98 protein-coding genes and 1 riboswitch (2 of these 99 cut by a window edge) are annotated in these 115,343 nt (G+C 71.5%); of the genes, 56 read left to right on the top strand and 42 right to left on the bottom strand.

Going from position 1 to position 115,343, the window contains the following annotated elements:
* On the bottom strand, positions 1-3,566 hold the 5' portion of the coding sequence (locus tag AB0D85_RS31725) for an ATP-dependent helicase (RefSeq protein WP_362327827.1). The gene continues 1,381 nt to the left of window position 1, outside the view; 3,566 of the gene's 4,947 nt are visible here — the first part of the coding sequence; its start codon is at positions 3,564-3,566; its stop codon lies off the left edge, out of view.
* 166 nt (positions 3,567-3,732) lie between these two features.
* Here AB0D85_RS31725 and AB0D85_RS31720 point away from each other — a divergent pair, with 166 nt between their 5' ends.
* Genes AB0D85_RS31720 through AB0D85_RS31710 form a run of 3 tightly spaced genes read left to right on the top strand, consistent with a single transcriptional unit; the run spans position 3,733 to position 5,673 of the window.
* Positions 3,733-4,611, top strand: coding sequence for an AraC family transcriptional regulator (locus tag AB0D85_RS31720; RefSeq protein ID WP_362327824.1), 879 nt, complete (start codon positions 3,733-3,735; stop codon positions 4,609-4,611).
* A gap of 10 nt (positions 4,612-4,621) precedes the next feature.
* Entirely contained in the window at positions 4,622-5,368 is a 747-nt protein-coding gene (locus AB0D85_RS31715; RefSeq protein WP_362327821.1) for an AzlC family ABC transporter permease, read from the top strand.
* Positions 5,365-5,673 carry an AzlD domain-containing protein gene (locus AB0D85_RS31710; RefSeq protein ID WP_362327818.1) on the top strand — a complete coding sequence of 103 codons (309 nt, stop codon included), beginning with the start codon at positions 5,365-5,367 and terminating at the stop codon, positions 5,671-5,673. Before AB0D85_RS31715 ends, AB0D85_RS31710 begins: the two co-directional genes overlap by 4 nt.
* 8 nt (positions 5,674-5,681) lie before the next feature.
* Here the strand turns inward: AB0D85_RS31710 and AB0D85_RS31705 are convergent, their stop codons facing one another.
* Entirely contained in the window at positions 5,682-6,626 is a 945-nt protein-coding gene (locus tag AB0D85_RS31705) for a hypothetical protein (protein WP_362327815.1), read from the bottom strand.
* A gap of 80 nt (positions 6,627-6,706) precedes the next feature.
* Here AB0D85_RS31705 and AB0D85_RS31700 point away from each other — a divergent pair, with 80 nt between their 5' ends.
* Positions 6,707-6,901 carry a DUF3046 domain-containing protein gene (locus AB0D85_RS31700; protein WP_355721338.1) on the top strand — a complete coding sequence of 65 codons (195 nt, stop codon included), beginning with the start codon at positions 6,707-6,709 and terminating at the stop codon, positions 6,899-6,901.
* Positions 6,902-6,961: 60 nt separating this feature from the next.
* Positions 6,962-8,239 (top strand): AI-2E family transporter, encoded by a 1,278-nt coding sequence (locus AB0D85_RS31695; RefSeq protein ID WP_362327812.1) that lies wholly within the window; start codon positions 6,962-6,964, stop codon positions 8,237-8,239.
* Between the two features lie 9 nt (positions 8,240-8,248).
* Here AB0D85_RS31695 and AB0D85_RS31690 read toward each other — a convergent pair whose 3' ends face one another.
* The 4 genes from AB0D85_RS31690 to AB0D85_RS31675 all read right to left on the bottom strand — a co-directional run bounded on the left by AB0D85_RS31690 (position 8,249) and on the right by AB0D85_RS31675 (position 11,683).
* Positions 8,249-9,031, bottom strand: coding sequence for a hypothetical protein (locus tag AB0D85_RS31690; RefSeq protein WP_362327809.1), 783 nt, complete (start codon positions 9,029-9,031; stop codon positions 8,249-8,251).
* A gap of 96 nt (positions 9,032-9,127) precedes the next feature.
* Positions 9,128-10,267 (bottom strand): oxygenase MpaB family protein, encoded by a 1,140-nt coding sequence (locus tag AB0D85_RS31685; protein WP_362327880.1) that lies wholly within the window; start codon positions 10,265-10,267, stop codon positions 9,128-9,130.
* 95 nt (positions 10,268-10,362) lie between these two features.
* Positions 10,363-11,415 carry a polyprenyl synthetase family protein gene (locus AB0D85_RS31680; protein WP_362327806.1) on the bottom strand — a complete coding sequence of 351 codons (1,053 nt, stop codon included), beginning with the start codon at positions 11,413-11,415 and terminating at the stop codon, positions 10,363-10,365.
* A complete protein-coding gene (locus AB0D85_RS31675; protein WP_362327803.1) occupies positions 11,408-11,683 on the bottom strand; it encodes a polyprenyl synthetase in 276 nt (91 codons plus the stop codon). Before AB0D85_RS31675 ends, AB0D85_RS31680 begins: the two co-directional genes overlap by 8 nt.
* A 418-nt stretch (positions 11,684-12,101) precedes the next feature.
* Here AB0D85_RS31675 and recA point away from each other — a divergent pair, with 418 nt between their 5' ends.
* The 3 genes from recA to AB0D85_RS31660 all read left to right on the top strand — a co-directional run bounded on the left by recA (position 12,102) and on the right by AB0D85_RS31660 (position 16,738).
* Positions 12,102-13,232, top strand: a complete 1,131-nt coding sequence (gene recA, locus AB0D85_RS31670) for a recombinase RecA (protein ID WP_362327800.1) — start codon at positions 12,102-12,104, stop codon at positions 13,230-13,232.
* A gap of 4 nt (positions 13,233-13,236) precedes the next feature.
* Positions 13,237-14,112, top strand: coding sequence for a recombination regulator RecX (gene recX / locus AB0D85_RS31665; RefSeq protein ID WP_362327797.1), 876 nt, complete (start codon positions 13,237-13,239; stop codon positions 14,110-14,112).
* A 97-nt stretch (positions 14,113-14,209) separates the two neighbouring features.
* On the top strand, positions 14,210-16,738 hold the full coding sequence (locus AB0D85_RS31660) for an ABC transporter permease (protein ID WP_362327794.1): 2,529 nt from the start codon (positions 14,210-14,212) through the stop codon (positions 16,736-16,738).
* An 18-nt stretch (positions 16,739-16,756) separates the two neighbouring features.
* Here the strand turns inward: AB0D85_RS31660 and AB0D85_RS31655 are convergent, their stop codons facing one another.
* From AB0D85_RS31655 to AB0D85_RS31620, 8 genes are all read right to left on the bottom strand, one after another.
* Positions 16,757-17,179, bottom strand: a complete 423-nt coding sequence (locus AB0D85_RS31655; RefSeq protein WP_362327878.1) for a rhodanese-like domain-containing protein — start codon at positions 17,177-17,179, stop codon at positions 16,757-16,759.
* A 23-nt stretch (positions 17,180-17,202) separates the two neighbouring features.
* The gene (locus AB0D85_RS31650) at positions 17,203-17,754 is read right to left on the bottom strand and encodes a cysteine dioxygenase (protein ID WP_362327791.1); all 552 of its coding nucleotides are present in this window, start codon (positions 17,752-17,754) and stop codon (positions 17,203-17,205) included.
* Positions 17,755-17,826: 72 nt separating this feature from the next.
* Positions 17,827-17,898: a putative leader peptide gene (locus AB0D85_RS31645; protein WP_311737274.1), complete on the bottom strand. Its 72-nt coding sequence runs from the start codon at positions 17,896-17,898 to the stop codon at positions 17,827-17,829.
* Positions 17,899-17,985: 87 nt separating this feature from the next.
* Complete coding sequence (locus tag AB0D85_RS31640) at positions 17,986-19,614, bottom strand: FAD-dependent monooxygenase (protein ID WP_362327788.1); 1,629 nt, start codon at positions 19,612-19,614, stop codon at positions 17,986-17,988.
* Between the two features lie 235 nt (positions 19,615-19,849).
* A complete protein-coding gene (locus AB0D85_RS31635; RefSeq protein WP_362327785.1) occupies positions 19,850-20,752 on the bottom strand; it encodes an amino acid ABC transporter permease in 903 nt (300 codons plus the stop codon).
* On the bottom strand, positions 20,749-21,414 hold the full coding sequence (locus AB0D85_RS31630) for an amino acid ABC transporter permease (RefSeq protein ID WP_362327782.1): 666 nt from the start codon (positions 21,412-21,414) through the stop codon (positions 20,749-20,751). Before AB0D85_RS31630 ends, AB0D85_RS31635 begins: the two co-directional genes overlap by 4 nt.
* 109 nt (positions 21,415-21,523) lie before the next feature.
* On the bottom strand, positions 21,524-22,360 hold the full coding sequence (locus AB0D85_RS31625) for a glutamate ABC transporter substrate-binding protein (RefSeq protein ID WP_362327779.1): 837 nt from the start codon (positions 22,358-22,360) through the stop codon (positions 21,524-21,526).
* A 73-nt stretch (positions 22,361-22,433) separates the two neighbouring features.
* A complete protein-coding gene (locus tag AB0D85_RS31620; protein WP_362327777.1) occupies positions 22,434-23,210 on the bottom strand; it encodes an amino acid ABC transporter ATP-binding protein in 777 nt (258 codons plus the stop codon).
* A gap of 319 nt (positions 23,211-23,529) precedes the next feature.
* Here AB0D85_RS31620 and AB0D85_RS31615 point away from each other — a divergent pair, with 319 nt between their 5' ends.
* Both AB0D85_RS31615 and AB0D85_RS31610 read left to right on the top strand, forming a co-directional pair.
* Entirely contained in the window at positions 23,530-24,216 is a 687-nt protein-coding gene (locus tag AB0D85_RS31615; RefSeq protein WP_362327774.1) for a response regulator transcription factor, read from the top strand.
* A 9-nt stretch (positions 24,217-24,225) separates the two neighbouring features.
* On the top strand, positions 24,226-25,635 hold the full coding sequence (locus tag AB0D85_RS31610) for a HAMP domain-containing sensor histidine kinase (protein ID WP_362327772.1): 1,410 nt from the start codon (positions 24,226-24,228) through the stop codon (positions 25,633-25,635).
* An 87-nt stretch (positions 25,636-25,722) separates the two neighbouring features.
* Here AB0D85_RS31610 and AB0D85_RS31605 read toward each other — a convergent pair whose 3' ends face one another.
* Entirely contained in the window at positions 25,723-26,721 is a 999-nt protein-coding gene (locus AB0D85_RS31605) for a TAXI family TRAP transporter solute-binding subunit (protein WP_362327769.1), read from the bottom strand.
* Between the two features lie 94 nt (positions 26,722-26,815).
* Here AB0D85_RS31605 and AB0D85_RS31600 point away from each other — a divergent pair, with 94 nt between their 5' ends.
* Positions 26,816-27,298 carry a MazG nucleotide pyrophosphohydrolase domain-containing protein gene (locus AB0D85_RS31600; protein ID WP_362327767.1) on the top strand — a complete coding sequence of 161 codons (483 nt, stop codon included), beginning with the start codon at positions 26,816-26,818 and terminating at the stop codon, positions 27,296-27,298.
* 7 nt (positions 27,299-27,305) lie between these two features.
* On the opposite strand, the gene AB0D85_RS31595 is transcribed toward AB0D85_RS31600, so the two are convergent.
* The 5 genes from AB0D85_RS31595 to AB0D85_RS31575 form a co-directional block, all read right to left on the bottom strand.
* Entirely contained in the window at positions 27,306-28,742 is a 1,437-nt protein-coding gene (locus AB0D85_RS31595; protein ID WP_362327765.1) for a hypothetical protein, read from the bottom strand.
* 233 nt (positions 28,743-28,975) lie between these two features.
* Positions 28,976-29,335, bottom strand: coding sequence for a DUF6204 family protein (locus AB0D85_RS31590; protein ID WP_362327763.1), 360 nt, complete (start codon positions 29,333-29,335; stop codon positions 28,976-28,978).
* A 74-nt stretch (positions 29,336-29,409) separates the two neighbouring features.
* Positions 29,410-29,961, bottom strand: coding sequence for a histidine phosphatase family protein (locus tag AB0D85_RS31585; protein WP_362327760.1), 552 nt, complete (start codon positions 29,959-29,961; stop codon positions 29,410-29,412).
* Between the two features lie 114 nt (positions 29,962-30,075).
* Positions 30,076-32,385, bottom strand: coding sequence for a 5-methyltetrahydropteroyltriglutamate--homocysteine S-methyltransferase (gene metE, locus AB0D85_RS31580; RefSeq protein WP_362327757.1), 2,310 nt, complete (start codon positions 32,383-32,385; stop codon positions 30,076-30,078).
* 156 nt (positions 32,386-32,541) lie between these two features.
* A riboswitch (cobalamin riboswitch) is annotated at positions 32,542-32,763 on the bottom strand.
* Positions 32,762-33,505: an IclR family transcriptional regulator gene (locus AB0D85_RS31575; RefSeq protein ID WP_362327754.1), complete on the bottom strand. Its 744-nt coding sequence runs from the start codon at positions 33,503-33,505 to the stop codon at positions 32,762-32,764. (Overlaps the previous riboswitch by 2 nt.)
* A 74-nt stretch (positions 33,506-33,579) precedes the next feature.
* Between AB0D85_RS31575 and mhpD the strand changes: the two genes are divergently transcribed.
* From mhpD to AB0D85_RS31555, 4 genes are read left to right on the top strand one after another with little or no spacing between them, the layout of a single operon-like run.
* Complete coding sequence (mhpD, locus tag AB0D85_RS31570; RefSeq protein WP_362327751.1) at positions 33,580-34,377, top strand: 2-keto-4-pentenoate hydratase; 798 nt, start codon at positions 33,580-33,582, stop codon at positions 34,375-34,377.
* Positions 34,374-35,309: an acetaldehyde dehydrogenase (acetylating) gene (locus AB0D85_RS31565; RefSeq protein WP_362327748.1), complete on the top strand. Its 936-nt coding sequence runs from the start codon at positions 34,374-34,376 to the stop codon at positions 35,307-35,309. The genes mhpD and AB0D85_RS31565 overlap by 4 nt, the downstream gene beginning before the upstream one ends.
* Entirely contained in the window at positions 35,306-36,310 is a 1,005-nt protein-coding gene (gene dmpG / locus AB0D85_RS31560) for a 4-hydroxy-2-oxovalerate aldolase (RefSeq protein WP_362327745.1), read from the top strand. The genes AB0D85_RS31565 and dmpG overlap by 4 nt, the downstream gene beginning before the upstream one ends.
* Positions 36,311-36,362: 52 nt before the next feature.
* A complete protein-coding gene (locus tag AB0D85_RS31555; protein ID WP_362327742.1) occupies positions 36,363-37,211 on the top strand; it encodes an isocitrate lyase/phosphoenolpyruvate mutase family protein in 849 nt (282 codons plus the stop codon).
* Between the two features lie 46 nt (positions 37,212-37,257).
* On the opposite strand, the gene AB0D85_RS31550 is transcribed toward AB0D85_RS31555, so the two are convergent.
* The 4 genes from AB0D85_RS31550 to AB0D85_RS31535 all read right to left on the bottom strand — a co-directional run bounded on the left by AB0D85_RS31550 (position 37,258) and on the right by AB0D85_RS31535 (position 43,073).
* A complete protein-coding gene (locus AB0D85_RS31550) occupies positions 37,258-39,690 on the bottom strand; it encodes a carbohydrate binding domain-containing protein (protein ID WP_362327738.1) in 2,433 nt (810 codons plus the stop codon).
* A 299-nt stretch (positions 39,691-39,989) separates the two neighbouring features.
* Positions 39,990-41,135 (bottom strand): galactonate dehydratase, encoded by a 1,146-nt coding sequence (gene dgoD, locus AB0D85_RS31545; protein WP_362327735.1) that lies wholly within the window; start codon positions 41,133-41,135, stop codon positions 39,990-39,992.
* 90 nt (positions 41,136-41,225) lie between these two features.
* Positions 41,226-41,990 (bottom strand): SDR family NAD(P)-dependent oxidoreductase, encoded by a 765-nt coding sequence (locus AB0D85_RS31540; RefSeq protein WP_362327732.1) that lies wholly within the window; start codon positions 41,988-41,990, stop codon positions 41,226-41,228.
* 48 nt (positions 41,991-42,038) lie between these two features.
* Positions 42,039-43,073 carry a LacI family DNA-binding transcriptional regulator gene (locus AB0D85_RS31535; RefSeq protein WP_362327729.1) on the bottom strand — a complete coding sequence of 345 codons (1,035 nt, stop codon included), beginning with the start codon at positions 43,071-43,073 and terminating at the stop codon, positions 42,039-42,041.
* 350 nt (positions 43,074-43,423) lie between these two features.
* Here AB0D85_RS31535 and AB0D85_RS31530 point away from each other — a divergent pair, with 350 nt between their 5' ends.
* The 6 genes from AB0D85_RS31530 to AB0D85_RS31505 all read left to right on the top strand — a co-directional run bounded on the left by AB0D85_RS31530 (position 43,424) and on the right by AB0D85_RS31505 (position 49,324).
* Complete coding sequence (locus AB0D85_RS31530) at positions 43,424-44,692, top strand: extracellular solute-binding protein (protein ID WP_362327726.1); 1,269 nt, start codon at positions 43,424-43,426, stop codon at positions 44,690-44,692.
* Positions 44,693-44,812: 120 nt separating this feature from the next.
* Entirely contained in the window at positions 44,813-45,685 is an 873-nt protein-coding gene (locus AB0D85_RS31525) for a sugar ABC transporter permease (RefSeq protein ID WP_362327723.1), read from the top strand.
* A 50-nt stretch (positions 45,686-45,735) separates the two neighbouring features.
* Positions 45,736-46,650, top strand: coding sequence for a carbohydrate ABC transporter permease (locus AB0D85_RS31520; protein WP_362327720.1), 915 nt, complete (start codon positions 45,736-45,738; stop codon positions 46,648-46,650).
* Positions 46,647-47,321, top strand: a complete 675-nt coding sequence (locus AB0D85_RS31515; RefSeq protein WP_362327717.1) for a bifunctional 4-hydroxy-2-oxoglutarate aldolase/2-dehydro-3-deoxy-phosphogluconate aldolase — start codon at positions 46,647-46,649, stop codon at positions 47,319-47,321. Before AB0D85_RS31520 ends, AB0D85_RS31515 begins: the two co-directional genes overlap by 4 nt.
* A complete protein-coding gene (locus AB0D85_RS31510; RefSeq protein WP_362327714.1) occupies positions 47,318-48,283 on the top strand; it encodes a sugar kinase in 966 nt (321 codons plus the stop codon). Before AB0D85_RS31515 ends, AB0D85_RS31510 begins: the two co-directional genes overlap by 4 nt.
* Positions 48,284-48,304: 21 nt before the next feature.
* Positions 48,305-49,324, top strand: a complete 1,020-nt coding sequence (locus AB0D85_RS31505; RefSeq protein WP_362327711.1) for a lactonase family protein — start codon at positions 48,305-48,307, stop codon at positions 49,322-49,324.
* Positions 49,325-49,405: 81 nt separating this feature from the next.
* Here the strand turns inward: AB0D85_RS31505 and nagB are convergent, their stop codons facing one another.
* The 3 genes from nagB to AB0D85_RS31490 are packed head-to-tail and all read right to left on the bottom strand — an operon-like array spanning position 49,406 to position 52,357.
* Positions 49,406-50,191: a glucosamine-6-phosphate deaminase gene (nagB, locus tag AB0D85_RS31500; RefSeq protein WP_362327708.1), complete on the bottom strand. Its 786-nt coding sequence runs from the start codon at positions 50,189-50,191 to the stop codon at positions 49,406-49,408.
* A 1-nt stretch (position 50,192) separates the two neighbouring features.
* On the bottom strand, positions 50,193-51,563 hold the full coding sequence (locus AB0D85_RS31495; protein WP_362327705.1) for a 6-phospho-beta-glucosidase: 1,371 nt from the start codon (positions 51,561-51,563) through the stop codon (positions 50,193-50,195).
* A complete protein-coding gene (locus AB0D85_RS31490; protein WP_362327703.1) occupies positions 51,560-52,357 on the bottom strand; it encodes a DeoR/GlpR family DNA-binding transcription regulator in 798 nt (265 codons plus the stop codon). Before AB0D85_RS31490 ends, AB0D85_RS31495 begins: the two co-directional genes overlap by 4 nt.
* 92 nt (positions 52,358-52,449) lie before the next feature.
* Between AB0D85_RS31490 and AB0D85_RS31485 the strand changes: the two genes are divergently transcribed.
* From AB0D85_RS31485 to AB0D85_RS31460, 6 genes are all read left to right on the top strand, one after another.
* Positions 52,450-53,472: a carbohydrate kinase family protein gene (locus AB0D85_RS31485; protein ID WP_362327701.1), complete on the top strand. Its 1,023-nt coding sequence runs from the start codon at positions 52,450-52,452 to the stop codon at positions 53,470-53,472.
* A gap of 411 nt (positions 53,473-53,883) precedes the next feature.
* Positions 53,884-55,272: an extracellular solute-binding protein gene (locus AB0D85_RS31480; RefSeq protein WP_362327698.1), complete on the top strand. Its 1,389-nt coding sequence runs from the start codon at positions 53,884-53,886 to the stop codon at positions 55,270-55,272.
* 14 nt (positions 55,273-55,286) lie between these two features.
* The gene (locus AB0D85_RS31475; protein ID WP_362327695.1) at positions 55,287-56,234 is read left to right on the top strand and encodes a sugar ABC transporter permease; all 948 of its coding nucleotides are present in this window, start codon (positions 55,287-55,289) and stop codon (positions 56,232-56,234) included.
* A complete protein-coding gene (locus AB0D85_RS31470; protein WP_362327692.1) occupies positions 56,231-57,052 on the top strand; it encodes a carbohydrate ABC transporter permease in 822 nt (273 codons plus the stop codon). The genes AB0D85_RS31475 and AB0D85_RS31470 overlap by 4 nt, the downstream gene beginning before the upstream one ends.
* 54 nt (positions 57,053-57,106) lie before the next feature.
* Complete coding sequence (locus tag AB0D85_RS31465; protein WP_362327690.1) at positions 57,107-57,853, top strand: PP2C family serine/threonine-protein phosphatase; 747 nt, start codon at positions 57,107-57,109, stop codon at positions 57,851-57,853.
* A gap of 26 nt (positions 57,854-57,879) precedes the next feature.
* Positions 57,880-58,143, top strand: coding sequence for a hypothetical protein (locus AB0D85_RS31460; protein ID WP_362327687.1), 264 nt, complete (start codon positions 57,880-57,882; stop codon positions 58,141-58,143).
* Positions 58,144-58,156: 13 nt separating this feature from the next.
* Here AB0D85_RS31460 and AB0D85_RS31455 read toward each other — a convergent pair whose 3' ends face one another.
* Positions 58,157-58,582, bottom strand: coding sequence for an SRPBCC family protein (locus tag AB0D85_RS31455; RefSeq protein ID WP_362327684.1), 426 nt, complete (start codon positions 58,580-58,582; stop codon positions 58,157-58,159).
* Positions 58,583-59,161: 579 nt separating this feature from the next.
* Here AB0D85_RS31455 and miaB point away from each other — a divergent pair.
* From miaB to AB0D85_RS31440, 3 genes are read left to right on the top strand one after another with little or no spacing between them, the layout of a single operon-like run.
* Positions 59,162-60,688, top strand: a complete 1,527-nt coding sequence (miaB, locus tag AB0D85_RS31450; protein WP_362327681.1) for a tRNA (N6-isopentenyl adenosine(37)-C2)-methylthiotransferase MiaB — start codon at positions 59,162-59,164, stop codon at positions 60,686-60,688.
* 33 nt (positions 60,689-60,721) lie between these two features.
* The gene (locus tag AB0D85_RS31445) at positions 60,722-61,030 is read left to right on the top strand and encodes a hypothetical protein (RefSeq protein WP_362327678.1); all 309 of its coding nucleotides are present in this window, start codon (positions 60,722-60,724) and stop codon (positions 61,028-61,030) included.
* 30 nt (positions 61,031-61,060) lie between these two features.
* Entirely contained in the window at positions 61,061-61,768 is a 708-nt protein-coding gene (locus AB0D85_RS31440) for a class III extradiol dioxygenase subunit B-like domain-containing protein (RefSeq protein ID WP_362327675.1), read from the top strand.
* Positions 61,769-61,852: 84 nt separating this feature from the next.
* Here AB0D85_RS31440 and AB0D85_RS31435 read toward each other — a convergent pair whose 3' ends face one another.
* Both AB0D85_RS31435 and AB0D85_RS31430 read right to left on the bottom strand, forming a co-directional pair.
* Positions 61,853-62,143, bottom strand: coding sequence for an antitoxin (locus AB0D85_RS31435; protein ID WP_362327672.1), 291 nt, complete (start codon positions 62,141-62,143; stop codon positions 61,853-61,855).
* A gap of 22 nt (positions 62,144-62,165) precedes the next feature.
* Complete coding sequence (locus AB0D85_RS31430) at positions 62,166-62,480, bottom strand: hypothetical protein (protein ID WP_362327669.1); 315 nt, start codon at positions 62,478-62,480, stop codon at positions 62,166-62,168.
* A 182-nt stretch (positions 62,481-62,662) separates the two neighbouring features.
* Here AB0D85_RS31430 and miaA point away from each other — a divergent pair, with 182 nt between their 5' ends.
* The 6 genes from miaA to hflX all read left to right on the top strand — a co-directional run bounded on the left by miaA (position 62,663) and on the right by hflX (position 70,869).
* Positions 62,663-63,601: a tRNA (adenosine(37)-N6)-dimethylallyltransferase MiaA gene (miaA, locus tag AB0D85_RS31425; RefSeq protein WP_362327666.1), complete on the top strand. Its 939-nt coding sequence runs from the start codon at positions 62,663-62,665 to the stop codon at positions 63,599-63,601.
* A gap of 106 nt (positions 63,602-63,707) precedes the next feature.
* Positions 63,708-64,217 carry a hypothetical protein gene (locus tag AB0D85_RS31420; protein ID WP_362327875.1) on the top strand — a complete coding sequence of 170 codons (510 nt, stop codon included), beginning with the start codon at positions 63,708-63,710 and terminating at the stop codon, positions 64,215-64,217.
* 133 nt (positions 64,218-64,350) lie between these two features.
* Positions 64,351-65,229: a diaminopimelate epimerase gene (gene dapF / locus AB0D85_RS31415; RefSeq protein ID WP_362327663.1), complete on the top strand. Its 879-nt coding sequence runs from the start codon at positions 64,351-64,353 to the stop codon at positions 65,227-65,229.
* A 282-nt stretch (positions 65,230-65,511) separates the two neighbouring features.
* Positions 65,512-67,641, top strand: a complete 2,130-nt coding sequence (locus tag AB0D85_RS31410; protein ID WP_362327660.1) for an HD domain-containing protein — start codon at positions 65,512-65,514, stop codon at positions 67,639-67,641.
* A gap of 79 nt (positions 67,642-67,720) precedes the next feature.
* Entirely contained in the window at positions 67,721-69,205 is a 1,485-nt protein-coding gene (locus AB0D85_RS31405; RefSeq protein WP_362327657.1) for a M1 family metallopeptidase, read from the top strand.
* 170 nt (positions 69,206-69,375) lie between these two features.
* On the top strand, positions 69,376-70,869 hold the full coding sequence (gene hflX / locus AB0D85_RS31400) for a GTPase HflX (RefSeq protein ID WP_362327654.1): 1,494 nt from the start codon (positions 69,376-69,378) through the stop codon (positions 70,867-70,869).
* Positions 70,870-71,019: 150 nt separating this feature from the next.
* Here hflX and AB0D85_RS31395 read toward each other — a convergent pair whose 3' ends face one another.
* The 6 genes from AB0D85_RS31395 to AB0D85_RS31370 form a co-directional block, all read right to left on the bottom strand.
* A complete protein-coding gene (locus tag AB0D85_RS31395; protein WP_362327652.1) occupies positions 71,020-72,243 on the bottom strand; it encodes a hypothetical protein in 1,224 nt (407 codons plus the stop codon).
* Between the two features lie 99 nt (positions 72,244-72,342).
* Positions 72,343-73,590, bottom strand: a complete 1,248-nt coding sequence (locus tag AB0D85_RS31390; protein ID WP_362327649.1) for a glucarate dehydratase family protein — start codon at positions 73,588-73,590, stop codon at positions 72,343-72,345.
* Positions 73,587-74,495, bottom strand: coding sequence for a 5-dehydro-4-deoxyglucarate dehydratase (locus tag AB0D85_RS31385; RefSeq protein ID WP_362327646.1), 909 nt, complete (start codon positions 74,493-74,495; stop codon positions 73,587-73,589). Before AB0D85_RS31385 ends, AB0D85_RS31390 begins: the two co-directional genes overlap by 4 nt.
* A 23-nt stretch (positions 74,496-74,518) precedes the next feature.
* On the bottom strand, positions 74,519-75,457 hold the full coding sequence (locus tag AB0D85_RS31380; RefSeq protein WP_362327643.1) for a carbohydrate ABC transporter permease: 939 nt from the start codon (positions 75,455-75,457) through the stop codon (positions 74,519-74,521).
* On the bottom strand, positions 75,454-76,362 hold the full coding sequence (locus AB0D85_RS31375; RefSeq protein ID WP_362327640.1) for a sugar ABC transporter permease: 909 nt from the start codon (positions 76,360-76,362) through the stop codon (positions 75,454-75,456). Before AB0D85_RS31375 ends, AB0D85_RS31380 begins: the two co-directional genes overlap by 4 nt.
* Entirely contained in the window at positions 76,359-77,687 is a 1,329-nt protein-coding gene (locus AB0D85_RS31370) for a sugar ABC transporter substrate-binding protein (protein ID WP_362327873.1), read from the bottom strand. The genes AB0D85_RS31375 and AB0D85_RS31370 overlap by 4 nt, the downstream gene beginning before the upstream one ends.
* Before the next feature lie 350 nt (positions 77,688-78,037).
* Here AB0D85_RS31370 and AB0D85_RS31365 point away from each other — a divergent pair, with 350 nt between their 5' ends.
* From AB0D85_RS31365 to AB0D85_RS31350, 4 genes are all read left to right on the top strand, one after another.
* Positions 78,038-79,837 carry a diaminobutyrate--2-oxoglutarate transaminase family protein gene (locus AB0D85_RS31365; RefSeq protein ID WP_362327637.1) on the top strand — a complete coding sequence of 600 codons (1,800 nt, stop codon included), beginning with the start codon at positions 78,038-78,040 and terminating at the stop codon, positions 79,835-79,837.
* A 132-nt stretch (positions 79,838-79,969) separates the two neighbouring features.
* The gene (locus AB0D85_RS31360) at positions 79,970-82,228 is read left to right on the top strand and encodes an IucA/IucC family protein (protein WP_362327634.1); all 2,259 of its coding nucleotides are present in this window, start codon (positions 79,970-79,972) and stop codon (positions 82,226-82,228) included.
* A 148-nt stretch (positions 82,229-82,376) separates the two neighbouring features.
* Positions 82,377-83,504, top strand: coding sequence for a GNAT family N-acetyltransferase (locus tag AB0D85_RS31355; protein ID WP_362327631.1), 1,128 nt, complete (start codon positions 82,377-82,379; stop codon positions 83,502-83,504).
* 203 nt (positions 83,505-83,707) lie between these two features.
* Positions 83,708-85,684: an ATP-dependent DNA helicase gene (locus AB0D85_RS31350; protein WP_362327628.1), complete on the top strand. Its 1,977-nt coding sequence runs from the start codon at positions 83,708-83,710 to the stop codon at positions 85,682-85,684.
* 147 nt (positions 85,685-85,831) lie between these two features.
* Here the strand turns inward: AB0D85_RS31350 and lexA are convergent, their stop codons facing one another.
* Positions 85,832-86,611, bottom strand: a complete 780-nt coding sequence (gene lexA / locus AB0D85_RS31345; protein WP_133028126.1) for a transcriptional repressor LexA — start codon at positions 86,609-86,611, stop codon at positions 85,832-85,834.
* A gap of 504 nt (positions 86,612-87,115) precedes the next feature.
* On the opposite strand from lexA, the gene nrdR reads away from it, so the two are divergent.
* Positions 87,116-87,667, top strand: a complete 552-nt coding sequence (gene nrdR / locus AB0D85_RS31340) for a transcriptional regulator NrdR (protein WP_362327622.1) — start codon at positions 87,116-87,118, stop codon at positions 87,665-87,667.
* Positions 87,668-87,829: 162 nt separating this feature from the next.
* Entirely contained in the window at positions 87,830-90,718 is a 2,889-nt protein-coding gene (locus AB0D85_RS31335; RefSeq protein WP_362327619.1) for a vitamin B12-dependent ribonucleotide reductase, read from the top strand.
* Between the two features lie 73 nt (positions 90,719-90,791).
* On the opposite strand, the gene AB0D85_RS31330 is transcribed toward AB0D85_RS31335, so the two are convergent.
* Positions 90,792-91,325 carry a TerD family protein gene (locus AB0D85_RS31330; protein ID WP_362327616.1) on the bottom strand — a complete coding sequence of 178 codons (534 nt, stop codon included), beginning with the start codon at positions 91,323-91,325 and terminating at the stop codon, positions 90,792-90,794.
* Between the two features lie 151 nt (positions 91,326-91,476).
* On the opposite strand from AB0D85_RS31330, the gene AB0D85_RS31325 reads away from it, so the two are divergent.
* The 3 genes from AB0D85_RS31325 to AB0D85_RS31315 all read left to right on the top strand — a co-directional run bounded on the left by AB0D85_RS31325 (position 91,477) and on the right by AB0D85_RS31315 (position 93,768).
* Entirely contained in the window at positions 91,477-92,082 is a 606-nt protein-coding gene (locus AB0D85_RS31325) for a YdbC family protein (RefSeq protein WP_362327613.1), read from the top strand.
* 86 nt (positions 92,083-92,168) lie between these two features.
* Positions 92,169-92,828 carry a histidine phosphatase family protein gene (locus AB0D85_RS31320; protein ID WP_362327610.1) on the top strand — a complete coding sequence of 220 codons (660 nt, stop codon included), beginning with the start codon at positions 92,169-92,171 and terminating at the stop codon, positions 92,826-92,828.
* Positions 92,829-92,838: 10 nt separating this feature from the next.
* On the top strand, positions 92,839-93,768 hold the full coding sequence (locus AB0D85_RS31315) for an ADP-ribosylglycohydrolase family protein (protein ID WP_362327607.1): 930 nt from the start codon (positions 92,839-92,841) through the stop codon (positions 93,766-93,768).
* Positions 93,769-94,137: 369 nt separating this feature from the next.
* Here the strand turns inward: AB0D85_RS31315 and AB0D85_RS31310 are convergent, their stop codons facing one another.
* Positions 94,138-95,685 carry an MFS transporter gene (locus tag AB0D85_RS31310; RefSeq protein ID WP_362327604.1) on the bottom strand — a complete coding sequence of 516 codons (1,548 nt, stop codon included), beginning with the start codon at positions 95,683-95,685 and terminating at the stop codon, positions 94,138-94,140.
* 187 nt (positions 95,686-95,872) lie between these two features.
* Between AB0D85_RS31310 and AB0D85_RS31305 the strand changes: the two genes are divergently transcribed.
* From AB0D85_RS31305 to AB0D85_RS31295, 3 genes are all read left to right on the top strand, one after another.
* Complete coding sequence (locus AB0D85_RS31305) at positions 95,873-96,496, top strand: TetR/AcrR family transcriptional regulator (RefSeq protein WP_362327600.1); 624 nt, start codon at positions 95,873-95,875, stop codon at positions 96,494-96,496.
* Between the two features lie 81 nt (positions 96,497-96,577).
* Complete coding sequence (locus tag AB0D85_RS31300) at positions 96,578-97,279, top strand: ribonuclease HII (protein ID WP_362327597.1); 702 nt, start codon at positions 96,578-96,580, stop codon at positions 97,277-97,279.
* A 68-nt stretch (positions 97,280-97,347) separates the two neighbouring features.
* Positions 97,348-97,974, top strand: coding sequence for a hypothetical protein (locus tag AB0D85_RS31295; RefSeq protein WP_362327594.1), 627 nt, complete (start codon positions 97,348-97,350; stop codon positions 97,972-97,974).
* 300 nt (positions 97,975-98,274) lie between these two features.
* On the opposite strand, the gene AB0D85_RS31290 is transcribed toward AB0D85_RS31295, so the two are convergent.
* Positions 98,275-98,895 (bottom strand): hypothetical protein, encoded by a 621-nt coding sequence (locus AB0D85_RS31290; protein ID WP_362327591.1) that lies wholly within the window; start codon positions 98,893-98,895, stop codon positions 98,275-98,277.
* A gap of 286 nt (positions 98,896-99,181) precedes the next feature.
* The gene (locus tag AB0D85_RS31285; protein WP_362327588.1) at positions 99,182-101,347 is read right to left on the bottom strand and encodes a RecQ family ATP-dependent DNA helicase; all 2,166 of its coding nucleotides are present in this window, start codon (positions 101,345-101,347) and stop codon (positions 99,182-99,184) included.
* A gap of 145 nt (positions 101,348-101,492) precedes the next feature.
* Here AB0D85_RS31285 and AB0D85_RS31280 point away from each other — a divergent pair, with 145 nt between their 5' ends.
* From AB0D85_RS31280 to AB0D85_RS31250, 7 genes are all read left to right on the top strand, one after another.
* The gene (locus AB0D85_RS31280; protein WP_362327585.1) at positions 101,493-102,995 is read left to right on the top strand and encodes a DUF4192 domain-containing protein; all 1,503 of its coding nucleotides are present in this window, start codon (positions 101,493-101,495) and stop codon (positions 102,993-102,995) included.
* Between the two features lie 357 nt (positions 102,996-103,352).
* The gene (locus AB0D85_RS31275; protein ID WP_362327582.1) at positions 103,353-105,464 is read left to right on the top strand and encodes a glycogen debranching N-terminal domain-containing protein; all 2,112 of its coding nucleotides are present in this window, start codon (positions 103,353-103,355) and stop codon (positions 105,462-105,464) included.
* 177 nt (positions 105,465-105,641) lie between these two features.
* The gene (locus AB0D85_RS31270; protein ID WP_362327579.1) at positions 105,642-106,400 is read left to right on the top strand and encodes an NUDIX hydrolase; all 759 of its coding nucleotides are present in this window, start codon (positions 105,642-105,644) and stop codon (positions 106,398-106,400) included.
* An 80-nt stretch (positions 106,401-106,480) separates the two neighbouring features.
* A complete protein-coding gene (locus AB0D85_RS31265; protein WP_362327575.1) occupies positions 106,481-109,042 on the top strand; it encodes an ATP-binding cassette domain-containing protein in 2,562 nt (853 codons plus the stop codon).
* A gap of 162 nt (positions 109,043-109,204) precedes the next feature.
* Positions 109,205-110,092 (top strand): FadR/GntR family transcriptional regulator, encoded by an 888-nt coding sequence (locus AB0D85_RS31260; RefSeq protein WP_362327571.1) that lies wholly within the window; start codon positions 109,205-109,207, stop codon positions 110,090-110,092.
* Positions 110,093-110,632: 540 nt separating this feature from the next.
* Entirely contained in the window at positions 110,633-112,180 is a 1,548-nt protein-coding gene (locus AB0D85_RS31255) for an RNA polymerase sigma factor (RefSeq protein ID WP_362327568.1), read from the top strand.
* Positions 112,181-112,302: 122 nt separating this feature from the next.
* Positions 112,303-113,169 (top strand): serine protease, encoded by an 867-nt coding sequence (locus AB0D85_RS31250; RefSeq protein WP_362327565.1) that lies wholly within the window; start codon positions 112,303-112,305, stop codon positions 113,167-113,169.
* 102 nt (positions 113,170-113,271) lie between these two features.
* Here AB0D85_RS31250 and AB0D85_RS31245 read toward each other — a convergent pair whose 3' ends face one another.
* The gene (locus tag AB0D85_RS31245) at positions 113,272-113,502 is read right to left on the bottom strand and encodes a hypothetical protein (protein WP_046728668.1); all 231 of its coding nucleotides are present in this window, start codon (positions 113,500-113,502) and stop codon (positions 113,272-113,274) included.
* 441 nt (positions 113,503-113,943) lie between these two features.
* On the opposite strand from AB0D85_RS31245, the gene AB0D85_RS31240 reads away from it, so the two are divergent.
* Positions 113,944-115,343 carry the 5' portion of a DNA topoisomerase IV subunit B gene (locus tag AB0D85_RS31240; protein ID WP_362327561.1) on the top strand. 724 nt of this gene lie beyond the right edge of the window, so 1,400 of the gene's 2,124 nt are visible here — the first part of the coding sequence; the start codon lies at positions 113,944-113,946; the stop codon falls past the right edge of the window.

Genomic DNA, 115,343 nt, shown 5'->3' with positions numbered 1-115,343 from the left:
AGGGCGCCCGCCCCGGCCCACACGATCTCTCCGGCGGCGGTGAGTTCGTCGAGCATCGAGGGCGTGTAGTCGGCCACGCGGGACGGCAGGACCAGCTTCTCCAGGGCCGACGCCGGTACCGACGCGCCCTGCAACTGCTCGACGGCGCGCACCAGTCCGTCGACACCGCGCAGCCCGTGCCCCTTGCCGATGTGCTGCCACTGCGGCAGGAACTGCGCGAGCGCGGCCGGGGCCACCGGCTCCAGCTCGTGCCGGAGCGCGGCCAGGGAACGGCGGCGCAGCCTGCGCAGCACGGCCGCGTCGCACCACTCCTGGCCGATGCCCGCCGGATGGAACTCGCCCTGCACCACCCGGCCGCTCGCGGCCAGCCGCTGCAACGCGCCCTCCGTGACCGCCACCCCGAGGCCGAAGCGGGTGGCCGCGGTGGTCGACGTGAACGGGCCGTGGGTGCGCCCGTACCGGGCGAGGAGGTCGCCGAGCGGGTCCTTCACGGGCTCGGTGAAGGCCTCGGGGACTCCGACCGGCAGGGCCGTGCCGAGGGCGTCACGAAGCCGGCCCGCGTCCTCGATCGCCGCCCAGTGGCCGGCACCGGCGATCCGGACCCTGATGGCCCGGCGGGCGCCGGCGAGCTCCTTCGCCCATTGCGGCTCGGCGCCCCGCTCGGCCAGCTCGGCGTCCGTGAGCGGTCCGAGCAGCCGCAGTACGTCGGCGACGCCTTCGGGGTCCTTGATCCGGCGGTCCTCGGTGAGCCACTGGAGCTCGCGCTCCAGCTCGGTCAGCACCTCCGCGTCGAGCAGTTCGCGCAGCTCCGCCTGGCCCAGCAGCTCGGCCAGCAGCCGGGAGTCCAGGGAGAGTGCGGCCGCGCGGCGCTCGGCGAGCGGGGAGTCGCCCTCGTACAGGAACTGGGCGACGTACCCGAAGAGGAGGGAGCGGGCGAAGGGGGACGGCTCGGGGGTGGTGACCTCGACCAGGCGCACCTTGCGGGACTCCAGGTCGCCCATCAGCTCGACGAGCCCGGGCACGTCGAAGACGTCCTGGAGGCACTCGCGGACGGCCTCCAGGACGATCGGGAAGGACCCGAACTCGCTCGCCACCTGGAGCAGTTGGGCGGCGCGCTGGCGCTGCTGCCACAGCGGGGTGCGCTTGCCGGGGTTGCGGCGCGGCAGCAGCAGCGCGCGGGCCGCGCACTCGCGGAACCGGGAGGCGAACAGCGCCGAGCCGCCGACCTGGTCGGTGACGATCTGGTCGACCTCGCCCTTGTCGAAGGCGACGTCCGCCGCGCCGACCGGCGCCTGCTCCGCGTCGTATTCGGTACCCGCCTTCATGGGGGCCTGGTCGAGCAGGTCGAGGCCCATCACATCGGCGTCCGGCAGCCGCAGCACGATGCCGTCGTCGGCGTGCATGACCTGCGCGTCCATGCCGTACCGCTCGGACAGCCGGGCGCCGAGGGCGAGCGCCCAGGGGGCGTGGACCTGGGCGCCGAAGGGGGAGTGGACGACGACCCGCCAGTCGCCCAGTTCGTCGCGGAAGCGCTCCACGACGATCGTCCGGTCGTCCGGGATGTGGCCGCAGGCCTCGCGCTGTTCGTCCAGGTACGACAGCACGTTGTCCACCGCCCACGCGTCCAGGCCCGCCGCCAGCAGGCGCAGGCGCGCGTCGTCCTTGGGGAGCGAGCCGACCTCGCGCAGGAACGCGCCGACCGCGCGGCCCAGTTCGAGCGGGCGGCCCAGCTGGTCGCCCTTCCAGAAGGGCAGCCGGCCCGGCACACCGGGGGCGGGGGAGACCAGGACGCGGTCGCGCGTGATGTCCTCGATGCGCCAGGAACTGGTGCCCAGGGTGAAGACATCGCCCACCCGGGACTCGTACACCATCTCCTCGTCCAGCTCGCCGACCCGGCCGCCGCCCTTCTTGGGGTCGGCGCCCGCGAGGAAGACGCCGAAGAGGCCGCGGTCGGGGATGGTGCCGCCGGAGGTGACGGCGAGGCGCTGGGCCCCAGGGCGGCCGGTGACCGTCCCGGCGACCCGGTCCCAGACCACGCGCGGGCGCAGCTCCGCGAACGCGTCCGACGGATAGCGGCCTGCGAGCATGTCCAGGACCGCCGTGAACGCCGACTCCGGGAGCGAGGCGAAGGGCGCCGCGCGGCGGACCGTGGCGAGCAGGTCGTCGACCTGCCAGGTGTCCAGCGAGACCATCGCGACCAGCTGCTGGGCGAGCACGTCCAGCGGGTTGGCCGGGACCCTCAGGGACTCGATCGAGCCGGTGCGCATCCGCTCGGTGACCACGGCCGCCTGCACCAGGTCACCCCGGTACTTGGGGAAGACCACGCCGGTGGAGACCGCGCCGACCTGGTGTCCCGCGCGGCCCACGCGCTGGAGCCCCGAGGCCACCGAGGGCGGGGACTCTACCTGGACGACCAGGTCCACCGCGCCCATGTCGATGCCCAGTTCGAGGCTGGAGGTGGCCACCACGGCGGGCAGCCGGCCGGCCTTCAGGTCCTCCTCGACCAGGGCGCGCTGCTCCTTGGAGACCGAACCGTGGTGCGCACGGGCGATGACCGGCGGGGCGCCCTGGGCCGCGCCCGAGCCGCCCATCAGCTCGGCCGGGGAGTGGTGCTCCTCCAGCGGCTCGCCGGTCACGCGCTCGTAGGCGATCTCGTTGAGCCGGTTGCACAGCCGCTCCGCCAGCCGCCGCGAGTTGGCGAACACGATCGTCGAACGGTGGGCCTGCACCAGGTCGGCGATCCGCTCCTCCACATGCGGCCAGATCGACGGCCGGTCGCCGCCCTCCTTGGCATCCGTGGCCGGGGATCCGCCCAGCTCTCCCATGTCCTCCACCGGCACGACCACGGAGAGGTCGAACTCCTTGCCGGACCTGGGCTGGACGATCTCCACCTTGCGGTGCGGCGAGAGATAGCAGGCCACCTCGTCGACCGGGCGGACGGTCGCCGACAGGCCGATACGGCGGGCCGGCCTGGGCAGCAGCTCGTCCAGCCGCTCCAGGGAGAGCGCGAGATGCGCGCCGCGCTTGGTGCCGGCGACCGCGTGCACCTCGTCCAGGATCACCGTCTCGATGCCGGTCAGCGCGTCGCGCGTGGCCGACGTCAGCATCAGGAACAGGGACTCCGGGGTGGTGATCAGGATGTCCGGCGGGCGGGTGGACAGGGCGCGGCGCTCGGCGGCCGGGGTGTCGCCGGAGCGGATGCCGACCTTCACCTCCGGCTCGGGCAGGCCGAGGCGCACGGACTCCTGGCGGATGCCGGTCAGCGGACTGCGCAGGTTCCGCTCGACGTCGACCGCGAGGGCCTTCAGCGGAGACACGTACAGCACCCGGCAGCGTTTCCTCGGGTCGGCCGGGGGCGGGGTGGAGGCGAGTTGGTCCAGGGCGGCGAGGAAGGCGGCCAGGGTCTTGCCGGAGCCGGTCGGGGCGACCACCAGCACGTCCGAGCCCGCGCCGATGGCCTGCCACGCGCCGGCCTGGGCCGCGGTGGGCGCGGAAAACGCCCCCGTGAACCAGCCGCGGGTCGCGGGGGAGAAGCCGTCGAGGGCCCGGTGAGCGGATTTCGCCATGGGTCAATCCTGCACCCGGCCACTGACAATCGAGCTGACCTGCGAAAACAGGGACACAGGGGAGCAAGAGGGTACGACTCGGCGACGCGGACAGGCGTCGGCGCGCAAGGACGGGGTGGGGTGGGCCAGGGGCGGGGATGGGGCGGGTTCGGCCGACAATGGGTGTATGGCGGGATCGGACGAGCGGGCGCGGCACTGGCGGTACGAGGCGTTGCCCGGCGTCGATCTGCTGCGTGCCCGGTATGTCCGGAAGACGTTCGTCCGGCACACCCACGAGAACTTCGTGATCGCGGCCATCACGGACGGTGTCGAGGTCTTCCACCATCGGGGCTCCGACGTGTCCGCGGGAGCGGGGGCGCTCGCGCTGGTCAACCCGGACACCCCGCACACCGGGCGCGCCGGGGTCCCCGAGGGCTGGCGGTACGGGGCGGTCTACCCGGCCCCGGACCTCGTGGCCGGGATCGCCGCCGAGACCACCGGGATCCGCGGCACCCCCGGCTTCGTCAGCCCGGTGCTCGACGACCCGTACTCCGTCGCCCTCGTGCACCGCGTGCTGCGCGCCGCCGACGAGGGCAACGCGCTCGCCGCCGACACCCTGCTGCGGGTCGCGGTGACCCGGCTGCTGCGGCTGAACGGCGGCCCGCTGCCGCAGCGCCAGACCCGCACCGCAGGCGCCCGGCTCGCCGCACACGCGCGTGCCGTGCTGGAGGAACGGATGGCCGAGCCGCCGACCCTGCAACGGCTCGCCGACGACCTGGGCACCAGCCCCTTCGCACTGCTGCGGGCGTTCCGCGACGCCTACGGCATGCCGCCGCACACCTGGCTGACCGACGCCCGGGTGCGGCGCGCCCGGCTGCTGCTGGACGCGGGCACCTCACCCGCCGATGCGGCCGCCGCGGTCGGCTTCACCGACCAGCCGCATCTCAACCGGCACTTCGCCCGCATCGTCGGCGTGCCGCCGGGGGCGTACCAGCGTGAGCGCAGTCCTGGGGCACACCCGCGCGAGCGCAAGAACGTACAAGACGTGCGGGACGGCCGCCCGTAGCGTCCTGGGGGTGGCACAACAGACAGCACTCGCAGACATCCACGGCGAAGGCGGGCCGAAGCCGGACTCCGCCGTCGTCCGGGACGCCCTCGGGGTCGGGGTCGCCGTAGGACTGTCCGGGTTCGCCTTCGGGGTGACCTCGGCAGGCAGCGGGCTCGGCCTGCTCCAGACCTGCGCGCTCAGCCTCCTGGTGTTCACCGGCGCCTCCCAGTTCGCCCTGGTGGGCGCGCTCGCGGCGGGCGGCAACCCGCTCACCGCGGCGGCCGGCGCCTTCTTCCTGGGGGTGCGCAACGCGTTCTACGGGCTGCGGCTCTCACAGGTGCTGGCCCTCCCGCGCGCGGTGCGGCCGTTCGCCGCCCAGTGGGTGATCGACGAGACCACGGCGGTGACGCTGGCGCAGCCGACACGGCGCGCCGCCCGCATCGGCTTCACCGTCACCGGTCTCACCCTGTACCTGCTGTGGAACCTCACCACCCTGCTCGGCGCGCTCGGCGCCAAGGCCATCGGGGACACCGACGCCTGGGGCCTGGACGCGGCCGGACCCGCCGTCTTCCTGGCGCTGCTCGCCCCCATGCTCAAGGGAACGACGGAGCGCGCGGTCGCCGCCCTCGCGGTGCTGCTGGGGCTCGGTCTGCTCCCTGTGCTGCCCGCCGGGGTGCCGGTCCTGGTGGCCGCGCTGGCGGCGCCGGCCGCCCTGTTCGTCTCCGGCCGCAGGTCCGGCCGTACCCGTGACAACACATCCGAGGAAGCCCGTTGAACACCTGGATCGCCGTCGGCGCGACCGCCCTCGGCTGCTACGCCGTCAAGCTCGCCGGACTGCTCGTGCCCGCGGGCGTCCTGGAGCGGCCGGCGGTGCGGCGGCTGGCCGCCCTGCTGCCGGTGGCGCTGCTCGCCGCCCTCACCGCCCAGCAGACGTTCGCCCACGGGCACGCGCTCGTGCTCGACGCCCGGGCCGCGGGGCTCGGGGCGGCGGCCGTGGCGCTGGTGCTGCGCGCGCCCTTCCTGGTCGTGGTCGGCGTCGCCGTGGTGGTCACGGCGGTGCTGCGCGCCGTCACCGGCTGAGATCTCCGTCACCCCACGAAGCGGCCGTACGCCTTCAGGATGCGCAGGGCCTCGATCGTCACCACGGGGCGGGCCTCCAGGGCGATCGTCGGCGCCCACTGCCGCCACCGGATCGGCCAGCCGCCGTCGTCCGCCTGCTCCGCGCCGAGGAAGTCCAGCGAGCGCTCCATCTCCTCGTCGGTGAACCACGCGCGCGCGAGCGACTGCGGCGACTTCGCGAAGTCGTGCGGGAAGTGGTGCTCGCCCGGGGCGTAGCCCGGCGCCACCGGGTACGCGTCGAGGGCTGCCGGGTCCAGCGCGGTCAGTCGGTGCTCGCGCACCAGGCGGCCCAGCCGGTCGGCGGCCGCCTCCGCGCGCGGGCGGTCGGGTGTGGCGTCCAGGAAGGCGACCGCGGCCTCGATCTCGTAGGGGTGCGACTTCTCCAGGGACTCCACGGCCTCCCAGCAGAAGTCGGTCGCCCGGAACAGCCAGGCGTGCCACACCTCGTTGCGGTGCAGCAGGCCCACCACCGGACCGGTGGCGAGGAGCTCGCTGGGAGGGTCGTCGACGATCGGCACGAACGGCGCCGCCGGGTAGCCGCGCTGACTCGGGTGGACCGCGGGCAGCGCGCCGTCCAGTGTGGAGACGGACGTCAGATAGCGGCACACGCGCTCCACCCGCTGCCCGCCGCAGCGCCCGATGGCGTCCAGGACGCGCAGCGCGTGGCCCGTGTGCAGCGGCTGGCTGACGGGACCGCGCAGATCGGGTTCCAGCGCGTGACCGTAGCCGCCGTCCTGGTTGCGGTAGGCGTCCAGCGCGGTCTCCACCGGATCGGGGTCGCCGTTCAGGAAGTGGTACGAGAAGAGACGTTGCTCCAGCACGCGCGCGGTGAGCCACATGAACTGCTCGGCGCGGAACAGCGGGGAGTGCGCCGGGGGCGTAGGGGGGAGTGGGGAAGCTCCGGTTTCGGCCATGCGTCAGACCGTAGGGCGGAAAGCGGTCTCGGAAAGCGGTCCCGGGCAGGGCCCACTCTCAGGGGCGGGATACTGGTTTCATGCGGTTGACGGTCTTCTGGCAGCGGATGGCGGAACACTTCGGTTCCGGGTACGCCGACACCTTCGCGCGCGATCATGTGATGACGGAGCTCGGCGGGCTGACGGTGCACGAGGCGCTGGACTCCGGCTGGGAGGCCAAGGACGTGTGGCGGGTGGTCTGCACGGTCATGAACGTTCCGGGGGAGAGACGCTGACCGTGTACGAAGATCGGATACGGGACACGCGTTGTCAGTGGCGTGGGCGAGACTTGCACCGTGGCACGCACTGACGAGGACGGGCGGACCGCCCGGAACACAGCCCCGGTCGACACTTCCCAGGTCGACACGGTGCCGCGCGCCGGATCCCCGGCCGCCGGCGCCGCGGTGCCGGGTGCCCGCATGCCGCGCTGGCTGCCGCGCGCCATGGTGCTGGCGCTCGCCCTCGTCGCCGCCTTCCAGCTGGGCAGCTGGGCCTTCCACCAGCTGACCGGCCTGCTGATCAACATCCTCATCGCGTTCTTCCTGGCGCTCGCCATCGAGCCCGCGGTGAGCTGGATGGCCTCTCGCGGCATGCGCCGCGGCTTCGCGACCTTCCTGGTCTTCCTCGGCCTGGCGATCGCCGTCGCGGGCTTCGTCACCCTGCTCGGCTCGATGCTGGCCGGACAGATCATCAAGATGGTCGAGGGCTTCCCGGACTACCTGGACTCGGTCATCAACTGGATCAACGAGACCTTCCACAGCCACCTGAGACGGGTCGACGTCCAGGAGGGGCTGCTGCACTCCGACTGGCTGCGCAAGTACGCGCAGAACAGCGCGGCAGGCGTGCTCGACGTGTCCGGGCAGGTGCTCGGCGGGCTGTTCCAGCTGCTGACGATCGGGCTGTTCGCCTTCTACTTCGCCGCCGACGGCCCCCGGCTGCGCCGCACCCTGTGCTCGGTGCTGCCGCCCTCCCGCCAGGCCGAGGTGCTGCGCGCCTGGGAGATAGCTGTCGACAAGACCGGCGGCTATCTCTACTCGCGCGGTGTGATGGCGCTGATCTCCGGCATCGCCCACTACGTCCTGCTGGCGGCCCTGGGCGTGCCCTACGCACCCGTGCTCGGCGTCTGGGTGGGCCTGGTCTCGCAGTTCATCCCCACCATCGGCACCTATCTCGCGGGCGCGCTGCCGATGCTGATCGCGTTCACCGTCGACCCCCTGTACGCGGTGTGGGTGCTGGTGTTCGTCGTGATCTACCAGCAGTTCGAGAACTACATGCTCCAGCCCAAGCTGACCTCCAAGTCCGTCGACATCCACCCGGCGGTCGCCTTCGGCTCGGTCATCGCGGGCACCGCGCTCCTCGGCGCGGTCGGCGCGCTGATCGCCATCCCGGCGGTCGCCACGCTCCAGGCGTTCCTGGGCGCCTATGTGAAGCGGTACGACGTCACGGACGACCCCCGGGTGCACGGGCACCGCCGCCGAGGCACGGACGCCCCCGGACTGCTCAGCCGCGCGCGACGGCTGATATGGCAGCGGCCGGCCGAGGAGTCCGAGGAGCCGGAGGAGGGCTCTGCCTGAGGGCCGCCGTCATCGGTAGCCGATCACCGCCCACACCCCGGCCGCGGCGACCGCGGCCGCGTAGCAGCCCACCGCCGCGGCGACGGCCCGCCACCGGACCTGTTCGCGCCAGGAGGTGCGGGACAGCAGCCAGGCGAGCGCCGGCAGAACCAGCACCGCGTGCAGGCTGACCCCGTGCAGCGGCTTGAGCGGGGCCGTCGAGGCGTACGCCGCCTCCTGGTGCCCGGTCCGGACGAGCACCACCCCGCGCGCGATCATCGCGGCCCCCGAGGCCAGTGCCACCAGCAGGATCGCGAACCCGGAGCGCACCGCGAGGGCCATGCCCACGGGACCGGCCGGCCGCCGCCGGAAGGACGCCACCGCGAAGACGGTGAGCAACACCACGAGGACCCCGCCGCCCACCGCCAGCGACATGGACACCGCCGTGTCGAACGGTGTCTCCATGTCGAGGTGCGAGGGGACCCGCCGCCACGCCTGCAGCGTGATCCCGCCCACCTCCACCACACAGTCGGCGGCGAACACAAGGAGCAGTACGGTCCGCAGCCGCTCCCCGATCCTCAGATACGACGTGACCCAGGTGACCGCGATCAGCGTCAGCCCGAAGGAGAGCCCGAACGTGACGGGCTTGCGCCAGGAGACCGGGCCGTACCAGGGGCCGCCGTCCACCGCGAACACCACCAGATGCGCCAGGCCGGAGAGGACGAGGAGCACACCGGTCGTATGACAGAGACGCTCGACGGGACGGGCCCCGGTCAGGGGGTTCGACAGCGGTTTCAGGGGCGGAGTCCGCACGGGCGAGAGCATGCGCCCAGCCTTCCGGGCGCCGCCCGCGCGGTCGTCGTCCGGCCGAAGACACCCGCCGTACGCCCTGAGGAGTAGGGAGGACGATCAGGAGACCGTGGCGGCCGGCGGGGTCCACCGCCGGGTGCGGGGCACGGTGCCCGGGACGCCGTAGTCCTTCTTGAGGTGTTCGGGGATGGCGTAGTGCATCACACGGCCGCGGGTGAGCGAGGACAGTTCGAGCACGGTGGTGAGGTGGCCGAGGCGGTCCAGGGCCCAGGCGCCCAGCGGGGAGCGGTCCTCGATGGTCTCCAGGACGCCGAGGAGGTGCGGTACGGCCTTGACGACGGTGTCCCACGGGGTGCGCGGCACCTCCAGCCAGTCGGCGCAGGTGTCGCCGACCAGGTAGCGGATGAGGGCCGAGACGACCGGATCGAAGAAGGTGCCGGGGACGACCTCCTCGTAGAGGTCGATGAGCTGCCGGGTCAGGACCGCGCCCTCCTCCGAGGGGCCCATGTACCGGACCATGTACAGGTCGAGGAAGGCGCGCGCCTCGTCGAGGGTCTTCGGGACGGCCTCCTGGTCGACGCCGAGCATGGCGCCCACCACCCGCCACGCGTAGTAGTACGCCTCCGCGCCCTCCGTGGACAGATGGATGCCCAGCCGGTGCAGGCTGTCGAGGACCAGCAGCGAGAAGAACATCTGCCCGCCGATCATGTCCTCCTGGCAGATCGGGGTGCCGAGCGCCTCGGTGTCCCAGCGGTTCTCGCGCATGAGGTGGTGCCGGATGGAGGCGTGCAGCAGCCGCACCTTCTGGGCAGCGGGGATGAAACGGCTGCCGGCCTCGAAGGCGTCGGGCTGCATCAGATGGACGGTGAACTGGCCGGTCTCCGCCATGCGCTTGGACGGGTACCGCAGCCCGTGGGTGGCCGACAGCAGCTTCGCCACGCGCGGGACGACGTAACAGGCGGGCATGGAGGCGAAGGACAGCGCGGTCGAGATGTGCACGTTGTTGTCGATGAAGAACAGCCGGGCCTTCTCCATCTCGCCCCAGTCCACCCAGGACGGCGGGACCCGGGTGGCCTCCAGGTACTCCCGCGCGACATCGGGCAGCCCGTCCGGCAGGGGAGCGCCGGCGGCGGAGACGTAGCGCATCAGGGTGTTGAACGTGCCCACCTCCCCACGCTCGAAGAGCGCGGCGACCGTGGCGTCGGCGAGTTCGTCACCGGCGTGCCGCAGGGGGGCCATCGAGGCCTCGGTGTGGGTGGTCACGGCAGGGCTCCTTGTCTTCGCGGGTGGCGTCCGGGCGCACCGGGCGGATGTCGGGACGGACCGGGTGGGTGTCAGGACAGGCGGACCGTCGCCGCGTGGGCCAGCTCGGTCAGGGCACCGGCGGCGGGGGCCGGCACGGCCAGTTCGTGGAGGGCGTCGAGTGCTTCCGCGACCCGGGCGCCGATCATGTGCTCGATCCGGTCGGTCGCCCCGAGCCGGCACATCACCTCACGGACCGCGTCCAGGCCGTCCGCGTCCAGATCGCGGCTGCCGAGCAACGTGCCCAGCTTCTCCCGGTCGTCGTCGTGGGCGAGGCGCCAGGTCTCCGCGAGCAGGGCGGTGGGCCGGTGACCGCGTACGTCGTCGGCGCCGGCCTTGCCGGTCTGCCCTGGTGCCCCGAACAGGCCGAGCAGGTCGTCGCGCAGCTGGAAGGCCTCGCCCAGCGGCAGCCCGTACGCGGAGTACCCCTCGCGCAGCCGCTCGCCGGCCCCGGCCAGGGCGCCACCGATCAACAGGGGCTGCTCGACGGTGTACTTCGCGGTCTTGTACCGGATCACCTTCAGCGAGGCCTCGGTGTCCGGACCGGCTCCGGTGCGCAGGATCTCCAGGCACTCGCCCGCGATCAGCTCCCGGGCCAGCACCGACCACAGGGGGCGGGCCCGGGCGAGGTAGGCGGCGGGCAGTCCGCAGGTCGCGAACAGCTGCCCGGCCAGCGACATCAGCAGATCGCCCACGAGCATCGCCAGCGACCGCGCGGTGTCGTCGGTGTGCGGACGGTCCGGTACGGCGGCCCGCAGGGCGATGTGCGGGGTGGGGCGTCCGTGCCGCAGGGGGCTGTCGTCGATGAGGTCGTCGTGTACGACGGCGGCGGCGTGCACCAGTTCCATGGAGGCCGCCGCCCGCACCAGCGCGTCGCTGTCGGGCTGGCCCACCGCACGCCAGCCCCAGTAGCAGAAGGCCGCCCGCAGCCGTTTGCCGTCCGCGACCGCCGCCTCCAGCTGCTCGGCCACCGGGGCCAGGAGCGGGTCGACCGCCGCGAACAGATCGGCCTCCTGGGCGACGAACCGGCGCAGTACGTCGTCGACGCGGTTCTTGAAGGCGCCGGGATCCCACCGGTCAGTCATCGTCGGTGGTCCGCCGGACCAGGGCGTGCCGGGCGAGGATCTCCAGATGGGCCGGGGGTACGGCCGTGTACCGGTCCAGGACCAGGCGCCCCCGCGCGGTGAGGTCGTGCTCGGCCTCCACCGCCAGCGCGCCGGCGTCCGAGCGGCGCAGCAGCCCCCGTAACGTCCCGAAGGCGGTACCCACCGTGCTCACCGCCAGATCGGCCAGTCCCGCCGCCAGCAGCACGGCCTGCTCGTCCAGACCGCGTCGTCCCGTCTCACGTGTCATGCGCTCTCCCACCCACGGCACACAGGGGCGGCGCCGTTCCCCGGCCGCCCCTTCGAGCATCGCGGCACGCAGGGGGCAGGCAGGCGGAAACTCACGATCGGGTGAACGCCTTGCCGGGTGGTGCGGATCGCCGTACCGCGGTCCCGCGTCCGGAGGCCGTCGGTGAGTGGTGGGTGAGCACCCTGCGGGGAAGTGGCGGGAGTACCGCGTGGTGTGCTTGACATGAAAATCGAACATCCATTCTCATGGAGGCTCCGGCACGGCTCGCGGCGGGGATCTCAGCAGCAGTTGGACATGGTTTCGGCGGATACGTCCCCAAGTTATCCACAGGCCGGACCGGCGTCGGGGCGCATTGTCAGTGGCAGGCGTTAGCGTCTTTGACGTGAAGCGATCGACTCAAGCAAACCGGGTGGAACCCATGGCAGGAACCGACCGCGAGAAGGCGCTCGACGCCGCGCTCGCACAGATTGAACGGCAATTCGGCAAGGGCGCGGTCATGCGCATGGGTGACCGGACGAAGGAGCCCATCGAGGTCATCTCGACCGGGTCGACCGCGCTCGACGTCGCCCTCGGTGTCGGTGGCCTGCCGCGCGGCCGCGTCGTGGAGATCTACGGACCGGAGTCCTCCGGTAAGACGACCCTGACCCTGCACGCCGTGGCCAACGCCCAGAAGGCCGGCGGCCAGGTCGCGTTCGTGGACGCGGAGCACGCCCTCGACCCCGAGTACGCGCAGAAGCTCGGCGTCGACATCGACAACCTGATCCTCTCCCAGCCGGACAACGGCGAGCAGGCCCTGGAGATCGTGGACATGCTGGTCCGCTCCGGCGCCCTCGACCTCATCGTCATCGACTCCGTCGCCGCGCTCGTCCCGCGCGCGGAGATCGAGGGCGAGATGGGTGACAGCCACGTCGGTCTCCAGGCCCGTCTGATGAGCCAGGCGCTGCGGAAGATCACCAGCGCGCTCAACCAGTCCAAGACCACCGCGATCTTCATCAACCAGCTCCGCGAGAAGATCGGCGTGATGTTCGGCTCCCCGGAGACCACGACCGGTGGCCGCGCGCTGAAGTTCTACGCCTCGGTGCGACTCGACATCCGCCGCATCGAGACCCTGAAGGACGGCACGGAGGCGGTCGGCAACCGCACCCGCGTGAAGGTCGTCAAGAACAAGGTCGCGCCGCCCTTCAAGCAGGCCGAGTTCGACATCCTCTACGGCCAGGGCATCAGCCGCGAGGGCGGCCTGATCGACATGGGCGTGGAGAACGGCTTCGTCCGCAAGGCCGGCGCCTGGTACACGTACGAGGGCGACCAGCTCGGCCAGGGCAAGGAGAACGCGCGCAACTTCCTCAAGGACAACCCCGACCTGGCCAACGAGATCGAGAAGAAGATCAAGGAGAAGCTGGGCGTCGGTGTCCGCCCGCAGGAGCCCGCCGCCGAGCCGGGCGCGGACGCGGCGGTCACCACCGCGGCCACGGACGACGCGGCGAAGACGGTGCCCGCCCCGGCCGTCGCCAAGGTCACCAAGCCCAAGGCCGCCACCGCCAAGAGCTGACGCCGTGACACGACGAACCGACTGGGCCGACCACGAGTACACGTCCCCCGGTGCCCCACGGGGGAGGGGCGCCGGGGGCGACCCGGGCTCCACCGGGGACGGCGACGAGGCCTACGGCACCCGGCGCGGTGGTGCCGCACGGGGGAGCGAGAGCTCATACGGGCGTGACGGCTCGTACGAGGACGACGGTCTGCCCGCTTCGTACGGCGGCTCGTACGACGACGGCACGCACGACGGCCCGGACGGGCCCCGCGGGCACGGGTCACCCGGCCGTGGCCCGCGGAAGCCCGGGACCCGCCGTCGGCGCGGCTTCGGGGAGCCGTCCGGTGAGGACGGGGGCTCCTCCTCCTCGTCGAGGGCCGAGCAGGAGGAGCACCCAGCGGACCCGGCTGAGCGGGCGCGGGCGATCTGTCTGCGCCTGCTCACCGGGACCCCGCGCACCCGGAAGCAGCTCGCGGACGCCCTGCGCAAGCGGGAGATCCCGGACGATGTCGCCGAGGAGGTGCTGTCGCGGTTCGAGGAGGTCGGGCTGATCGACGACAGCGCGTTCGCGGACGCCTGGGTCGAGTCCCGGCACCACGGCCGGGGACTGGCCCGGCGTGCGCTCGCCCAGGAACTGCGGACCAAGGGTGTCGACTCGACGCTCATCGACGACGCCGTCGGCCGGCTCGACTCCGACCAGGAGGAGGAGACGGCCCGCGAACTCGTTGCCCGCAGACTCCGCTCCACCCGGGGCCTCGACCGCGACAAGCGGATCCGCCGCCTCGCCGGCATGCTCGCCCGCAAGGGGTACTCCGAGGGCATGGCCCTCCGGGTCGTCCGGCGGGCCCTGGAGGAGGAGGGCGAGGACACGGAGTTCCTGGAGGGCGGGGACTTCTGACGGACCCACGGCCTTGAGGAGGGTGGGGTTAACCCCCTCCCAAGACGCCGGTCCACCGCAGTGCCCGCGCACCCGCGCGTGGACGACCGTGTACGCCATGATGCTGCGTTACGCCCTGAAGACCGTCCGCGCCCGCAAGGCCGGGTTTCTCGGTGCCTTCCTCGCCCTGCTGTGCGCGGCCGCGCTGATCTCCGCGTGTGGCACCCTCCTCGACACCGGTCTGCGCGGCACGATCCGCACCGAGCGTTACGCGGCGACCCCCGTCGTGGTCTCCGCCGACCAGTACGTCCACCGGACCACCGTCAAGCACAAGCACGGCAAGACCAAGGTCAAGCACAAGGCGAAACCCATCGCAGAGCGCGCCTGGCTGCCGGCCGGCCTGGAGGCCGCACTCGTCCGCACCCCCGGCGTCGCCCGGGTCGTGCCCGAACTGACCTTCCTCGCCCAGCCGTTGACCCAGGCCGGCACCGGCGGCCGTACCGCCTACGGACATGCCTGGGAGTCCGCCGCGCTCACCCCGTACCGGCTGGTCTCCGGAACCGCCCCGAAGGCCGCCACCGACCTGGTCGTCGACCGCGACCTCGCCGCCCGCGCCCGCCTGCGGACCGGTGACACCCTCACCGTGCAGTCGACCCAGGCCCCGCGCACGTACCGGATCACCGGCATCGCCGCCCCGGCCACGGACGTACGCCACCAGACGTCCCTCTTCTTCTCCGCCGCCGAGGCCCACAGGCTGGCCGCGCACCCCGGGCAGGTCACCGCGTTCGGCGTGCTGCCCGTCCATGGCACCGACCCGGACCGGCTGAAGCAGGCCGTGACGAACACGCTGCGCGGCACCACCGCCCAGGTCTCCACCGGGGACGCCCGCGGCCCCGTCGAGTTCCTGGACGCGGCCGCCGCCCGGGTCCGGCTGGTCAGCATGGGCGGTGCCATGGGCGGGACCTCACTGCTCGTGGCGGTCCTGGTGGTCGTCGGCACCTTCGCGCTCACCGTCCAGCAGCGCCACCGCGAACTCGCCCTGCTGCGCGCCATCGCCGCCACCCCCGGCCAGATCCGCCGGCTGCTCGGCCGCGAGGCGCTGATCGTCGGTGCGGCCGCCGGCACGGCAGGTGCCCTCCTCGGACTTCCGCTGGGTGCCTGGCTGCACTCACGGTTCGTCGCCCTGGGCGCCGTACCCGCGACGCTTCAGCACACCACCGGCGTCTTCCCGCCGGTCGCCGCGCTCGCCGCGACCCTGGCCGGCGCCTGGGCCGCCGCCCGTATCGCCTCCCGGCGCATCGCCCGGATCCGGCCGACCGAGGCGCTGGCCGAGTCCCGGGTCGAGCCCGCCCGGCCCGCCCGGGGACGGATCGCCGCCGGTCTGCTGCTCCTCGCCGGTGGAGTCGTCCTCGTCGTTCTCCTCACCTCCCTGCGCACCGAACCCGCCTCGACTCCCGTCACCTTCCTCGCCGTCGTGGTCCTCGCCACCTCCGTCGCGCTGCTCGGCCCGCTGCTGGTCAAGGCGGCCGCGCTGGTGCTCGCCGGCCCGCTGCGGCTCACCGGCCACGGCGGCCGGCTCGCCACCGCCAACCTGCGCGGCAACGCCGTCCGGATGGCCTCCGTCGTCACCCCCCTCACCCTGCTCATCGGCATGACCTGCACCGTGCTGTTCGTCCAGTCGACCCTCGGCGACGCCGCCCGCGCCCAGGCCCGTGCCGGGGTCACCGCCGACTGGGTCGTCGCCGCCCAGGGGCCCGGTGTACCGGCCGCAGCGGCACGCCAGTTGCGCACGCACCACGACGCCGTCACCGAAGTGGTCCGCACGACCGTCCGCGTCGGACTCGACAAGTACGCGGCGCAGGGCGTCACCCCCGAGGGCCTCACCCGCACCTGGGACCCCGAGGTCACCGCCGGCTCCCTCGGCCGGCTCACCGACCGCACCGTCGCCGTCAGCGAACTGGCCGCCGATCAGCACCACTTGACGCCCGGCAGCACCCTGAAACTCACCCTCGGCGACGGCACGCCCGCCACGCTCACCGTCGCCGCCGTCTACGCCCGGGGTCTGGGCTTCGGCGACCTCACCTTCGCCCACGACCTCGTCTCGCACCACGTGGACAACCCGCTCGCCTCCTCCGTCCTCGTCAGCACGGCCCGTACACAAGCACAACTCGCGACTACGCTCCGTAAGTTCCCGGGGTTGCGGATTCTTTCGCCGGCCGCCGCCGACTCTCTCCGGGCCGACCGGCAACAGGGCAACGCCGAGGTCGACTATCTGGCCATGGGGCTGGTCCTGGCCTTCACCGCCATCGCCGTCGTCAACACGCTCGCCATGTCGGTCACCGACCGCGTCCGTGAGTTCGCCCTGCTCAGGCTGGCCGGTGCCACCCGCCGCCAGGTGCTGCGGATGCTGCGCACCGAGGTGCTGTCGGTGCTGACGCTGGCCACGGCGCTCGGCAGCGGCATCGCGCTCGCCGTCCTGACCGCGTTCAGCGTCGGCATGACGGGCCGCGCCGCCCCGACGGTCACGCCGTTGCTGTACGTGACCGTCGTCGCGACCGCCGCACTGCTCGCGCTGATGGCCGCCGCCCTTCCCGGGCGGGTGGCGCTGCGGGTGCCCGCGGTCACGGTGGCGACGGCGAAGGACTGAGCACCCAAACCGATGAGGTCAGGGCGTGACCGGCAGGCCCGCCGCCTTCCACGCCTGGAAGCCGCCGATCAGGTCCGTCGCCCGGTGCAGCCCCAGCTGGTGCAGGGAGGCGGCGGCCAGGCTGGAGGCGTAGCCCTCGTTGCAGATCACGACGACCCGGAGGTCGTGGCCGGTGGCCTCGGGGGTCTTGTGGCTGCCCTGGGGATCGAGCCGCCACTCCAGTTCGTTGCGCTCGATGACGAGGGCGCCGGGGATCACCCCGTCCCGCTCGCGCAGGGCCGCGTACCGGATGTCGACCAGGAGCGCCCCGCCGGTCTGCGCGGCGTCGTATGCCTCGTGCGCCCCTATGCGCTGGTAGCCCGCGCGGACCCGCTCCAGCAACTCGTCTATGCCCACCGGAAGTTGTTCCTCCGGTCGCTGTTCCACCGGCTGTTGCTCCACCGGCTCCACCCGCTCCGTGCCGCTCACTGCCAGTCCTCCGGGCGCTCGACCTGCTCCAGGCGCAGCACCGCTCCGCTGCGGCTGTAGCGGCGGATCCGGGGCAGCGGCGGGTAGTAGGCGTGGACGGAGATCGCGTGGTGCTCGGCGGACTCGTTGAGCACCTCGTGGACGTGGTCGCGGCCGAAGGAGCGGCCCTTCCCGGCGGACAGCCGGCGCTCGCGGTCGACGTCCTCGGAGAGCTCCAGGGTCTTCCAGCCGTCGGTGGGCAGCCGGGTGGCGAGCGAGTTCTCCTTCAGTTCGCCGGCGGCGGTGAGGAAGGCGCCGACCGACTCGGCGTGGTCGTGCCAGCCGGTGCCGGTGCCGGGCGGCCAGCCGATCAGCCAGGCCTCGCTGCCGCCGGGGCCGTCGAGCCGTACCCAGGTACGGCCCTCGGGGTCGAGCGGGAGCGAGGCGATCAGCGCGGTGTCGGCGGCCGTACGCCGGACGAAGTCGAGGAGGTCCGCCTGGGTGGGCGCGGCGCCGGGCGCGGAGGCGGGGGCGGAGGGAGAAACGGAGGAGGAGAGAGAGGCAGACACGTGCACCGTTCCTGATGAGGGTTCGCAGAACGGGCGCAGACGGCGCCCGGAGAGAAATGAAGAGATGCGAAGTCAGCAGGACGGAAGACACACGCAGCCCGCATAGCGGACCAGGTCCACATGGACCTTCCGCCACAGGCGCACAGTGGTGTCGTTCACGATGCGGAGTACACCATGCTCGTGCAGGCCGGTCAACTCACCGTCACTATGTGGACCACAGGGTGACGGCGGTCACCCGGCGGCGGACCGGGCCTCCGCTTCTGCTTCCGCTTCCGCTTCCGTCTTCTCCGTGTCCTTTCCGCCCAGGGTCGCCTCGGCCGCCGCGTACAGATCGGCCGGTCGGACCCCGTTGAGGGCGGTGACCAGATGGCCGTCGGGGCGCACGAGCAGTACCGAGTGCGCCGGGGCGCCCGGGTAGGCCTCGGCGACCAGCAGTTCGGCGGGGTGTGGCAGCGCGGCCACGGCCGCCGCGAGCCGGGGCATGACCCCGGCGGAGACCCAGTGCTTGCGGTCCCACACACCCGTACCGGGCGCGATGAGGACGACGAGCAGCGCGCCGCGGCCGAGCCGGGAGCGCAGCTGCACGAAGGTGCCGTCCTCCGCGGTGACCCGGACGTCGGTGACCGGCGACCCCGGCGGGGTGTCGACCGGGACCTCGTGCTCCAGGTGCCGGGGCGCGAGCGGCGAGTCGGCGTACGCCCCCGGCGCACCGAGCGGGCCGTGCCCCAGATGGCCCTCGATGAGGAGCGCGTCGTGCCCCCGGGACGCGCCGGGGACGAACCCGCGCAGCCCGCCACCGCCGCGCAGCACCGGCAGCACCTGGTCGGCGGCGCGCAGCCGGGCGGCCACCACCGCGCGCCGCTCGGTCTGGTAGCTGTCCAGCAGCGCCTCGTGCGGGCCGTGGTGCCAGGCCGGGGCCAGCTTCCAGGCGAGGTTGTCCACGTCCCGCAGCCCCTCGTCCAGCCCGTGCGTCCCGAGGGCGCCGAGCAGGTGCGCCGCGTCCCCGGCGACGAACACCCGGCCCACCCGCCAACGGCGGGCCAGGCGGTGGTGCACGGTGTGCACACCGGTGTCGAGCAGGTCGTACGGCGGTGTGGTGCCGTCCGTCCAGCCCGCGAGGGTCTCGCGGATCCGGGTGAGGAGCAGTTCGGGCGTGACGAGGTCCTTGCCGGGCGGCAGCAGCCAGTCCAGGCGCCAGGCGCCGTCCGGGAGGGGGCGGGCGGTCACCTCCCCGGCCGAGGGCCCGGACATCCGCCACGGCGGTGTCCGATGGAGCAACGCCTGACCGGGCCACGGAAGTTCCGTGCGCAGCGCGGCGACCGCGTGCCGCTCCACCGCCGTACGGCCCGGGAAGCGGATGTCCAGGAGCTTGCGGACGGTCGAGCGCGGGCCGTCGCAGCCCACCAGGTAACTGCCGTGCCACCAGGTCCCCTTGGGGCCGCGGGTGTGCGCGGTGACGCCGGAGCGCTCCTGCTCGATCGTGTCCAGACGGCTGTCCGTGGCCACCTTGACCAGCGGTTCGTCGGCGATCGCGGCATGCAGGGCGTTCGTCAGCACGTGCTGCGCGATGTGCAGCGGGGACGGCTCGGCCGCCTCGTCGAAGACGACCTCGCGCATCACCTGCCGGCGCCGCATCGACCGCCAGCCGGTCCAGCGGGCGCCCAGGTCGTCCAGCGGGGCCCCGCTCAGCCGTGTCACCAGGGCGGCGGTGTCCTCGCGCAGCACCACCGTGCGCGCAGGGCGCGGCTCGTCCTTGCCCGGGCCCTCGTCGAGGACGACGGACGGCACCTCCTGACGGGCCAGGGCCAGGGCGAGCGTGAGCCCGACGGGCCCCGCTCCGACGATGATCACCGGGTCCACGGCGCGGCGCCCCCTGCCCGTACGCAAGTCCCGACGGACATGGATGAACAAGTGGTTGGAGCAGGGTGCACGATCACAGAACGTATGCAACAGACTGGGCGCCACCCGGTCAAGCGGCGCACCCGGGGACACGCCAGCATGGCGGGCGCGCGGATGCCGTGACGCAGCGGAAAACGGCGGAGGCAGCGGTCGTACGACCACTGCCTCCGGGCCTGTCGCGCGGGTTGACTCCGAGTCAGGCGGAGGCTCCCGAGGCGAAGGCCCCACCCACCTCGGCCGCGTTCAGCTCCTCGACGTCCTCCGCGCCCAGGACCGTGCCCGTGCCCCGCTTGCTGCGCCGCAGCCGGCGCTCCAGCCAGGAGGCGAACGTGGTGAGGGCGAGGTTCAGCAGGATGAAGACGACCGCCACCACGACGAAGCTGGGGATGACGTTGGCGTAGTTCGCGGCCAGCGTGCCGCGCGCCGTGAGCAGCTCCGTGAACTGCAGCATCACACCGCCCAGTGCGGTGTCCTTCACGATCACCACGAGCTGGCTGACGATGGCCGGCAGCATCACGGTGACCGCCTGCGGCAGCAGGATGCCGGTCATCGTCTGCCCCTTGCGCAGCCCGATCGCGTACGCCGCCTCCGTCTGCCCCTTCGGCAGGGCCAGGACGCCGGCCCGTACGACCTCGGCGAGCACCGAGGCGTTGTAGAGGACCAGGCCGGTGACGACCGCGTACAGCGGCCGTTCGTCGCTGCCGACGTCGGTGGAGCGGACGTAGAACTCGTTGGCGAACAGCATCAGCAGCAGCACCGGGATCGAGCGGAAGAACTCCACGACCCAGCCCGCCGGGATCCGCACCCAGGTGTGGTCGGACATGCGGGCTATGCCGAAGACCGCGCCCAGCGGGAGGGCGATCACCATGGCGAGCGCGGCCGCCTTGAGGGTGTTGCCGAGGCCCGGCAGCAGGTACGTGGTCCACGCCTCGGAGGTGGTGAACGGCTGCCACAGGTCCCACTTCAGCTGGCCCTTGTCGTCCAGCTTCTGCCAGACCCACCAGACCAGCAGGGCGAGGAGCAGGAAGAAGACCACGGAGAGCAGCAGGTTGCGCCGCTTGGCGCGGGGCCCGGGGGTGTCGTACAGGACGGAGCTCATCGCTTCACCGCCAGGCGCTTGGCGAGCCAGCCGAGGATCAGGCCGGTCGGGAGGGTCAGGACCACGAAGCCGAAGGCGAAGACCGCTCCGATGGCCACCGTCTGGGCCTCGTTCTCGATCATCGTCTTCATCAGGGCCGCGGCCTCGGCGACGCTGATCGCGGCCGCGACGGTGGTGTTCTTGGTCAGGGCGATCAGGACGTTGGCCAGCGGGCCGATCACCGCGCGGAAGGCCTGCGGCAGCACTATCAGCCGCAGGGTCTGCGTGAAGTTCAGCCCGATCGCGCGGGCCGCCTCGGCCTGTCCGACGGGAACGGTGTTGATGCCGGAGCGGATCGCCTCGCAGACGAAGGCCGCGGTGTAGGCGGTCAGACCGAGCACCGCGAGGCGGAAGCCCTGCACCTTGAAGTCATGGGCGCCCATGGTGACGCCGAAGATGTCGGCGAGACCGAGCGAGGTGAAGATGATGATGACCGTCAGGGGGATGTTCCGGACGATGTTGACGTAGGCGGTGCCGAAGCCGCGCATCAGCGGGACCGGGCCGACCCGCATCGCGACCAGCAGGGTGCCCCAGACCAGAGAGCCGACGGCGGAGAAGACGGTCAGTTTCACCGTCGTCCAGAACGCCCCTAGGACGTCGTAGCCTTGAAGAAAGTCGAACACGATTTCCCGCGCTTCCGGGTGTGTGGCGTACGTGGAGGGCGTGGCGCGCCGCCGCCGGGGAAGCGGTGGCGGGCGGCGCGCCCGAGACGGTCCCCTGGAGGCCCGTGCCTTACTTGACGATCACGCCGATCTTCGGGGCGGGCTCGTTCTTGTAGTCGGCCGGGCCGAAGTTCTTGGTGACGGCCTTCTCCCAGGAGCCGTCGCCGACCATCTTCTCCAGCGCCTTGTTGATCTTGTCGAGGGTCGCGGAGTCGCCCTTCTTGACGCCGATGCCGTAGTTCTCGTTGCTCAGCTTGAGGCCGGCGAGCTTGAACTGGCCCTTGTACTTGTCCTGCGCGGCGAAGCCCGCGAGGATCGAGTCGTCCGTGGTCACCGCGTCGACGGAGCCGCTCTGGAGGCCGGCGATGCACTCCGAGTAGGTGCTGACCTCCTTGAGGTTCGCCTTCGGGGCGATCGTCTTCTGGACGTTCTGCGCCGAGGTCGAACCGGTCACGGAACACAGGTTCTTGCCGTTGAGGTCCGTGCCCTTGGCGATGGTCGAGTCCTTCTTGACCAGCAGGTCCTGGTGGGCCAGCAGGTACGGGCCGGCGAAGTCCACCTTCTGCTTGCGCTCGTCGGTGATCGAGTAGGTCGCCGCGATGAACTTCACGTCACCGCGCGCGAGGGCGTTCTCGCGGTCGGCGCTCTTGGTCTGCACGAACTCGATCTGGCTCGGCTTGTAGCCGAGCTGTCCGGCGACGTAGGTGGCCACGTCCACGTCGAAGCCCGAGAAGGAACCGTCGGGCTCCTGGAGGCCGAGACCGGGCTGGTCGTACTTGATGCCGACCTTGATCTTGCCGCCGCCCGACGACCCGCTGTCGTTCTTGTCGCTGCCGCCGCACGCCGTGGCGGACAGCGCGAGGGCGAGTACGGCGGCCGAGGCGGCGGTGACCTTGCGGAGCTGCATGATGATCATCCTTTGAGTGGTGAAAGACGAGGTCCGTGCGGGACGGGTGACGTGACTCGGACCGCTGTGGCGATCAGTGGTGCAGGATCTTCGACAGGAAGTCCTTGGCCCGGTCGCTGCGCGGATTGCTGAAGAACTGGTCCGGCGCGGCCTGTTCGACGATCCGGCCGTCGGCCATGAAGACCACCCGGTTCGCCGCCGAGCGGGCGAAGCCCATCTCATGGGTGACGACGATCATGGTCATGCCGTCCCTGGCCAGCTGCTGCATGACCTCCAGGACCTCGTTGATCATCTCGGGGTCGAGCGCCGACGTCGGCTCGTCGAAGAGCATGACCTTCGGGTCCATCGCCAGCGCCCGCGCGATGGCGACACGCTGCTGCTGGCCGCCGGAGAGCTGCGCGGGGTACTTGTCGGCCTGGGTGCCCACACCGACCCTGTCGAGCAGGGCGCGGGCCTTCTCCTCGGCCTGCTTCCTGTCCGCCTTGCGGACCTTGACCTGCCCGAGCACCACGTTCTCGAGCACCGTCTTGTGCGCGAAGAGGTTGAACGACTGGAAGACCATGCCGACGTCGGCACGCAGCCGCGCCAGCTCCTTGCCCTCCTGGGGGAGCGGCCTGCCGTCGATCGTGATCGTTCCCGCGTCGATGGTCTCCAGGCGGTTGACGGTTCGGCACAGAGTGGACTTGCCGGACCCGGAGGGCCCGATCACCACGACGACCTCACCGCGGGCGATCGTCAGATCGATGTCCTGGAGCACGTGCAACGCGCCGAAGTGCTTGTTGACGCTCTTCAGGACGACCAGTTCGCCGGTCGCGGCCATGTCTTCCTTGGCCACCGATACTTCGGTCATCGCTATCGGGCTCCGTCCTCCTCGGTTTCGGAGGAATGTAGTGAGAGCGGATGACCAGCGTCATTACATCTGAGGGAGATCTGAGCATCACGATCCGATAGCATCCGGACACGTGTCGTAGCAGTGCCGTACTGCCCGTATATCGGCCGAGTAACGGAACCGGCGCGTGGCCGGAACCCACTTGACGCCGTCATCGTCCATCAGCGTGACTGCCTTGATGCACGCGCGCGTGCGCGCGCTTTCTACAACGCGCGGGTTTTCCACTGGCAAGCCGACAACGAACCACGACCGTACGACCGCTGAACCGGAGGGGGCCGGGATGAGACTGCTGCTCGTCGAGGACGACAACCATGTCGCCGCCGCACTCTCCGCGGTCCTGGCCCGGCACGGGTTCTCCGTCACCCACGCCCGCAGCGGCGAGGAGGCCCTGCGGGCGCTCGTCCCCGACAGCGACGCCTACGACGTCGTCCTGCTCGACCTCGGCCTGCCCGACCAGGACGGCTACGAGGTCTGCGGCCGGATCCGCAAGCGCACCAGCACCCCGGTGATCATGGTCACCGCCCGCTCCGACGTCCGCTCCCGCATCCACGGCCTCAACCTCGGCGCCGACGACTACGTGGTGAAGCCGTACGACACCGGTGAACTGCTCGCCCGGATCCACGCCGTCAGCCGGCGCACCCACCACGAGGACGGCCCGGCCGGCGGCGACAGCGCGCTCAGACTCGGCTCCGTCCACATCGAACTGCCCACCCGCCAGGTCAGCGTGGACGGCACGGTCGTCCAGCTCACCCGCAAGGAGTTCGACCTGCTGGCGCTGCTCGCCCAGCGGCCCGGTGTGGTCTTCCGCCGCGAACAGATCATCAGCGAGGTCTGGCGCACCAGTTGGGAGGGCACCGGCCGCACCCTGGAGGTGCACGTCGCCTCCCTGCGCGCCAAGCTCCGTATGCCCGCGCTCATCGAGACCGTACGCGGCGTGGGCTACCGGCTCGTCGCCCCGGCCGCGTAGCGGGGACGGGTGCGCACCCGCCTCCTTCCGCTGCTCATCGTCCTGATGGCGGCCGTGCTGCTCGCGCTCGGCGTCCCGCTCGCCGTCAGCACGGCCTCCGCGCAGCAGCAGAAGGTCGTCGTCGACCGCATCGACGACACCGCGCGGTTCGCCGCGCTCGCCCAGTTCGTCACCGACACGCCCACCACCGCGCGCCCCATGCGCACGGACGACCGCCTGGAGACCCTCCGCCGCGAACTCGCCAGCTACTACGGCGTCTACGGCATCCGCGCGGGCGTCTTCTACCGCAACGCGTCCTCCATGGCCAACGCCCCCGACGACTGGGTGCTGCCGAAGTCGGGCGAGGTCCGGAACGCGTTCGCCGAGGCGCTCCTCAGCCGCCGCAGCCACGATCCCGAGCAGGTCTGGCCCTGGCAGCGCAGCCGGCTCGTCGTCGCCTCACCGGTGATCCGGGACGGCGACGTCGTCGCCGTGGTGGTCACCGACTCGCCCACCGGGCCGATGCGCTCCCGGACCCTGCGCGGCTGGCTGTTCATCGGCGCCGGCGAGATCGCGGCGATGCTGCTCGCCGTCGGCGCGGCGCTCCGGCTGACCGGGTGGGTGCTCCGGCCCGTACGGGTCCTCGACGCCACCACCCACGCGATCGCGAGCGGCCGGCTCAAGTCCAGGGTCGCGGCGGCCGGCGGGCCGCCGGAACTCAGACGGCTGGCCCGGTCGTTCAACGAGATGGCGGACAACGTCGAGGACGTGCTGGAGCAGCAGCGCGCGTTCGTCGCCGACGCGTCGCACCAGTTGCGGAACCCGCTCTCCGCGCTGCTGCTGCGCATCGAACTGCTCGCCCTCGAACTCCCCGAGGGCAACGAGGAGATCGCCTCGGTCCGCACCGAGGGCAAGCGGCTCGCGCAGGTCCTGGACGACCTGCTCGACCTCGCGCTGGCCGAACACGCCGACGCCGACCTGATGCTGATCGACGTCGGACGGCTGGCGGCGGAGCGGGTCGCCGCGTGGGCGCCGGCCGCGACGGCGAAGGGGGTGCGGCTGACCGGTGACTGCCCGCCGGTCACGGGGCGGGCCGACCCGATCACGCTGTCCAGCGCGCTGGACGCGGTGATCGACAACGCGGTGAAGTTCACGCCGGAGGGGGGTGCGGTGGAGGTGTCCGTGGCCGCGGACGGTGACGTGTCCACGGTCGTGGTGACCGACACGGGGCCGGGGCTGACCGACGAGGAACTCGTGCGGGTGGGGGACCGGTTCTGGCGCAGTGGGCGGCACCAGAATGTGAAGGGGTCGGGGCTGGGGTTGTCGATCACTCGGGCGTTGCTGGCGGCGGGTGGGGGTGCGATCGCTTATGAGCACGCTGATGACGATGGGCGGCGGGGGCTGCGGGTGACTGTTTCGGTGCCGCGGAGTGGGGGCTGATCGCGCCCACGCGGCGGAGCCGCAGATTGACGACGCCCCGCGCCCCTTGCGGGGCGCTGCAGGCAGGGGCGTTTCGGGCTGGGGCCGTTACGGCTTGACCGAGCGGTAGTAGCGCCTCGCGCCCTCCTGCAGCGGCAGCGGGTCCGTGTAGATCGCTGTGCGCAGGTCCACCAGTTGGGCGGAGTGGACGTGGTTGCCGATGTCGTCGCGGCTCTTGATGACCGTGCGGGTCACCCACTCCGTGAGGCGCGGGTCCATGTCCTTGCGGGTCATCAGGACGTTGGACACCGCGATCGTCGGTACCGCCGTGCCCGCCTGTATCGAGGGATACGCCGACTCGGGCATGTTGGTGGCCCGGTAGTAGAGCGCCGCCTCGCTCTCGGTGTGCAGCTTGGTGACGAGAGTGCCCTCTATCGGCACGAACGTGTAGCTGAACTTGTTCGCGAGATCCAGCAGACCCTGGGTCGGCAGCCCGCCCGACCAGAAGAAGGCGTCTATCTTGCCGTGCTGGAGTTGGTCGGGGCCGGTGTCTATGCCGTCCGAAACCGGCGTGATGTCCTTCCTGGGGTCCACCCCGGCCGCCCTGAGCACCCGGTCGGCGATCAGCCGCACGCCCGAGTTGGGCAGCCCTATCGCCACCCGCTTGTGCCGCAGCTGCGCGACGCTGGTGATGCCCGAGTCGCGCGGTACGACGAGCTGGACGTAGTCGTCGTAGAGCCGTGCCACCCCGCGCAGCCGTCCGGCGCCCCGGCCGCCGTTCAGTTCGTACGTCTCCACCGCGTCGGCCGCCGCGATGGTGAAGTCGGCCTGGCCGGTCGCCACCCGCCGCACGTTCTCGTACGACCCCGCGCTCTGGACCAGCTTCACCTTCAGCCCCGGCATGTCCTTGCGCAACTCCGTGCGCAGCCGCACGCCGTACTCCTGGTAGACCCCGCGCAGCGTCCCCGTGCTGAAGGTGATCGTCCCTCTCGGCGGCTCCTCGCCCAGCGGGAGCAGCCACCACAGCAGCAGGCCGAACACGACGAGGCCGGCGGCCGCGCCCTGGAGCGCGCGGCGCCTGCCGATACGGGGGAACACCTTGGGCATGCGGGCGATCCTGCCAGCCGGTCACCGTCCTGACCAGGGCCGGTGGCCCGGCGGCGGACCGGGACTGTCAGTGGCGGCCGCTAGAGTCGTTCGCATGACCAGCTCCTCGACCAGCTCCTCGACCAGTTCCTCGGCCGGCCCTGCGACCGACTCCTCGATCAGCTCTCCGGCCGGCGCCTCACCCGCAGGTCTCGTCCGGGAGTTCCACCGTGCCTTCGGTCTGGACGCCCGCACCACGCCGACGGAGGTCTCCGCCGAGCTGGCCGCGCACCGGGGGGAGTTGCTCGCCGAGGAGGCCGCGGAGGTCGCCGAGGTCGCGGTCGCCGGGCCCCTCGACCGGCTCGCGCACGAGCTGGCGGACGTGGTCTACGTGGCGTACGGCACGGCGCTGGTGCACGGGATCGACCTCGACGCGGTGATCGCCGAGGTGCACCGTTCGAACATGAGCAAGCTGGGGCCCGACGGGCAGGTCGCCCGCCGGGCCGACGGCAAGGTCCTCAAGGGCGAGCACTACCGGGCGCCGGACGTCACGGCGGTGCTGCGCGGCCAGGGCTGGATACCCGGCGGCGAGGCCTGACCCGGGCTCAGAGGGTGCCGCCCGCCAGCTTCCACTCGCGGTGCAGGGTGCCCAGCGGGATGCTCTTTTGCACCACCGGCGTACCGAAGATCGACAGCTGGAGACGCAGGGTGCCGGAGAGGTCGACACCGCCGTACAGGTTCCAGGCGCCCTGGGCGTCCACGGCGGGGGTCGCCGAGGTGGCGGTGACCGTGCCGGTGGCCTCGCCGCGCAGGTAGGGGGCCAGGTCGGCGGTGACGCCCACGGTGCCGTAGAGGCCGACGGAGGCCTCGGCGCCGAGTGCGGTGGTGACGCTTCCGGCGGTGGTCACCGAGGAGCGCACCGGCGTGCTCGTCATGTCGGAGCTGCTGACCGGCGTCCAGCCCTGGGCCGTGCCGAAGGTGCCGCCCGCCTTGAAGCCGCCCTTGAGGCTTTGCTCCACGTCGACGGTGATCCGGCCGTCGCCGCTGATCCGGAGGTAGCAGGTCAGGTCGAGGTTGACCACGACAGGGACCGGGCCGACCTGGAGGACGGGGTCGGCGTGCAGCTTGGCGAACGGGATGCGCAGCGGGGTGGCCGTGGCCGCGGCGGCCCGGCCCTTGACCGCCCAGCCCGAGTTCCAGTCGCCGGACACGCCCAGGTAGGCGGAGCCGGGCGCGCTTCCGGTGCCCGCGCCGCCGTAGGCGAAGTCGACCTGTGGGGCGACCTGGACGAAGCCGGACACGGAGGCCGCGGCGGAGGCCGGAGCACCCTCGGCGGTGGGTACCTCGGCGCTGACGTCCAGGCGGAGACTGCCGAGCGGCACGGTGGCGCCCTCGGGGCCGACGTGCACATCGCCGGACCTGGACCAGGACACCTTCACGTCGGGCAGCAGCTTGTCCACGGCGAAGGCGTCCGGGTCGACCGGTACGGTGCCCTTCGCGGTGTCGTCGCCGAGCAGGGCGTCGAGCGTGGCGGGCTCGGTCTGCACCTCGGTGCCCGCGTCGGTCTCGCCGATCACCTTGGTGACCTTGGCGAGCAGCCCGTCCGGGGCGCCGGGCGCGGGGGCGCTGGCGATGACGTCACCGACGGCGGCCTGCTGGGAGGCGGCCGAGGCCGACGCCGAGGGACTGGCGGAGACGGTCGGGGAGGGCGAACTCGGTGAATCCCCCGCTCCTGCCCTTCTCCCCTTTTCTCCCTTGTCCGCCTTGGATATGACGGCCCGTCGGGTCTTGCTGTCGTACGAGCTGACGCTGAGCGTGGTGCGGTGGGCCGGCCGGCCCGAACCCGCCGAACCGGCGGCCGCGGTCGCGGTGGCGGCGGGTGCGGCGGCGACGGCGAGTGCCCGGCCGTCCGTGCGGGCGGCGGCCGTGGTGTCGTCGGAGACCCGGGCGGTCTCCTGGGCGCGGTCCCCGGCGGAGGTCTGGTGGTGCGGGGCGGAGCAGCCGGCGGAGAGGAGGAGGGCGGTCACGGCGAAGGCGGGCATGAGGGCATGCCCGTGCCTCGTGCGTCTGCGCAAGGTCAGTCCTGAGGGTGGGGGGTGACGAAGAGACACCGATCAGGGCTACCGGCGGGTAGTACTGGCCGGTAACTCGGTGTGGTCCCGAGCATGCCACGCCCGCACACACCTGGCCTCCATAAACCGGCCACATCCCAACGTGACCTGAACCACGGCGACTTCAGGCCGCCGTGGCCGTTTCGGGGAGGCTCCGGAAGAGGTCAGTCCTGCTGCTGCGCGGCCGCGCGGCGCTGCCGCTTGCTCAGCGGTGCCTGGGAGAGGTCCTCCGCGCTGGACCTGAGGTTCTTGTAGCCGTACCCGCGCTCGGTGAGCCACGTCCGGGCCGCCTCCTCGGCGCGCTCGGTCGCCTCCAGGATGTCCTCCTCTTCCTCCCCGGTGTCCAGGAAACGGAAGGTGAAGGCCGGGCGGGCGGCGATGTCGTAGGTGAGGTGGCCCTCGGGTGTGAAGGCCGCGCGCAGCACGTCGTGGTCGGCGGCCCGGGACAGCAGTTCGGCGCGCTGATCGGTGCCGAGGCCGTCGAAGACGCCGCGGACGGTGACGCGGAAGGTGCGGGTGGTCATGCGTGGACCCTAGGCACAGCGGGGCGCGCCACTCCACCGTATTTCCGGCGCTCCGCCGGAGGCTCCCCGAGCGGCTAGCCGCCCACCTGGCCGAGCCGCAGGTTCCAGCGTCCGGACCCGCCCGTGACCTCCGTCGCCGCCAGCGGCGGCACGTCCACGCGCCAGAACGCCGTCTCGGGCGCCCCGAGCGCGTGCAGCACCACGGCCCGTACGACCTCCGGCTCCACCACGGCGACCGTCCTGCCCGTCGTCCTGCCCGTCAGGTCCAGCCACTCGGTGACCCGCGCGCGGAACTCCCGTACCGACTCGCCCCCGTGGGGCGCGGCCCCCGGGTCGGACAGCCACCGGACCAGCGCCTCGGGCTCGGCGGCGCCGACCTCCTCCAGCGTCCGGCCCCGCCAACGTCCCGCGTCCAGGCCGGACAACGCGAGTTCCGCCGAGGCGTCGAGCCCCAGCGCCGCGGCCGTCTCCCGGCAGCGCACGCTGGGGGAGCAGACCGCCCGCCCGGCGCCCGGCAGGGACAGCGCCACCGCCTCGGGGTTCTCGATCGAGTCACCGTCGTCGAAGCGGGCCCGCCGCAGGGAAGGAGTGATCGCCGGGGCTATCAGGATGACTCGGCAGGTCACGGGGTGGTTCCTCCTAGGTCGTCCAGGGCCGTCCAGGGCCGTCCGGGGCCGTGCACCGGGTCCGGGTGCAGGACGCGCACGACAGTACGCCGTCCGGCACCCGGACCAGGGCCGCTACAGCTCCGCGCGCACCTCCCGCGCCGCCGCGACCAGGTTCTCCAGGGACGCCCGCACCTCGGGCCAGCCACGGGTCTTCAGCCCGCAGTCGGGGTTCACCCAGAGCCGTTCCGCGGGGATGGCCGCCAGGCCGGTCCGCACCAGGGCGGCAGCCTCGGCCGCGCTCGGCACCCGGGGCGAGTGGATGTCGTAGACACCGGGGCCGGCCTCGCGCGGATAGCCGTGGGCGGCGAGTTCACGGGCGACCTGCATGTGCGAGCGGGCCGCCTCCAGGCTGATGACGTCCGCGTCGAGGTCGTCGATGGTCCGGATGATGTCACCGAACTCGGCGTAGCACATGTGCGTGTGGATCTGGGTGTCCGGCCGCACCCCACCGGTCGTCAGGCGGAACGCCTCGGTCGCCCACGCGAGGTAGGCGGCCCGGTCGGCGGCCCGCAGGGGCAGGGTCTCGCGCAGTGCGGGTTCGTCCACCTGGATGACGGAAGTCCCGGCGGCCTCCAGGTCGTTGACCTCGTCGCGCAGGGCCAGGGCGACCTGGCGGGCGGTGTCGCCGAGGGGCTGGTCGTCGCGCACGAACGACCAGGCCAGCATGGTCACCGGGCCGGTCAGCATGCCCTTGACCGGGCGGTCGGTGAGGGACTGGGCGTACGACGTCCAGCGCACCGTCATCGGCTCGGGACGGGAGATGTCGCCGGCCAGGATCGGCGGCCGGACGTACCGGGTGCCGTACGACTGTACCCAGCCGTGCCGGGTGGCGAGGTAGCCGGTGAGCTGCTCGGCGAAGTACTGGACCATGTCGTTGCGTTCGGGCTCCCCGTGCACCAGGACGTCCAGACCGGCCTTCTCCTGGAAGGAGATCACCTCGCCGATCTCCGCCTTGATGCGCTCCTCGTAACCGGCCGTGCCGATCCGGCCCGCCCGCAGATCCGCTCGGGCGGCGCGCAGTTCGCCGGTCTGCGGGAACGAGCCGATGGTGGTTGTGGGCAGCAACGGCAGCCGGAGATGGGCGCGTTGGGCGGCGGCGCGTTCACGGTACGGATAGGAGCGGCGGGCGTCGAACGCGGTGACGGCGGCCGCGCGGGCCCGGACGGCGGGGTCGTGGGTGATCGGTGAACCCGCCCGGGAGGCCAGGTCGGCGCGGTTGGCGGCGAGTTCGGCCGCGATGGTGTCGGTGCCCCGGTCGAGGCCCCTGGCGAGGGTGACGATCTCGGCGGTCTTCTGCTTCGCGAAGGCCAGCCAGCGCAGGATCTGCGGTTCGATGTCCCGTTCGGCCGCCGCGTCCAGCGGCACATGGAGAAGGGAGCAGGAGGCGGCGACGTCGACGCGGTCGGCGAGGCCCAGCAGGGTGCCGAGGGTGGCGAGGGACGCGGACAGGTCGTTGACCCAGATGTTGCGGCCGTTGACGACCCCGGCGACCAGCCGCTTGCCGGGCAGCCCGCCGACGGCGGCGAGGTCGTCGAGGTTGACCGCGCCGGCCTCGGTGAAGTCCAGGGCCAGCCCCTCCACCGGGGCTTGGGCGAGGACGGGCAGGGCCCCACCGAGCCGGTCGAAGTAGGAGGCGACCAGCAGCTTGGGCCGGTCGGTGAGGGCGCCGAGGTCACGGTAGGCGCGGGCGGCGGCGTTCAGTTCGGCCGGGGTGCGGTCCTGGACCAGCGCGGGCTCGTCGAGCTGCACCCACTCGGCGCCGGCCGCCCGCAGATCGGCGAGCACCTCGGCGTACACCGGCAGCAGCCGGTCGAGGAGGGTGAGCGGGTCGAAGCCGGCGGCCACGCCGGGCGCCGGCTTGGCGAGCAGCAGATAGGTGACGGGGCCGACCAGGACGGGCCGGGCGGCGAGACCCAGGGCGAGGGCCTCCTTCAGCTCGGCGACCTGCTTCGCCGAGTCGGCCGCGAACGCCGTGTCCGGGCCCAACTCCGGTACCAAGTAGTGGTAGTTGGTGTCGAACCACTTCGTCATCTCCAGCGGCGCGGTGTCCTGGGTGCCGCGGGCCATGGCGAAGTAGCCGTCGAGGGCGTCGGCGTCGACGGCGTTCCGGTGCCGCTCAGGGATCGCGCCGACCATGACGGTGGTGTCGAGGACGTGGTCGTAGTACGAGAAGTCACCGGTCGGCACCTCGTGGATGCCGGCCCCGGCGAGCTGCCGCCAGGTGCGGCGGCGGAGTTCGGCGGCGGTGGCACGCAGGGCGTCGGCGGTGACCCGGCCCTGCCAGTATCCCTCGATCGCCTTCTTCAGTTCCCGGGCGGGCCCCTGGCGGGGGTAGCCGTACACGGTGGCCCGGGCTGCCGCGGCTGCGGACTTGCTGGTCACGGAGATCTCCTTCGCGAGATGAATCCCTGAGATCCCGGACGACGGGACGAGAGCGCGAAGGGGCGACGAACCGAACGGCAACGGCCGTACGCGACCGTCCGTCCGATGTGTGCGCCGACCCGCCCTCGAGGTCACCGGGATGTCCGCGCACGAGTGGTTCGCGCACGGGCAGTTGGCAGGTCTTCGGACTCGCGGGCACGCCCTCCCTCCGGAGGACACCTACTGACCGTCGCTTCCCAGCCCCTGTACGTCGGGGCCAGTGCGTATGACGGCGTTCGTTCCCACTCACCGCTGCGGGGCAGTCCCGGATTCCCACCGGGTTCCCTCTTACGACGTCCCGTCTGGAGGACGGGACGAACCAGCTGCGGGGGCCAGCCTAGCGCGCCCTCTCAGAGGTGCGGGGAACCGTCCGCAGTGCCCGTGACAGGCCCAGTGCCGCCGTCCGCACCGCGGGGGCGAGCTGCGCCGGGCGGAAGCGGCCGCACGGCACCGCCACCGACAGCGCGGCCACCGCGGTCGGCCCGTCGAAAACCGGCGCCGCGATGCAGCTGACGCCCGGCGCGGCCTCTTCCTCCTCGTAGGCGAGGCCCGCGACCTGGGCCTGTTCGACGGCCGTGCGCAGCCGGGCGGGGTCGGTGATCGAGTGCGCGGTGAGCCGGGGGAGCGGGGCGGCCAGCACCTCCTCGACCAGTTCGGCGCCCGAGAACGCCAGCAGGGCCTTGCCGACCCCGGTGCAGGTCAGCGGGAGCCGGCCGCCGATCCGGGACGGCAGCCGCAGTACGTCGTGGCCGTGGATGCGCTCGACGTAGACCACCTCGTGGCCCTCGCGCACCCCCAGGTGCACGGTCTCGCGCGTGGCCTCGAAGAGGTCCTGGAGGAACGGCAGCGCGGCCTCGCGCAGATCGTGCCGGCGCGGCACCAGCGACCCCAGCTCGAACAGCGTCCCGCCCAGCCGGTAGCTCTCCGCGTCCCGCTCCAGCAGGCCGAGCCGGACCAGGTCGGCACAGAGCCGGAACACGGTCGTCTTCGGGAGCCCGGTCCGCGCCGCCAGTTCCGTCAGGCGGAACGCACCGCCGTTCGGGCGGTAGCACTCCAGGACTGCCACTGCCTTGTCGAGCATATTGCCCTGAGAGCTGTTCCGTGTCATGGAACATATTTTGCCGCACTCCCCAGCACACACCTATACCTGTCGGCATGAACACCGACCTCGTGACCAAGGTGGCCGACGTCCTGGCCGACGCCGTGCGCACCGGCACCCCCTGTGCCCCGGTCCGCGCGCTGCTTCCCGAGGGCGACATCGAGACCGCGTACGCGGTGCAGCGGCTGCACGTCGAGCGGGGTGTGGCCGCCGGCCGGCGGCTCGTGGGCCGCAAGATCGGGCTGACCTCGCCCGCCGTGCAGCGCCAGCTCGGGGTCGGCCGGCCCGACTTCGGGGCGCTGTTCGCGGACATGGCGGTCGGCGAGGGCGAGCCGGTCGCGGCCGGCCGGCTGCTGCAGCCCAAGGTCGAGGCCGAGGTCGCCCTGGTCCTGGCCGCCGATCTGCCGCACCGCGACCCCACCGTCGCCGACCTGCTGCGGGCCACCGCCTTCGCGCTGCCCGCGCTGGAGATCGTGGACAGCCGGATCGCCGACTGGGACATCACCATCGTCGACACCGTCGCCGACAACGCCTCCTGCGGCCTGTTCGTCCTCGGCGGCACACCCGTTCCGCTGGACCGCGTCGACCTGCGCGGGGTCCGGATGACGCTGGCCAGGAACGGCGAGACCGTCTCCCGGGGCACCGGCGCCGACTGCCTCGGCAGCCCGCTCACCGCCGCCCGCTGGCTCGCCGCCACCCTCGCCGCGCACGGCGACCCGCTGCGGGCCGGCGACATCGTCCTGACCGGCGCGCTCGGCCCGATGGCGGCCGCCGCCGGGGGCGACGAGTTCACCGCACACATCGAAGGCCTCGGCACGGTCGGGGTCACGTTCGCCACCGAGGGAGCAGCATGACCACCAAGGTCGCCGTCATCGGGTCCGGGAACATCGGCACCGACCTGATGATCAAGATCCTGCGGCTCTCCGAGAGCCTGGAGATCGCCGCCATGGCCGGCATCGACCCGGACTCCGACGGACTGGCCCGCGCCCGCCGCCTGAAGGTGGCCACCACCCACGAGGGCGTGGACGGCCTGGTCGCCCTGGACGCCTTCGAGGACGTCTCGATCGTCTTCGACGCCACCTCCGCGGGCGCCCACCGCCGCCACGACGAGGTGCTGCGCGCCCTGGGCCGCAGGGTCGTCGACCTCACCCCGGCCGCGCTCGGCCCGTACGTCGTCCCGCCCGTCAACGGCGACGCCCACCTCGACGCCCCCAACGTCAACATGGTCACCTGCGGCGGCCAGGCCACCATCCCGATCGTCGCCGCCGTGCACGCGGTCACCCCCGTCCACTACGGCGAGATCGTCGCCTCGATCTCGTCCCGCTCCGCCGGGCCCGGCACCCGCGCCAACATCGACGAGTTCACCGAGACCACCTCCGCCGCCATCGAGAAGGTCGGCGGCGCGGCCCGCGGCAAGGCGATCATCGTGCTCAACCCGGCCGAACCGCCGCTGATCATGCGGGACACCGTGCACTGCCTGGTCGGCGACTGCGACGACGCGGCAGTGACGGCCTCGGTGGAGGAGATGGTCGCGCGCGTGCAGACGTACGTCCCCGGCTACCGCCTCAAGCAGAAGGTGCAGTTCGAACGGGTCGCCGCCGACGATCCCCTGAGCACCCTGGCCCCCGGCGGCGACGCCGTGAAGGTGTCCGTCTTCCTGGAGGTGGAGGGCGCCGCCCACTACCTGCCCGCCTACGCGGGCAACCTCGACATCATGACCTCGGCCGCGTTGCGCACCGCGGAACGCATGGCCGCACACCGCACCTCGGAGGTGGCGTCCCGATGACCCGTCTGTACGTCCAGGACGTCACCCTGCGGGACGGCATGCACGCCGTCCGCCACCGCTACACCGTCGACCAGGCCCGCACCATCGCCGCCGCCCTCGACGCGGCCGGAGTCCGCGCGATCGAAGTGGCCCACGGCGACGGGCTGTCCGGCTCCAGCGTCACCTACGGCGTCGGCGCGCACACCGACTGGGAGTGGATCGAGGCGGTCGTGGGCGCCGTACGGCACTCCATCCCCACCACCCTCCTCCTCCCGGGCATCGGCACGGTCCACGACCTCAAGCAGGCCCACTCCCTGGGCATCCGCTCGGTCCGCATCGCCACCCACTGCACCGAGGCCGACATCTCCGCCCAGCACATCGCCGCCGCACGCGAGCTGGGCATGGACGTCGCCGGGTTCCTGATGATGTCCCACCTCGCCGAACCCGCCGAACTCGCCCGCCAGGCCAGGCTGATGGAGTCCTACGGCGCGCACTGCGTCTACGTCACCGACTCCGGCGGCCGTCTGACCATGGACGGCGTCCGCGACCGCGTCCGCGCCTACCGGGACGTCCTCGACCCGGCCACCGGACTGGGCATCCACGCCCACCACAACCTCGGCCTGGGCATCGCCAACTCGGTCGTCGCCGTCGAGAACGGCGTCACCCGCGTCGACGCCTCCCTCGCGGGACAGGGCGCCGGGGCCGGCAACTGCCCGCTGGAGGCGTTCGTCGCGGTCGCGGACCTGATGGGCTGGGAGCACGGCTGCGACCTGTTCCCGCTGATGGACGCGGCCGACGACGTCGTACGACCGCTGCAGGACCGCGAGGTGCGGGTGGACCGCGAGACCCTCACCCTCGGCTACGCGGGTGTTTACTCCAGCTTCCTGCGGCACGCCGAGGCCGCCGCCCGCAGGCATGGCCTGGACACCCGGGCGATCCTCGTCGAGGTGGGCCGCCGCAAGCTGGTCGGCGGGCAGGAGGACATGATCACCGACATCGCCCTGGATCTCGCCGCGGGCTGACACACCCCGTCGGGCGGCCGCGTTGTCAGTGCCGGCTGACACACTGATCGACGTGGACACCCAACGCCGAGAACTGGCCGCACGCTTCGTCGAGTTGCACCGGGAAGGCTGCTTCCTGCTGCCCAACGCCTGGGACGCGGGAAGCGCCCGCGTCCTGGAGTCGGCCGGCTTCCCGGCCGTGGCCACCACCAGCGCGGGCGTCGCCTTCTCCCTGGGCCGCCCGGACCACGACTACCTCGACAAGGAGTCCGAAGGCGAGCGGGTCGACCGCGCGACCATGATCCGCCGGATCGGTGAGATCACCGCCGGGGCGCGGATCCCGGTGAGCGCGGACCTGGAGGACGGATTCGGCGAGTCGCCCGAGACCGTGGCCGAGACGATCGTGATGACCCTCGCGGCCGGAGCGGCGGGCGGCAACATCGAGGACTTCACCGGCGACCGCTCCCGGCCGCTCTACGACCCGGACCTCTCGGCCGACCGTGTCCGCGCCGCACGCGAGGCGGTCGACGCGGCCGGCGAGCCGTTCGTGCTGGTCGGCCGCACCGACGTGCTGCTGACCGGCGGCCCGCTCGACGAGGCCGTCCGGCGGGCCAACGCGTATCTGGCGGCGGGCGCGGACTGCGCGTTCGTGCCGGGCGCGGCCGACGCGGAGACGATCGGCACGCTGGTGCGGGAGATCGACGGGCCGCTGAACGTGGTGATGGGGCTGACCGGCAATGCCCTGTCCCTGGCCGACCTGCGCGAACTCGGGGTGCGCCGGGTCACGGTGGGCGGGAGCATCGCGCGGGCGATGTACGCGCATCTGCTGGGCGCGGCGAGGGAGCTGGCGGACCGCGGCACCTTCTCGTACGCCGAGGCCCAGATCCCGCAGTCGGACCTCAACGAGCTCTTCCGGAGATGACCGAACGGGCGGGCCGGAACACCGGCCCGCCCGCTCGTCACCACTGTTACGACAGCTTGATCAGCGAGTAGTCGTCGCAGTAACCGGCCGCCGAACCGGAGTTCTTGTAGCAGTAGACACCGGCGGAGGTGGTGGAGACGCCCGTGGTGAAGAAGATGGGCTGCTGGGCGTAGGACGTGGTCGAGGACCGCAGATACGTCTCCGTACCGCCGAAGCTCTTCACGCCGACCGCGACCTCCTCACCGGCGGTGGTGACCTTGGCCCAGCCGACCAGCAGATAGGTGCCGCTGGAGGTGAGACCGCTGACGGTCTGGATGGCTCCGCTGGCACTGGCCGCCGTCTGGAGCGCGTAGGTGCCGGAGCGGGCGTTGGAGGCGACCACACTGGACGCCGTACCGGTCGACTGGACCCACGGGGTCAGGGCGCCGGTCTCGTAGCCGGGGTTGGTGACGGCGTTGGTGGCGGAGGACAGCGGCTCCACCGCGAGGTCGTCGCAGTAACCGGCGCCGCTGCCGCCCGCGTTCTTCCAGCAGTAGACGGTGGCGGTGGTGCTCGACGAGCCGGTGGTGAAGAGGACCGCCGCCTGGCTGTACGCCGTCGTCGCGATGTTGGTGTACGTCTCCGTGCCGCCGAAGTTCTTCACGCCGATCGCGAGGGTCTCGCCCGCGGTGGCGACCTTGGCCCAGCCGGTCAGCAGATAGGTGGTGCTGGGGCTGAGCCCGGTCAGGGCCTGGTTGGCGCCGCTGCCGCTCGCGGTGGTGGTCAGCGCGTCGCTGCCCGTGTGGGCGTTGGCCGCGGTCACGGAGGAGGCGTTGCCGCTGGCCTGGGTCCAGGGGCTCAGCGAGCCCGTCTCGAAGCCGGCGTTGGAGAGCAGGTTGCCGCCGGTGCCGTTGTAGGCGCCGATGTTGGGGGCGGCCGTCGCGGAGACCGTGTTGCCGAAGGCGTCCAGGCCGCCGTTGGAACTGATCACCGTGCCGGCCCGGATCACCGGGGAGGACGCGTGCACCTGGTAGGCGTTCTTGCCGGTGTACGAGGACGAGGTGTTCGCGTTGCCCGGGTTGCGGAACTCGGGGTCGGCGGTCACCTTCGCGGCGTCGGCGGGCTCGCGGGACGGGTGGTTGCCGTAGAAGAGGTTGTTGGAGTAGGTCGAGGTGCCGGTGGTGGTGAAGTAGTTGCCGGAGCCGTAGTTGAAGACGGCGTTGTTCTGGAAGGACAGGGCGCCGCTGATGGACGTGCCGGCGCGGGAGTACAGGATCGGGGTGGACAGGCCGTCCCGGACGGAGAAGGTGTTGTTGTAGAACTGCGGGACCGCGACGGAGCTGCCGCTCTGGTTCGGGACACCGCCCACGAAGTGCAGGACCCCGCCGCCATGGGTCTGGGTGCCGGAGGCCGGGCAGCCGGAGTTGCTGCCGTCGTTCTCGCTGATGTTGTAGCGGACCACCGTGCCGTCGCTGGGGACGGTGGAGGTGGGCTCGTTGGCGATGGTGAAGGGCGGCATCACCAGCAGGAAGCCGCCGAGGTTCTGGTGGCTGTAGTTGTACTGGAACGTGGTGTTGTGGTTGCCCCAGTCCACGTCGAAGCCGGTGCCGTCGGCGCCGTTGATGTGGCAGTACACCTCGTTGTTCTGGACGACGGTGTTGCTGCTGCCGGACATCCAGATACCGGCGGACGCGCCGTTGCAGTACTGGCCGGACGGCGGGCAGGTGGACTTGGCGCCGCCGTACCCCGCCTTGTTGCCGTCGATCAGGGCGCCGTCGTTCTTCACGACGAGGATGTCGTCGGCGCCGTCGTAGGTCATCGTGTTGTTGCGGATGACGGTGTTCGTGGTCAGGCCGGTGCCCTGGCCGTCGGCGTCCGGGGTGACGGCGACGGCGATCCGGTCGACGTGGTCGAAGGTGTTGTTCTCGACGACCACGTCGTCCCAGGTGGAGACCGGGGTGGTGTGGTCGGTCTGGACGCCGACGCCCGCGTTGGTGGAGTACCAGCCGCCGCCGTAGCCCGCGATGTTGTGGATGTACATGTCGTGCACGCGGATGTGGTGCAGGACGCCGCCGGAGCTGTTCTCGGCGAGGACGCCGGAGCGGTAGGCGGGGGAGGAGGCGTTGTCGATCAGCTCCAGGCCGCCGATGTCCCAGTACTGCTGGTTGAGCAGCTTGATGACCGCGCCGGTGGCACCGGCCGCGTCGATGACCGGCTTGGCGCCGGAGCCGTAGGAGCTGATCGAGATGTTGCTGCCCGAGGCTCCCGAGCCGCCCGGGGTGAGCTGGCCGGTGCAGGTGGTGCCGGCCTTGAACAGGATGCTGTCCCCGGCGGTGAAGGTGGTGCTGTTGACGCTGCCGACCGCGTTCCAGGGGCTGGACTGGGTGCCGGTGCCGTTGCCGGCGGCCGAGCAGTCGACGTAGTAGGTGGTGCCGGCCGCGTGCGCGGCGGTGGCCGGGACGAGCAGGGCTCCCGCGAGGGTGGCCAGAAGTGTCAGCACGCGGGCTGTTCGACTGGCCGGACTCGCGGATGATCTGCGACGCTTCATTGCGACGCTCCTTGGTGAGAGTGAGTGTCCTCCGAAAAACCGGGCGGGTCCGTTGCAGCGGGCCCGTCCGGGGCCTGTGGGGTGGGGCCGAAGAAGAGGGTGCGGGTTCGTTTGCGGGTGCGGGTGCGTCGTGGCTGGTCGCGCAGTTCCCCGCGCCCCCAAAGGGGCGCTCGCCGTAGCGCCCTTCTTTCAGGGGCGCGGGGAACCTTGCGACCAGCCCCCACCGGGCCGCGGTCAGCCCACTGCCGTCGCTACCAGGACGCCAGTGACCCGTCCGTGTTCCGCCACACCGGGTTCCGCCACCGGTGCCCCTTCTCCGCCGCCTCCCGGATCACCGCCTCGTCGATCTCGATGCCGAGGCCCGGGCCGGTGAGCCGGTCGATGTAACCGTCCTTCACCTCGAACGGCGACGCGTCGGCCAGATAGCCGAGCAGCCCGCTGCTGTCGCCGTAGCCGATGCCCAGCGACTGCTCCTGGATGAGGAAGTTCGGGATGGCGAAGTCGAGTTGGAGGCTCGCGGCGAGGGCGATCGGGCCGAGGGGGCAGTGCGGGGCGACCAGGACGTCGTACGCCTCCGCCATCGACGCGATGCGACGCGTCTCCGAGATGCCGCCCGCGTGGCTGATGTCGGGCTGGGCCACCGCGATGCCGTCGCCGAGCACTTCACGGAAGTCCCAGCGGGAGAAGAGGCGTTCGCCCGTGGCGATGGGGATCGAGGTGGCGCGGACGACCTCGCCCAGGTCGCGCGTGAACTCCGGCAGGACCGGCTCCTCCACGAACATCGGCAGCAGCGGCTCCAGATACGGCAGGACGCGCCGCGACATCGCCCCGCTGAACCGGCCGTGGAAGTCCAGCGCCAGATCCCGGTCGGGGCCGATCGCCTCGCGGACCGCGCTCACCCGGTCCACGATCGCCGCGATCGCGGCCGGCGTCGCCAGCGGCTCCAGCTGGGCGCAGGGGTTCATCTTCACGGCGGTCAGGCCCTTCGCCACCTGGCCCGCCGCCGACTCGGCGAGTTCCTCGGGCGTCTCGCCGTACAGCCAGCCGTAGATCCGGACGCGGTCGCGGACATGGCCGCCGAGGAGCTGGTGCACGGGCACGCCGTGGGTCTTGCCGGCGATGTCCCACAGGGCCTGGTCGATGCCGGCGAGGGCGCTGCTGAGCACCGGGCCGCCCCGGTAGAAGCCGCCCTTGGCGAGCATCTGCCAGTGCTCCTCGATCCGGGCGGGGTCCTGGCCCAGGAGGTGGTCGAACATCTCCTCCACGGCCCTCGCCGTGGTGTGCGCCTTGCCCTCGACGATGGGTTCTCCCCAGCCGGATATGCCCTCGTCGGTGTCGACCCGCAGGAACAGCCAGCGCGGCTCGACGAAGAACAGCTCGTATCCGGTGATTTTCATGGTGCGGGACCTCCGGGTCCGCGGGCACGACGACCCGAGGCGGTGATGAAAAGTTGTCAAGGCGAGCAAAAGGCGTAAAGGGGATGCCGGTTACTCGTACGCGCTGATGCTGCGGCCGCCGTCCACGACCAGGTTCTGGCCGGTGATGAAGGCCGCGTCCGCGGAGCCGAGGAAGGCGACGGCCGCGGCGATGTCCTCGGGTTCGCCGATCCGGCCGACCGGGGTGCGGGCGGCGGTCTGGGCGCGGTACTCCGCGGGGGCGTCCACCCACAGGCCGGTGTCCACCGCCCCGGGGACCACCGCGTTGACGCGGATCCGGCCGCCGTACTCGACCGCCAGCTGCCGTACCAGCGCGGCCACTCCGCCCTTGGCCGCCGCGTACGCGGGGAAGCCGCTGAAGCCGAGGACCGCGTGCACGGACGAGGTGATGACGATCGCGCCCCGGGCGGCCGACAGCGGAGGAACCGCGGCCCGCGTGCCGTAGAAGACCGAGTCGAGCGCCAGGCGCAGATGGCTGTGCCAGGAGGCGTCGGACAGTTCGTGGATCGCGCCGGGCAGGTTGCGGCCGGCGTTGAGGTGCAGGAGGTCGAGGCGGCCGGTCCACTCCTCGGCGGCCCGGACCGCCTCCGGCCAGGCCTCCGCGGAGGTCACGTCGAGCGCCCGGTGGCGGGCGTCGCCGCCCTTGGCGCGGACCTCCTCGGCCACCCGGGCGGCGCCCTCCTCGTCCACGTCGGTGACCAGGACGGACGCGCCCTCGCCGGCCAGCCGGTGGGCGGTGGCCGCGCCGATGCCCGAGGCGGCGGCGGTGAGCAGGGCGGTGCGCCCGGCGAAGCGGGTGGGGATGGTGCGGCTCATGGGGTTCCTCTCGGTGCGACCGGCGGCTCGGTCATCCCGTTAGGTAGGTCAACTGGGTCGTGCGGGGGGAGCGGTGGAGCCGCGCAGCACCAGCCGCGGCTCGGTGGGGACGACCACGTCCCCGGGCGACTTGCCCTCGATCTCGGCGACCAGGGCGTCGACCGCGGCGGTGCCCAGGTCGTGCAGGGGCATCGCGACGGTGGTGAGCGGTGGGGTGAGGTAACCGGCGACGGGCAGGTCGTCGTTGCCGACCAGCGAGACGTCCTGCGGTACCCGCAGGCCGAGTTCGCCGATCGCGTGCAGCGCGCCGATCGCCTGGGCCAGCGAGCTGGTGTACAGCGCGGTGACCCGGGGGCGGGTGTCGGTGGGGGCGAGCAGGGCGCGGGCGGCCGTGGCGCCGCCCTCCTCCGTGAACTCGCCGGAGGCGACCGGCGCGGCGAGCAGTCCCAGCTCGCCGGCGCGGTCGAGGAACGAGCGCTTGCGGTCCTCGCTGGGGGTGATGCCTTGCGGGCCCGCGATATGGCCCACCACGCGATGGCCGAGCTCGTGCAGGTGGTCGAGCGCGGTGACGCTGGAACGGGCCACGTCCATGGTGACGTTGCGCCCCGAGCCCTCGACCGCGCGGTTGAGGAACACATGCGGGACGGGGCTGCGGCGCAGCGTCTCCAGGAGCGGATGGCCGGGGCGGGCGGAGGCGATCAGCAGCCCGTCCACCCGGCCTTCCTTGACCAGGTCGTTGAAGGTCTCGTCGGCCTCCTGCCCGTCGAAGTCCTCGGCGAGCAGGGAGAGGTAGCCCAGCTCACGGGCACGCTGGTAGGCGCCGCGGGAGATGGTGACATACGTCGGGTTGCCGAGAGACGGGACCAGCAGGGCCAGGGCGTGGGTGCTCGCGCCGGCCAGGGCGCGGGCGCCGGAATGCGGGCGGTAGCCGAGGGCCTCGGCCACCTCGTGGATACGCGCTCTGGTCTCGGGGCGGACGGACAGGTCCTGTCGTCCGTTGAGCACCTTGGACACGGTCGCCTTGGAGACGCCGGCCTCCCTGGCGACATCCACCAGCCTGGCCCGTACTGGCTGATCGGGCACTGCGGTTCCTCCAAGTGGGGTGTTGTGTTCGGCCTCTTGACACCTTCTGGCGCCGCAACCTAGCGTTCGCCGAAGTCTTGGTCAACCGGTTTCCTCAAGTGGATATCAGTGATATATCCATGCAGACCAGGTCGAAACGGCTGAGCTGAAACCAGCCACTGGCAGCGGTTCGCGATCCGGACCGCCCCGACTGTTCGAAATCCCGATCCCTCCGAATCTCCGCCCCCTGCTCCCCCCACTTTGTTCGTCATTTCAGACTCTGTTCGAGATATCGACAGGGTCGCATCCCTGCAATCAATCCCCGCAAACATGAGATGTCGGCCTGCGCCGACGAATGGGTGAGGTGTGCAATGAAGCGCTCCGGGAGACTGCTCGCAGTCGCCACCACGGTCGCCGCCCTGGCGACCACGCTCGCCGCCTGTGGCGGTGGCTCCGGCTCGTCCTCCGCGGACGGGAAGGTGCACATCAAGGTAGAGGCGTGGAAGGGCGGCGGCGCGGAGCCCGCGAACGTCGCGGAGATCAACAAGGCCTTCGAGAAGGCCCACCCCGACATCAAGGTCGACTTCGAGTACATCACCGCGAACGACACCTACACCCAGAAGCTCCAGCCCGAGCTGCTGGGCGGCAAGGCCGGCGACGTGATCATGGTCGACACGGACAAGATGAACAAGTGGGGCGCCTCCGGCTACCTCGCCGACCTCTCCAAGGAGTCCTGGGCGAGCAAGATCTCCGACGCCGCCAAGCCGTTCGCGACCAGCGACGGCAAGGTCCTGGCCATGCCGATGGAGCTGATCGGCATCGGCCTGTACGCCAACATGGACCTGCTCAAGAAGGCCGGCATCACCGAAGTCCCCTCGGACTGGCCGACGTTCCTCGCCGACCTCGCCAAGGTCAAGAAGGCCGGCATCACCCCGATCGCGCTGCCCGACAAGTCCGGCTGGACCGGCAGCTCCACCTTCCAGGCGGTCGGCTCCACGCTCGTCTACCAGAAGAACAAGCAGTGGGACGCCGACTTCCTGGCCGGCAAGACCTCCTTCGGCACCGACTGGAAGACCTCGCTGGACCAGCTCAAGACCCTCGGCGACAAGGGTTACGTCAACTGGAAGAACGAGCTCGGCGTCGACGAGTGGTCGCAGGGCCCGCAGGACTTCACCGCCCAGAAGAGCGCCTTCTGGTACCAGGGCGCCTGGCAGGTCTCCAACGTCGCCAAGGCCGGCTTCCCCGTCCAGTTCACCCCCTGGCCGGCCGGCGCCGCCGGCACCAAGCCCAACGCGATGCTCTTCTCCGGCACCATGTGGGGCGTCAACTCCCAGTCGCAGCACGCCGACGCGGCCAAGGCGTACGTGGACTTCTGGTCGCAGAGCGAGAACCTCGCCAAGTACCTGGACGCCGAGCACGCCGAGTCCCCGTTCACCGGCGGTACGACCCCGGACGCCACGGAGACCAAGACCTTCAACGCCGCCTTCAACGAGGGCCGTTACCGCGTCCTGCCCTCCAACTCCTGGTACGGCGCGACCGCCGAGACCGCGGTCGGCTCCAAGATCCAGGCCTTCCTGCTGGGCCAGGCCTCCGAGGCGCAGACCCTGAAGGACATCCAGACGGCGGCCTCCGCCAAGTAAGACCGGCCGCCCGTCTTCGTCCCGGGACCGCCGCGGTGCGGGTGCGGCCCGCTTCCCCGCCCCTGCTCCACCCCCCGAGCCCGCCTCACCGCGGCCCCCGGCCAAGGAGGATCGATCCTCGTGTTCCACCGCCGGCGCGCCACCATGGCCGCCTTCCTGCTCCCGGCGATCGCCGTGTACAGCGTCTTCATGCTGTATCCGCTGGTCCGGGGCGTCTATCTGAGCTTCACCGACAGCCTCGGCGGCCCCATCGCGAACTTCGTCGGGCTCCAGCAGTACCAGGCCATGGCGGACGACCCGGCCGTCTCGGCCGCCCTGTGGCACACCGTGCTCTACGCCGTGGTGGTCGTCGTCGTACAGAACGGCCTCGGTCTGCTCTTCGCGTCGATGCTGTTCCGCCGGCCCAGGGTCCGCAAGGTCCTCAACGTCGTCCTGCTGACACCGACCCTGATCTCCCCGGTGATGGCCGCGTTCATCTGGTCCTACCTCCTCGCGCCCACCGGCGGACTCAACGCCCTGTTCGACACCGTCGGCCTCGGCAGCCTCCAGCACGTCTGGCTCGGCGACCCGCACACCGCGCTGTACGCGGTGGCCGCCGTCAACGTCTGGATGTTCACCGGCTACTCGTGCGCGATCTTCCTCGCCAGCTACATGAGCATGCCGACCGAACTCCTGGAGGCGGCCGCGCTGGACGGCGCGAGCGGATGGCGGCGGTTCCGCAGCATCGAGTGGCCGCTGCTGGCCCCCGCCCTCACCGTCAACGTCACCCTCAGCCTCATCGGCTCGCTCAAGGTCTTCGAGTTCCCGCTCGTCCTCACCAACGGCGGCCCGGCCGGCGCCACCGACACCCTGACCCTGCTGGTCTACCGGAACATCTTCGGCGGCGGGAAGTTCGCCCTCGGCGTCGCGCTGTCGGTGCTGCTCCTGGTGACCGTGGTCGTCCTGTCCAGCGCGACCAACTCCCTGCTCAGGCTGCGCGAACGGCGCATCTGACGGCGCCTTTCACGTCGTAGGCACCTGATCGATTCGGACGGATCGCCACCATGACCTCTCAACTCTCCGCACCCGCACGGGAGACCGGCCGCCAGGCCGGGACACCCGGCCCCGGCGCCGTGCCCCGCACGACGGGCCGCTGGACCCCGCGCCGCCTGGGAAGCAGCCTGGGCACCGCCCTGCTCTGTCTCGGCACCGTGCTGTTCGTGCTGCCCTTCCTCTTCACGGTCGTCACCTCGCTGCGCACCGCGGCGGATGTCGCCCGCTCCCCGCTGGGCATCCCGCACTCCTTCACCCTGAAGAACTTCACCGCCGCCTTCAGCCAGATCCACTACGGGCCGAGCACCCTCAACACCCTGCTGATCACCGGGCTCTCGTGCGTGTGCATCACCGTGCTGGGCTCGCTGGCCGGCTATCCGCTGGCCCGGATCACCGCGGGCTGGTCGACGGCCGTGTACCGGCTCTTCATCCTCGGCACCTCCATCCCCGTCTTCGTGGTGGTGGCGCCGCTGTACCTGCTGATGCGGGACATGAACCTGCTCGACACCTACGCCGGCGTGGTCTTCATCTACACCGCGATCAACCTGCCGCTGGCCGTGTTCTTCTACACCAGCTTCATCCGCTCGGTCCCGGCCGACCTGGAGGAGGCCGCCGCGCTCGACGGCTGCGGCGCGTTCCGCACCTTCTTCGTCGTCATCCTGCCGCTGCTTCGGCCCGTCACCAGCACCCTGCTGACCTTCATCGCCCTGCAGATCTGGAACGACCTGCTCGTCCCGCTGGTCTTCCTCCAGGATCCGGGCAAGCGCACCGTCATGGTGAACGCCTACTCCTTCATCGACCCGCACACCGTGCAGCCGACCACCCTCTTCCCGGCCGCCCTCCTCGGCGTGCTGCCGCTGCTGATCATCTTCGTGTTCTTCCAGCGCCAGGTCGTCGCCGGCATGTCCGCGGGAGCGGTCAAGTGACCGTACGCCCCGCCCTCACCCCCCAGCTGGCCCGCACCCGCGTGATGGCCATCCTGCGCTCCGCCGACGCCTCCGGACTGCCCGCCGTGGCCGACGCGCTCGCCGCCGGCGGGGTCACCTGCCTGGAGGTCACGCTCACCACCGAGGGCGCCCTCGACGCACTCGCCCTGATCCGGGAGGAGCTCGGCTCCGCCGTCGCGGTCGGCGCGGGTACCGTCATGACCCGCAGCGACCTGCGCGACGCGGTCGCCGCCGGCGCCGAGTTCCTGGTCGCCCCCGTCGTCGAACCCGACGTCATCCGGGCCGCCGCCGACCTCGGCATCCCCTGCTACCCCGGCGCCTGGACGCCCACCGAGGTGGCCACGGCCTGGCGGGCCGGCGCCGCCGCCGTCAAGCTCTTCCCCGCCTGCACGGGCGGCCCCGCACATCTACGGCAGCTCCGCGCGCCGCTCCCGGACATCCCGCTCGTCGCGGTCGGCGGCGTGGACCTCGCCGAGGCCGGGGAGTACATCACGGCAGGCGCCCGGGCCGTGGGCATCGGTTCCCCGCTGCTGCGCGGCGCGGACCGGACCCCCGACGATCCGGCGGCCCTCGACGCGCTCACCGGGCGTGCCCGCGCCCTGCTGGAGACGGTCAGGCCCGCGGCGCGGGCCGGGAAGGGCGACGCGTGAACACCTCTGCCGATGCCGGCCAGCCGTACCTCGTCACCGTCGGCGAGACCCTCGCCGTCCTCTCCGCCGCCGAGCCGGGCCCCCTCGCCCTGGGCGCCGCGCTGCGCCTCGGCGTCGCCGGAGCGGAGTCCAACGTCGCCGTCGGCGTGAGCCGGCTCGGCGGCCGGGCCACCTGGATCGGCCGGGTCGGCGAGGACCAGCTCGGCGAACTCGTGCTGCGCGAACTGCGCGCCGAGGGCGTCACCACGCTGGCCGTCCGCGACCCCGCGCCGACCTCACTGCTTCTCAAGGAGCGGCGCACCGGCACCCACCACCGGATGCGCTACTACCGCACCGCCACCGCCGGGGTCCGGCTCGCCCCCGAGGACATCCCGGAACAGGCCGTCGCGGGGGCCGCGGTCCTGCACATCACCGGCATCACCCCGGCCCTCGGCGACGATCCCGCGAGCGCCGTCCGGCGGGCGGTGCGGATCGCCAGGGACGCCGGTGTCCTCGTCTCCTTCGACATCAACTTCCGCTCCCTGCTGTGGAGCGAGGAGGAGGCCCGGCGGGCCGTACTGCCGCTGCTGCGCGACAGCGACCTGGTGTTCGCGGGGCCGCACGAGGCCCGGCTCGCGGTGCCCGACCTGGACGAGCCCGAGGAACTCGCCAAGGGGCTCTGCGAGCTGGGGCCGAGCGGTGCCGTGGTGAAACTCGGTGCCGAGGGGGCGTACGCGCTCCTGGACGGCGTGCCCTACCGGCAGCCCGCGCTGCCCGTGCGGGTGCACGACCCGGTGGGCGCCGGGGACGCGTTCGTCGCCGGCTACCTCGCCGAACTGCTGGCCGGCGAGCCGCCGGAGCGCCGGCTGGACACCGCCGCCCGGCTCGGCGCGTTCGCCGTCGCCACCACCGGGGACTGGGAGGGCCTGCCCCGGCGCACCGAACTCGCCCTCCTCGACCACCACGACGACGTACTGCGCTGACCGCCCACCCGAGGAACCCCCATGCCCACAGTTCTCGCCGGCTCCTACACCCCCGACACGGGAGGCGAAGGCGTCGGTCTCACCCCGCTGAGCCTGACCGGCCGGGCGTTCACCGCCGAGGCACCCGCGGTGCCCGCGAGCGGTGCCTCCTTCCTGGCCGCCCATCCGACCCTGCCCGTCGTCTACACCACCCATGAGTCCACCGAGGGGGCCGTCTCGGCCTTCACGGCCGGCGCCGGCACGGTGACCGCCCTCGGCGCGCCGATCACCAGCGGCGGCGCCAACCCCTGCCACCTCACCGTCCACCCCGACGGCGGCTGGCTCCTCACCGCCAACTACGGCACCGACACCCTCCCCGGCACGGTCGCCGTGCACCGGCTCGACGCGGCCGGCCGGATCACGGACCTCATCGACGTCGTCGAGCACAAGGGCTCGGGACCGGTCGCCGGCCGCCAGGACGGCAGTCACGCCCACCAGGTCCTGGTCGACCCGGCGGGCCGGTTCGTGCTCGCCACGGACCTGGGCGCGGACGCGGTGTTCACCTACCGTCTCGCCGACGGCGCCCTGGAGCGCACGGCGGTGAACCAGCTGCGCCCCGGTTCCGGGCCGCGCCACCTCGCGTTCGCGCCCGGCGGCGACCTGGTGTTCAGCGCCGACGAACTCTCCTCGACGGTGACCTGCCACCGCTACGACCCGGAGACCGGCACCCTCGTCGAACTCTCCCGCGTCCCCGCGACGGCCGTGGCCGACGTGCCCAACCAGCCCGGCGGGATCGTCGCCTCGGACCGCTTCGTCTGGGTCACCAACCGGGGTGCCGACACGGTGGCCGCCTTCCGCGTCGACGGCACCACGCTGGTGCCCCTCGGCGAGACCCCCACGGGCGGCACCTGGCCGCGCGGTCTGACCCCGGTCCCGGGCCACCTCCTGGTAGCCAACCAGCACAGCGGCACACTGGCCGCACTGCCGGTCCTGGAGTCGGGGGCCCTGGGCGACCCGGTCGCCACGGCAGCCGTCCCGTCGGTGGTGTGCGCGCTATGGTAACGGCAGAGGTGATAGCGCCCCGTAAGGGGCGCGGGGAACTGCGCGACCAGCCCCCACCGCCCCGCAGAGAACCGACGACCCCTAAATCCCCTGCCACTCCGGCTTGTTGACAAAGGTGTACCGGAAGTAATCCGCGAACTTGAGCCCGGAAGCCGCAGCCTCGTCGACGACGACCGTGGCATGGGGATGCAGCTGCAGTGCCGACGCGGGGCACACCGCGGCCAGCGGCCCTTCGACGGTCGCGGCGACCGCGTCGGCCTTGCCCTCGCCGGTCGCGAGCAGCACCACGTGCCGGGCTTCCAGGATCGTGCCGATCCCCTGGGTGATCACGTGGTGGGGGACCTGGTCGACGTCTCCGTCGAAGAACCGGGCGTTGTCGATGCGGGTCTGCTGGGTCAGTGTCTTGATCCGGGTCCGGGAGCGGAGCGAGGAGCAGGGTTCGTTGAATCCGATGTGTCCGTCGGTGCCGATGCCGAGCAGTTGCAGGTCCACGCCGCCGGCGGTGGCCAGGCCTGTGTCGTAGGCCTGGCAGGCGGCCTGGATGTCGGTGGCCGTGCCGTCGGGGCCGAGGAAGGCGTCCATGCCGATGCCGAGTGGTTCCAGGACCTCGCGTCGCAGTACGGAGCGGTAGGACTCGGGGTGGTCGGCCGGCAGGCCCACGTATTCGTCGAGCTGGGCTATGCGTGCCCGGGAGGTGTCCACGGTGCCGGCGCGGACCTTGGCGGTGAGGGCCTGGTAGACGGGCAGCGGGGTCGAGCCCGTGGCCACTCCGAGCAGCGCGTCCGGCTTGTGGCGCAGCAGCCGGGCCATGGCCTCGGCGATCAGCTCGCCACCCGCCGCGGCATCCGGAACGATGACGATCTCCACGCTAGCCCTGCCCGCCCGTGAACACGGCCGCCACCTCGGGGATGCGGTCGATGTAGCCGTCGAGGAGCTGCCGGCCGACGGTGACCGAGTCGACCAGCGGGTGGAGCGAGAACGCCTTGCGCGCATCGGCGCGGGAGCCGGTGACGGCCGCGCTGATGGTGAGCCGTTCGACCGCCTTGACCTGCTGCATCAGTCCGGCCTGGGGCAGGTCGGGCTGGGTGATGGTGAGCGGGTGGACCCCGTTGGCGTCGACGGTGACGGGGACCTCGACGACGGCGTCCTCGGGGAGCGCGGTCACGGTCGTGCCGTTGCGCACGTTGAGGATCATCGTCGCGCGTTCGTTGCGGCTGACCGCGGCCATCACGGCGAGCGCGACACCGGCGTAGCCCTGGTGCGCGGGGTCCGGCCGGAAGTCCGCGTCGGCCTCGGCCTCGCCCTGGACCGCTCCCTTGGCCTCGGCCATGTAGTTGGCGCTGCGGTTGGCCACGGTCTCCCGCCACAGCTGTACGGCGGAGCCTCCGGCGGCCTCGGTCACCCGCCGGTAGAACTCCCGCTGCTGACGGGCGAGGAACTCGCCGCGGGTCTGCGGGGCGTCGAGGATGGAGCGTACGGCGTCCCGGTTGAAGTAGTAGTAGTACAGGTACTCGTTGGGGATCAGGCCCAGGTCGCGCAGCCACTCCTTGCCGAAGACGACCCCCTCCTCCAGACCGCCGAGCCGCTCGTCGTCGGCGAGCAGCCGGGGCAGCACGTCCTCGCCGTCGTGCAGCACCCGGCGCATCCAGCCGAGGTGGTTGAGGCCGACGTAGTCGAACTGGGCCCGGGACGGGTCGAGTCCGAGTGTCGTGGCGATACGGCGGCCGAGGCCGGACGGGGTGTCGCAGATGCCGAGGACGCGGTCGCCGAGGACGCTCTGCATCGCCTCGGTGATCATCCCGGCCGGGTTGGTGAAGTTGATGACGTACGCGTCCGGCGCGAGCCTGCGCACGCGGTGCGCGATGTCGAGCATCACGGGGATGGTGCGCAGGCCGTAGGCGAGTCCGCCCGGGCCGGTGGTCTCCTGGCCGAGGACGTTCAGGTCCAGGGCGACCCGCTCGTCGCACATGCGGCCCGCGAGCCCGCCCACCCGGATCGCCGCGAACACGAAGTCGCTGCCTTCCAGGGCGTCGTCGAGGGAGGTGCTGACCGTCACCCGGGGGGCGTCGGGCGAACCGTCGGCGAACCGGGCGAGGACTTCCGCCATGGCCTTGAGGCGGGCGGGATCGGTGTCGTAGAGCCAGACGTCGTCGATACGGGGGCTGCCCTGGTCGTGCAGCAGGGCCTGGTAGACGTACGGCACGCGGAATCCGCCGCCGCCGAGGACGGTCAACTTCATGCGAGTATCACCTTTCCACCCGCCTCGCGGCAGAGCTGGAGAGTGTCGGGATCGGCACCGCCGGTGGTGATCAGGACGTCGATGTCCGACAGCGGGCACACGCGCAGCGAGCCGGAGCCCGGGAACTTGGTCTCGGCGGCGACCAGGACGACCTTTCCGGCCGTCTCGATCATGGCCTGCTTCAGGGGCGCCTCGACCGCCATGTTGTCCACCACGTGCCCGCTCGGGCGTACCCCGGTGCAGCTGAGGAAGAGCACGTCGGCGCTGACCTGGCGCAGCGCCTGCTCGGTCAGGGAACCGACCAGGGACTGGTAGTTGCGGCGCAGCACACCGCCCAGCATCACCAGGCGTACGGCGTCGTCGTGACGGAGTTCGTCGAGCACGGCCAGGCTGCTGGTGATGACCGTGACCGGGCGGCCGCGCAGCCGCCGGGCGATCGCCGCGGGTGTGGTTCCGATGTCCAGGACGACCACGCTGTTGTCCTCGACGAGCTTCACGGCCTCCTCCGCGATGGCCTCCTTCAGCGCCTGGTCGCGGGTGACGACGACGTCGAAGGGGATCTCCGGCTCCTGCTCCTGCTCCTGCTCCTGGGCCGTGTCGTCCGCGGCGGCGCGCGGGGACATGGCCGCGCCGCCGTAGGTGCGCAGCAGTTCGCCGTTGCGGTCCAGTTCGATCAGGTCCCGGCGGATCGTGGACTCGCTGACCTGGAGCCGCTCGGCGAGTTCGCGCACCGAGGCCACCCCGGTCGTGCGGAGGGATTCCACGATCTTCGCGTGTCGATTGCGTGAAGTCACGCAGAGAACATAGCACCGGATGACTGACTTCGGTCATGCGAGCAAGAGAAACTTGCTCGTAACTGACTGACTCTTGTCATGTCGTCCGCGCGGTGCTCATAGTTGAGCACTTCATGTGGCGGCACCAGACGGAGGCGGTATCCGTGCTCGATGTGCTCTTCGCCGGCGAAGTCTTCTGCGACCTCGTATTCGCCGGTATCCCGCACCTGCCCACCCCGGGCGGTGAGGTGTACGCGGACCGGTTCGCCGTCGTCCCCGGCGGTACCGCCACCCGGAGTGTGGCCGCCGCCCGGCTCGGACTGCGGACCGGCCTGTGCGCCGTGATCGGCACCGACTTCCTCGGCGACCACGTCGTGACCGAACTCGCCCGCGAGGAGAACCTGGACCTCGCCTGGCTCCGCCGCGACCCGGCCGTGCAGACCCCCGTCACCGTGGCCGCGACCAACGAGCACGACCGCACCTTCATCACCTACGAGGAGGCGGGTGCCCGGCGCCCCGACGTCTGGGAGGGCGAACTGCCCGGCGCCCGCTTCGCGCAGCTCACTCTCGGCAAGCCGCTGCCCGGCTGGGTCGCCGGGCTGCGCGCCCGCGGCACCCGGGTCGTCGGCGGTGTCGGCTGGGACCCCACCGGCCGCTGGTCACCCGAGGTGCTCACCCGTCTCGACGAGGTCGACGTCTTCGTCTGCAACGCCGTGGAGGCCACCAGCTACACCCGTACCGGCTCGGTCGAGGAGGCCGTGAAGGTCCTGGACGACCTGGTGGCGGAGGTCGTGGTGACCGACGGCCCGCGGGGCGCGGTCGCCGTGGCCGGTGACACCGGCGAACTGGTCCGGGTCCCCGCGCCCCGGGTGTCCGCCGTCGACCCCACGGGTGCGGGTGACGTGTTCACCGCCGCCCTCATCGCCGGCCTGGGTCATGGCTGGCCGCTGCCCACCCGCCTCCGCTTCGCCGGGCTGTGCGCCGCCCTGTCGGTGCGGAGCCTGGGCGGCGCGGCCGGCGCCCCGCACCGGGCGGCGGTCGACGCCTTCCTCACCGAGATCTCCGGCGCCGGGGATGCCCTCCCTGACGGCATCCCCGACGACGACATCGAGCGAATGCGCGCGGTCCTGCGCTGACGCGCGCCGGCCCCGCTGCCCGCTTCCGCCGACAACGCGCCGAAACCGCCACCGGCATTCCACCGGCCCCGCCTACGCCGACCGTTCACCGGCACGACCACCCCGCCGGCCCCGCCCACGCCCACCGCCACCGGCACTCCACCAGACCCGCCCACGCCGATCGCACGCCGCCGGACCCGCCTCGGCCCGCTACTCCCCGGCACCGCCACTCCGCCGGACCGGCCCACGCCGGCTGCGCACCGGCACCGGGACTCCGCCGACCCCGCCTCGGCCCCCTGCTCGCCGGCACCGCCACTTCGCCGCACCCGGACCCCGAAACCCCACCGGCCGTCTCAAGCCGGCCGCATGGTTCCCGCCCCTTCGGGAACACCGCACCGCCCGCAGTTCCACCAGCACCAGGAGGACCACTCCATGACCGAGAGAACCCGAGGCCGTTCCGCCCGGCGCGTCGTCGCCGCGGCCGCGCTCGCCACCGGCCTGCTGACGGCCGTCGCGGCCTGCTCGCCCGGCCCGAGCGGCGGCTCGTCCGCCGGCGGCGCGGACAAGACCGCAGGACCGGTGTCCACGGACGTCGCCAAGGCGGGCAAGGTCACTCTCACCGAGTGGGACCAGAACACCGACCCGGGCACCGACGCCTCCACCGAGGCACTCAACAAGGCGTTCATGGCGAAGTACCCGAACGTCACGATCAAGCGGGTCTCCCGGTCCTTCTCCGACCTCAAGACCACCCTCAAGCTCGCCCTGTCCTCGGCGAACCCGCCGGACGTCGTCCAGGCCAACCAGGGTTACCCCGACATGGGCGCCTTCGTGAAGGCCGGTCTTCTCCAGCCGGAGGACAGCTACGCCAAGGTCTACGGCTGGGACACCGCCTTCCCGTCCCAACTGCTCGACCTCAACCGCTTCTCCACCGACGGCAAGACCTGGAAGACCGGCAGCCTCTACGGCGTCTCCCAGACCGGCGAGATCGTCGGCATCTACTACAACAAGGCCAAGCTCAAGTCCCTCGGCCTGACCGTCCCCACCACCCTCGCCGGTTTCGAGAGCGCCCTCGCCAAGGCCAAGTCGTCCGGCCTGCAGCCCCTCTCCTACGGCGACGCGGACAAAAGCCCCGGCATCCACATCTTCGGCGTCGTGCAGGCGGCCACCGCGGGCAAGGCGGAGGTCCGCAAGCTCGTGTTCGACGAGGGCGGCGCCAAGTGGACCGACTCCGGGAGCGTGAAGGCCGCGACCACGCTGCGCGGCTGGGCCGACAAGGGCTACCTCGGCTCCGGCTTCAACGGCGAGAGCAAGGACCAGGCGGTCGCGAACTTCGCCGCGGGCAAGTCCCTGTTCCTCGTCGACGGTACCTGGCAGGCCGCCGTACTCGAACCCAAGATGAAGACGAACGTCGGCTTCACCGCGCTCAGCCCCGCCGCCGGACAGCCCCCGCTCACCCAGGGCGGCGAGGGCCTCGCCTGGGCCATGACCTCCAAGTCCAAGCACCCGGACGTGGCCGCCGCGTACATCAACTTCCTCGTCGACAGCAACGGCATGAAGGTCCTCGCCGACAACGGCAACCTGCCCGCCCTCCCGCAGGCCGACTACAAGCCCGCCGCGGGCACCGTCGACGCCGACATCCTCGACGCATGGAAGGCGGTCAGCGAGAAGGACGGCCTGCTGCCCTACCTCGACTACACCACCCCGACCTTCTACGACACCCTCACCGCCGCCGTCCAGGAACTGACCGCCGGACAGCTCACACCGCAGGCCTTCGGCGCCCAACTCCAGTCCGACTACGCCCAGTTCCAGCAGGGCAGCTAAGGCGCGCACCCCTCATGGCTGTCACCGCACACCGCCCGACGGCACGCGAGCGCCAGGCCGACGCCCCCAGCGGGCGTCCGGCCCGGCGCCGCGGCCGGATCCAGTGGAAGGGCTACCTCTACGCCCTTCCCGCCCTGACGGTCCTCACCGTCTTCCTCCTGATCCCGCTCGGCCAGCTGGTCCAGATCTCGCTCTTCCACTGGGACGGCATCTCCACCTCCACCTGGGCCGGGTTCTCCAACTACACCGAGATCGCGCGCGACCCGCAGCTGCGCGCCGGCTTCCTGCACTCCCTGGTGCTGATCCTCTTCTTCTCGGTCCTGCCGATCGCGCTCGCCCTGATGCTGGCCGCGGTCACCACCCGCGCCTCCCGGCTGCGCGGGGTCTCCGTCTTCCGCGCGCTGATCTTCCTGCCGCAGGTCGTCGCCATGGTCGTCACCGCGACCGCCTGGACCGCGATCTACGCCCCCGACGGCGTCCTCAACACCGCCCTGCGCGCGATCGGCCTCGACGCGGTCGCCCGCCCCTGGCTCGGCGACTTCTCCACCGCCCTGCCGTCCGTCGGGCTCATCGGCACCTGGCTGGAGATCGGCCTGTGCCTGGTGCTGTTCATCGCCGGTATCGGCCAGATCCCCGGGGAGCTGTACGAGGCGGCGAAGCTCGACGGGGCCGGCGCCGTACGGGAGTTCTTCGCCGTGACGCTCCCCGGCCTGCGCGGCCAGATCACCGTGGCGCTCACCCTCACCGTGATCGCCGCCCTGAAGACCTTCGACCTGGTGTACATCGCCACCCACGGCGGTCCCGGCAACGCGACCAGCCTGCCCGCCTTCGAGGTCTACAACCGGGCCTTCGGCACCGGCCAGGTCGGCTCCGCCTGCGCCATCGCCGTCGTCCTGACCGCGGTGATCCTGCTCATCACCTTCCTGATCACCAAGCTCCAGCCCGAGGAGGACGGGACATGATCTCCACCCGCGAACGGGCGCTCAACTACGTCGTCCTGACCGTCTTCGCCGCCCTGGCCCTGGTGCCGCTGATCGGCGTGGTGGCCTCCGCGCTGACCCCCGCCGCCCAGGCGTCCCCGTCCTTCACCTGGCCGCACCACCTCGACCTCGGGAACTTCGTCACCGCCTGGCACCAGGGTCACTTCGCCACCTACCTGGGCTCCAGCGTGCTGGTGGCGGTCTCGGTCGTGGTCCTCACGGCCGTCCTGGCCATCCTCGCCGGGTTCTCCTTCGCCCTCTTCGACTACCCAGGCCGGTCACTCCTCTTCTACGTCACCCTGATCGGCCTGATGGTGCCGCCCGAGGCGTTCGTCATCCCGCTCTACTTCAATCTGCGCGACGCCGGGTTCACCGACTCCTACTGGGCGCTGATCCTGCCGCAGACCGCCCAGTCCCTCGCCTTCGGCGTCTTCTGGATGCGCAACTTCTTCCGCTCGGTACCGGTCAGCATCATCGAGGCGGCGCGGCTCGACGGGGCGACGGACTGGCGGCTGCTGTGGCGCATCCTGGTCCCCACCAGCCGCCCCGCCCTGCTGACCATGGCCATGCTGGTCTTCATGTGGACCTGGAACGAGTTCCTGCTCCCGCTGGTCATGATCACCGACGAGAACAAGCGCACCGCACCCCTGGGCCTGGCCTTCTTCCAGAGCGAGCACACCACCCAGTACTCCCTGCTGGCGGCCGCGTCCATCATCGTCGCCCTGCCGGTCGTCGCGCTGTACGTCTTCCTGCAGCGCCACTTCATCTCCGGCATGCTCTCCGGCGCCGTCAAGGCGTGAGCGTGAGAGGGTGAGGACGAGGGGGCGCCGTGTGCGGGAAGGCGGTGGCGTTCCATGCGGTACGTGGCGGTGAGCGCGCTCAGCCATCCGGGGCTGCTTCGCGAACGGAACGAGGACAGCCTGGTGATCGGGCCGTGGACCCTGTGCGCCACGGTGACCGAGAGCGCGCAGACCCTGGTCTTCCCGCTCGGGACGCCCCTCGCCGTGGCCGTCGCCGACGGGCTCGGCGGGCAGCCCGGCGGCGATGTGGCCAGCGCCCTCGTCGTCCGTCGGCTCGCGTCGATCGGCCCCGCCCTGACCGGCGAGGACGTCGTCCGCGACGCCCTGAACGCCTGCAACCGCGCGGTGTACGAGGCCGGCGGCGGGGCCGGAGGCGACCTCGCCACCATGGGCACCACGGTCGCCGGGGTCGTGGTGCAGCCGGACTCGCTGACGGTGTTCAACGTGGGCGACAGCAGGGTCTTCGCGGCCACTCCCGACGGGCTGCGCCAGGTGAGCGTCGACGACAGCCCCCCGCTCGAACTGGGGCGGCGCACCACGCACCTCGTCACCCAGTGCCTGGGCGGCACCCCCACGTACCGCGCCGTCCAGCCCCATGTGACGACCGTGCCCCTGTCTCCCGGCGACCGTTACCTCGTCTGCACCGACGGCCTGACCGACCCGGTGCCGCAGGAGGTACTCGACGAGGTGATGCGGGAGCACGACGACGGCCGGGCGGCCTTCGAGCTGTGGAAGGCCGCCATCGCGGCGGGCGGTCCCGACAACGTCACGCTGGCGGTCGTACGCGTCGCGGACACCTGAGCAAGACGCCCGCCTACGGTGGAGACATGACCGAGATCGTCGTCTACGAACTCGACCGGCCGACGGCAGCGCCGGGTGGCGGCGCACAGCGGCGCGTCCGCAGGGTGCACGCGGCTCCCGCGGCCCCTGGATCACGCACCGTCGCGGGACCGCGGACCCTCTGCGGCAAGGACACCTTCGCCATGGAGACGACCGGCCGGCGGCCCTCCGAACACCCTGGAGCGCCCTGGTACCCCACGGAACACGCTTCCGTGGTCTGCCAGGACTGCGATGCCGTGATGGAGGTCTGACCGGTTCCGCGGCTCAGCCGTGTTCCACGTACTCCTTGAAGTGCTCCAGATCGCTGCGGACGAGCCGTTCGATCGCGTTCGTCTGGGCGAAGCCCCTCGGCCCGCCGAAGACGTCCCGGACCGTGTCGGGGTCGTACTCCAGCCGCGCCTGGACCCGGGTGTGACCACGGTCGATCGGCTGGACCGAGAAGGAACCCGTCAGCTCGGGGGTGCCCGTGGTGAGCCACTCCATCACGCGCTCACCGCGGTCGCTGACCTCGGCCTCGACCTCCCGGGCCCGGCCACCCGCCTCGATGTCGAGATGCGCCCGGCCGCCCGCCTCCGTACGCGCACCCCGCACCCCTGCCACGAAGCGCGGATAGGTCTCCGCCCGGTGAAGGGCCTCCCAGGCCGTGTCGACCGGGACCCCGACGTCCACGTGCAGTTCGAGAGTGCTCATGGCGCACCTCCACGCGCGGTTCCTGGCACCTGACCCCTGCTTCCAGTGTGCGCCCGGCCGAATCGGCGCCGACGGAAGAGGGGCCGCAGGTTCATGTCCGCATCGAAGGTGAGGGCGTGCGGTGCGCCGCCTTGATCGACCGGCCGGCCGCGCGCGGCAGCTTCGGACACTTCCTGTCCTGCGTGGAGCGCCCTGAGCGTTTCAGGTTCGGCAGGGAGCCCGATGGGTGACCCGGCGAAGCGTGGGGGTGGGAGAATCCGCGGTGACTGTCCGGTGAGAGGATGCCCATCCTGCAAGCAGGAGCCTGCGTGGCGGTAGCCGCTATGTACTGCCCGGCAGGAGGGGCGGCGCGCCTGGGGTCTCCGGGAACCGCCTACTCGTGAACGGAGCCCGGCAGTTTCGGGCCGGCGAGCGGCGGCCGGCCGGCACGGGCGGCCCTGGTCTCTGCCTTGCCTCCTCACGTCGTCCTCGCTCGAATCGCACCCGTCAGCGCTGTGCGCACTGCGGAGAAGACTCCGTCGGACAGAGGTTGTAACAACGTGGAGGTGGGCTCTTCCGGCGAGCGCCTACCCTTGACCCATGACCATCAGCAGCGACCGGAGTCTCGCAGTGGACGTAGCAGCACCCAAGACCTACGAAGTCCGTACCTACGGGTGCCAGATGAACGTCCACGACTCCGAGCGATTGTCCGGGCTGCTGGAGGAGGCCGGGTACGTACGTGCCCCCGAGGGGTCGGACGGTGACGCGGACGTCGTCGTCTTCAACACGTGCGCGGTCCGTGAGAACGCCGACAACCGGTTGTACGGCAACCTCGGCCGCCTCGCGCCCAAGAAGGTCTCCCGCCCCGGTATGCAGATCGCGGTCGGCGGCTGTCTGGCGCAGAAGGACCAGGACACGATCGTCAAGAAGGCGCCCTGGGTCGACGTCGTCTTCGGCACGCACAACATCGGCAAGCTGCCGGTCCTGCTGGAGCGCGCCCGGGTCCAGGAAGAGGCCCAGGTCGAGATCGCCGAGTCGCTGGAGGCGTTCCCCTCCACGCTGCCGACCCGGCGGGAGAGCGCCTACGCCGCCTGGGTCTCGGTCTCCGTCGGCTGCAACAACACCTGCACCTTCTGCATCGTCCCGGCCCTGCGCGGCAAGGAGAAGGACCGCCGCACCGGCGACATCCTCGCCGAGATCGAGGCCCTGGTCGGCGAGGGCGTCTCCGAGATCACGCTGCTCGGGCAGAACGTCAACGCGTACGGCTCCGACATCGGCGACCGCGAGGCCTTCAGCAAGCTGCTGCGGGCGTGCGGGGGCATCGAGGGGCTGGAGCGGGTGCGGTTCACGTCCCCGCATCCCCGTGACTTCACGGACGACGTGATCGCGGCCATGGCGGAGACCCCGAACGTCATGCCGCAGCTCCACATGCCGTTGCAGTCCGGTTCGGACACCGTGCTCAAGGCGATGCGCAGGTCCTACCGGCAGGACCGGTACCTCGGGATCATCGAGAAGGTCCGCGCCGCCATCCCGCACGCCGCGATCACCACCGACATCATCGTGGGCTTCCCCGGCGAGACCGAGGAGGACTTCGAGCAGACGATGCACGTCGTGCGCGAGGCCCGCTTCACCCAGGCCTTCACCTTCCAGTACTCCAAGCGCCCCGGCACCCCGGCCGCGACCATGGAGAACCAGATCCCCAAGGAGGTCGTCCAGGCGCGCTACGAGCGTCTTGTCGCCCTCCAGGAGGAGATCTCCTGGGAGGAGAACAAGAAGCAGGTCGGCCGCACCCTGGAGCTGATGGTCGCCGAGGGCGAGGGCCGCAAGGACGGCGCCACCCACCGTCTCTCCGGCCGCGCCCCCGACAACCGCCTGGTCCACTTCACCAAGCCCGGCCAGGAGGTCCGCCCGGGCGACGTCGTCACGGTCGAGATCACGTACGCCGCCCCGCACCACCTCCTCGCCGAGGGCGCGGTCCTCGGCGTACGGCGCACCCGCGCGGGCGACGCCTGGGAGAAGCGGAACGCCGCGGAGGCGGCGAAGCCGGCGGGTGTCATGCTGGGGCTGCCGAAGATCGGGGTACCGGAGCCGCTGCCGGCGGCGACCGGGGGCTGCGCCGCGCACTGAGTGCGCGCCGGGTCCATCCAGGAGGGGGCAGGGATGGGGCGCTGGGTGGTGATCGCCGACCGTCATGTCGGAAACCATGACGGCGTCGAGGAGGTGGCGTACTTCGAGGGCACCCGGGACGAGGCCCGCGCCCGCCTGTACGAGATCGCCTGTACCCACCGTCCGGGCGTCGGCCTGCGCCAGAAGCGCCGACAGGTCTACCGGATCGGGGACGGGGACGCGTACTACGCGAACATCGAGGGCGCGATGTCCACACACCGTGTGACGTACCGGCTCGCCGAACTGGCGTGGAGCACCCATCCGGAGTCCTGGCCCTGGGCCTGGAAGCAGGTGGGGCCTTGAAGCGGGAGGCCTGGCAGTAGGCTGCCGATCATGCTGGTTGCCGCCGCAGTCTGCCCCTGCCCGCCCCTCCTCGTCCCCGAGGTGGCCGCGGGTGCCGCCGACGAACTGGACGCCCTGCGCGCCGCCTGCACGGATGCGCTCGGTGTGCTCGCCGCCGCCCGGCCCGACCTCCTCGTGGTCGTCGGACCCGCCGAGCAGGCCGGACGGGGTCCGCATCCGCAGGGCACCCGGGGCGGCTTCGGCCGTTTCGGCGTCGATGTCGGCGTACGGCTCGGCACCGGCGAGCCGGGTGAGCGGGAGCTGCCGCCGTCGCTCGCCGTCGCCGCCTGGCTGCTGGAGCGCACCGGCTGGGCCGACGCCCCCATCGAGGGGCTGGGCGTCGGGGAACCCCTGGAGACGGCGCGGTGCCTTGACGTCGGGCGCGAGATCGCCGCCCGGGCCGCCCGGGTGGGCATGCTGGTCATGGGCGACGCCAGCGCCTGTCGCACGCTCAAGGCGCCCGGCTATCTCGACGAGCGCGCGGCCCCCTTCGACGCCGAGGCCGCCCGGGCGCTCGGCGCGGCCGACCTCACGGCGATCAAGAACCTCGACGCCGAGCTGGCGTACGAGCTCAAGGCCGGCGGCCGCGCCCCCTGGCAGGTCCTGGCCGGCGCGGCCGAGAACGCTGACCTCGCCGGGGCCCTGCTCTACGACGACGCGCCGTACGGCGTCGGCTACCTCGTGGCGGCCTGGTCCTGAGCGCTGCGTGAAACGGCGGACGGCCGGGAGTCGGGTGACTCTCGGCCGTCCGCCGATCTGCATGACGCGCCTGCTCGGGCCGGCTCAGGAAGCCGACGGCGGGCCCTCCGGCCGGGTCGGGGTGGTGGGGTCGGTCGGCCCGGCCGCACCAGTGGCGTCCGGGTGCACAAACCGGTCCATGGCGCCCTTGGCCCTGCCCGTACCCGTGTGGATCTTGTCGCTGTACTTGCCCTTGGTCTTCTCGTCGACGACCTGCGCGGCCTTGTCGATGCCGTGCTGGAGCTTGTCGATCTTGTCCTCGTGCTGCTGCGCGAGGTGAGAGGCCTTGTCCTTGGCCGGGGCGAGCTTGGCCTTCAAATTGTCCAAAAGACCCATGGTCCACCTTCCTCGCGGGCCGTTATGTGCGGGCGCTCTCGCCGGCCTCGTTGTCGGCGGCCTCCTTGGCGGACTGCTGCTTGGGGATCTCGGTGCTCTCGACGGCGGTCACCGCAACGGGCTCCGGGTCCGGCACCCGGTCCGTCGCCGGGTCCGTCTCCGCGTCCGTGCTCCCGCCGTCGTTCTTCCCCGACCCCTTCAGCGCAGCCGTCCCTGCCGCCTCCTCCGCCGCGTTCTCCGCCGCGGACCCGTTCGGCTCGGTGCCGGCCGGTGCCTCGGCGTCCGGCTCCTCCGTCGCCTTCGACTTCTTTCCGAGGAGTCGTGCAAAAACGCCCATATCCACTCCATACGTTACTCGTGCGAGCGAAATCCCGCGTGACCCGGTGCGTCCGTTTGCGCCGCGCCGGTCACCGCCTCCCGGCAGCGGAAACGGGAATCTCGCAACGGGCAACGAAGCCGGACACGGGCCGTCACGTAACTCGTTCGAGAGCCGCTCGCGAGGTTTGCAAGACTGGTGCGGTGAGCAGCGCACCCCCCGCCCCCCGTGTCATCGCCGTCGTCGGCCCCACCGCGGCCGGAAAGTCCGACCTCGGCGTCTTCCTGGCCCAACGGCTCGGCGGCGAGGTCGTCAACGCCGACTCCATGCAGCTGTACCGGGGGATGGACATCGGGACCGCCAAACTGACGCCCGAGGAGCGCGCAGGCGTCCCGCACCACCTGCTCGACATCTGGGACGTCACCGTCACCGCTTCCGTCGCCGAGTACCAGCGGCTCGCCCGCGCCCGTATCGACGCCCTGCTCGCCGAGGGCCGCTGGCCGGTCCTGGTCGGCGGCTCCGGGCTCTACGTCCGCGGCGCCGTCGACAACCTGGAGTTCCCCGGCACCGACCCGGAGGTCAGGGCCCGCCTGGAGGAAGAGCTCGCACTGCGCGGCTCCGGCGCCCTGCACGCCCGGCTGGCCGCCGCCGACCCGGAGGCCGGGCGCGCCATCCTGCCCAGCAACGGACGCCGTATCGTCCGGGCCCTGGAGGTGATCGAGATCACCGGCCAGCCCTTCACCGCCAACCTCCCGGGCCATGACTCGGTCTACGACACCGTCCAGATCGGCGTCGACGTGGCCCGCCCCGAGCTCGACGAGCGCATCGCGCTGCGCGTCGACCGGATGTGGGAGGCCGGGCTCGTGGACGAGGTGCGCGCACTGGAGGCGCACGGGCTGCGCGAGGGCCGCACGGCGTCGCGCGCCCTCGGCTACCAGCAGGTCCTGGCGGCGCTCGCCGGGGAGTGCACGGAAGCGGAAGCACGGGCGGAGACCGTCCGTGCCACCAAGCGCTTCGCGCGCCGCCAGGATTCATGGTTCAGGCGCGATCCCCGGGTGCACTGGTTGAGTGGGGCCGCGGCGGACCGCGAGGAACTTCCGCGGCTGGCCCTGGCGTTGCTCGAACGACCGGTCACAGCCTGATCACGTCATGGCATCGGGATGCGCCACCGGTCATCGTGGCCTCCGACGCCGTGCCATCATCGAGCTTCGATCGCAAGTGGAGTCCTAGTTGGGAGGGCGCGTGGCGATGGAGGCCGGCCCTCGCGACACCGCACAAGACACCGAGCACGTCGCAGTCGGGCCCATGGAACCGGACGAGGCCGAGGTCCGGCTGAGCTCCGACGGTCCCGACGACACCGGCGTGGGCGGCGGCGTGACCGACGACGGCCCCGAGCCGGAGGAGATGTTCGCGAGCGGCCCCGAGGTCGAGGTCGAACTCCGTCCACAGCGCCGTCTGCGCCTGTGGCAGCTCGCCCCCATCGTGGCCCTGGCCGCGGTCGGCTCCCTGATGTTCGCGTTCCCGCTGGCCTTCGACTTCGGCGACAGCGGAGCCGTGATCGCGATGCTGGGCCTGCTGATCTGCTCCTGCGCCGCGGGCTGGGGAATGATGGCGGCCCGCAGGGTCGGCTCCACCCTGCCCGGCTTCCCCGAGAAGGGCTCGGGCCGCAGGCCCGACTGGCGCGTGGTGATCGGCTACATCCTGCTGGTGGCGGTCGTGGCCGTACTGGCTGTCTGGCGAGTAGCAAGGCTCCGCTGACGAGCGTCCCTCGCTGAGGCGCGCCCCTCAGGGGCGCGGGGCTGTATCGATATGCGGCTCCGCCGCGTGGGCGCGACCAGCCCCCACCGGCCCGCAGCCGGAAGACGACCCACCCCTCCCGTACCCTCGAAGAATGAGCATCCCCTTCCTCAAGGGCCACGGCACCGAGAACGACTTCGTGATCGTCCCTGACCCGGAGAACGCCCTCGACCTCACCCCGGCCACCGTCGCCGCCCTCTGCGACCGCAGGGCCGGCATCGGCGCGGACGGCGTGCTGCACGTCGTCCGGTCCGCCGCGCACCCCGAGGCCAAGGGGATGGCCGCCGACGCGGAGTGGTTCATGGACTACCGCAACGGCGACGGCTCGATCGCCGAGATGTGCGGCAACGGCGTCCGTGTCTTCGCCCGCTACCTCCAGCACGCCGGCCGGGTGACCGAGGGCGACCTCGCCGTCGCCACGCGCGGCGGCGTGAAGACCGTGCACATCGCGAAGGACGGCGACGTCACCGTCGGCATGGGCGCCGCCGGCTTCCCCGAGGGCGACATCACGGTGACCGTCGGCGAGCACACCTGGCCCGCGCGGAACGTGAACATGGGCAACCCGCACGCCGTCGCCTTCGTCGAGGACCTCGCGCACGCCGGCGACCTCTACACCCCGCCCCCCTTCAGCCCCCCGTCGGCCTACCCCGAAGGGGTCAACGTCGAGTTCGTCGTCGACCGCGGCCCCCGCCATGTCGCGATGCGCGTGCACGAGCGCGGCGCCGGCGAGACCCGCTCCTGCGGCACCGGCGCCTGCGCGGTCGCCGTGGCCGCTATCCGCCGTGACGGGTCCGACCCCGCCGCCACCGGCACCCCGGTGACGTACACCGTGGACGTGCCCGGCGGACGGCTCGTCATCACCGAACGGCCCGACGGAGAGATCGAGATGACCGGTCCGGCCGTGATCGTGGCCGAGGGCGAGATCGACGCCGAGTGGCTGGAAAACGCCGTCCGCCGAGCCGGCCGAGCGTAGTGAACCGTGGTCCGGGCGGCCGTCCAACGCCCGGATCCACGGCCCGTGTTGCCCTCGGCGGCGAGAAACGTCGGCCACCCCCCGAACAGGTGGCGCAAAACCGTAAACCTCCAAATCGTCGCTCGATTGGGTGATCCGTTTCACGCTCGGCGGGAGCCGGTCAATCGGGCGCGATGGGCTCGGTAGCATCAAGCACCGGCACGGACGGGGGGACGTCGCCAATCCCTGAGCCACGTATGCCCTGGGGCCCCGTCCGCCGGTCCACGAGCCGGAGGTGTGCCCATGAGTGCGGAGGCCACGAACCCTGCGACGCCCGGTCCTGTTGTGCCCGCGGCGGCGGTCCGCAGGAAGGCCCGCCCTCGGATCGACCTGCGCCGGCTCGGCCGGGCCGCGCTGCTCGGCAACGCCGCCCGGGGCAAACTCCCCGACGCCATCGGCCATGTCGCCGAGGCCCATCGGGCCCACTACCCCGATGCCGACCTCGAACCCCTGCGCCGCGCCTACGTCCTGGCCGAGTCCTCGCACCGCGGCCAGATGCGCAAGAGCGGCGAGCCGTACATCACGCACCCCCTCGCGGTCACCCTGATCCTCGCCGAACTCGGCGCCGAGACCACGACCCTGACGGCGTCTCTGCTCCACGACACGGTCGAGGACACCGAGGTGACGCTCGATCAGGTGCGCGAGGAGTTCGGCGAGGAGGTCCGTTATCTGGTCGACGGGGTGACGAAACTCGAGAAGGTCGACTACGGGGCCGCCGCCGAACCCGAGACCTTCCGGAAGATGCTCGTCGCCACCGGCAGCGACGTCCGGGTGATGTCGATCAAGCTGGCCGACCGTCTGCACAACATGCGCACCCTCGGCGTGATGCGCCCCGAGAAACAGGAACGCATCGCCAAGGTCACCCGGGACGTCCTCATCCCGCTCGCCGAACGGCTCGGCGTGCAGGCCCTGAAGACCGAACTGGAGGACCTGGTCTTCGCGATCCTGCACCCCGAGGAGTACGAGCACACCCGGGGGCTGATCGCCGAGAACGCGGCCCGCGCCGACGATCCCCTCGCCGGGATCGCCGACGAGGTGCGCGGAGTGCTCCGCGAGGCCGACATCCCCGCCGAAGTCCTCATCCGGCCACGGCACTTCGTCTCCGTCCACCGCGTCAGCCGCAAACGCGGCGAGCTGCGCGGCGCCGACTTCGGGCGGCTGCTGGTGCTCGTCAACGAGGACGCGGACTGCTACGCCGTCCTCGGCGAGCTGCACACCTGTCTGACCCCGGTGGTCTCGGAGTTCAAGGACTTCATCGCCGTACCGAAGTTCAACCTGTACCAGTCGCTGCACACGGCGGTGGCGCGCGCCGACGGCCAGGTCGCCGAGGTCCTCATCCGCACCCACCAGATGCACAAGGTCGCCGAGGCCGGAGTCGTCGCCCTCGGCAACCCCTACGCCCCGGCCTCCGACGCCCCCGTCTCGGAGACCCCCGAAGACCCGGCCGACGGCGAGCGCGCCGACCCCACCCGCCCCGGCTGGCTCTCCCGCCTCCTCGACTGGCAGAAGGCGGCCCCCGACACCGACACCTTCTGGTCCACCCTGCGCGAGGACCTCGCCCAGGACCGTGAGATCACCGTCTTCCGCCCCGACGGCGGCACCCTCGGCCTCCCCGAGGGCGCCACCTGTGTCGACGCCGCCTACGCCCAGTACGGCGAGGACGCCCACGCCTGTATCGGCGCCCGCGTCAACGGCCGTCTCGCGACCCTCAGCACCGTCCTCAGGGACGGCGACACCGTCCAGCTCCTGATGGGCCAGGACCCGGCCTCCGAGCCCTCCCGGGAGTGGCTGGAGCACGCCCACACCCCGGCGGCCCGGATCGCCATCCAGCGCTGGCTCGCCACCCACCCGGACAGCGCCGAGGAGCCGCCGGCCCCCGCGGCCGTACCCACGCGGCCCGTGCCGGAGCCGCAGGCCCCCGCCCCCCGCACCGCCAGCGCCGTGGTCGCCGACCGCCCCGGCGCGACCGTACGGCTGGCCGGCTGCTGCACCCCCGTACCGCCCGACGAGGTCACCGGCTTCGTCGTGCGCGGGGGAGCGGTCACCGTGCACCGCGTGGAGTGCGCCGCCGTGGCGCACATGAAGAGCACCGGACGGCCCGAGGCCGCCGTGAGCTGGGGCGACAGCACCGGCTGCCGGGTCACCCTGGTCGCTGAATCGTTCGGCCGCCCCCATCTGCTCGCCGACCTCACCGAGGCCATGGCCCAGGAGGGCGCCGAGATCGTCTCGGCGACCGTGGAACCCCCCAGTCAGCAGCGCGTCCGCCACACCTACACCGTCGAGCTCCCCGACGCGGCCCACCTCCCCGCCCTGATGCGCGCGATGCGCAACGTGCCGGGTGTGTACGACGTCGGACGTGCGCAACACCAGTGAGGTACCCGGAGGAACACGTTCGAGTGGTTTGGTCGTGGATTGTCCTCCGGGGTCACGTGTGCGCTGGTAGCGGTGATCCATGCCTTTCACCCTGCGCACCCGCCCGCCCCGGCCCTGGAAGGCCGCCCTCCTAGCTTCCGCCGTCTCCGTCGTCCTCGTCGGAGCGAGCGCCCCGCCGGTCCCGCTCGGCGTCGGTGACCGGCTCTTCCCGTACCTCGGCAACCCGGGGTACGACGTGGCGTCGTACGACCTCTCCTTCACCTATCCCGGCAGCAACGACAAGCCGCTGCAGGCCGTCACCACCATCGACGCCTGGGCGACCACCGACCTGGACCGGCTCAACCTCGACTTCGCGCACGGCAAGGTCGAGTCCGTGCAGGTCGACGGCCGGCCCGCCGCCTTCGCGAGCGCCGACGAGGACCTGGTCGTCACCCCCGACCGGCCGCTGCGGCAGGGCAGCTGGACGCGGATCACCGTGAAGCACACCAGCGACCCGGTGCCCGCCAAGGGCCAGGACGGCGGCTGGGTGCGCACCACGGACGGGCTCGCCATGGCCAACCAGGCCGACGCCGCCCACCTGGTGTTCCCGTGCAACGACCACCCGTCCGACAAGGCGATGTTCACCTTCCACATCACCGCCCCGAACGGCTACACCGTCGTCGCCAACGGCCTCCCCACCGACTCCGCCCGGACCGGCCGCACCACCACCTGGACCTACCGCACCCAGCACCCCATGGCCACCGAGCTCGCCCAGGTCTCCATCGGCCGTTCCGCCGTACTGCACCGCGCCGGACCGCACGGGCTGCCGGTGCGTGACGTCGTCCCGAGCGCGGACGTCAAGAAGCTCGAACCGTGGCTGGCCAAGACCCCGGACCAGATCGCGTGGATGGAGAGCAAGGTCGGGCCGTTCCCGTTCGAGACGTACGGCGTGCTCATGGCCCAGGCCGCCACCGGCTTCGAGCTGGAGACCCAGACCCTCTCCCTCTTCGAGAAGAACCTGTTCACCGAGCCCGCGTACCCCAAGTGGTACATCGAGTCGATCATGGTGCACGAGCTGTCCCACCAGTGGTTCGGCGACAGCGTCAGCCCGCACGTCTGGTCGGACGTCTGGCTGAACGAGGGGCACGCCACCTGGTACGAGGAGCTGTACGCGGAGGAGAAGGGCCACCAGCCCATGATCAACCGCATGAAGGCGGCGTACGGCGCCTCCGACCGCTGGCGCGCCGAGGGCGGACCGCCCGCCATGCCCAAGCCGCCCAAGCCCGGACAGAAGATCGGTATCTTCCGCCCGAACATCTACGACGGCGCGGCCCTCGCCCTCTACGCCCTGCGCCAGGAGATCGGCAAGCCCGCCTTCGAGCGCCTGGAGCGGATCTGGGTCCAGCGGCACAAGGACGGCACGGCGACCACCGCCGACTACGTCCACCTGGCCTCCGCGGTCGCGAACCGCGACCTCACCGGCTTCTTCGACGCCTGGCTGTACGGCGCGAAGACCCCGCCGATGCCCGGCCACCCGGACTGGAAGCAGGTCCCGGCCCCGGAGAAGCAGAAACCCCGGAAGTGACGGCGGGGCGGCCCCCGGAATAACACGGTGCCGGGGCGGGGCGTACCGTGCGACCATCATGGGGCCGGCGCGGTACGGGTCGCGGGGAATCTCCCGGGGTATTCGTACGTTGGAGGGTTGTCAGGACGACACCCGCCGGTTTCGGCAATCCCATCGATGCAAAGGACCCAATGACCTCCTCTTCTTCCCCTTCCCAGGACACCAGGCGCCTCGCGCAGGACTACCCCGACGGTCTTCGGGCCGATGCCCTGATGGAAGAGGACGTCGCCTGGAGCCACGAGATCGACGGAGAGCGGGACGGCGACCAGTTCGACCGTTCCGAGCGCGCGGCCCTGCGCCGCGTGGCCGGCCTCTCCACCGAACTCGAGGACGTCACCGAGGTCGAGTACCGACAGCTCCGCCTGGAGCGGGTCGTGCTGGTCGGGGTATGGACCTCCGGCACCGTGCAGGACGCGGACAACTCCCTCGCGGAGCTCGCCGCCCTCGCGGAGACCGCGGGCGCGCTCGTGCTCGACGGCGTCATCCAGCGCCGCGACAAGCCCGACCCGGCCACCTACATCGGCTCCGGCAAGGCCCTGGAGCTGCGCGACATCGTCGTCGAAACGGGCGCGGACACCGTCATCTGCGACGGTGAGCTGAGCCCGGGCCAGCTGATCCAGCTGGAGGACGTCGTCAAGGTCAAGGTCATCGACCGGACCGCCCTGATCCTGGACATCTTCGCCCAGCACGCCAAGTCCCGGGAGGGCAAGGCGCAGGTCTCGCTCGCGCAGATGCAGTACATGCTGCCGCGGCTGCGAGGCTGGGGTCAGTCGCTGTCCCGGCAGATGGGCGGCGGCAAGGGCGGCGGCCTCGCCACCCGTGGTCCCGGTGAGACCAAGATCGAGACGGACCGGCGGCGGATCCGCGAGAAGATGGCGAAGATGCGCCGCGAGATCGCGGACATGAAGACCGGCCGCGAGATCAAGCGCCAGGAGCGCCGCCGCAACAAGGTGCCGTCCGTCGCCATCGCGGGCTACACCAACGCCGGCAAGTCCTCGCTGCTCAACCGCCTCACGGGCGCCGGCGTCCTGGTCGAGAACGCCCTGTTCGCGACCCTGGACCCGACAGTCCGCCGAGCCGAGACCCCGAGCGGCCGCGTCTACACCCTGGCGGACACGGTCGGCTTCGTCCGTCACCTGCCCCACCACCTGGTCGAGGCGTTCCGCTCCACCATGGAGGAGGTCGGCGACTCCGACCTGATCCTGCACGTGGTCGACGGCTCGCACCCGGTCCCGGAGGAGCAGCTCGCCGCCGTGCGCGAGGTGATCAGGGACGTCGGCGCGACCGGCGTACCCGAGATCGTCGTGATCAACAAGGCTGACGCGGCGGACCCGCTGGTCCTGCAGCGGCTGCTGCGCAACGAGAAGCGCTCCATCGCGGTCTCGGCCCGCACCGGCCAGGGCATCGACGAACTGCTGGCCCTGATCGACAACGACCTGCCCCGCCCGTCGGTGGAGATCGAGGCCCTGGTCCCGTACACCCACGGCAAGCTGGTCGCCCGCGCCCACAACGAGGGCGAGGTGATCTCCGAGGAGCACACCGCGGAGGGCACGCTCCTCAAGGTCCGGGTACACGAGGAACTGGCGGCGGAACTCACGCCGTATGTTCCGGCGCCGCTGGCGTAACGATTGGTAAGTGAAGGCCCCGCTCCCCTTTTTTTGGGGAGCGGGGCCTTCACTTACCTGGGGGCGCGGGGAACTGCGCGAGCAACCCACGACGGCCGTCAGCCGCCGAACCACAGTTCCCCTACGGCGACAAGGCGATATCGGCCGCCCTCACTGATCAGCGAACTCCTTGCTGACCGCCTCGTACACACCCTTGGCCACATCCCCCAACCGAGGCCCGGCCAGCCACCCCGAACTCACCGGCCCGATGGACGTGTTGGACACCAGCGCCGCCTTGCCATCGGCACCCGTCTCCACCCAGCCGCCCCCCGACGCACCGCCGGTCATCGTGCACCCGATCCGGTACATCGTCGGCGCCGACGCGTCGACCGACAGCCGCCCCGGCTTGTCCGCGCATTGGTACAGCAGCGACCCGTCGTACGGCTTCGCCGCCGGATACCCCTTCGCCGTGATGCTCGACACCTTCGGAACGGCCGGAGCGTCGAAGTTCACCGGAAGAGCCGAACCGACCGTCTCCTCAAGGGACTTGCCGCCACTACCCTGCTCGGGCGTCACATGGATCACGGCGTAGTCGTACGACGCGCCGTTGCCGCCCGTCTCACCACCCTGGTCGATCCACTGCTGCGAGGTCTGCGCCCCGTCACCCCACCAGACCCCGTACGGCGCGATCTCCGACCGGGTCGCCTTCGCCAGCGCCGCACCCGTCAGACCCTTGTCGTTGTACGACGGCACGAACGCGATGTTGCGGTACCAGCCGCCGTTCTTGCCGGCGTGCACACAGTGCCCCGCCGTCCACACCAGGTTGGACTTGCCGGGGTGCGCGGGGTCCTCGACGACCGTCGCCGAGCAGACCATCGTGCCCTCGGGGGAGTCGAAGAAGACCTTCCCGGAAGTGGCCGCGCTCGTGTGGTACGTCGGCTGCACCGCCTTCGCCCGGACCGGCGCCGGCGTCGGATCGGTCACGCCCTGGTCACCGGAGATGTCGTTGGCGTCGACACCCTTGTTCTTGTCCGGGTCGTTGGCGTCCCGCATCCGGTTCGGGTCCCACAGGCCCTTGATGATGGGGTTGATGAAGTCGTTGGCCTCGCGCAGCCAGTCGTCCTTGTTCCAGTTCTTCCAGGCGCCGTTCTTCCACTTGTCGATGTCGATCCCGTGCTCTTTGAGCTTGTTCTTGATGTCGTCCGGGATCTTGATCTTGCCGTCGCCGGTGTCGGCCGTGGCGGACGCGGACGCCGGGCCGCCCGCGTTGTCGTTGCCCGAGCCGTTGCAGGCGGTGGCGGTCAGTGCCAGCGCCGAGGCGAGGGCGACGGCCGCCAGCGCACGGGGCGCGCCCCCTCCACGGCGAAGGGCGGACGACGGCCGAATGGGTCGCATGGTGGTGACTCCCCCTGTCGGTAAGGAACTTCAGCGCCACACACTATGCGCTCGCTGTGGGGGACTTCCGATGGAAGGGCAACGGTTTCGCTACGGGCCTCACCAGCGAGGCAACCGCAGTTCGTACGTGGGATCCACGCGCCGCATGTAGCCGGTGTCGTCGCGTGTGCGCACACCCGACTCCAGGTACAGCCGGTGCAGCCGGTCGAGCGCCTCGTGATCGAGTTCGACGCCGAGCCCGGCACCGGTCGGCACCTTCACCGCACCGTCCTTCAGCTCCAGCACACCGGGGACGATCACGTCATCGGCGCTGTTCCACGGGTAGTGCGTGTCACAGGAGTGGTCCAGGTTCGGGATCGCCGCCGCGACATGGGTCATGGCGGCCAGGCTGATGCCCAGATGCGAGTTGGAGTGCATGGACAGGGCGAGCCCGAACGCCTCGCAGACGGCGGCGAGTTCACGGGTGCGACGCAGCCCGCCCCAGTAGTGGTGGTCGGTCAGCAGCACCTGGACGGCATTCTGTTCCACCGCCGGCCTCAGATGCTCCCAGGCGATCACGCACATGTTGGTGGCGAGCGGAAGCGGCGACTCCTTCGCCACGGCCGCCATGCCCTCGATGGTCGCGGTCGGGTCCTCCAGGTATTCGAGGACGTCCTTGAGCTCCTGGGCGACGTACTCCGAAGTCTCCACCGACCAGGCCACATTGGGATCGAGCCGCAGCGGCTGCCCGGGAAACGCCTCGGCCAGCGCCCGCATCGCCGCGATCTCCTCGTCCGGCGGGAACACCCCTCCCTTCAGCTTGAACGACCGGAACCCGTACCGCTCCTGCATCAGCCGCGCCTGCGCGACGACCCCCGCCGGATCCAGCGCCGCCCCCCAGTCGTCGCCGACCGCAGGGCGGCCGTCCAGGGCCGGGTGCTCCGCCCACTTGTAGAAGAGGTACGCCGCGAAGGGCACCGAGTCCCGGACCATGCCGCCGAGCAGGTCGCTGACCGGCCGCCCGAGCAGCTTGCCCTGCGCATCCAGACAGGCCACCTCCACCGCACTCGTGGTCCAGCCGCGCTCGTGCGAACTCGGCACGGTCGGCAGCAGGGCCGCGTCGATCGCCGCCGCGACGGCCGTCGTGTCGAAGACGTCCATGCCGACGACCACCTTCGCCGCGGCCTCCAGGCGCTCCAGGCGGGCTGTCCCGCCCGGCGACTCGCCGAGGCCCACCGTGCCGTCCTCCAGGACGAGCTGGAGCACGATCCGCAGGGCCAGAGGTTCGTGGACGCCGTTGGAGTTGAGCAGCGGCGGGTCGCGGAAGGCGATCGGGGTGATGATCAGCTCACGGATTCTCGTGTTCATGCGGTGACGGCCTCCAGACCGTGATCGATGAGCTTGGCGAGCCGGGCGACATGCTCCGGCGTGGGGTCGAGCAGCGGCGCCCGCACCCCGCCCACGTCCAGGCCGCGGATCGTCACCCCGGCCTTCACCAGGGACACGGCGTATCCCGGCACCTCGTCACGGAGCCGGACGAACGGAGCGTAGAACTCGTCGAGCAGCGTCTGCACGACCGTCTCGGCGTTTTCTTCGAGTGCCCGGTGGAAGGCGAGAGCGATCTCCGGGGCGAAGGCGAACACCGCCGAGGAGTACAGGCCGACGCCGACGCCCCGGTAGGCGGGCGCGGTCATCTCGGCGGTCGGCAGGCCGTTGAAGAAGGCGAACCGGTCACCGCCGGGGACGGCCCGGACCGCCCGGACGACGCGGTGCATCAGCTCGATGTCGCCGACGCCGTCCTTGAGGCCGACGACCCGCGGCAGGGCGGCGATGACGGCCGCCGTGTCCTCGGTCAGCCGGGCCGTGCCGCGCTGGTAGAAGACGACCGGCAGGTCGGTGGCGTCGGTGACCTCCTCGACGTACCGCACCAGGCCCTGCTGCGGTGCGCTCACCAGGTACGGCGGCAGCAGCAGGATCCCGTCGGCGCCCGCTCTCCCGATCCGCGCGGCCTGGTCGCGGGCGGCCGGGACGGGGCCGCCCGCCGCCGCCAGCACCGGCACCCGGCCGGCGGTGACGGCGACCGCGACCCGGGTGGCCCGCTCGATCTCCTCGGCGGTCAGCGCGTGGAACTCACCGGTGCCGCAGGCCACGAACACGCCCCCGGCCCCGGCCGCCACCCCGGACTCGATGTGCAGGGCGAGCCGGTCCTCGTCCAGCGAGCCGTCGGCCGCGAACGGGGTGACCGGGAAGAACAGCACTCCTTGGAACTTCATGTCTCCCTCAGACGTGGGGGTTGTCAGCCCTTGGTGGCCCCGGCCGCGATGCCGGTGACCAGCGAGCGCTGGAGGAGCAGATAGACGATCAGGCTGGGCACGAGCGCGACGACCGCGCCCGCCAGCACCACCCCGGAGCCGACCTCGGGGTCCGTGCGCAGGATGGAGAGGGCGACGGTGACCGTGTAGTCGGTGGGGTCCTTCGAGGCGATCAGCGGGAGCAGGTACTGGTCCCAGATCATGACGAACCCGAGGACACCGGCCACGCCCAGCGCCGGCTTGCACAGCGGCAGGATCACCTGCCACAGCATCCGGAACTCGCCGACGCCGTCGAGCCGCGCCGCCTCCTCGATCTCGGCCGGTATGTCCTTCATGAACTCGGTCAGCAGCATCACCGAGAAGCCCCAGGCGCCGAGCGGCAGGATCACGCCCCACACCGTGCCCTTGAGGTCGATGCCGACCACCGGCACATGGCCGAGGACCAGGGACAGCGGGATGGCGATGACCTCCTCGGGCAGCATCATCGTCAGCATGAACAGGGTCAGCACGAGCGCCTGGCCGCTGAACCTGTGCCGGGCCAGGGCGTACGCGGCCAGCACCGACACCGCGAGCTGGAGCAGCAGCGCGCCGCCCGCGATGACCAGCGAGTTGGTGAAGTAGTCCCAGATCCCGCGCTCGCCCGCCACCTTGATGTTCAGCAGCGTGGGGTGGTGCGGCAGGAACGACAGCGAGGAGCCGCTGGGGTTCTTGCTGAGCGCACCGGAGAGGATCGTCAGGAACGGCCCGGCGAAGACGGCGAGGGCGATCGCGCAGAGCAGGATCCGCAGCGCCCAGCCGGCGCCCGGCCGGTCGCTCCAGCCGAGGGCGGTGTCGAACCGGGCGGGAGTGGCCCGCTGCTTCGCCGCCCTGGCGGGGATCGCGGGCGCCGGTGTCCGGACGGGATCGATGGCGGGCGCGCTCATCGCACGTCTCCCCTCTTGCGCAGGTAGTTGACCGTGACGGTGAGCAGCAGCGTCACGCAGAGCAGCACGACGGAGGCCGCGGAGGCGCCGCCGATGTCATTGCGGGTGAAGCCCAGGGTGTAGGCGCGGGTCATCCAGACCTCGGTGGACCCGGCAGGGCCGCCGTAGGTCAGCACGTACACCTCGGTGAAGACCCGCAGTCCGCGGATCGCGGCGAGGGTGAGGACGATACCGAGCGCCGGGCGGATCGCGGGCAGGGTGACATACCGCAGCCGCTGCCAGAGCGAGACCCCGTCCATCGCGGCCGCCTCGTACAGCGACCGGTCCACGCCGGCGAGCCCGGCCAGGATGATCACCATGTTGTAGGGGGCGGCCATCCAGATGCCCATGGCCATCGTCGACCACAGCGCGGTGTCCGGGTTGTCGAGGAACTGTGTGGTGCCGAGGCCGAAGAAGCCCAGCACGCTGTTGATCACGCCGTCGGAGGTCGGGTAGTACAGCAGCCGCCACATCTCGCCGACCACCGCGGTCGCGGTGACGACCGGCAGGAAGACGGCGGTCCGCATGATCTTCAGGGACCGGGCCTGGCCCTCCAGCAGCAGCGCCAGCACGAAGCCGACGACGATCGCGCCGAGCGACTGCCCGATGCCGAGGACGAGCGTGTGCCCGACCGCGTCCTGGAAGCGGTGGTCGCCGAGCACCCGGCTGTAGTTGTCGAGGCCCACCCACGTGTCACCGAGGAACGGGCGCACCTTGAAGAAGCTCAGCCAGATGCCCTTGCCCATCGGCAGGAACTTGAAGACCAGGGCGAGCAGCAGCCCGGGGGCGAGGAACAGCCAGGGAACGAGGGCCTTGCGGACGGAACGGCCGCGCCGCCGGGGCGAGGTGTCGATGGTCGCGGTCACTTCAGCAGCCCCTGGTCCTTGAGGTCGCCTGCGAGGGTGTCGTCGAGCTCCTTGAGCCCGGCGCCGACGTCACTGCCGCAGTAGGTGAACAGCGCGTTGAGGCTGTCGGCGGTGTCCTGCTTGATCGGGGCGAAGTCCGGCGCGTTCGGGAACTGCGCGGAGTCGTCCTCGTACGCCTTCTGTACGACGCTCCAGCGGGCGTCGCCGCGCACCTGCGCCGCGTCCAGCGTGGAGTTGACGGGAATGCGGACGACCGGCTGGTTCTTGCCGGTCATGGCCAGCCGCTGCCCCTCGGGAGAGACCAGGAACGCGGCGAGTGCCTCTTCCTGCTTGCTCTTCCCGGTCTTCGCGCCGAAGTAGATGTTCTCGCCGTCGGCCAGCACGGTGGAGCCCGCCGGTCCGGCCGGCGCGGGCACGACCTCGTACGTGTCCTTGCCCGGCGTGGTGTCGTAGGTGGCGATGTTGTACGGACCGGTCATGTACATCCCGGCGTTGCCGTCCTGGAAGTTGGTGGCGGTGCCGGTGACGGCGCTGACCGCGCCGGGCTGGACGACACCGTTGTCACCGCAGAAGAGGTTGTCCTTCAGCCAGGTGACGGTCCGTACGGCCGCCGCCGAGTCGGCGACCGGGCGGTACGTGCCCTTGCCGGCCGGCTCGATGAGCTGCGCGCCGCCCTGCCACAGGAAACTGGAGGCCCACCAGGCGACGTACCCGTTCTGCGCGCTGCCCGGGACGACGATGCCGTACGTGTCCTTCTTGCCGTCCCCGTCCGGGTCGCGGTCGGCGAAGGCCTTGGCGACGCCGAGCATCTCGTCCCAGGTCGTGGGCGCCTTCAGCCCCAGCTTCTTGAGCCAGTCCTTGCGGATCATCAGGGTCTGGGCCTGACGGGAGTAGGGGATGCCGTAGTGCCGGCCGTCCAGTCCGACGGTCGACGCCCAGCTCTTGGCGCTGATCTGGTCGTGCCCGGCGATCGATGCCGGGTCGACGGACTTGAGCAGGCCCTGCGCCTGGTAACTGCCCATCAGCGCCGTGTCGTTGATCATCACGTCGGGCAGGTCCTTGGTGGACGCCCGGCTCTGCAGCTGCTGGTCGAAGTTGATGACCGGCTGATAGTCGATCTTGATACCGGTCTTCTTGGTGAAGGCGGCGAAGACGCGTTCGTAGGTGGCGGCGGGGTCCGGGTTGCTCCGGGTCCACACCTCCAGCGTGTTCGGGTCGCCCGACCCCGCGGTGTCGGAACCGGAGCCGCAGGCGGCCGTTCCGAAGGCGAGTCCCGCCACGGCGAGGGCGGCTGCCAGGCGGCGACGTCGTCGGCGTACGCCCATGGACACCTCCGGGTTCATATCCGTGAACTCTCTTCACAAATCTAAATGATGGGCCAAGCTACGAATCGTTTCATCCGTATGTCAAGACATGGCCGAAAGGATTTCGGGGAGGCTGTGTCGCGTTCGGTGAGTCGAACGGGGCGAAGGGGCATGACAGTTCGCCGCGCGAGGGAGGCGGCCGCCGGCTTCGCTCCCGTCCGTACGCGGTGCCCGGCCCGGCCGGGGTAATGATCTTGAGGTGACCCGTAACCCGTCGGCCGGTCCGGGGTTGGTAGCGGTGGGGGGTCCGCTGCCTGTGCCCGGGGCCCGCCGATCAACTCGCCTCTGGACAGCGGGGAGGACAGCCAGCCGTGGCCGTGACGGAGTCGGTGACCGGGGGGACGTTCGGGGGAGCGCGCGCGGAGCACGAGGGGATCCTCAGGCGCCAGTCGGCGCGCGAGTCGAGGGCACGTACCTACGCACGCGCCCTTCCCATCGTGCCCGTGCGGGCCCGCGGCCTGACCATCGAGGGCGCCGACGGCCGCCGCTACCTGGACTGCCTCTCCGGCGCCGGCACCCTCGCGCTCGGCCACAACCACCCCGTCGTGCTGGAGGCGATCCGCAAGGTCCTCGACTCGGGCGCCCCGCTCTCCGTCCTCGACCTGGCGACCCCCGTCAAGGACGCCTTCATCACCGAACTGTTCCGCACCCTGCCGCCCGGCCTCGCCGACCGCGCCCGCGTCCAGTTCTGCGGGCCCGCCGGAACGGACGCCGTCGAGGCCGCCTTCAAACTCGTCCGGGCCGCGACCGGCCGCACGGGCATCCTCGCCTTCACCGGCGCCTACCACGGGATGACATCCGGCGCCCTCGCCGCCTCCGGCGGGGCCGCAGACGTCCGCGTCGCCCGGCTGCCCTACCCCCAGGACTACCGCTGCCCGTTCGGCGTCGGCGGCCCACGCGGCGCCGAACTCGCCGCCCGCTGGACCGAGTCCGTCCTCGACGACCCCAAGTCCGGCGTCCCTCTGCCCGCCGGGATGATCCTCGAACCCGTCCAGGGCGAGGGCGGGGTGATCCCCGCGCCGGACGACTGGCTCCGCCGGATGCGCCGGCTCACCACCGACCGCTCCATCCCCCTCATCGCGGACGAGATCCAGACCGGAGTGGGCAGGACCGGCGCCTTCTGGGCCGTCGAGCACAGTGGGGTCACCCCCGACGTGATGGTCCTCTCCAAGGCCATCGGCGGCAGCCTCCCCCTCGCCGTCGTCGTCTACCGCGACGACCTCGACGTCTGGGAACCCGGCGCCCACGCCGGCACCTTCCGGGGCAACCAACTAGCCATGGCCGCTGGCGCGGCCACCCTCGCTCACGTCCGCGAGAACGCCCTCGCCGAACGGGCGCGCCTGCTCGGCTCCCGCATGCTGTCCCAGCTGCGCGAACTCCAGCGGGACTTCGCGTGCGTCGGGGATGTGCGGGGGCGGGGGCTGATGATCGGGGTGGAACTGGTCGATCCGGAAGGGGACGGGGGTACGGGGGAGGCCTGGGGCTCCGATGGTGCGGGTGCAAGGTCAGGTGCGGGGGACGGGGAGACGGGCGCGGCTGGGGGTGCGGCGGGCGAGTGGGCCGGCGCGGAGGACGCGGGGGACCGAGCCGGTGGAGTGGGTGTGCGTGGTGGTGAGCTGGGCGTGGGCGGGGGAGAGCGTGGACGCGACCGCGGGCCGGGTGGGCCAGGTGCGCCAGGTGCGCCAGGTGGGATGGGTGGGACGGTCGGTGCGGGAGGCGGTGCGGCGGATGTCCTGGACGGTGTGGTGAGTGCGGGCGGTGGTGCGGCGGGCGTCAGGGACCGTGTGCCGGGCGTGCGGCGCAGCACGGCCCACGGGGGTGGCGGTGCCGTGACCGGGTGGGCGGCCGACGCCCGCCGTGAGCCGCGGCCCGCCGCTCCCGAACTCGCCGCCGCTGTACAGCGCGCGTGCCTGGAACGCGGCCTGATCGTCGAACTCGGCGGCCGCCACGCCGGTGTCGTACGGCTCCTCCCACCCCTCACCATCAGCGACGAACAGGCGGCCGCCGTACTGGACCGTCTCGCCGACGCGGTGGCCGCGGTGGCCCGCGATCCGGCCGGCCACGGTGTTCGGCCCCCACGCCCGGACGGCGGCAAGAAGCCGACCGGCTAGCCGCAGCAAACCCCACATCATCCACACCTCTCTCATCAGGACACCGAGCACTCAGCTCACGTCCACCCCAGTCGAGTTCGCCCCGGCCGACGGCGAACTCCCCGCCCCCCACAAGTCCCCGAGGAACTCCCCTTGAACGCCACCCCCACCCCCGACGACCACGGAGACCAAGGCCCACAGGGACGCCCCGTTCCGCTCGCCGAGTCGGTTCCCCAGCAACGCGGGCGCACCTCCCCGCCCGAGCGGCCACGCGACGACACCGGGGACCTCCTGGAACACCCCGACCCGCGCATCGCCGCCCAGGCCGCCGCCGTGGAGAACCTGCTGCGCTGCTGGGTACGCGAGACGAACCTCCCCGCGCCCGACACCGCCACCCTCCGCATCCCGCTGCCCGCGAGCGGTACGGCCCTGATCGCCCCGGTCCGCCACTGGTCGCCGACCGGCTGGCACCGCTTCGGCCAACCTCGCCTGGCCGGCACCCCCGACACCGCCCCGTCCGTCGACGCGGTCACCCTCGCGGCCCTGCTCATCCGCGAGACGGCAGTGGGAGCCGACGGCACGTTCGGGCGGTCGGAGGAACCGACAGTGCAGCGAGCTGAAGAACCGATCAGCCGACGTCCCGAGGACCCGACCGGGCGAGCCGAGGGCACGGTCCGCCGAGCCGACGGCGTCCCCGTCCAGGCCGATGGCACATCCCGCGCCGCCAACGGCGTCCCGGTCCAGGGCGACAGCACACCCCGCGCCACCAGCGGCGTCCCAGCCCAGGGCGACGGCACATCCCGAACCTTCGGCACATCCGGCGCCGCCCACAACTCGTCCGGCGTCCGGGACAGCACATCGGGTGTGGGGGGTGGGGCGTCCGGTGTCCGGGACAGCCCACCCGGCGCCGCCGACGGCGCGCCCGTCGCTCACGCCGCCCCCGACGACGGCGACCTCGTGGCCCGTGTCGCCGACTCCCTGCGCCGCACCGTCACCTTCATCACGGATCGGCGCGCCCACCCCTCCGACGGCCCCGACCACTTCCTCGCCGCCGAACAGGCACTCCTCCTCGGACACCCTTTCCATCCGACCCCGAAGAGCCGCGAGGGCCTGACCGAGTCCGAAGCCCGGCTCTACTCACCGGAGTTGCGCGGCTCCTTCCTTCTGCACTGGATGGCGGTCACCTCCTCCCTCCTCGCCACCGACTCGGCCTGGACCGAGCGAGGCCGCCCCGTCCCCGCGCCGCACCTCATGGCACGTCTGGCCGGTACGGCTCTGCCCCTGCCCGACGGCTTCGCCGCCGCCCTGCCGCTGCACCCCTGGCAGGCCCGTGAGGTCCGCCACCGCGAGGAGACGGCCGCCCTCCTCGACGCCGGGCTCCTCCGCGATCTGGGCCCCCTCGGCGCCCCCTGGTGTCCCACCTCCTCCGTACGAACCGTCCACCGCACCGGCGCCCCCGCCATGCTCAAGCTGTCGCTGGGCCTGCGCATCACCAACTCCCGTCGGGAGAACCTCCGCAAGGAACTCCACCGAGGCGTCGAGGTACACCGCCTGCTGCGCACCGGCCTCGCCAAGCAGTGGCAGGCCGCCCACCCCGGCTTCGACATCGTGCGCGACCCCGCCTGGCTGGCCGTCGACGCGGAGGACGGCCGGCCCGTACCCGGACTCGACGTGGTGATCCGGCACAACCCGTTCGCCCCCGCCGACGACGTGTCCTGTGTCGCCGGACTGGTCGCACCCCGGCCCCTCGACGCCCCGGCGGCGAACGGCAGGCCCGGGCCGTACCGGTCCCGGCTGGCCCAGGTGGTCGCCCGGCTCGCCGAGCGCACCGGCCGACCCGTCGGCGCCGTCAGCGCCGAGTGGTTCCTGCGCTACCTGGAGCAGGTCGTCCGCCCGGTGCTCTGGCTCGACAGCGAGGCCGGCATCGCCCTGGAGGCGCATCAGCAGAACACCCTGCTCCTGCTGGACACCGAAGGCTGGCCCATCGGGGGGCGCTACCGCGACAACCAGGGCTACTACTTCCGCGAGTCCCGGCGGGCCGACCTCGACGCCCGGCTGCCCGGCATCGGCGAGCAGAGCGACACGTTCGTCTCCGACGAGGTCACCGACGAACGCTTCGCCTACTACCTCGGCATCAACAACGTGCTCGGCCTGATCGGCGCGTTCGGCTCCCAGCGGCTCGCCGACGAGCGCCTGCTGCTCGCTGCGTTCCGCCGGTTCCTCACCGACGCGGCCGCCGGGCCCGCGCGGCTGCGCAGCTCCCTGCCCGGCCGTCTGCTCGACTCACCCGTCCTGCGCTGCAAGGCCAACCTGCTGACCCGGCTGCACGGCCTCGACGAACTCGTCGGCCCGGTCGACACCCAGTCCGTCTACGTCACCATCACCAACCCCCTCCACTCCTCAACGTCCTGATCGCACCGACCACTTCGCCGACCCGCCGTTCACCGTCCATCAACCACCGCCCATCAACCACTGCCCTTCGACTACCGCCCGTCCTTCACCGACCTTCGTTCACTGACCGAGGAACATGCCCCACCCCGTCTCCTGAGAGGAGCGCACCATGCCTCCCACCGACGCGAGCGCCGACGCAGGCCCCGTCCCGGTCCACCCCGTCCACCCCGGCCGCTCGGGACCCGCCGAGGACCTCCGGGACTGCGAGGACACCCTGGACCTCCGCCTGCCCGACGAATTCATCGCCCTCTTCGCCGGGAAGACGACCGACGCCGACGTCGGTGGGACGACCGCCCCCGACAGCGTCGGCAGGAAACGGCCCGAGCAGAACACCCGGGACGACACTCACATCACCCAGACCGACGAGCCCCGGCCGGCTCCGCCAGGCCACACCGACCGTCCGCCCACGCACGACCGGGACCTCACCGTCGCACTCCACCCCGACAGTCCCGCCTCACTCGGCCGCGGCGACCGCCAGGCCACGTACGACCAAGACCGTGTCGGTGCACTCCACCCCGGCCGTCCCGCCCCACTCGGCCGCGGCGACCAGGACCACGCCGCCCCACTCGGTCACGACCGTCCCGCCCCGTTCGACCACCACCGCGCCCCGGCACCCGACCGCGATCCGCTCGCCCGGCCCGCCGCACTGGGTCCGCTCGACGCGCTCGATCTGCTCGACCAGGTCGGCACCTGGGGCCCGATCCCGACCCCCGTCGGCTCCTTCCACCTCGTGCCGGTCCACGTCGAGCGCGACCTGCCGATCATCGGCCGATGGATGAACGACCCCGCCGTGGCCGCGTTCTGGCAGCTGGCAGGCTCACGGGAGCAGACGGAGGGCCATCTGCGCGGCCAACTCACGGGAGACGGACGCAGCGTGCCGTGCCTGGGTCTGCTCGACGGCACACCGATGAGTTACTGGGAGATCTACCGAGCCGACCTGGACCCGCTCGCCCGCCACTATCCGGCCCGCCCGCACGACACCGGGATCCACCTCCTCATCGGCGACGTCGCCGACCGGAGACGGGGACTGGGATCCGCCCTGCTCAGAGCCGTAGCCGATCTCGTACTCGATCAGCGCCCCGCCTGTGCGCGCGTCGTCGCGGAGCCCGATCTTCGCAACACCCCCTCCGTGGCCGCCTTCCTCAACGCGGGCTTCCGCTACGCCGCAGAGGTCGACCTGCCTGTCAAACGGGCCGCCCTCATGATCCGAGACCGGTCCCTACGTCATCTGATGTAGCGCTGAGTAATTTCGCGTACACATGTAGTACGAAGCGGCGACCGTTCAAGTTCCCGGCCGTTCGGAGAAATTCCGAGCGGTCCGAACTCCGGCCCGCCGTTCCCCGCTTGGCCCGTCCGTCCAGGAGTCCCCGGCGTGATCCCACCCCCCGTCCCCGCCTTGATCGCCCGATTGTCGGTGCCGGGTCGTAGGGTGGTCGCGCTATGACGAAGCCCTCACTCCCTGAACTCCTGCATGCCGCTGTCACAGCTGTCGGCGGTACGGAGCGCCCCGGCCAGGTGACCATGGCCGAATCGGTCGCCGGAGCGATCGACGACGGATCCCATCTGTTGGTCCAGGCCGGCACCGGCACCGGAAAGTCGCTCGGCTATCTGGTGCCCGCGCTCGCTCACGGTGAGCGGGTCGTCGTGGCGACGGCGACCCTCGCCCTGCAGAGACAGCTCGTGGAGCGGGACCTGCCGCGCACCGTCGACGCCCTGCACCCGCTGCTGCGCCGGCGGCCGGAGTTCGCGATGCTCAAGGGCAGGTCGAACTACCTGTGCCTGCACCGGCTGCACGAGGGTGTGCCGCAGGACGAGGAGGAGGGCCTCTTCGACCAGTTCGAGGCGGCCGCACCGACCAGCAAGCTGGGCCAGGACCTGCTGCGGCTGCGGGACTGGGCCGACGAGACCGAGAGCGGCGACCGCGACGACCTCACACCGGGCGTCTCCGACAAGGCCTGGGCCCAGGTCTCGGTCTCCTCCCGGGAGTGCCTCGGGGCATCGAAGTGCGCCTACGGCGCGGAGTGCTTCGCGGAGATGGCCCGCGAGCGGGCGAAGCTCGCCGAGGTGGTCGTCACCAACCACGCCCTGCTCGCGATCGACGCCATCGAGGGCGCCCCCGTGCTCCCGCAGCACGAGGTGCTGATCGTGGACGAGGCGCACGAACTGGTCTCGCGGGTCACCGGTGTCGCCACCGGCGAGCTCACCCCCGGCCAGGTCAACCGCGCGGTCCGGCGCGCCGCCAAGCTGGTCGACGAGAAGGCCGCCGACCAGCTCCAGACCGCCGCCGAGGGCTTCGAGCGACTGATGGAGCTGGCCCTGCCGGGCCGCCTGGAGGAGATCCCGGAGGACCTCGGCTACGCCCTGGCTGCCCTCAGGGACGCGGCCCGCACCGTGATCTCCGCGATCGGGACGACCCGCGACAAGTCGGTCCAGGACGAGGACGCGGTCCGCAAGCAGGCGCTGGCCTCCGTGGAGACCGTGCACGACGTGGCGGAGCGGATCGTGAACGGCTCCGAGTGGGACGTCGTCTGGTACGAACGCCACGACCGCTTCGGCGCCTCCGTCCGCGTCGCCCCCATGTCCGTGTCGGGCCTGCTGAGGGAGAAGCTCTTCGCGGACCGCTCGGTCGTCCTCACCTCGGCCACCCTCAAGCTCGGCGGCGACTTCAACGGCGTCGGCGCCTCCCTCGGGCTCGCCCCGGAGGGCACCGAGGGCGACGACCTCCCGCAGTGGAAGGGCCTCGACGTGGGCTCGCCCTTCGACTACCCGAAGCAGGGCATCCTCTACGTCGCCAAGCATCTGTCGCGCCCCGCGCGGGACGGCGACCGCGCCGACATGCTCGACGAGCTGACCGAGCTGATCCAGGCCGCCGGCGGCCGTACCCTCGGCCTGTTCTCCTCGATGCGGGCCGCCCAGCAGGCCGCCGAGGAGCTGCGGGTCCGGATCCCCGAGTTCCCGATACTCCTGCAGGGCGAGGAGACCCTCGGCGAGCTGATCAAGAACTTCGCGGCGGACCCCAGGACCTGCCTCTTCGGCACGCTGTCGCTGTGGCAGGGCGTGGACGTCCCGGGGCCCAGCTGCCAGCTGGTCGTCATGGACAAGATCCCGTTCCCACGCCCGGACGACCCGTTGATGAGCGCCCGGCAGAAGGCGGTCGAGGACGCGGGAGGCAATGGCTTCATGGCGGTCGCCGCCACCCATGCCGCGCTCCTGATGGCCCAGGGGGCCGGTCGGCTCGTGCGGGCATCGGGGGACCGGGGAGTGGTCGCCGTACTCGATCAGCGGCTGGCCACGGCACGCTACGGGAGCTATCTCAAGGCGTCACTGCCCGACTTCTGGTACACCACGGACCGTAACCAGGTCCGGAGGTCGCTGTCGGCGATCGACGCGGCGGCGCAGCAGGCGGAGGCGAAGTGAGCATGGCCTGTCCCGGCGCCGGGACAGGCCAACCCGCGCTCCACGCAACCGGTCGCAGGGGGCCCGGACAGTGCAGGACCCCGGAACCGGCGCAGGGGTCCCGGGGCCCGATCGGAGGGCGGGCGGGATGGCCGCCCGCCGCAGGCGTCACACGCGCCGTAGTACCGCGACGACCTTGCCCAGGATGGTCGCGTCGTCGCCGGGGATCGGCTCGTAGGCCGCGTTGTGGGGGAGGAGCCAGACATGGCCGTCCTCGCGCTTGAAGCGCTTGACCGTGGCCTCGCCGTCGAGCATCGCGGCGACGATGTCGCCGTTCTCCGCGACCGGCTGGCGGCGGACGGTGACCCAGTCGCCGTCACAGATCGCTGCCTCGATCATGGAGTCACCGACGACCTTGAGCACGAACAGCTCGCCGTCACCGACCAGCTGCCGGGGAAGCGGGAAGACGTCCTCGACCGACTCCTCGGCGAGGATCGGCCCACCGGCGGCGATCCGGCCGACCAGCGGGACGTACGACGCGGCGGGCTTGCCGGCGGTGTCCGTGGGCTGCACGGTCACGGCCTGGTCGGAGCCGCGCACCTCGTAGGCGCGCGGGCGGTGCGGGTCGCGGCGCAGGAAGCCCTTGCGCTCCAGCGCCATCAGCTGGTGCGCCACCGAGGACGTGCTCGAGAGGCCCACGGCCTGGCCGATCTCCCGCATCGACGGCGGGTAGCCCCGCCGCTGCACCGAGTCCCGGATGACCTCGATCACCCGCCGTTGCCGGTCGGTCAGGCCCGAGCTGTCCGCCCGGATGCCTGGAGGTCGGCCCGGCAGGGAGCGCTTGTGTCCCTCGGGATTCACGGCTTCGTTCATGGCATGCACCGGGTCGAGTCGGCCCTGGGAGCGGTCCTGGGCGGTGATGGTGGCACTGTCAGCGGTGGTGGTCACGTCGGCCCCTCTCGATGGTCTCCCTGCTGGACAACGGTAGTTGCTTTCGAAAGGTTGCGCCAAACACACGTTCGAGTGAAAAAACGCGGTTCATCGGACGCGATCACATGTCTGGGTGTATGGCTCACGCGGTACCCGGCGGGCAAAAGGGCTCATTGTTGTACTCTTCGCCGCCGGAGTGATGGCCTTGTGGGTGTGCCCAGTCTGCCATCCGGACCGCCGCCGACCGGGACTGACGTCCCCATCTGCGCCGGAGTCGCACGTGACCTCCGTGCGGCGCCCACGGTATCTCCGTATCCGCCGTAGCGGTACGTGTGCGACACGCGCAACCTGGCGATGTATCAGCCAATCACCACATCTAGTGGTTGGATTGCTACGGCTGCCCACAAGTTGTGGTCCCCCGGGTCTACGGTCTCTCTGAGATCGCCTATGCTTGGGGCTGCTTCGAGGGGCCCATGTGGCCCAGCGAGGCTATCGAGTCTGCTGTGAGGAGGGTTGGAGATCATGCACTGCCCCTTCTGCAGGCACCCCGACAGCCGTGTGGTCGACAGTCGTACGACCGACGACGGCACGTCGATCCGCAGGCGCCGCCAGTGTCCGGACTGCTCCCGTCGTTTCACGACCGTGGAGACGTGCTCGCTCATGGTGGTCAAGCGGTCCGGAGTCACCGAGCCATTCAGCCGTACCAAGGTCATCAACGGCGTGCGCAAGGCATGCCAGGGACGACCTGTCACCGAGGACGCACTCGCCCAGCTCGGCCAGCGGGTCGAGGAGGCGGTGCGGGCCACCGGAAGCGCCGAGCTGACCACCCACGACGTGGGGCTGGCCATACTCGGCCCGTTGCAGGAGCTCGACCTCGTCGCCTACCTGCGATTCGCCTCCGTCTATCGGGCGTTCGACTCGCTCGAGGACTTCGAGGCCGCGATCGCGGAGCTCAGGCAGGCGTCGCAGGGCCCCGCCGTGGACGACGAAGACGCGGGAACGGGGAGCCAGGAGGACGATCACGGGCCAGGCGGGACCACTCGGGTGCCCGCCCCCGTGCACATCGCCGGCTGACGGGCGGACCGGAACCGGGCGGAGGCCCCGGATCCGGGTGTCGGACGGCGATCCAGGACTTGTTGCGGGGGCTCCCGGAGTGCCCGCAGCAGCGGAACAGAACAGCGTGTCACGGGAACATCGTGGCATTTCAGGGCGTTTTCGCCCGTAGAGGGAGGCGGCATGACAGAGACGGCGAGCGGTCCGGCACGGAGTTCCCGAGCGAAGGGGACGAAGGCCACCAAGGGACTGCGTATCGAGCGCATCCACACCACCCCCGGCGTGCACCCGTACGACGAGGTGAACTGGGAGCGCCGTGACGTCGTCATGACCAACTGGCGCGACGGCTCGGTCAATTTCGAGCAGCGTGGCGTCGAGTTCCCCGACTTCTGGTCGGTGAACGCGGTCAACATCGTCACCAGCAAGTACTTCCGTGGTGCCGTCGGCACCCCGCAGCGCGAGACCGGTCTCAGGCAGCTGATCGACCGGATCGTGAAGACGTACCGGAAGGCCGGCGAGGACTACAGCTACTTCGCCTCGCCCGCGGACGCCGAGATCTTCGAGCACGAGCTGGCGTACGCCCTCCTGCACCAGATCTTCAGCTTCAACAGCCCCGTGTGGTTCAACGTGGGCACCCCGCAGCCCCAGCAGGTCTCCGCCTGCTTCATCCTGTCCGTCGACGACTCCATGGAGTCGATCCTCGACTGGTACAAGGAAGAGGGCATGATCTTCAAGGGCGGCTCGGGCGCAGGCCTGAACCTCTCCCGGATCCGCTCCTCCAAGGAGCTGCTCTCCTCCGGTGGCAACGCCTCCGGCCCGGTCTCCTTCATGCGCGGTGCCGACGCCTCCGCCGGCACCATCAAGTCGGGCGGTGCCACCCGCCGTGCCGCCAAGATGGTCATCCTCGACGTCGACCACCCGGACGTGGAGGACTTCATCGAGACCAAGGTCAAGGAGGAGGAGAAGATCCGCGCCCTCCGCGACGCGGGCTTCGACATGGACCTGGGCGGCGACGACATCACGTCCGTCCAGTACCAGAACGCCAACAACTCGGTCCGCGTGAACGACGAGTTCATGAAGGCGGTCGAGCAGGGCGGCCGGTTCGGTCTGCGCGCCCGGATGACCGGCGAGGTCATCGAGGAGATCGGGGCCAAGAGCCTGTTCCGCAAGATGGCCGAGGCGGCCTGGGCCTGCGCCGACCCGGGCATCCAGTACGACGACACGATCAACCACTGGCACACCTGCCCGGAATCCGGCCGGATCAACGGCTCGAACCCGTGCAGCGAGTACATGCACCTGGACAACACGTCCTGCAACCTCGCCTCGCTGAACCTGATGAAGTTCCTGAAGGACGACGGCAAGGGCACCCAGTCCTTCGACGTCGAGCGCTTCGCCAAGGTCGTCGAGCTGGTCATCACCGCGATGGACATCTCGATCTGCTTCGCGGACTTCCCGACCCAGAAGATCGGCGAGAACACCCGCGCCTTCCGCCAGCTCGGGATCGGCTACGCCAACCTCGGCGCCCTGCTGATGGCGACCGGCCACGCCTACGACTCCGACGGCGGCCGCGCCCTCGCCGGGGCCATCACCTCCCTGATGACCGGCACCGCCTACAAGCGTTCCGCCGAGCTCGCCGCGGTCGTCGGCCCGTACGACGGCTACGCCCGCAACGCCGACGCCCACAAGCGCGTCATGAAGCAGCACGCCGACGCCAACACCGTGGCCGTCCGCATGGACGACCTGGACACCCCGGTCTGGGCCGCCGCCACGGAGGCCTGGCAGGACGTGGTCCGCCTCGGTGAGAAGAACGGTTTCCGTAACTCCCAGGCGTCCGTCCTCGCCCCCACCGGCACCATCGGTCTCGCGATGTCCTGCGACACCACCGGCGTCGAGCCCGACCTCGCCCTGGTCAAGTTCAAGAAGCTGGTCGGCGGCGGCTCGATGCAGATCGTCAACGGCACCGTGCCGCAGGCCCTGCGCCGCCTGGGCTACCAGGAGGAGCAGATCGAGGCGATCGTCGCCCACATCGCCGAGAACGGCAATGTGATCGACGCCCCCGGCCTCAAGCAGGAGCACTACGAGGTCTTCGACTGCGCCATGGGCGAGCGCGCCATCTCCCCGATGGGCCACGTCCGCATGATGGCCGCGATCCAGCCGTGGATCTCCGGTGCCATCTCCAAGACGGTCAACATGCCGGAGACGGCGACCGTCGAGGAGGTCGAGGAGATCTACTTCGAGGCCTGGAAGCTCGGCGTCAAGGCGCTCGCGATCTACCGCGACAACTGCAAGGTCGGCCAGCCCCTCTCCGCCAAGACCAAGGAGAAGGAGGAGGTCGCCGAGAAGGCCGAGGCGACCATCCGCGAGACGGTCGAGAAGGTCATCGAGTACCGCCCGGTCCGCAAGCGCCTCCCGAAGGGTCGTCCCGGCATCACCACGTCCTTCACCGTTGGCGGCGCCGAGGGTTACATGACGGCCAACTCCTACCCGGACGACGGCCTGGGCGAGGTCTTCCTGAAGATGTCCAAGCAGGGCTCGACCCTCGCGGGCATGATGGACGCCTTCTCCATCGCGGTCTCCGTCGGCCTCCAGTACGGCGTGCCGCTGGAGACGTACGTCTCGAAGTTCACCAACATGCGCTTCGAGCCGGCCGGTATGACGGACGACCCCGACGTGCGGATGGCGCAGTCGATCGTCGACTACATCTTCCGCCGCCTGGCGCTGGACTTCCTGCCCTTCGAGACCCGCTCGGCGCTCGGCATCCACTCCGCCGAGGAGCGTCAGCGCCACCTGGAGACCGGTTCGTACGAGCCGTCCCTCGACGACGACGAGGTCGACGTCGAGGGCCTGGCCCAGTCGGCGCCGCGCGCCCAGGAGCTGAAGGCCGTCGCCTCCCCGAAGCCCGAGGTGGCCAAGCCCGCCCCGAAGCAGGCCCACACCAGCGCCGAGCTGGTGGAGATGCAGCTGGGCATCCAGGCCGACGCCCCGCTCTGCTTCTCCTGCGGTACGAAGATGCAGCGGGCCGGTTCCTGCTACATCTGCGAGGGCTGCGGCTCGACCAGCGGCTGCAGCTGACACTTCGGTGAAGTGAAGTAAGGGGCGCCGGCCATTGCCGGCGCCCCTTACCGCTTGCTCCCGGCTGTCTGCGTCAGGGTCGGCCGAGGCCGCCCATCGCCCGGGGGAAGACCACGGGGTCGTCCTCGAAGCCGTGCAGGCCGGGGCGGAAGCTCCAGTCGCCGGACCCGTCGCGCACGAACTCCGCGACGGCGGCCGCCGTCGATCCGAGGACCGAGCCGAAGTCGTCCTGCGCCAGCACGTTGTAGCCCTCCCGGACGCGTACGGCCGGGTTCAGGACGTTCACGAACGCCCGGTGCGCGGACCGCTGTTGGATGACGACCCCGACGACCACGCGCGTGTAGCGGGCGTCGAGCCGGTCGAGTTCGAGGGTCATCACCTCGTCCCAGCCGAAGCCCTTGCCGTCCTGGCTGTCCCGGTTGAGAAAAATCGTCCCATCGGGCGAACGGCTGTCGAAGTGCACGAGATAGGCCGGAGTTCCGTACGGGTCGGTCGATGTGAACGTCCCGGCGATGACGTCGAGATCGGTGGGCGGCTGCCCGGCCGGGCTGGGATCCCACTTCACCGCTACCTCGACCTTGCTGATCGCCTTGCTGAAACCGCTCATCACGCGTCCCCTTCCCCCTAGAGGTCCACTTCCCCAACCGATGGGCTGCCAAGGCTCTTTGTCCATCGTGCCACGCGCGCGGGGGCGCATGCGCGGGTGATCTCAGCCGGAGCGTGACCGACGCCACGCCCCATGGCCTTACGATGGCGCGGTGCTGGTCAAGTGGATTCGCTGCACCGTGGTGGACCGCCGGGGCTTCGAGCGGGGACAGCGAAAATGGGCGGGGCTTCTGGGGGAGCCGGGATTTCGGGGACAGGGCGGGGGCTGGAGTCGACAGCGACCCGGAGTGGCGCACATCTTCGCCTTCTGGGAGAGCCGTGCCTTCTACGACTCCTTCATGGCGCGTTCGCACGACCGTCTGGCCGCGTCCCAGTCGGGCACGTACAAGGACCAGCAGGTCAAGTTGTTCGAGTACCGGTTCGATGTGAAGACCGGTTTCGAACCGCGGTTCACGGACAGCGACCTGGTCCGGGTGGCGCTCTGCCGTGTGCACGAGGAGCGCGTCGAGCACTTCACGCTGATGCAGGAGAAGGTCTGGAACCCGGCGATGGCCGGCTCGCCGGGCATGATCCGCGGCATGTTCGCGGAGGCCCCGGCGAACGAGTTCATGATCCTGTCGATGTGGCGGTCGGCCGCCGAGCACGGAAAGTACCGCACGGAACGGGTGGAGCGGCTGGCGCTGCGCGCCCAGACGGAGGCCGACATCGCGGCCCTCACGGGGGACATCGTGGAGCTCGAACCGACCTGGATCGTTTGAATATCCAACCCTCGATCAGTGTGACCTGCGCTGTATGAGGCCCATCCGAGTGCTCGATTTTTCGTCACTCGATCTAGGGTTTTGGCATGGCACGACCACGGCGCATCGTCCTTGTCCGGCACGGCGAGTCAACCGGCAATGTCGACGACTCCGTGTACGAGCGGGAACCCGACCACGCGCTGGCCCTGACCGACCGGGGCTGGCGGCAGGCCGAAGAGACCGGAAAGCGCGTCCGGGAGATCTTCGGCCAGGAGCGCGTCAGCGTGTACGTCTCCCCGTACCGCCGCACGCACGAGACCCTCCGCGCCTTCCACCTCGACCCGGACCTCATACGGGTCCGTGAGGAACCCCGGCTGCGCGAGCAGGACTGGGGAAACTGGCAGGACCGCGACGACGTACGAGTGCAGAAGGCGTACCGGGACGCGTACGGGCACTTCTTCTTCCGCTTCCCGCAGGGCGAGTCCGGGGCCGACGTGTACGACCGGGTCGGCGGCTTCCTGGAGAGCCTGTTCCGCAGCTTCGAGGCGCCGGACCATCCGCCCAACGTGCTCCTGGTGACCCATGGACTGGCGATGCGGCTGTTCTGCATGCGCTGGTTCCACTGGACGGTCGCGGACTTCGAGTCGCTCTCCAACCCCGGGAACGCCGAGATGCGGATGCTCGTTCTCGGCGACGACGGCAAGTACACGCTCGACCGGCCCTTCGACCGCTGGCGGGACCCGGAGCCGCACTGGATGAGCGGCTAGGCTGGCCGCGATGACCTCCTCCTCCGATTCCTCGAACCCCGGGCGCCTGGAGCGCGCCCTGTCCAGCCTGCGCGGACTCGCCGTCGGCGACGCGCTCGGCTCGCAGTTCTTCGTTCCGGTGAACTACCCGCTGCTCAAGCGGCGCGAGCTCCCACCGGCCGCGTGGCAGTGGACCGACGACACGGAGATGGCCTGCTCCGTCGTCGCCGTCCTGGCCGCCCACCACCGCATCGACCAGGACGCCCTGGCCCACTCCTTCGCCGCGCATCACGACTTCGACCGGGGCTACGGACCCGCCGTCAACCGTCTGCTCCGGCTTGTCCGGGAGGGCGGCGACTGGCGTGAGCTGGCCGCCGGGCTCTTCAACGGGCAGGGGTCATGGGGCAACGGCGCGGCGATGCGGATCGCGCCCCTGGGCGCCTGGTACGCGGACGATCCGGAGCAGGCCACCCACCAGGCCGAGATCTCGGCCTACCCCACGCACCAGCACCGTGAGGCGGTGGTCGGTGCCATGGCCGTCGCCGCGGCAGCGGCCCTGGCGGCCGCGCCCGGCGGCCCGCCGAGCCCCGCGGCGCTCCTCGATGGCGTCGTCTCCCTCGTCCCCAGGAGCGCTGTCGGCCAGGGGCTGCGGCGTGCCCGCGACATGCTCGACTACGCGGACGCCGGTACTGTCGCGGCCGTACTGGGCTGCGGACGGCGTACGACCGCCCATGACACCGTCCCCTTCGCCCTCTGGTCGGCCGCACGCGCCCTCGGCGACTACGAGACGGCGTTCTGGACGACCGCCCAGGTGGGCGGGGACGTGGACACCACCTGCGCCATCGTGGGCGGTGTGCTCGCGGGCGGCAAGGCGGGAGCGCCGCCGGCCGCGTGGGCGGAGCGGACGGAAGCGCTGCCGGAGTGGGTGCCGCCGGGGACGGGGACCGCTGTCGGCGGGTGACCCGTCGGCATCGGAAGCCCGCCCTCGTCGGGGTTTCAGTGGGGCCGCGTCGCTGTGCATGCCCCGAGTGCGACGGTCCGTGGGATCACGGTGCCCGAGGGCCCTTCGGAAACTCTCCGTGCCCGATGGGAACTCTGCGTGACCGCGAGGCGTTTTCTCGGCATCCGCTCCGCGCTCCGTCCGAGTGCGGACGGCGGGGGGTGAAGTCGGATGCGCTGGGGGAGGGTGTCGATGTCACGGCTCGGGCGGGCTCTTCTGACCCTGTGCGCGGCGCTGTGGGCCGCGGTGCGGATGGCCGGACTTCTGCCCCTGCCGCCTGTCCCCTGGCGGCGGTCCGGCCATCCGCGGCTCCGCGCGGACCCGGTGGGGTCAGCCCATCCCCGGACCGGCCGTGCCGGCGAGGGCTTCGAGGTCGCTCCTGCGGACCTTGATCACCAGCCAGGCGGTGAGCAGGCCGAGCCCGGCCATGACGGCGGCAGGGACGAACGCGGTCGAGATGCCGTGCGCGAGGACCTCGTGCCCCCAGGACGCGGGCAGCTGATGGGTCTTGGCGAACTCCGCCTTCTGCTCGGGCGAGCCGTCGGCGAGGAATTTCGGCAGCTGCTTCTTCGCCTCGTCCTTGCTGGCCGACCCGAAGACCGTGGTCAGGATCGACAGGCCGAGCGAACCGCCCACCTGCTGCATGGCGTTGAGGAGTCCGGACGCCGCTCCGGCTTCGTGCGGGGCGACCCCGGAGACCGCGGTGACGGTCGCCGTCACGAAGTTCAGACCCATACCGAAGCCGAAGACCAGCATGGGCCCCAGCACGCCGCCGAGATACGAGCTGTCGGGCGTGATGAAGGTCTGCCAGACGAGCCCGACGGCCACGAGGGCCGAGCCGGTCATCATGAACGGTTTCGGGCCCAGGGTGGGCAGGAAACGCTGCGACAGCCCGGCGCCGACGGCGATCGCCACCGTCACGGGCAGGAAGGCCAGACCGGCCCTGATCGGGCTGTAGCCCAGCACGTTCTGCACGAACAGGACGATGTAGAAGAACATGCCGAACATCGCCGCGGCCAGGCTCAGCATGATCACGTAGGTGCCGGAGCGGTTGCGGTCGGCGAACATCCGCAGCGGGGTGATGGGCTCCTTCGCCCGGGTCTCGATGAACACGAAGGCCAGCAGGAGCACCACCGCGGCGCTGAACGAGCCGAGGGTCAGACCGTCCCGCCAGCCCTGCTCCGAGGCCCGGATGAAGCCGTACACCAGGGAGGCCATGCCCAGCGTGGACGTCAGTGCCCCCGCGAGGTCGAACCGGCCGGGGTGCCGCTCGGACTCGTTGATGTACTGCGGAGTGAGGGCGGCGATCAACAGGCCGATCGGCACGTTGACGAAGAGCACCCAGCGCCAGTCGAGCCAGTCGGTGAGCATGCCGCCCGCCAGCAGTCCGATGGCGCCACCGCCCGCGGAGACGGCGGCGAACACTCCGAACGCCCGGTTCCGTTCCGGGCCCTCGGGGAACGTCGTGGTGATCAGTGCCAGCGAGGCCGGCGACGCGATCGCGCCACCGATGCCCTGGAGGGAACGGGCGGCCAGCAACTGCCAGGGTTCCTGGGCGAGACCGCCCAGGAGCGAGGCGAAGGTGAACAGCAGGATGCCCGTCATGAACACCCGGCGCCGGCCGAGGATGTCACCGGCTCGTGCGCCGAGCAGCAGCAGGCCGCCGAAGGTGAGCGTGTACGCGCTGACCACCCACGTGAGGTCCGTGGTGCTGAACTTGAGGGCGTCTTGAATGTGCGGGAGCGCGATGTTCACAATCGTCGCATCAAGTACCACCATGAGCTGGCAAGCAGCAATGACGGTGAGCGCGATGCCGGGGTGCCCCTCCCGGCGGGCCGCACCCCGTTTCTGATCCCGTATCAGTTGAGAGGTTGTCACTGTGGATCCCCCACGAAGCCGTTAGTGAACGCTGGCGTTCACTGTCACGTCAACGGTAGTGAGTCCTCGGTAGAGAACGCAAGCGTTCACTTAACTGCGTGTCGTGTGCCCCTTCCCCCTTTGCCGCCGCATGCCGCGCCCCATGTCCTGAAACCCCCACTCCCCTTCGCTCGCTGGAGAAACTCAGATGGTTACCTCGCGCTGGACGGCCGCCCCCGCTCAGGCGGCCTCCCCCCGTCGGCGCGGCGCGGTCCTCGAACGCGCGATCCTGGACGCCGCCTTGGAGCAGCTCGGCACCGTGGGCTGGAACGGCCTCACCATGGAGGGTGTCGCCGCCGGTGCCCAGACCGGGAAGGCGGCGGTCTACCGCCGCTGGCCCTCCAAGGAGGATCTGGTCGCTGATGCGCTGCAGGCAGGTCTGCCACGTTTGGAGGAGGCCCCCGACCTCGGAAGTGTGCGCGAAGATCTGCTGGCCCTGTGCCGGCAGGCCAGGGACGCCATGTTCTCCCGTCCGGGCTTCGCGCTGCGGTCAGTGATTCACGAATGCGATCCGACGCAGGTCGAGCGGTTCCACGGCGTGATCTTCGACGGAGTGGTGGGGCCGACCACCAAGCTGATCGGTGAGATCATCACCCGCGGCATGGAGCGAGGAGAGGTGCGCGCCGACGCGGCCAACGGCTATGTCCTCGACGCCATTCCGGCGATGATGATGTACCGCAACAAAATTTCCGGAAGTGAATGGAGCGACCAGGAACTCGAGGAGATGATCGACCACTTCGTGCTTCCGTTGCTGCTGTCGCGCGACGCGTGAGCCGGCGCCCCGGTGGCTTCGGGGCCGTCCGAGCGGCCGGGGTGTCGCTCGGGGATCGACGCGGCGTACCCTAAGTGCGCCATGCCGTACGAACCACCTACTCACACCGTCGAGCGCTCCCTTCGCGCCACGACCGGAGCGAAGATCATTGCCGGTGTCGACGAGGTGGGTCGCGGCGCCTGGGCCGGGCCCGTCACCGTCTGTGCCGCGGTCACCGGTCTTCGCCGGCCGCCCGAAGGCCTCACCGATTCCAAACTGCTGACCGTCAGGCGGCGTACGGAACTTGCCGAGGTGCTGCGGACGTGGGTCACGGCCTACGCGCTGGGCCATGCCTCGCCGGAGGAGATCGACAGCCTCGGGATGACGGCCGCGCTGCGGCTCGCAGCGGTCCGTGCCCTGGAGACCTTGCCGGTCCGTCCCGACGCGGTCATCCTCGACGGGAAGCACGACTATCTCGGTGCCCCGTGGCAGGTGCGCACGGTCATCAAGGGTGACCGATCGTGTGTGGCCGTCGCGGCGGCCTCGGTGATCGCCAAAGTTCAGCGCGACAAAATGATGGCCGAACTGGGTATCGACCATGCAGACTTCGGATTTGCGGACAACGCCGGGTACCCGTCGCCCGTGCACAAGGCCGCACTGGAGGAGCGGGGCCCCACCCCGTACCACCGGTTGTCGTGGGCGTATCTTGATGCGCTGCCCCAGTGGCGGCACCTCAAGAAGGTCCGCAACTGGGCGGAGGGAAGCGTTCCGGAGATCGAAGGGCAGCTCGGCTTCGATTTCTGACCTTCCGGTCGCACTGTTGTGCCACCCGGTTCACGTGACCTGCACCAACGTTTGATAAATATCAGCTCATGCCTCTCATTCCCGAGGAGCCTCAGATTCACGAGAGTGCCCAGGGTCCCCGCGCTACTCCGGCCAACGGCCGTACCGCGCCGACCCCCCGTCCCGTACCCGGCCCCCGTCCCGCGGCTCCGTCGCGTCCCGGTCGTCCAGGCCCTCCGCGGCCCACGGCGCCGGTGCAGCGCGCGCCGCGTGACGTGGCCAAGCCAGGCCCGTCCGGCCCGGCCGTGTCCGCCGCGGCAGCGGCGGCCCCGCAGATCCAGCTGATCCCGGCCTCCGTCGAGAGTGCTCTCGACGCGGCCGAGGAGGCAGTGGACCTGCTCCTGGAGTCGGGCCGTGCCCCCGGTGAGGTGCTGGTGATCACCACCGGTGCACAGCATCCGTGGGCCGACCACGAGCTCTCCTTCGGCGAAGCCGCCTACTGGGCGCAGCACGACGCGGGCGACGACGTCTTCTACACGGACGCCGCCGTCGCTTCCCGCGCCGCGACCCGCCCCGTGGTCGTCGTCGCCGTCAACGGCGGTTCCGACACCGTCGCCGCCACCGCTCTGCCGCTGGCCCTCTCCCGGGCCGGTGCCCTGCTGATCGTCTGCGGCGACACGCAGCGGATCAACTCGGTGCTGGGCGCGGGCGTCTGAGCCACCTCCGGCGCCTCTGGGACTCCGGAGGTACCGCAGGAGCCGCAGCGGCGTACTGGCACGGTGGTGCCTTCGGCATGCCCGGAGGCCCGGAGCCGGCCGCTGCCCGCCGTGGGACGGCCGCTCGGCAGACGGAGGATCCGGAACGCGGGCACCGGGCCGGATCCGCCGGGTGACCGCGGCGCGGGACATCCGCCGCGCCGCGGAGCGCGACCCGGCTGAGCACGTCGTACGGCATGGTCAGCCTGCCCTGCCCCGCGGTCGGGTGCCCGGCCGGTGCCCCCTCGCGGGGGCCGGAGTTCAGCGGGCGGCCGCGCGGCGCAGCACCTCGGAGACGGCGCCTCCGGTGCGCGGCAACAGCGGCGGGGCCTCCGACAGGGCGAAGGGCTCGGGAGGCGAGTCGGCGTTCGGGCGCCGTCCGCCGCGGCCCTCGCCGAGCACCTGCCAGCCGTCGTGCGTCAGCGTGATGTACGCCCCGCAGCGCAGCCCGTGCAAGGTACAGGCGTCCCGTAGCCCCCACATCCAGGCACCGTCCTCCTCCGTCCAACGCGCGTCCCCCTCGCGGCAGTAGAGCAGTACGGCGGTTCGCACGGGGGTGCGGCGGCGCAGGTCGTGCGGGATGACCCGGCGCAACTGCGCCAGCAGCGCGTTGCGGAACATCCAGCCGTCGGCCGGAGCCGAGCGCCGGGTGAACGAGGCGCTGGCGCACAGCCGTTCTTCCGGGTCGAGGACGGCCACGATCGCCGTGGCCGGCTTGGGACGATGCCGGGCGTGCAACCCGCTGACGACCTCACGAGGGTTGCGCAGCAGCGGTATTCCGGCGTCTGCCCACTCCGCAGGCTCGAGCAGACGGCTGGCGGAAGCGGCGGACGCGGACGTCGACAACGATGCCGCCGAGGACGGAGCGAATCCGAAGGTCACGTTCCTCCCTTCGGCTACGCGCCCACACAGCGGGCGAGATCGGATTCGGGGGACCGCGCACCGCAGTAAGGCCCAACCGGATCACGGGCAAGCCGTGCGGGGAGCGGACCTCAATTCTTCCTGTCGAACTTGAATGCGGCAACGAGCAAATGGGGCCACCGACTGTTATCTGGTGGTGCGTGGCTTATATCCCCACCTAGTGAGGCACTCGGCGGCCCCTGGGACGTTCGAGTACGGCACGCGCGTACGCCGTACCCGGCGCCGTATTCGAACAGTGCCGGGCCGATCAGCCCTGAACGGCCAGGACCAGCGGCAACACCCCGCGCGCCCCGCACCTCCGGAGCAGCCGCGCGGCGACCGCCAGGGTCCAGCCGGTCTCGGTGAAGTCGTCCACCAGCAGCACCGGTCCTTGAGCCTGGGCCAGGGCGGCGGCGAGAGCGGGCGGCACGGTCAACGCACCGTCGAGAGCCTTCAGACGCTGGGCACTGTTGCTGCGCGACATCCGAGGCGCGTCGCCCGCGTACTCCACGGAACCCAGCAGGGGCAGTCTGCCGATCTCCGCGATGCGCGCGCCCAGGGAGCGGACCAGCAGGGGCCTGGAACGTGAGGCGACGGTGACGACACCCACCGGCCGCGGCTGCACACCGGCCGTGCCCGGGGCCCAGCCGCCAGGACCCTTCGCCCAGTCGGCCAGCACCTCCACCACGGCACGGGCGACATCGTCCGGCACCGGCGCGTCCGGGGCCTGCGGCGCGAGCAGCGGCCGTAGCCGATTGCCCCAGCCGATGTCCGACAACCGCCCCAGGGCCCGCCCCGCCGACCCCTGTTCACCGGCCGGAATGCGCCCCTTGAGATCGATGCCGATCGCCGGCAGGCCGGTCGGCCACATCCGGCGCGGCTCCACCTCGACGCCCGCGCGCCCCAGATCGACCCGCGCCGCGTCCACCGCGGCCGAGGAGGTGTCCGCCATGAAACGCGGCCGCGTGCAGTTGTCGCAGCGACCGCAGGGCTTCGCACCTTCGTCGTCCAGCTGACGCTGCAGGAACTCCATCCGGCAGTCGGTCGTGGCCGCGTACTCGCGCATCGCCTGCTGCTCGGCCGTGCGCTGCCGCGCCACCCAGTCGTACCGCTCCGCGTCGTACGTCCACGGCTGTCCGGTCGCGATCCAGCCGCCCTTGACCCGCTTGACCGCGCCGTCCACGTCGAGGACCTTCAGCATGGTCTCCAGCCGGGAGCGGCGCAGCTCCACCAGCGGCTCCAACGCGGGCAGCGACACAGCGCCGTCGGCGCGGGAGAGGACGTCCAGGGTGCGGCGCACCAGGTCCTCCGACGGGAAGGCGAGGGAGGCGAAGTAGGCCCAGATCGCCTCGTCCTCCCGGCCCGGCAGCAGCAGCACCTCGGCGTGTTCCACACCACGCCCCGCACGGCCCACCTGCTGGTAGTAGGCGATGGGGGAGGAGGGCGAGCCCAGATGCACCACGAACCCGAGGTCGGGCTTGTCGAAACCCATGCCGAGGGCCGAGGTGGCGATCAGCGCCTTGACCCGGTTGCCGAGCAGATCGTCCTCGGCCTGCTGCCGGTCGGCGTTCTCCGTCTTCCCCGTGTACGACGTCACGGTGTGGCCGCGCTGCCGCAGGAAGGCGGTGACCTCCTCGGCCGCGGCCACGGTGAGCGTGTAGACGATGCCGGAACCCGGCAGCTCGTCCAGGTGGTCCGCGAGCCAGGCCATCCGGTGCGCGGCGTCCGGCAGCCGCAGCACACTCAGACTGAGGCTCTCCCGGTCCAGCGGGCCGCGCAGCACCAGCGCGTCCGAGGTGCCGCCGGTGCCGAGCTGCTCGGCCACGTCTGCGGTCACGCGCGCGTTGGCCGTCGCGGTGGTCGCCAGCACCGGCACCCCCGGCGGCAGGTCGGCCAGCATGGTGCGCAGCCGTCGGTAGTCGGGCCGGAAGTCATGTCCCCAGTCGGAGATGCAGTGGGCCTCGTCCACCACCAGCAGTCCCGTCGCCGCGGCCAGCTTGGGCAGGACCTGGTCGCGGAAGTCGGGGTTGTTGAGGCGCTCCGGGGACACCAGGAGGACATCGACCTCCCCGGCCGTGATCTCCGCCTGGATCCCGTCCCAGTCCTCGGTGTTGGACGAGTTGATGGTGCGGGCGTGGATACCGGCCCGGGCCGCGGCCTCCACCTGGTTGCGCATGAGCGCGAGCAGCGGGGAGACGATGACGGTCGGGCCGCTGCCCGTGGCCCGCAGCAGTGAGGTCGCCACGAAATACACCGCGGACTTGCCCCAGCCCGTCCGCTGGACGACCAGGGCCCGGTGCCGGTCGGCGACCAGCGCCTCGATCGCCCGCCACTGGTCCTCGCGCAGCCGGGCCGTGCCCGTAGCGTCCCCGACGAGACGGGCGAGGACGGCGTCGGCCCGCGCCCGCAGATCCGCGTTGTTCGTGTGCTCCATGCGTCCCATACAACAGGACGGGACCGACAGCCGGGCGGGCTGTGGACGAGGCGGACGGCTTTGGCGTGTCCCTGATTCGACTTATCCACATTCGACTTATCCACAGGCCCAAGCGGAATCACAAGATCCGCGAGATCGTCGGCGCATGACGAATCACAGCGAAACCACCGGACCCTCCGAAAACGGCGATGTCACGGGCGGTGCGAAACCTCTCGGACGGTCCGCCCACGACACCCAGATCACCCTGCGCACCCCGGCCGAACTGGCCGACGCGCTGCCCTATCTGCTCGGGTACCGCCCCGAGGACAGCATCGTGCTGGTGGCCCTGCACGACCGGGGCGGCCGCGGCCGCTTCGGCGGACGGGCCCGGCTCGGCATCCCCGCGAACGAGGACGACTGGGAGGCGGCCGCACGCCAGCTGGCCCAGGGCCTGATGACCGGCGGCGCGCGCCGAGGAGCGCGGCCCGAGCAGATGGTCGCCTACGTCTGCCAGGAACCGGCGCCCGGCGAATCGGGCCGGGACGTCATGCACCGGCTCGCACCGCTGACCCACCTGCTGCGCACCGAGTGCGGCCGCCTCGACGTGCCCGTGATCGAGGCACTGTGCATCTCGGACGGCCGCTACTGGTCGTACTGCTGCCCGACCCAGGAGTGCTGTCCGCCCGACGGCGCCCCCATGGGCCTGCCCGGCACCTCCGTGCTCGCGGCCGCCGCCACCTACGCCGGGATCCAGGTGCGCGGCACCCTGCGCGAGCTGCGGGTCAGGCTGCTGCCCTGGGAGACCGGCGCCGTGCCGGCACAGGAGGCCGCCCTGGACAGCGCCGGAATGGCACTGGTGCCCCGCATCCTCGACGACACCTTCCGCGCGGAAGTGGCCGAGGAGACCCTGGCCCTCGCCGGGCGGATCATGAGCCGGTACGCAGCGGCCACCCCGGTGTCCGGCACCCACCAGGCGGACCTCCGCGACGACGACCTGCTCGCCCACGACGAGGCCGCGGCGCTGATCCTCGGGCTCCAGGACCGTACGACCCGCGACCGCGCGGCCGCCTGGATGGAAGGCGACGAAGCCGGACCGGCCCTGCGTCTGTGGCGCGCCCTGGCCCGCCGCTGCGTCGGCCCGTACGGCGAGCACGCCGCCGCTCCCTTGACGCTGGCCGGCTGGGTCGCCTGGTCGACCGGTGACGACCTGGAGGCACGCGAGGCCTTGGCGATGGCTCTGGGCGCGGACTCCGACTATCTCTTCGCCCGCCTGTTGCACCAGGCCTGCAACGAGGGACTGGACCCGGAGTCGATCCGGCGCTGCCTGCGTAGGGAACGCGCGGGCGGGGGTGCGGTGGACAGCACGGCAGCGGCCGATGACACCGGTCCGGTGGATCCGGACGCCGATCCGGACGCCGGTCGTGCGCCGGCCGCCGCGTCCGGGACCCGCCGACGGCGCCGTCCGCGCACCGGAGACAGTGCCGACGACCGACCGCCGAGGCCGGAAAGCACCCGCCCGCGGCCGACGACCGGCCACACCCGCCCCGGTTCGCCCAGGCCGGGCGGCGGCACGCGCACGCGTACGGCGGAGCGGAGCGACACCCGAAGCGAGCGAACTGCGCAGGAGGGCACACGGACCGCGAACGGACCCAGCGAGGGGGATGAATGAACATGGGCCGGCCATGGGCGGCACACGGACGGACGTGGGTCGGCGCCGTCCGCCGCTGGGCACGGAAACTCATCGGGCGGGAGCGGAGCCCTGACCGCCCGCCGTCCGGGCGGCCTCGGCTCGGCCCGTCGCTCGCCGGTGCCCGAGGGCGCGGGCCGGCCGTCCCGGACGACGCCACCCCGCACCGCCACACGGTCAGGTTTGGCAGGCCGGGGCGTGACCAGGAGGAGCCCTTCCCCGTTCACCTGAGTGGCGGAACGCCTGGACGGGCCGTACCGCCGCCCGGCCCCTGTCCCTCCGGAGCCCTCCGTCCGGCGCCCAGCACATCCCAGGCGCACCGAGCGAAGAAGCCTCACCATGCATCAGCCGACTCCGCCCTCCACCGCCGACGACAACCGCCGACTCCGGGACGGCCCGCCCTGGCTCCCGGCGGCGGACGGCGCCTCGGGACAGCCACGCGCCCGCACACCCCGGCCCACGCCCGCACGCCCGGCTCCCGGCACCCCCGGCCCGGGGAACTCCGGCGGGCTGCCGCCCACGCACACCGCCCTGATCTGCGTCGCGCTGCCCGGCCTCGCCATCTCCACGGAGCAGGGCCAGCTGTCCGGGCGTGGCCTGGAAGGGTTCTACCGTGCGGGCCGGCGGGTGCTCGCGCGCTGTCAGGTCCGTGTCGCCGGACGCGAACCGCTCCCAGTGCAGGCCCGGATGACGGGGGCGGACTCCGCTCGCTTCGTGGGCACGCTACGGGCCTCCCCGGTGGCGGGCCCGGATCCGGACGTCGTCGTGGAACGGACCCGGCACGCCGACGGCACCGAGCGGATCACCCTCCGCAGTTCCGCGCTCCACCCCTTGCGACTGCCGCTGGAGGTGGCCCTCGGTACGGACCTCGCGGACCTGAGTGCCATCGCCTCCGGCATCCCGGGCCCCGAACTCCCGGCCAGCGTCCACGACTCCGGCATCCGCTGGGCCACCCCCACCGGCAACTCCTCGGTCACGGCGGACCCGCCACCCGCAGACGCACTGGCCTCCGCCGGACTGCTGCGCTGGGAGTTCGAACTGCCCCCGGGCGGCACGGCGAGCGTGGAACTGCGGGTGCGCCCGGACGGCACGGGCCCCCTGCGCGCCGTGGGACGCGCCGCCACCAGCCCACTGGCACCGGCCAGGGCCGCGGGGGACGACCCGAGGGTTCCGGCACTGCTCAGGACGAGCATCGACGACCTCCAGGCGTTGCTGCTCCGCGACCCGGCGCACCCCTCCGACACCTACCTGGCGGCCGGGGCGCCCTGGCGCTGCGGGCTGGCTCCGGCCGACGCGCTCGCCGCCGCCCGGATGACCCTGCCCCTCGGCACCCGCCTGGCCGCCGGCACCCTGCGTACCCTGGCCCGCACCCAACTCCGCGGCCCGCGGCCGCAGGCCGGCCTGATCCCCGGCCCGCGCCGCGACGCCGGAGCACACCTGCCACCGGGCTGCACGGGTACGGAGGCCACCCTGCTCTTCCCCGTCCTGCTGGCCGAGGCCCGCCGCTGGGGGCTCCCGGAACAGGAGACGCGGGAGCTGCTGCCCGCCGCCGAGCGCTGCCTGGCCTGGCTGCGGGCCACAGTGGGCGACCACACCTACCTCTGCGACCCGCAGCCCGGCGGCCCCGCGCGCAGCGAGACCCAGGCCCACGCCCACCGTGCGGCCCTGCTCGGCGCCGACCTGCTCGACGCGTACGACCGACCCGGCGGTGCCGGGCTGCGGCAGTGGGCAGGCGAGTTGAGGAAGGCGTTTCAGGCGGACTTCTGGGTCGAGGACCGAGGCGGCGGGCGGCCGGCGGCGGCACTGAACCCGGACGGCCGCCCCCTGACCCATCTCGGCGCCACCGCCGTCCACCTTCTCGACACCGGCCTTCTCGGCGCGGGCGGACCGGCCGTCGGCCTGCTCGACAAGGTGCAGACCGAGCAACTCGCCCGGCTGCTCGGCAGCCCGGCCATGGACTCCGGCTGGGGGCTGCGCGGGCTGGGAGCGAAGGAGGGGGGACACAATCCGTTCGGCCACCGGACCGGGGCCGTGCGGGTCCAGGAGACGGCGCTCGCCGTCGCCGGGCTGGCCGCGGCGGGCTACGAGAAGGAGGCGGGTGGGCTGCTGCGCGGCCTGCTTGCGGCGTCCGAGCACTTCGGCCACCGGTTGCCCGAGATGTTCGCGGGTGAGCAGCGTTCCGACGGGAGTGCTCCCCTTCCGCACCCCGCGGCCTGCCGTCCGGCGGCCACGGCGGCAGCCTCCGGGATCCTGCTCCTCACCACGCTCGCCGGCATCCGCCCCGACACCCCGGCCGGGACCGTCACCCTCCGTCCCGTTCACAGCGCACCGCTGGGTGAACTCGGTCTGACCGGACTGCGGGTCGCCGGTGCGCCCTTCTCGGTGCGGGTCAGCCGGCTCGGTCTGGCCATGGTCGAGGAGGCCGCGGACGGCCTGCAGTTGGGGGTGTGACCAGCCGGCACGGAGCGGGTGACCCGGCGCGACCCGACGGCCACGACGAAAGGGTGACCGACCGCGCGTCGCATGCCGCAACGAACCGCGGGGTGCATACCGGAGCGAAGTGGATCAGGCGTGGAAGCGAGCGACGAAGGGAGTGTTTATCGTCAGGCAGACGACTATGATCACCGCATGCCCTACGACCCGTCAGCCTTTCCGCCCTTCGCCGTCACCGTGGACCTGGTCGTGCTGACCGTGCGCCGCCATGCCCTGTGCGCGCTGGCGGTCCGCAGAGGCGAGCCGCCGTTCCAGGGGCGCTGGGCGCTGCCGGGCGGCTTCGTACGGGCCGACGAGGATCTTTCCCAGGCGGCGGCGCGGGAACTCTCGGAGGAGACCGGGCTGCGCGCCCACGACCCCGATGCCCCCGCCCAGGACGGCGGAGCCCATCTGGAACAGCTGGGGACCTACGGTGACCCCAAGCGCGACCCCCGGATGCGTGTGGTCAGTGTCGCCCACCTCGCCCTCGCTCCCGACCTCCCCGCGCCGCGCGCGGGCGGTGACGCGAGCAACGCGCGCTGGGCCCCGGTCGAGGAACTGCTCGCGCAGGGCGGCTACGGCCGGGACGGCGAGCCTGTCGCGCCACTCGCCTTCGACCACGCCCAGATTCTCTCCGACGGCGTGGAACGGGCCCGCTCCAAGATCGAGTACTCGTCCCTGGCCACCGCGTTCTGCACGCCCGAGTTCACCGTCGGCGAGCTGCGCCGGGTCTACGAGGCGGTGTGGGGCGTGGCGCTCGACCCGCGCAACTTCCATCGCAAGGTGACCGGAACCCCTGGCTTCCTCGTCCCCACCGGTGGCACGACCACCCGCCAGGGCGGCCGCCCGGCCCAGCTCTTCCGTGCCGGCGGTGCGACTCTGCTCAACCCGCCGATGCTGCGGCCCGAGGTGTGACCGCCCGACAGTGCGAACCCTGACAGAGGCGAAGTGTTCTATACCGGGAAAACCGGGCATTCCGCGCTATCTTCCCTAAGGTGATCCAGGCCTTCGGACTGACCAGCAACCCCCGCAAGGCGCACCCGCCCGCCGTCGACGACGTGACCTTCGAAGCGCGCGCGGGATGCGTCACCGCACTCCTCGGCGCGACAGGCGCGGGCAAGACCACGGCGCTCAGACTGATGCTCGAACTCCAACAGGGCCGTGGACTCACCTACTTCAGGGGCCGCCCCCTCCATCGCATCGCCCACCCTTCGCACGAGGTCGGCGTGGTCCTCGGCGATGTCCCCGGCCACCCGTCCCGCACCGTGCGCGGCCATCTGCGCATGCTGTGCGCGGCGACCGGAGTCCCGGCCCGGCGCGCAGACGAAGTGCTGGACGCCGTCGGTCTCGTCAGCCTGGGCGAGGAACGCCTGGGCACACTGTCACGTGGCATGGACCGCCGTCTCGGCCTGGCCTGCGCCCTGCTCCCCGACCCGCACACCCTCGTCCTGGACGAACCCGCGGACGGTCTTTCCACCCGTGAGACCCGTTGGCTGCACGCCATGCTCCGGGCGCATGCCGCCCAGGGCGGCACGGTGCTGTTCACCACCGCCGAACCCAAGGAGGCGGCCCGCACGACCGACCGGGTCGTCACCCTGGAGCGTGGCAGGCTCGTCGCGGACCAGGCGGCCGCCGAGTTCGCCCGCACCCGGCTGCGACCCCGCGTGGCCGTCCGCAGCCCCCATGCCGCCCGGCTCGCCGCCGTCCTCACGAAGGAAGCCCGCACCGGTCAGCGCTCCGTGGAAGTGGTGCAGGAAGACGGCAACCGCCTTTCGGTCTACGGCAGTACGACCGCGGAGGTCGGCGAGATCGCGTTCCGCAACGGCATCCTGGTCCACCAACTCGCGGACGAGACCGGCGACATGGGTCCGGGCGCCGGAACGGAGCCGCCGACGGGCGAGGCGCCGGAGGCCGTACGGCTGCGGCGTGGTGAGGGTGAGGACGAGCGGATCGCGGCGGGCGGAACCCGAAGGACGTCCGACCGGCGACGCGCCGACGACACGCCCGGCACCGACCGGCGGGACGTGTCTGGCGCGGATCGACTTCAGGACGCGGGCGGTTCCCCGGTGACCCCACAACCACGGGCCTCGGCCGCTCCGCGACCGGTGAGTCAAGCGCTCGACACCACCGTAGGGGAGCCAGGCCCTGGCCGGCCGTCGACCGACACGGAGCCGTCGGCCACGGCCGAACTGCAGCCGTCGGCGTCCGCCGGGGAGCTCGCCGACGGCCACGCGGCCATGCCCAAGTCCTCGCACGCGGAACCTCCCGCCCGCACCCTGCCCGCCGAACCTCCCGCCCGCACTCTTCCCGCCGAAGTCCCGGCCGCCGCGCTCTCCGCCCGGCCGTCGACCGTCGCCGCAAGCGCCCGGACGTCAGCCTCCACCGCATCCTCACCGCGGCATGCACCGGCCACCTTCCCGGAACCGCCGCCCCACGCCACATCCCCGGAACCGGTGTCCGCCACCGCTACCGCCACAGTCCCCGCCCAGCCGCCAACCCCCGCCGCATCCGCCCAGCCGCCGGCCCGCGCCGTATCCGGCGCCCCCTCCGCCCCCTCCGCCCTCGGCTCCTCCGCCACCCCCGCCGTACCCGCCGAAGCCCCCACCGCCCGGCCCCCTGCCAAGCAGCCGCAGCCGCAGCCACGGCCACAACCGCAGTCGCAGGCCCCTGAGCCCCACTTCACCCTCGACGACCCCGCCCCCTCCCCGGACGGTCCCGCTCGCTGTCCCGAGGCCGCCGCTCCGGACGGGTTGTCCGTCCTTCCCCCCGCCATCTCGGTCCGCCCCGCCCCCAGCCCCCTGCGCCCCCTGCGGTACGAACTCCGCCGCGCCGCCGGGATCGGTGCCGGCTTTCTCACCTGCGGTGTCGTACTGCTGGTGTCCGCCCTCACCGCCTTCCTGCTCGCGCGGCTCGGGCACACCCCCCAGGCCCGGTTGTTCGCGGCCTGGCCGCGGGAACTGCCGTTGCCCCCCGCGGCGCTCGGCGCCGGGCTGCTAGGGGCGCTTTCCTTCGGCGACGAGTTCCGCCACCCCGCGCTGGCGGCGGACCGCGGCACCGTGCCCCGCCGGCTGGGGCTGCTCACCGCGAAACTCCTGGTCTCCGGGGCCACCGCGGTGCTGCTCTCGTTCCTCACCCTGGGCTGCGACGCCGAAATGCTCTATCTCGTCTACGGTCGGGAGCTCGCGCAGGTTCCCACCGACTGGCTTTCGCTCACCGCCGGCTGGTTCGGACTGGTCGTCGGCTGTGCCTGGGCCGGTGTGCTGGCCGCGGGTGTCTTCCGTTCCACCACGGCCGGTCTCGCCGCGGTGCTCGCTGTACCCGTGCTCGTGGTACCCGTCGTACACAAGGCGCTACAGGGGCCAGGTGTGCGGATGGCCGCCGGATTCCCGATGCGGATGCGGGAGACGTTTCTGATGCAGTGGCCCTTCGGGGGAGAGCGCTATCTGATCGGAGCGGCCCGGGTGCTCGCCCAACCCGTGGGCGGGGCACTGGCGTTGTCGCTGACCGCGCTGCTCTGCGCGTATCTGTTCACCACCCTGCGGGCCAGAGTCGGATGACCACGGACCGGGCGCTTCCGATCCAGCCGTGTGCACAACTCCCCGCAGAAAGGCCATTTCTTTCCGATAAGGCGTCAATTGCGACGGCGTGAGCGATCACCCTTTCGTGTGCTTTTCACCAAAGACCTCAAGGGAGTTGGAGGCAGCGCCGACAAAGGTTCCGTGAGTACCCTTGCGCACACCATGATGACCGCCGCCCGCTCCGCAGACTCTGGTCTGGTCGGCCCGGGCGAACTCGACCGCTACCCCTACGCGGAGGGCCCTGTCACCGATCGCGTCGGCGTCCCCTCCTGGGAGGGCGCGGACCCGGAGCTGGGCCGTGTGGGCCGGCGTGCCGCGGGCAGCCGCGGCCGTGGACTGCACGGTCAACTCGTCCAGCAGCTGGGCCAGATGATCGTCTCCGGAGACCTGGGCGCGGACCGCCCGCTGGTACCCGAGGAGATCGGCCAGCGGTTCGAGGTCTCCCGCACCGTCGTCCGCGAGTCTCTCCGGGTCCTGGAGGCCAAGGGCCTGGTCAGCGCCCGCCCGAACGTCGGCACGCGGGTACGTCCCGTCAGTGACTGGAACCTCCTCGACCCGGACATCATCGAGTGGCGGGCCTTCGGGCCGCAGCGCGACGACCAGCGCCGTGAGCTCAGCGAGCTGCGCTGGACGATCGAGCCGCTCGCCGCCCGCCTCGCCGCCGGGCACGGGCGCGAGGATGTCCAGCAGCGCCTGTGCGACATGGTCGAGATCATGAGCCACGCCATGGCGCAGGGCGACGCACTGACGTTCTCGCGCGCCGACGCCGAGTTCCACTCGCTGCTCATCCAGATCGCGGGCAACCGCATGCTGGAGCACCTCTCCGGCATCGTGTCGGCGGCCCTCCAGGTCTCCGGCGGCCCGGTCACCGGCTGTGACCGGCCGAACGAGACCTCCCTGGCCCAGCACGCGCGGATCGTCGACGCGCTCGGTACCGGCGACGGCACGGCGGCCGAGTCGGCCATGCGTCAACTGCTCACCGTCCACCCCGAGGTGGAGCGCGTGGTGCCCGCCCCGCGCGAGCACTGACCCGCGTCGAGAGCGATGTGCCCGGTGAGTGCCGCGTTCTCGGAGTGTCGTCGGCCCGGGAATCCGCTTCCGTCGGACCCCGCCGGATCCCTCAGGGCTCCGGCGGGGCCCGGCGGCACGGCGGGGGAGTGCGGCGACCGGGTCGTACGGCAGGCTCCGCGGCAGCCGGCTGATGTGTCCGCAGTGGCGGAACCGAGTGTCCGGAGCCGTCGTACGGGGTACTCGGAGTGGTTGTACGACGGGCCGCGTGGCGGCCCGAACGGCCGGAGAGATCATCTAGGACAGCTTCTGCCCGCGTCTGACCGTTTTTGAGCGCTTACGGGGTGTGACTCGGGCCACGTAGATTGGGCGTAACGCTCTTGCGAACAACGCGATGACCTAAGAGGTGACAGCCGCGGAGGGAATACGGACGCCATTCATGGCGCTGTCCATCTCCCCGGCCCCCGCCCGCGCCGTCGGCCCATCCCCAAGCCGGCGGTCGGCTCCAGTCCGTCCCGGACGGGGCCGGAAGCCGTTTTTCAACGTTCCGAGAGGTTGTTCGTGTCGGCCAGCACATCCCGTACGCTCCCGCCGGAGATCGCCGAGTCCGTCTCTGTCATGGCTCTCATTGAGCGGGGAAAGGCTGAGGGGCAGATCGCCGGCGACGATGTGCGTCGGGCCTTCGAAGCTGACCAGATTCCGGCCACTCAGTGGAAGAACGTACTGCGCAGCCTCAACCAGATCCTTGAGGAAGAGGGTGTGACGCTGATGGTCAGTGCCGCGGAGCCCAAGCGCACCCGAAAGAGCGTCGCAGCGAAGAGTCCGGCCAAGCGCACCGCCACCAAGACGGTCGCGGCCAAGACGGTGACCACCAGGAAGGCCACTGCCACGGCCGCTCCGGCCGTGTCCCCCGCCGTGGCCGACGATCCGGCCGACGAGGCGGCGCCCGCCAAGAGGGCCGTCGCCAAGAAGGCCCCCACCGCCAAGAAGGCGGCCGCGAAGAAGACCGCGACCGCCGCCAAGAAGACGGTGGCCAAGAAGACCGCCGCCAACAAGGACGACGCCGAGATTCTCGAGGACGAGGTTCTCGAGGAGGCCAAGGCCGGCTCCGAGGAGCCCGAGGGCACCGAGAGCGCGGGCTTCGTCCTGTCCGACGAGGACGAGGACGACGCGCCGGCGCAGCAGGTCGCCGCGGCCGGTGCCACCGCCGACCCGGTCAAGGACTACCTCAAGCAGATCGGCAAGGTCCCGCTGCTCAACGCCGAGCAGGAGGTCGAGCTCGCCAAGCGCATCGAGGCCGGTCTGTTCGCCGAGGACAAGCTGGCCAACGCCGACAAGCTCGCCCCGAAGCTCAAGCGCGAGCTGGAGATCATCGCCGAGGACGGCCGCCGCGCCAAGAACCACCTCCTGGAGGCCAACCTCCGTCTGGTGGTCTCCCTGGCCAAGCGCTACACCGGCCGCGGCATGCTCTTCCTGGACCTCATCCAGGAGGGCAACCTCGGTCTGATCCGCGCGGTCGAGAAGTTCGACTACACCAAGGGTTACAAGTTCTCCACGTACGCCACCTGGTGGATCCGGCAGGCCATCACCCGCGCCATGGCCGACCAGGCCCGCACCATCCGTATCCCGGTGCACATGGTCGAGGTCATCAACAAGCTCGCGCGCGTGCAGCGCCAGATGCTCCAGGACCTGGGCCGCGAGCCCACCCCGGAGGAGCTGGCCAAGGAACTCGACATGACCCCGGAGAAGGTCATCGAGGTCCAGAAGTACGGCCGTGAGCCCATCTCCCTGCACACCCCGCTGGGCGAGGACGGCGACAGCGAGTTCGGTGACCTCATCGAGGACTCCGAGGCCGTCGTGCCCGCCGACGCCGTCAGCTTCACGCTCCTCCAGGAGCAGCTGCACTCGGTGCTGGACACCCTGTCCGAGCGCGAGGCAGGCGTCGTCTCCATGCGGTTCGGTCTCACCGACGGTCAGCCGAAGACCCTCGACGAGATCGGCAAGGTGTACGGCGTCACGCGCGAGCGGATCCGCCAGATCGAGTCCAAGACCATGTCGAAGCTGCGCCACCCGTCGCGTTCCCAGGTGCTGCGCGACTACCTCGACTAGGTCGCGGTCGTACGACGTCGAAGGGCCGGTCTCCCCGCGGGGAGACCGGCCCTTCGTGCTGCGGGCCGCGGCACTCTGGATGACTCTGGGTGTCCCAGTACCACCCAGAGTGAGGAGCGTGCATGCGCCGTCCCTTTGCCCCGATGCTGATCCGGCCGCTGATCCTGGCGGCCGTCGCTGCAGTCATACCGCTGGCCGGCCCGCCTCCGGCGGCCGCTGACAGCGTTGTCGTGGGCGGCTTCCCCGTCGACGTCTCACAGGCTCCCTGGACGGTCGCCCTGTCCAGCCGTGACCGGTTCGGAGGTACGCGGGCCGGCCAGTTCTGCGGCGGGGTGGCGATCGGCCGCACCACGGTACTGACCGCGGCCCACTGCCTGGCCGACGAGGTGATCGGCGGGCCGTCCGACCGGGTGCGCGACCTCAAGGTCATCGCGGGCCGCACGGATCTGCTCTCGGCCGACGGCCAGGAGATCCCTGTGACCGTCGCCCGGATCAACCCGCACTACGACGCCGAGGCGAACACGGGCGACTTCGCGGTCCTCACCCTCGCCCGACCGCTGCCGGCCGGCGCGGTCGTCAAGATGGCCGCCAAGGGGGACGCCGGCTACAAGCCCGGCACCACCGCCCAGGTCACAGGATGGGGCGACGTCACAGGCGGTGGCGACTACTCGCGCCGGCTGTACGCGGCACGCGTCCATGTACTGCCCGACGAGATGTGCCGGCAGGCCTATCCGGGCGGCGCCGACGGCACCTACCGGGCGGACTCCATGGTGTGCGCCGGGGAGGCCGTGGGCGGTCCCGACGCCTGCCAGGGTGACAGCGGGGGGCCGCTGGTCGCCGGGGGGCGGCTGATCGGACTCGTGTCGTGGGGCAGCGGCTGCGGACGCCCGGGGAGCCCCGGCGTCTACACGCGCGTCTCCGAGGCCGTGAAGGCCCTGGGCCCCGGCGGTGCCCTCGACGGGTCACGCCGGCCTCACAAGGCCTCCTGAGGGCCGCTGCGCCGGTACGACGACGGGCGGCCGCTCCCCTGAAAGGAGTGGCCGCCCGTTCACCGGCCTGTGCCGGGGCTGGCTCGTCGTGGATGCGAGAGGTCAGCGCTCATCTTCGGAGGCGGTGGCAGGAACGGTCGTCAGCCGCTCCGTCTCGTCCTGTATCTCAGCGGCGATCTTCTTGAGTTCCGGCTCGAACTTGCGACCGTGGTGGGCGCAGAAGAGCAGTTCTCCGCCGCTGAGCAGCACGACGCGCAGGTATGCCTGGGCGCCGCAGCGGTCGCAGCGATCGGCGGCCGTCAGGTGGCTCGCGGGGGTCAGAACAGTAGTCACGTCGCCTCTTCTCTAGCTCGACGAGCTGTCGTACCAGGGTCAACATCCAACCAGCCCGAAAACGTTCCCGCTCGGGGCTTCTCCTCGAAAAAAAATCTTTCGAGGTGGCCGTCTGCTGCCGGTTGGCGGCGAATGTGCCGTATTGCGTGTCTTAGGTGCTTACGGGTTCGCGCGGTTCATCGGTCTCATCCTCCCGGCCGGGTTGCCGGTTGTTTGTGAGGACGTGCCCGGAGCCTAAATGGTTCATGCCTCGAAGGGAACGTGATATGTACTTCACTCCATCGAGGGATCGAACACCCATGCGACGCTGGACTAGTGTGAGTTCACGACGAGGGTGGCGTTACAACGGCTCTACCAGGCCTCGGTACCCTCTGAGCGGCGACCGAAGCCGGCCCCTTACCCAAAAGGGGCCCCACTGAAATTCAGCGAGGAGCGAACCGCGTGACCGCCGATACGTCCGTGCCGTCCACTGCGCTGCTGGCAGGAGCAGACCGGGACGGCTCCAACTACACCGCGCGGCACCTGCTCGTTCTTGAGGGCCTCGAAGCCGTGCGCAAGCGCCCCGGTATGTACATCGGGTCGACCGACAGCCGTGGCCTGATGCACTGCCTGTGGGAGATCATCGACAACGCCGTGGACGAGGCCCTCGGCGGCTACTGCGACCACATCGAGGTCATCCTCCACGACGACGGGTCCGTCGAGGTGCGGGACAACGGCCGCGGTATCCCCGTGGACGTCGAGCCCAAGACGGGCCTGTCCGGCGTCGAGGTCGTCATGACCAAGCTGCACGCCGGCGGCAAGTTCGGCGGCGGCTCCTACGCGGCCTCCGGCGGCCTGCACGGCGTCGGCGCCTCCGTGGTCAACGCGCTCTCCGCGCGTCTCGACGTCGAGGTCGACCGTGGTGGCAACGTGCACGCCATCAGCTTCCGCCGCGGTGTGCCGGGGGCCTTCACCGGCGTCGGGCCGGACGGCAAGTTCGAGGCCGGGAGCGGGCTGCGCAAGACGAAGCGGGTGCCCAAGACGCGCACCGGCACGCGCGTGCGCTACTGGGCCGACCGCCAGATCTTCCTCAAGGACGCCAAGCTCTCCCTGGACACGCTCCACCAGCGCGCCCGCCAGACCGCGTTCCTGGTGCCCGGTCTGACCATCGTCGTCCGGGACGAGTACGGCCTGGGCGAGGGCGGCAGCAAGGGCGAGGAGTCGTTCCGTTTCGACGGCGGCATCAGCGAGTTCTGCGAGTACCTGGCCACCGACAAGCCGGTCTGCGATGTCCTCCGCTTCTCCGGCCAGGGCACCTTCAAGGAGACCGTCCCGGTCCTGGACGAGCACGGCCAGATGACCCCCACCGAGGTCACCCGCGAACTCGGCGTCGACGTCGCGATGCGCTGGGGCACCGGTTACGACGTGACCCTGAAGTCGTTCGTCAACATCATCGCCACGCCCAAGGGCGGCACCCATGTGGCCGGCTTCGAGCAGGCCGTCCGCGAGACCCTCAACGAGGTGCTGCGCGCCAAGAAGCTGCTGCGTGTCGCCGAGGACGACATCGTCAAGGACGACGCCCTGGAGGGCCTGACCGTCGTTGTCACCGTCCGTCTCGCCGAGCCGCAGTTCGAGGGCCAGACCAAGGAGGTCCTCGGCACCTCGGCGGCCCGCCGGATCGTGAACAACGTGATCTCCAAGGAACTGAAGGCGTTCCTGACCTCCACCAAGCGGGACGCCGCCGCCCAGGCCCGGGTGGTCATGGAGAAGGTGGTCGCCGCCGCGCGGACGCGCATCGCGGCCCGCCAGCACAAGGACGCGCAGCGCCGGAAGACGGCCCTGGAGTCCTCGTCCCTGCCGGC

Origin of the sequence: Streptomyces sp. NPDC048277 (assembly GCF_040652235.1) — a bacterium.
GTDB lineage: Bacteria > Actinomycetota > Actinomycetes > Streptomycetales > Streptomycetaceae > Streptomyces.
This window is presented reverse-complemented; position numbering and strand designations above follow the sequence as displayed.

What these genes read in the sequence shown, in the direction of transcription:
- AB0D85_RS31380 (WP_362327643.1), bottom strand. Translation starts at nt 75,457, where the DNA reads ATGAGCGCGCCCGCCATCGATCCCGTCCGGACACCGGCGCCCGCGATC.
- AB0D85_RS31460 (WP_362327687.1), top strand. Translation starts at nt 57,880, where the DNA reads ATGACCGAGATCGTCGTCTACGAACTCGACCGGCCGACGGCAGCGCCG.
- AB0D85_RS31390 (WP_362327649.1), bottom strand. Translation starts at nt 73,590, where the DNA reads ATGAACACGAGAATCCGTGAGCTGATCATCACCCCGATCGCCTTCCGC.
- AB0D85_RS31395 (WP_362327652.1), bottom strand. Translation starts at nt 72,243, where the DNA reads ATGCGACCCATTCGGCCGTCGTCCGCCCTTCGCCGTGGAGGGGGCGCG.
- AB0D85_RS31530 (WP_362327726.1), top strand. Translation starts at nt 43,424, where the DNA reads ATGAAGCGCTCCGGGAGACTGCTCGCAGTCGCCACCACGGTCGCCGCC.
- miaB (WP_362327681.1), top strand. Translation starts at nt 59,162, where the DNA reads ATGACCATCAGCAGCGACCGGAGTCTCGCAGTGGACGTAGCAGCACCC.
- AB0D85_RS31495 (WP_362327705.1), bottom strand. Translation starts at nt 51,563, where the DNA reads ATGAAGTTGACCGTCCTCGGCGGCGGCGGATTCCGCGTGCCGTACGTC.
- AB0D85_RS31420 (WP_362327875.1), top strand. Translation starts at nt 63,708, where the DNA reads ATGGAGGCCGGCCCTCGCGACACCGCACAAGACACCGAGCACGTCGCA.
- AB0D85_RS31660 (WP_362327794.1), top strand. Translation starts at nt 14,210, where the DNA reads ATGATGCTGCGTTACGCCCTGAAGACCGTCCGCGCCCGCAAGGCCGGG.
- dmpG (WP_362327745.1), top strand. Translation starts at nt 35,306, where the DNA reads ATGACCCGTCTGTACGTCCAGGACGTCACCCTGCGGGACGGCATGCAC.
- AB0D85_RS31605 (WP_362327769.1), bottom strand. Translation starts at nt 26,721, where the DNA reads ATGCCCAAGGTGTTCCCCCGTATCGGCAGGCGCCGCGCGCTCCAGGGC.
- AB0D85_RS31625 (WP_362327779.1), bottom strand. Translation starts at nt 22,360, where the DNA reads ATGCAGCTCCGCAAGGTCACCGCCGCCTCGGCCGCCGTACTCGCCCTC.
- AB0D85_RS31335 (WP_362327619.1), top strand. Translation starts at nt 87,830, where the DNA reads ATGACAGAGACGGCGAGCGGTCCGGCACGGAGTTCCCGAGCGAAGGGG.
- AB0D85_RS31705 (WP_362327815.1), bottom strand. Translation starts at nt 6,626, where the DNA reads ATGGCCGAAACCGGAGCTTCCCCACTCCCCCCTACGCCCCCGGCGCAC.
- nrdR (WP_362327622.1), top strand. Translation starts at nt 87,116, where the DNA reads ATGCACTGCCCCTTCTGCAGGCACCCCGACAGCCGTGTGGTCGACAGT.
- AB0D85_RS31330 (WP_362327616.1), bottom strand. Translation starts at nt 91,325, where the DNA reads ATGAGCGGTTTCAGCAAGGCGATCAGCAAGGTCGAGGTAGCGGTGAAG.
- dapF (WP_362327663.1), top strand. Translation starts at nt 64,351, where the DNA reads ATGAGCATCCCCTTCCTCAAGGGCCACGGCACCGAGAACGACTTCGTG.
- AB0D85_RS31520 (WP_362327720.1), top strand. Translation starts at nt 45,736, where the DNA reads ATGACCTCTCAACTCTCCGCACCCGCACGGGAGACCGGCCGCCAGGCC.
- AB0D85_RS31435 (WP_362327672.1), bottom strand. Translation starts at nt 62,143, where the DNA reads ATGGGTCTTTTGGACAATTTGAAGGCCAAGCTCGCCCCGGCCAAGGAC.
- AB0D85_RS31385 (WP_362327646.1), bottom strand. Translation starts at nt 74,495, where the DNA reads ATGAAGTTCCAAGGAGTGCTGTTCTTCCCGGTCACCCCGTTCGCGGCC.
- AB0D85_RS31475 (WP_362327695.1), top strand. Translation starts at nt 55,287, where the DNA reads ATGGCTGTCACCGCACACCGCCCGACGGCACGCGAGCGCCAGGCCGAC.
- AB0D85_RS31305 (WP_362327600.1), top strand. Translation starts at nt 95,873, where the DNA reads ATGGTTACCTCGCGCTGGACGGCCGCCCCCGCTCAGGCGGCCTCCCCC.
- AB0D85_RS31470 (WP_362327692.1), top strand. Translation starts at nt 56,231, where the DNA reads ATGATCTCCACCCGCGAACGGGCGCTCAACTACGTCGTCCTGACCGTC.
- AB0D85_RS31430 (WP_362327669.1), bottom strand. Translation starts at nt 62,480, where the DNA reads ATGGGCGTTTTTGCACGACTCCTCGGAAAGAAGTCGAAGGCGACGGAG.
- AB0D85_RS31680 (WP_362327806.1), bottom strand. Translation starts at nt 11,415, where the DNA reads ATGACTGACCGGTGGGATCCCGGCGCCTTCAAGAACCGCGTCGACGAC.
- AB0D85_RS31280 (WP_362327585.1), top strand. Translation starts at nt 101,493, where the DNA reads ATGACGAATCACAGCGAAACCACCGGACCCTCCGAAAACGGCGATGTC.
- AB0D85_RS31405 (WP_362327657.1), top strand. Translation starts at nt 67,721, where the DNA reads ATGCCTTTCACCCTGCGCACCCGCCCGCCCCGGCCCTGGAAGGCCGCC.
- AB0D85_RS31445 (WP_362327678.1), top strand. Translation starts at nt 60,722, where the DNA reads ATGGGGCGCTGGGTGGTGATCGCCGACCGTCATGTCGGAAACCATGAC.
- AB0D85_RS31355 (WP_362327631.1), top strand. Translation starts at nt 82,377, where the DNA reads ATGCCTCCCACCGACGCGAGCGCCGACGCAGGCCCCGTCCCGGTCCAC.
- AB0D85_RS31685 (WP_362327880.1), bottom strand. Translation starts at nt 10,267, where the DNA reads ATGGCCCCCCTGCGGCACGCCGGTGACGAACTCGCCGACGCCACGGTC.
- AB0D85_RS31440 (WP_362327675.1), top strand. Translation starts at nt 61,061, where the DNA reads ATGCTGGTTGCCGCCGCAGTCTGCCCCTGCCCGCCCCTCCTCGTCCCC.
- AB0D85_RS31590 (WP_362327763.1), bottom strand. Translation starts at nt 29,335, where the DNA reads ATGACCACCCGCACCTTCCGCGTCACCGTCCGCGGCGTCTTCGACGGC.
- AB0D85_RS31565 (WP_362327748.1), top strand. Translation starts at nt 34,374, where the DNA reads ATGACCACCAAGGTCGCCGTCATCGGGTCCGGGAACATCGGCACCGAC.
- AB0D85_RS31700 (WP_355721338.1), top strand. Translation starts at nt 6,707, where the DNA reads ATGCGGTTGACGGTCTTCTGGCAGCGGATGGCGGAACACTTCGGTTCC.
- AB0D85_RS31455 (WP_362327684.1), bottom strand. Translation starts at nt 58,582, where the DNA reads ATGAGCACTCTCGAACTGCACGTGGACGTCGGGGTCCCGGTCGACACG.
- AB0D85_RS31350 (WP_362327628.1), top strand. Translation starts at nt 83,708, where the DNA reads ATGACGAAGCCCTCACTCCCTGAACTCCTGCATGCCGCTGTCACAGCT.
- AB0D85_RS31320 (WP_362327610.1), top strand. Translation starts at nt 92,169, where the DNA reads ATGGCACGACCACGGCGCATCGTCCTTGTCCGGCACGGCGAGTCAACC.
- AB0D85_RS31300 (WP_362327597.1), top strand. Translation starts at nt 96,578, where the DNA reads ATGCCGTACGAACCACCTACTCACACCGTCGAGCGCTCCCTTCGCGCC.
- AB0D85_RS31315 (WP_362327607.1), top strand. Translation starts at nt 92,839, where the DNA reads ATGACCTCCTCCTCCGATTCCTCGAACCCCGGGCGCCTGGAGCGCGCC.
- AB0D85_RS31250 (WP_362327565.1), top strand. Translation starts at nt 112,303, where the DNA reads ATGCGCCGTCCCTTTGCCCCGATGCTGATCCGGCCGCTGATCCTGGCG.
- AB0D85_RS31575 (WP_362327754.1), bottom strand. Translation starts at nt 33,505, where the DNA reads ATGCTCGACAAGGCAGTGGCAGTCCTGGAGTGCTACCGCCCGAACGGC.
- AB0D85_RS31465 (WP_362327690.1), top strand. Translation starts at nt 57,107, where the DNA reads ATGCGGTACGTGGCGGTGAGCGCGCTCAGCCATCCGGGGCTGCTTCGC.
- AB0D85_RS31720 (WP_362327824.1), top strand. Translation starts at nt 3,733, where the DNA reads ATGGCGGGATCGGACGAGCGGGCGCGGCACTGGCGGTACGAGGCGTTG.
- mhpD (WP_362327751.1), top strand. Translation starts at nt 33,580, where the DNA reads ATGAACACCGACCTCGTGACCAAGGTGGCCGACGTCCTGGCCGACGCC.
- AB0D85_RS31635 (WP_362327785.1), bottom strand. Translation starts at nt 20,752, where the DNA reads ATGAGCTCCGTCCTGTACGACACCCCCGGGCCCCGCGCCAAGCGGCGC.
- AB0D85_RS31480 (WP_362327698.1), top strand. Translation starts at nt 53,884, where the DNA reads ATGACCGAGAGAACCCGAGGCCGTTCCGCCCGGCGCGTCGTCGCCGCG.
- dgoD (WP_362327735.1), bottom strand. Translation starts at nt 41,135, where the DNA reads ATGAAAATCACCGGATACGAGCTGTTCTTCGTCGAGCCGCGCTGGCTG.
- AB0D85_RS31600 (WP_362327767.1), top strand. Translation starts at nt 26,816, where the DNA reads ATGACCAGCTCCTCGACCAGCTCCTCGACCAGTTCCTCGGCCGGCCCT.
- AB0D85_RS31285 (WP_362327588.1), bottom strand. Translation starts at nt 101,347, where the DNA reads ATGGAGCACACGAACAACGCGGATCTGCGGGCGCGGGCCGACGCCGTC.
- hflX (WP_362327654.1), top strand. Translation starts at nt 69,376, where the DNA reads ATGACCTCCTCTTCTTCCCCTTCCCAGGACACCAGGCGCCTCGCGCAG.
- recA (WP_362327800.1), top strand. Translation starts at nt 12,102, where the DNA reads ATGGCAGGAACCGACCGCGAGAAGGCGCTCGACGCCGCGCTCGCACAG.
- AB0D85_RS31275 (WP_362327582.1), top strand. Translation starts at nt 103,353, where the DNA reads ATGCATCAGCCGACTCCGCCCTCCACCGCCGACGACAACCGCCGACTC.
- AB0D85_RS31540 (WP_362327732.1), bottom strand. Translation starts at nt 41,990, where the DNA reads ATGAGCCGCACCATCCCCACCCGCTTCGCCGGGCGCACCGCCCTGCTC.
- AB0D85_RS31270 (WP_362327579.1), top strand. Translation starts at nt 105,642, where the DNA reads ATGCCCTACGACCCGTCAGCCTTTCCGCCCTTCGCCGTCACCGTGGAC.
- AB0D85_RS31370 (WP_362327873.1), bottom strand. Translation starts at nt 77,687, where the DNA reads ATGGGCGTACGCCGACGACGTCGCCGCCTGGCAGCCGCCCTCGCCGTG.
- AB0D85_RS31675 (WP_362327803.1), bottom strand. Translation starts at nt 11,683, where the DNA reads ATGACACGTGAGACGGGACGACGCGGTCTGGACGAGCAGGCCGTGCTG.
- AB0D85_RS31595 (WP_362327765.1), bottom strand. Translation starts at nt 28,742, where the DNA reads ATGCCCGCCTTCGCCGTGACCGCCCTCCTCCTCTCCGCCGGCTGCTCC.
- AB0D85_RS31620 (WP_362327777.1), bottom strand. Translation starts at nt 23,210, where the DNA reads ATGACCGAAGTATCGGTGGCCAAGGAAGACATGGCCGCGACCGGCGAA.
- AB0D85_RS31295 (WP_362327594.1), top strand. Translation starts at nt 97,348, where the DNA reads ATGCCTCTCATTCCCGAGGAGCCTCAGATTCACGAGAGTGCCCAGGGT.
- AB0D85_RS31410 (WP_362327660.1), top strand. Translation starts at nt 65,512, where the DNA reads ATGAGTGCGGAGGCCACGAACCCTGCGACGCCCGGTCCTGTTGTGCCC.
- AB0D85_RS31615 (WP_362327774.1), top strand. Translation starts at nt 23,530, where the DNA reads ATGAGACTGCTGCTCGTCGAGGACGACAACCATGTCGCCGCCGCACTC.
- AB0D85_RS31505 (WP_362327711.1), top strand. Translation starts at nt 48,305, where the DNA reads ATGCCCACAGTTCTCGCCGGCTCCTACACCCCCGACACGGGAGGCGAA.